Origin of the sequence: Bradyrhizobium sp. URHA0013, from assembly GCF_000518345.1 — a bacterium.
Classification (GTDB): Bacteria; Pseudomonadota; Alphaproteobacteria; order Rhizobiales; family Xanthobacteraceae; genus Bradyrhizobium.
Map to the genome: position 1 here is coordinate 1,114,550 of NZ_KI912426.1, position 113,914 is coordinate 1,228,463.

Annotated in this window: 108 protein-coding genes and 2 pseudogenes (1 of these 110 only partly in view); 62 read left to right on the forward strand and 48 right to left on the reverse strand. The window is 62.9% G+C overall.

What is annotated here, in order from left to right; translation table 11 throughout:
- Positions 1–499, forward strand: partial view of an amidase gene (locus N551_RS0125725; protein ID WP_027569363.1) — the 3' portion only. The gene continues 893 nt to the left of window position 1, outside the view; 499 of the gene's 1,392 nt are visible here — the last part of the coding sequence; the start codon falls outside the window, past its left edge; its stop codon occupies positions 497–499.
- On the opposite strand, the gene N551_RS0125730 is transcribed toward N551_RS0125725, so the two are convergent.
- Both N551_RS0125730 and N551_RS36250 read right to left on the reverse strand, forming a co-directional pair.
- Entirely contained in the window at positions 496–1,245 is a 750-nt protein-coding gene (locus N551_RS0125730) for an aspartate/glutamate racemase family protein (protein WP_027569364.1), read from the reverse strand. The genes N551_RS0125725 and N551_RS0125730 overlap by 4 nt on opposite strands.
- 2 nt (positions 1,246–1,247) lie before the next feature.
- Positions 1,248–1,958 (reverse strand): GntR family transcriptional regulator, encoded by a 711-nt coding sequence (locus N551_RS36250; protein ID WP_081747943.1) that lies wholly within the window; start codon positions 1,956–1,958, stop codon positions 1,248–1,250.
- Positions 1,959–2,163: 205 nt separating this feature from the next.
- Here N551_RS36250 and N551_RS0125740 point away from each other — a divergent pair, with 205 nt between their 5' ends.
- The 21 genes from N551_RS0125740 (at position 2,164) to N551_RS0125840 (ending at position 28,457) form a co-directional block, all read left to right on the forward strand.
- Positions 2,164–2,904 (forward strand): aspartate/glutamate racemase family protein, encoded by a 741-nt coding sequence (locus N551_RS0125740; RefSeq protein WP_027569365.1) that lies wholly within the window; start codon positions 2,164–2,166, stop codon positions 2,902–2,904.
- The gene (gene hydA / locus N551_RS0125745; protein WP_197031207.1) at positions 2,904–4,325 is read left to right on the forward strand and encodes a dihydropyrimidinase; all 1,422 of its coding nucleotides are present in this window, start codon (positions 2,904–2,906) and stop codon (positions 4,323–4,325) included. Before N551_RS0125740 ends, hydA begins: the two co-directional genes overlap by 1 nt.
- A gap of 620 nt (positions 4,326–4,945) precedes the next feature.
- The gene (locus N551_RS0125750; RefSeq protein ID WP_027517213.1) at positions 4,946–5,608 is read left to right on the forward strand and encodes a response regulator transcription factor; all 663 of its coding nucleotides are present in this window, start codon (positions 4,946–4,948) and stop codon (positions 5,606–5,608) included.
- Positions 5,608–7,029 (forward strand): sensor histidine kinase, encoded by a 1,422-nt coding sequence (locus N551_RS0125755; protein WP_027569367.1) that lies wholly within the window; start codon positions 5,608–5,610, stop codon positions 7,027–7,029. The genes N551_RS0125750 and N551_RS0125755 overlap by 1 nt, the downstream gene beginning before the upstream one ends.
- Positions 7,030–7,116: 87 nt before the next feature.
- Positions 7,117–8,193 (forward strand): ABC transporter substrate-binding protein, encoded by a 1,077-nt coding sequence (locus N551_RS0125760; RefSeq protein ID WP_027569368.1) that lies wholly within the window; start codon positions 7,117–7,119, stop codon positions 8,191–8,193.
- 277 nt (positions 8,194–8,470) lie between these two features.
- The gene (locus N551_RS0125765) at positions 8,471–9,778 is read left to right on the forward strand and encodes an MFS transporter (protein ID WP_027569369.1); all 1,308 of its coding nucleotides are present in this window, start codon (positions 8,471–8,473) and stop codon (positions 9,776–9,778) included.
- A gap of 77 nt (positions 9,779–9,855) precedes the next feature.
- Positions 9,856–10,653 (forward strand): substrate-binding domain-containing protein, encoded by a 798-nt coding sequence (locus tag N551_RS0125770; RefSeq protein ID WP_027569370.1) that lies wholly within the window; start codon positions 9,856–9,858, stop codon positions 10,651–10,653.
- 50 nt (positions 10,654–10,703) lie between these two features.
- Positions 10,704–13,418 carry an aconitate hydratase AcnA gene (acnA, locus tag N551_RS0125775; RefSeq protein ID WP_027569371.1) on the forward strand — a complete coding sequence of 905 codons (2,715 nt, stop codon included), beginning with the start codon at positions 10,704–10,706 and terminating at the stop codon, positions 13,416–13,418.
- 24 nt (positions 13,419–13,442) lie between these two features.
- The gene (locus tag N551_RS0125780; RefSeq protein ID WP_027569372.1) at positions 13,443–14,762 is read left to right on the forward strand and encodes an MFS transporter; all 1,320 of its coding nucleotides are present in this window, start codon (positions 13,443–13,445) and stop codon (positions 14,760–14,762) included.
- Positions 14,763–14,824: 62 nt separating this feature from the next.
- Positions 14,825–15,862: an isocitrate/isopropylmalate dehydrogenase family protein gene (locus N551_RS0125785; RefSeq protein ID WP_027569373.1), complete on the forward strand. Its 1,038-nt coding sequence runs from the start codon at positions 14,825–14,827 to the stop codon at positions 15,860–15,862.
- Between the two features lie 4 nt (positions 15,863–15,866).
- Positions 15,867–17,189: an MFS family transporter gene (locus tag N551_RS0125790; protein WP_035962381.1), complete on the forward strand. Its 1,323-nt coding sequence runs from the start codon at positions 15,867–15,869 to the stop codon at positions 17,187–17,189.
- A gap of 74 nt (positions 17,190–17,263) precedes the next feature.
- A complete protein-coding gene (locus N551_RS0125795) occupies positions 17,264–18,922 on the forward strand; it encodes an acetolactate synthase large subunit (RefSeq protein ID WP_027569375.1) in 1,659 nt (552 codons plus the stop codon).
- 73 nt (positions 18,923–18,995) lie between these two features.
- Positions 18,996–19,364, forward strand: coding sequence for a phasin family protein (locus tag N551_RS0125800; protein ID WP_245287851.1), 369 nt, complete (start codon positions 18,996–18,998; stop codon positions 19,362–19,364).
- A gap of 125 nt (positions 19,365–19,489) precedes the next feature.
- Positions 19,490–21,460: an acetate--CoA ligase gene (gene acs / locus N551_RS0125805; protein WP_027569377.1), complete on the forward strand. Its 1,971-nt coding sequence runs from the start codon at positions 19,490–19,492 to the stop codon at positions 21,458–21,460.
- Complete coding sequence (gene ppa, locus N551_RS0125810; protein WP_027569378.1) at positions 21,457–21,984, forward strand: inorganic diphosphatase; 528 nt, start codon at positions 21,457–21,459, stop codon at positions 21,982–21,984. The genes acs and ppa overlap by 4 nt, the downstream gene beginning before the upstream one ends.
- A 21-nt stretch (positions 21,985–22,005) precedes the next feature.
- Positions 22,006–22,620 (forward strand): adenylate kinase, encoded by a 615-nt coding sequence (locus N551_RS0125815; RefSeq protein WP_027569379.1) that lies wholly within the window; start codon positions 22,006–22,008, stop codon positions 22,618–22,620.
- Positions 22,617–23,789, forward strand: a complete 1,173-nt coding sequence (locus N551_RS0125820) for an iron-containing alcohol dehydrogenase (RefSeq protein WP_027569380.1) — start codon at positions 22,617–22,619, stop codon at positions 23,787–23,789. The genes N551_RS0125815 and N551_RS0125820 overlap by 4 nt, the downstream gene beginning before the upstream one ends.
- A gap of 22 nt (positions 23,790–23,811) precedes the next feature.
- Positions 23,812–24,486, forward strand: coding sequence for a poly(R)-hydroxyalkanoic acid synthase subunit PhaE (locus tag N551_RS0125825; protein WP_035962397.1), 675 nt, complete (start codon positions 23,812–23,814; stop codon positions 24,484–24,486).
- A complete protein-coding gene (gene phaC / locus N551_RS0125830; RefSeq protein ID WP_027569382.1) occupies positions 24,483–25,604 on the forward strand; it encodes a class III poly(R)-hydroxyalkanoic acid synthase subunit PhaC in 1,122 nt (373 codons plus the stop codon). Before N551_RS0125825 ends, phaC begins: the two co-directional genes overlap by 4 nt.
- Entirely contained in the window at positions 25,604–27,526 is a 1,923-nt protein-coding gene (locus N551_RS0125835; protein WP_027569383.1) for an acyl CoA:acetate/3-ketoacid CoA transferase, read from the forward strand. Before phaC ends, N551_RS0125835 begins: the two co-directional genes overlap by 1 nt.
- A 4-nt stretch (positions 27,527–27,530) precedes the next feature.
- A complete protein-coding gene (locus N551_RS0125840; protein WP_051462907.1) occupies positions 27,531–28,457 on the forward strand; it encodes an alpha/beta fold hydrolase in 927 nt (308 codons plus the stop codon).
- 189 nt (positions 28,458–28,646) lie between these two features.
- Here the strand turns inward: N551_RS0125840 and N551_RS39455 are convergent, their stop codons facing one another.
- The 9 genes from N551_RS39455 to N551_RS38385 all read right to left on the reverse strand — a co-directional run bounded on the left by N551_RS39455 (position 28,647) and on the right by N551_RS38385 (position 35,984).
- Positions 28,647–28,793, reverse strand: a complete 147-nt coding sequence (locus tag N551_RS39455) for a universal stress protein (protein ID WP_245287852.1) — start codon at positions 28,791–28,793, stop codon at positions 28,647–28,649.
- Positions 28,794–29,134: 341 nt separating this feature from the next.
- Positions 29,135–29,263, reverse strand: a complete 129-nt coding sequence (locus N551_RS39595) for a hypothetical protein (RefSeq protein WP_018458533.1) — start codon at positions 29,261–29,263, stop codon at positions 29,135–29,137.
- A 401-nt stretch (positions 29,264–29,664) separates the two neighbouring features.
- A complete protein-coding gene (gene mnhG / locus N551_RS0125850; protein WP_027569385.1) occupies positions 29,665–30,015 on the reverse strand; it encodes a monovalent cation/H(+) antiporter subunit G in 351 nt (116 codons plus the stop codon).
- A complete protein-coding gene (locus N551_RS0125855; protein WP_027569386.1) occupies positions 30,012–30,293 on the reverse strand; it encodes a K+/H+ antiporter subunit F in 282 nt (93 codons plus the stop codon). The genes mnhG and N551_RS0125855 overlap by 4 nt, the downstream gene beginning before the upstream one ends.
- The gene (locus tag N551_RS0125860) at positions 30,290–30,778 is read right to left on the reverse strand and encodes a Na+/H+ antiporter subunit E (protein WP_027569387.1); all 489 of its coding nucleotides are present in this window, start codon (positions 30,776–30,778) and stop codon (positions 30,290–30,292) included. The genes N551_RS0125855 and N551_RS0125860 overlap by 4 nt, the downstream gene beginning before the upstream one ends.
- Complete coding sequence (locus N551_RS0125865; RefSeq protein WP_027569388.1) at positions 30,775–32,406, reverse strand: monovalent cation/H+ antiporter subunit D; 1,632 nt, start codon at positions 32,404–32,406, stop codon at positions 30,775–30,777. The genes N551_RS0125860 and N551_RS0125865 overlap by 4 nt, the downstream gene beginning before the upstream one ends.
- Complete coding sequence (locus N551_RS0125870; RefSeq protein ID WP_027569389.1) at positions 32,403–32,744, reverse strand: Na+/H+ antiporter subunit C; 342 nt, start codon at positions 32,742–32,744, stop codon at positions 32,403–32,405. Before N551_RS0125870 ends, N551_RS0125865 begins: the two co-directional genes overlap by 4 nt.
- Entirely contained in the window at positions 32,744–35,665 is a 2,922-nt protein-coding gene (locus tag N551_RS0125875; RefSeq protein ID WP_027569390.1) for a monovalent cation/H+ antiporter subunit A, read from the reverse strand. The genes N551_RS0125870 and N551_RS0125875 overlap by 1 nt, the downstream gene beginning before the upstream one ends.
- Before the next feature lie 163 nt (positions 35,666–35,828).
- Positions 35,829–35,984 (reverse strand): hypothetical protein, encoded by a 156-nt coding sequence (locus N551_RS38385; RefSeq protein ID WP_155809939.1) that lies wholly within the window; start codon positions 35,982–35,984, stop codon positions 35,829–35,831.
- A 478-nt stretch (positions 35,985–36,462) separates the two neighbouring features.
- On the opposite strand from N551_RS38385, the gene N551_RS0125890 reads away from it, so the two are divergent.
- The 3 genes from N551_RS0125890 to N551_RS0125900 all read left to right on the forward strand — a co-directional run bounded on the left by N551_RS0125890 (position 36,463) and on the right by N551_RS0125900 (position 37,929).
- On the forward strand, positions 36,463–36,954 hold the full coding sequence (locus N551_RS0125890; RefSeq protein ID WP_027569391.1) for a GreA/GreB family elongation factor: 492 nt from the start codon (positions 36,463–36,465) through the stop codon (positions 36,952–36,954).
- A 9-nt stretch (positions 36,955–36,963) separates the two neighbouring features.
- Entirely contained in the window at positions 36,964–37,377 is a 414-nt protein-coding gene (rnk, locus tag N551_RS0125895; protein WP_035962398.1) for a nucleoside diphosphate kinase regulator, read from the forward strand.
- Positions 37,378–37,665: 288 nt separating this feature from the next.
- Complete coding sequence (locus N551_RS0125900) at positions 37,666–37,929, forward strand: hypothetical protein (RefSeq protein WP_027569393.1); 264 nt, start codon at positions 37,666–37,668, stop codon at positions 37,927–37,929.
- 32 nt (positions 37,930–37,961) lie between these two features.
- On the opposite strand, the gene N551_RS36255 is transcribed toward N551_RS0125900, so the two are convergent.
- Positions 37,962–38,663: a site-specific integrase gene (locus tag N551_RS36255; protein WP_081747944.1), complete on the reverse strand. Its 702-nt coding sequence runs from the start codon at positions 38,661–38,663 to the stop codon at positions 37,962–37,964.
- Positions 38,664–38,811: 148 nt separating this feature from the next.
- On the opposite strand from N551_RS36255, the gene dusA reads away from it, so the two are divergent.
- Positions 38,812–39,807 carry a tRNA dihydrouridine(20/20a) synthase DusA gene (gene dusA / locus N551_RS0125910; RefSeq protein WP_081747945.1) on the forward strand — a complete coding sequence of 332 codons (996 nt, stop codon included), beginning with the start codon at positions 38,812–38,814 and terminating at the stop codon, positions 39,805–39,807.
- A gap of 32 nt (positions 39,808–39,839) precedes the next feature.
- Here dusA and N551_RS0125915 read toward each other — a convergent pair whose 3' ends face one another.
- The 5 genes from N551_RS0125915 to N551_RS0125935 all read right to left on the reverse strand — a co-directional run bounded on the left by N551_RS0125915 (position 39,840) and on the right by N551_RS0125935 (position 44,576).
- Entirely contained in the window at positions 39,840–40,394 is a 555-nt protein-coding gene (locus tag N551_RS0125915) for a TIGR02281 family clan AA aspartic protease (protein ID WP_027569395.1), read from the reverse strand.
- A gap of 28 nt (positions 40,395–40,422) precedes the next feature.
- Complete coding sequence (locus tag N551_RS0125920; protein ID WP_027569396.1) at positions 40,423–40,626, reverse strand: DUF1289 domain-containing protein; 204 nt, start codon at positions 40,624–40,626, stop codon at positions 40,423–40,425.
- A gap of 44 nt (positions 40,627–40,670) precedes the next feature.
- A complete protein-coding gene (locus N551_RS0125925) occupies positions 40,671–42,266 on the reverse strand; it encodes a HAMP domain-containing sensor histidine kinase (RefSeq protein ID WP_027569397.1) in 1,596 nt (531 codons plus the stop codon).
- A gap of 137 nt (positions 42,267–42,403) precedes the next feature.
- Positions 42,404–43,681, reverse strand: a complete 1,278-nt coding sequence (nhaD, locus tag N551_RS0125930) for a sodium:proton antiporter NhaD (RefSeq protein ID WP_027569398.1) — start codon at positions 43,679–43,681, stop codon at positions 42,404–42,406.
- A 22-nt stretch (positions 43,682–43,703) separates the two neighbouring features.
- Positions 43,704–44,576, reverse strand: coding sequence for an NAD(P)-dependent oxidoreductase (locus N551_RS0125935; protein ID WP_027569399.1), 873 nt, complete (start codon positions 44,574–44,576; stop codon positions 43,704–43,706).
- A 182-nt stretch (positions 44,577–44,758) separates the two neighbouring features.
- Between N551_RS0125935 and N551_RS0125940 the strand changes: the two genes are divergently transcribed.
- The 4 genes and pseudogenes from N551_RS0125940 to N551_RS39460 all read left to right on the forward strand — a co-directional run.
- Positions 44,759–45,196: a VOC family protein gene (locus N551_RS0125940; RefSeq protein ID WP_027517244.1), complete on the forward strand. Its 438-nt coding sequence runs from the start codon at positions 44,759–44,761 to the stop codon at positions 45,194–45,196.
- A gap of 53 nt (positions 45,197–45,249) precedes the next feature.
- Positions 45,250–46,392: an Mrp/NBP35 family ATP-binding protein gene (locus tag N551_RS0125945; protein WP_007608752.1), complete on the forward strand. Its 1,143-nt coding sequence runs from the start codon at positions 45,250–45,252 to the stop codon at positions 46,390–46,392.
- A 217-nt stretch (positions 46,393–46,609) separates the two neighbouring features.
- Entirely contained in the window at positions 46,610–47,701 is a 1,092-nt protein-coding gene (locus N551_RS0125950) for a TRAP transporter substrate-binding protein (RefSeq protein WP_007592593.1), read from the forward strand.
- Positions 47,702–48,095: 394 nt separating this feature from the next.
- Positions 48,096–48,298, forward strand: a pseudogene (locus tag N551_RS39460) (hypothetical protein); the annotation flags it as partial.
- 34 nt (positions 48,299–48,332) lie between these two features.
- On the opposite strand, the gene N551_RS0125960 reads toward N551_RS39460, so the two are convergent.
- The 4 genes from N551_RS0125960 to N551_RS0125975 form a co-directional block, all read right to left on the reverse strand.
- Entirely contained in the window at positions 48,333–49,334 is a 1,002-nt protein-coding gene (locus tag N551_RS0125960; RefSeq protein WP_027569400.1) for a sensor histidine kinase, read from the reverse strand.
- 384 nt (positions 49,335–49,718) lie between these two features.
- A complete protein-coding gene (locus tag N551_RS0125965; RefSeq protein WP_027569401.1) occupies positions 49,719–50,777 on the reverse strand; it encodes an alpha/beta fold hydrolase in 1,059 nt (352 codons plus the stop codon).
- A gap of 250 nt (positions 50,778–51,027) precedes the next feature.
- The gene (locus N551_RS0125970) at positions 51,028–51,885 is read right to left on the reverse strand and encodes a hypothetical protein (RefSeq protein ID WP_027569402.1); all 858 of its coding nucleotides are present in this window, start codon (positions 51,883–51,885) and stop codon (positions 51,028–51,030) included.
- A 135-nt stretch (positions 51,886–52,020) separates the two neighbouring features.
- The gene (locus tag N551_RS0125975; RefSeq protein ID WP_027569403.1) at positions 52,021–53,082 is read right to left on the reverse strand and encodes a class I SAM-dependent methyltransferase; all 1,062 of its coding nucleotides are present in this window, start codon (positions 53,080–53,082) and stop codon (positions 52,021–52,023) included.
- 352 nt (positions 53,083–53,434) lie between these two features.
- On the opposite strand from N551_RS0125975, the gene N551_RS0125985 reads away from it, so the two are divergent.
- Positions 53,435–54,109, forward strand: a complete 675-nt coding sequence (locus N551_RS0125985; protein WP_027569404.1) for a response regulator transcription factor — start codon at positions 53,435–53,437, stop codon at positions 54,107–54,109.
- Position 54,110: 1 nt separating this feature from the next.
- Positions 54,111–55,502, forward strand: coding sequence for a HAMP domain-containing sensor histidine kinase (locus tag N551_RS36265; RefSeq protein WP_051462909.1), 1,392 nt, complete (start codon positions 54,111–54,113; stop codon positions 55,500–55,502).
- An 83-nt stretch (positions 55,503–55,585) separates the two neighbouring features.
- Here N551_RS36265 and N551_RS0125995 read toward each other — a convergent pair whose 3' ends face one another.
- Positions 55,586–56,887, reverse strand: coding sequence for a M20/M25/M40 family metallo-hydrolase (locus N551_RS0125995; protein ID WP_035962409.1), 1,302 nt, complete (start codon positions 56,885–56,887; stop codon positions 55,586–55,588).
- 277 nt (positions 56,888–57,164) lie between these two features.
- On the opposite strand from N551_RS0125995, the gene N551_RS0126000 reads away from it, so the two are divergent.
- Positions 57,165–58,253 (forward strand): TRAP transporter substrate-binding protein, encoded by a 1,089-nt coding sequence (locus tag N551_RS0126000; RefSeq protein ID WP_027569406.1) that lies wholly within the window; start codon positions 57,165–57,167, stop codon positions 58,251–58,253.
- A gap of 72 nt (positions 58,254–58,325) precedes the next feature.
- Here the strand turns inward: N551_RS0126000 and N551_RS0126005 are convergent, their stop codons facing one another.
- The 5 genes from N551_RS0126005 to N551_RS0126025 form a co-directional block, all read right to left on the reverse strand.
- The gene (locus N551_RS0126005; RefSeq protein ID WP_027569407.1) at positions 58,326–59,981 is read right to left on the reverse strand and encodes a TRAP transporter large permease subunit; all 1,656 of its coding nucleotides are present in this window, start codon (positions 59,979–59,981) and stop codon (positions 58,326–58,328) included.
- A 27-nt stretch (positions 59,982–60,008) separates the two neighbouring features.
- On the reverse strand, positions 60,009–60,590 hold the full coding sequence (locus N551_RS0126010; RefSeq protein ID WP_027569408.1) for a TRAP transporter small permease subunit: 582 nt from the start codon (positions 60,588–60,590) through the stop codon (positions 60,009–60,011).
- Between the two features lie 169 nt (positions 60,591–60,759).
- Positions 60,760–61,794 carry a GTP 3',8-cyclase MoaA gene (gene moaA / locus N551_RS0126015; RefSeq protein WP_027569409.1) on the reverse strand — a complete coding sequence of 345 codons (1,035 nt, stop codon included), beginning with the start codon at positions 61,792–61,794 and terminating at the stop codon, positions 60,760–60,762.
- Positions 61,795–61,902: 108 nt separating this feature from the next.
- A complete protein-coding gene (locus tag N551_RS0126020) occupies positions 61,903–62,400 on the reverse strand; it encodes a hypothetical protein (RefSeq protein ID WP_027569410.1) in 498 nt (165 codons plus the stop codon).
- A 136-nt stretch (positions 62,401–62,536) separates the two neighbouring features.
- Positions 62,537–63,226 (reverse strand): HAD-IA family hydrolase, encoded by a 690-nt coding sequence (locus N551_RS0126025; RefSeq protein ID WP_027517257.1) that lies wholly within the window; start codon positions 63,224–63,226, stop codon positions 62,537–62,539.
- 176 nt (positions 63,227–63,402) lie between these two features.
- Here N551_RS0126025 and rpiA point away from each other — a divergent pair, with 176 nt between their 5' ends.
- The 3 genes from rpiA to gor are packed head-to-tail and all read left to right on the forward strand — an operon-like array spanning position 63,403 to position 66,080.
- Entirely contained in the window at positions 63,403–64,116 is a 714-nt protein-coding gene (gene rpiA, locus N551_RS0126030; protein ID WP_027569411.1) for a ribose-5-phosphate isomerase RpiA, read from the forward strand.
- Between the two features lie 2 nt (positions 64,117–64,118).
- Complete coding sequence (locus N551_RS0126035; RefSeq protein ID WP_027569412.1) at positions 64,119–64,637, forward strand: DUF2059 domain-containing protein; 519 nt, start codon at positions 64,119–64,121, stop codon at positions 64,635–64,637.
- Positions 64,638–64,691: 54 nt separating this feature from the next.
- Positions 64,692–66,080 carry a glutathione-disulfide reductase gene (gene gor / locus N551_RS0126040; protein WP_027569413.1) on the forward strand — a complete coding sequence of 463 codons (1,389 nt, stop codon included), beginning with the start codon at positions 64,692–64,694 and terminating at the stop codon, positions 66,078–66,080.
- 6 nt (positions 66,081–66,086) lie between these two features.
- Here gor and N551_RS0126045 read toward each other — a convergent pair whose 3' ends face one another.
- The 7 genes and pseudogenes from N551_RS0126045 to N551_RS0126080 all read right to left on the reverse strand — a co-directional run bounded on the left by N551_RS0126045 (position 66,087) and on the right by N551_RS0126080 (position 74,565).
- Entirely contained in the window at positions 66,087–67,226 is a 1,140-nt protein-coding gene (locus tag N551_RS0126045; protein WP_027569414.1) for a hypothetical protein, read from the reverse strand.
- A 584-nt stretch (positions 67,227–67,810) separates the two neighbouring features.
- Positions 67,811–69,037, reverse strand: a complete 1,227-nt coding sequence (locus N551_RS0126055; RefSeq protein WP_027569416.1) for a carboxylate-amine ligase — start codon at positions 69,035–69,037, stop codon at positions 67,811–67,813.
- A gap of 21 nt (positions 69,038–69,058) precedes the next feature.
- Positions 69,059–69,886 (reverse strand): class II glutamine amidotransferase, encoded by an 828-nt coding sequence (locus tag N551_RS0126060; protein WP_027569417.1) that lies wholly within the window; start codon positions 69,884–69,886, stop codon positions 69,059–69,061.
- Between the two features lie 92 nt (positions 69,887–69,978).
- Complete coding sequence (locus N551_RS0126065) at positions 69,979–70,605, reverse strand: FMN-binding negative transcriptional regulator (protein WP_027569418.1); 627 nt, start codon at positions 70,603–70,605, stop codon at positions 69,979–69,981.
- Positions 70,606–70,679: 74 nt separating this feature from the next.
- Positions 70,680–72,145 (reverse strand): annotated as a pseudogene (locus N551_RS36270) (PLP-dependent aminotransferase family protein).
- Between the two features lie 50 nt (positions 72,146–72,195).
- Entirely contained in the window at positions 72,196–72,792 is a 597-nt protein-coding gene (locus N551_RS0126075; RefSeq protein WP_027569419.1) for a redoxin domain-containing protein, read from the reverse strand.
- Positions 72,793–72,807: 15 nt separating this feature from the next.
- On the reverse strand, positions 72,808–74,565 hold the full coding sequence (locus tag N551_RS0126080) for an MOSC and FAD-binding oxidoreductase domain-containing protein (protein ID WP_027569420.1): 1,758 nt from the start codon (positions 74,563–74,565) through the stop codon (positions 72,808–72,810).
- Between the two features lie 169 nt (positions 74,566–74,734).
- On the opposite strand from N551_RS0126080, the gene N551_RS0126085 reads away from it, so the two are divergent.
- From N551_RS0126085 to N551_RS0126105, 5 genes are all read left to right on the forward strand, one after another.
- Complete coding sequence (locus N551_RS0126085; protein WP_027569421.1) at positions 74,735–75,115, forward strand: nuclear transport factor 2 family protein; 381 nt, start codon at positions 74,735–74,737, stop codon at positions 75,113–75,115.
- Positions 75,116–75,375: 260 nt separating this feature from the next.
- Positions 75,376–75,849: a tellurite resistance TerB family protein gene (locus N551_RS0126090; RefSeq protein WP_027569422.1), complete on the forward strand. Its 474-nt coding sequence runs from the start codon at positions 75,376–75,378 to the stop codon at positions 75,847–75,849.
- A 2-nt stretch (positions 75,850–75,851) separates the two neighbouring features.
- On the forward strand, positions 75,852–76,214 hold the full coding sequence (locus N551_RS0126095; RefSeq protein ID WP_027569423.1) for a hypothetical protein: 363 nt from the start codon (positions 75,852–75,854) through the stop codon (positions 76,212–76,214).
- On the forward strand, positions 76,211–76,846 hold the full coding sequence (locus N551_RS0126100; protein ID WP_027569424.1) for a TerC family protein: 636 nt from the start codon (positions 76,211–76,213) through the stop codon (positions 76,844–76,846). Before N551_RS0126095 ends, N551_RS0126100 begins: the two co-directional genes overlap by 4 nt.
- Positions 76,847–76,879: 33 nt before the next feature.
- Positions 76,880–77,464 carry a TIGR00645 family protein gene (locus tag N551_RS0126105; protein ID WP_027517271.1) on the forward strand — a complete coding sequence of 195 codons (585 nt, stop codon included), beginning with the start codon at positions 76,880–76,882 and terminating at the stop codon, positions 77,462–77,464.
- A 37-nt stretch (positions 77,465–77,501) separates the two neighbouring features.
- On the opposite strand, the gene N551_RS0126110 is transcribed toward N551_RS0126105, so the two are convergent.
- Positions 77,502–78,449, reverse strand: a complete 948-nt coding sequence (locus N551_RS0126110) for a helix-turn-helix domain-containing protein (RefSeq protein WP_027569425.1) — start codon at positions 78,447–78,449, stop codon at positions 77,502–77,504.
- Between the two features lie 95 nt (positions 78,450–78,544).
- Positions 78,545–79,483, reverse strand: coding sequence for a LysR family transcriptional regulator (locus N551_RS0126115; RefSeq protein ID WP_027569426.1), 939 nt, complete (start codon positions 79,481–79,483; stop codon positions 78,545–78,547).
- Between the two features lie 157 nt (positions 79,484–79,640).
- Here N551_RS0126115 and N551_RS0126120 point away from each other — a divergent pair, with 157 nt between their 5' ends.
- The gene (locus N551_RS0126120) at positions 79,641–80,216 is read left to right on the forward strand and encodes a hypothetical protein (RefSeq protein WP_027569427.1); all 576 of its coding nucleotides are present in this window, start codon (positions 79,641–79,643) and stop codon (positions 80,214–80,216) included.
- A 33-nt stretch (positions 80,217–80,249) separates the two neighbouring features.
- Here N551_RS0126120 and N551_RS0126125 read toward each other — a convergent pair whose 3' ends face one another.
- Positions 80,250–81,332, reverse strand: coding sequence for a substrate-binding domain-containing protein (locus tag N551_RS0126125; protein ID WP_027569428.1), 1,083 nt, complete (start codon positions 81,330–81,332; stop codon positions 80,250–80,252).
- A gap of 113 nt (positions 81,333–81,445) precedes the next feature.
- Between N551_RS0126125 and N551_RS0126130 the strand changes: the two genes are divergently transcribed.
- Positions 81,446–82,930 carry an aldehyde dehydrogenase family protein gene (locus N551_RS0126130; protein ID WP_027569429.1) on the forward strand — a complete coding sequence of 495 codons (1,485 nt, stop codon included), beginning with the start codon at positions 81,446–81,448 and terminating at the stop codon, positions 82,928–82,930.
- A gap of 188 nt (positions 82,931–83,118) precedes the next feature.
- Positions 83,119–83,382 (forward strand): hypothetical protein, encoded by a 264-nt coding sequence (locus N551_RS0126135; protein WP_027517277.1) that lies wholly within the window; start codon positions 83,119–83,121, stop codon positions 83,380–83,382.
- 7 nt (positions 83,383–83,389) lie between these two features.
- Here the strand turns inward: N551_RS0126135 and N551_RS0126140 are convergent, their stop codons facing one another.
- A complete protein-coding gene (locus tag N551_RS0126140; RefSeq protein WP_027569430.1) occupies positions 83,390–84,286 on the reverse strand; it encodes an alpha/beta fold hydrolase in 897 nt (298 codons plus the stop codon).
- A gap of 181 nt (positions 84,287–84,467) precedes the next feature.
- On the opposite strand from N551_RS0126140, the gene N551_RS0126145 reads away from it, so the two are divergent.
- From N551_RS0126145 to N551_RS0126155, 3 genes are all read left to right on the forward strand, one after another.
- The gene (locus tag N551_RS0126145) at positions 84,468–85,856 is read left to right on the forward strand and encodes a class II 3-deoxy-7-phosphoheptulonate synthase (protein ID WP_027569431.1); all 1,389 of its coding nucleotides are present in this window, start codon (positions 84,468–84,470) and stop codon (positions 85,854–85,856) included.
- 4 nt (positions 85,857–85,860) lie between these two features.
- Entirely contained in the window at positions 85,861–86,214 is a 354-nt protein-coding gene (locus N551_RS0126150) for a diacylglycerol kinase (RefSeq protein WP_027569432.1), read from the forward strand.
- Positions 86,215–86,305: 91 nt separating this feature from the next.
- Positions 86,306–88,063 carry an NAD+ synthase gene (locus tag N551_RS0126155; RefSeq protein WP_027569433.1) on the forward strand — a complete coding sequence of 586 codons (1,758 nt, stop codon included), beginning with the start codon at positions 86,306–86,308 and terminating at the stop codon, positions 88,061–88,063.
- A gap of 161 nt (positions 88,064–88,224) precedes the next feature.
- Here the strand turns inward: N551_RS0126155 and N551_RS0126160 are convergent, their stop codons facing one another.
- Positions 88,225–89,409: a DUF2865 domain-containing protein gene (locus N551_RS0126160; RefSeq protein ID WP_027569434.1), complete on the reverse strand. Its 1,185-nt coding sequence runs from the start codon at positions 89,407–89,409 to the stop codon at positions 88,225–88,227.
- Between the two features lie 130 nt (positions 89,410–89,539).
- Complete coding sequence (locus tag N551_RS0126165; RefSeq protein WP_007592521.1) at positions 89,540–89,845, reverse strand: hypothetical protein; 306 nt, start codon at positions 89,843–89,845, stop codon at positions 89,540–89,542.
- A gap of 293 nt (positions 89,846–90,138) precedes the next feature.
- On the opposite strand from N551_RS0126165, the gene cysS reads away from it, so the two are divergent.
- The 4 genes from cysS to N551_RS0126190 all read left to right on the forward strand — a co-directional run bounded on the left by cysS (position 90,139) and on the right by N551_RS0126190 (position 94,169).
- A complete protein-coding gene (cysS, locus tag N551_RS0126170; protein WP_027569435.1) occupies positions 90,139–91,521 on the forward strand; it encodes a cysteine--tRNA ligase in 1,383 nt (460 codons plus the stop codon).
- Between the two features lie 115 nt (positions 91,522–91,636).
- Positions 91,637–92,146: a GNAT family N-acetyltransferase gene (locus N551_RS0126180; RefSeq protein ID WP_027569436.1), complete on the forward strand. Its 510-nt coding sequence runs from the start codon at positions 91,637–91,639 to the stop codon at positions 92,144–92,146.
- Positions 92,143–93,741, forward strand: coding sequence for a citramalate synthase (cimA, locus tag N551_RS0126185; RefSeq protein ID WP_027569437.1), 1,599 nt, complete (start codon positions 92,143–92,145; stop codon positions 93,739–93,741). Before N551_RS0126180 ends, cimA begins: the two co-directional genes overlap by 4 nt.
- Before the next feature lie 50 nt (positions 93,742–93,791).
- The gene (locus N551_RS0126190; protein WP_027569438.1) at positions 93,792–94,169 is read left to right on the forward strand and encodes a VOC family protein; all 378 of its coding nucleotides are present in this window, start codon (positions 93,792–93,794) and stop codon (positions 94,167–94,169) included.
- Here N551_RS0126190 and N551_RS0126195 read toward each other — a convergent pair.
- On the reverse strand, positions 94,166–94,771 hold the full coding sequence (locus N551_RS0126195; protein WP_018459347.1) for a TIGR00730 family Rossman fold protein: 606 nt from the start codon (positions 94,769–94,771) through the stop codon (positions 94,166–94,168). The genes N551_RS0126190 and N551_RS0126195 overlap by 4 nt on opposite strands.
- A 202-nt stretch (positions 94,772–94,973) precedes the next feature.
- On the opposite strand from N551_RS0126195, the gene N551_RS0126200 reads away from it, so the two are divergent.
- The 4 genes from N551_RS0126200 (at position 94,974) to N551_RS0126215 (ending at position 99,545) form a co-directional block, all read left to right on the forward strand.
- Positions 94,974–96,929 carry an ABC transporter ATP-binding protein/permease gene (locus N551_RS0126200; RefSeq protein ID WP_027569439.1) on the forward strand — a complete coding sequence of 652 codons (1,956 nt, stop codon included), beginning with the start codon at positions 94,974–94,976 and terminating at the stop codon, positions 96,927–96,929.
- 77 nt (positions 96,930–97,006) lie between these two features.
- On the forward strand, positions 97,007–97,711 hold the full coding sequence (locus tag N551_RS0126205; RefSeq protein ID WP_256374445.1) for a phosphatidylserine decarboxylase: 705 nt from the start codon (positions 97,007–97,009) through the stop codon (positions 97,709–97,711).
- 87 nt (positions 97,712–97,798) lie between these two features.
- Positions 97,799–98,680 carry a phosphatidylcholine/phosphatidylserine synthase gene (locus N551_RS0126210; RefSeq protein ID WP_027569440.1) on the forward strand — a complete coding sequence of 294 codons (882 nt, stop codon included), beginning with the start codon at positions 97,799–97,801 and terminating at the stop codon, positions 98,678–98,680.
- A gap of 145 nt (positions 98,681–98,825) precedes the next feature.
- Positions 98,826–99,545: an RraA family protein gene (locus tag N551_RS0126215; RefSeq protein WP_027569441.1), complete on the forward strand. Its 720-nt coding sequence runs from the start codon at positions 98,826–98,828 to the stop codon at positions 99,543–99,545.
- Between the two features lie 18 nt (positions 99,546–99,563).
- On the opposite strand, the gene N551_RS0126220 is transcribed toward N551_RS0126215, so the two are convergent.
- Positions 99,564–99,857, reverse strand: a complete 294-nt coding sequence (locus N551_RS0126220) for a hypothetical protein (protein WP_027569442.1) — start codon at positions 99,855–99,857, stop codon at positions 99,564–99,566.
- A gap of 333 nt (positions 99,858–100,190) precedes the next feature.
- On the opposite strand from N551_RS0126220, the gene N551_RS0126225 reads away from it, so the two are divergent.
- The 7 genes from N551_RS0126225 (at position 100,191) to N551_RS0126255 (ending at position 108,854) form a co-directional block, all read left to right on the forward strand.
- A complete protein-coding gene (locus tag N551_RS0126225) occupies positions 100,191–100,964 on the forward strand; it encodes a motility protein A (protein ID WP_018459340.1) in 774 nt (257 codons plus the stop codon).
- Positions 100,965–100,987: 23 nt separating this feature from the next.
- Positions 100,988–101,818 carry a flagellar motor protein MotB gene (locus N551_RS0126230; protein WP_007592497.1) on the forward strand — a complete coding sequence of 277 codons (831 nt, stop codon included), beginning with the start codon at positions 100,988–100,990 and terminating at the stop codon, positions 101,816–101,818.
- Between the two features lie 273 nt (positions 101,819–102,091).
- Complete coding sequence (locus N551_RS0126235; RefSeq protein ID WP_027569443.1) at positions 102,092–103,990, forward strand: potassium transporter Kup; 1,899 nt, start codon at positions 102,092–102,094, stop codon at positions 103,988–103,990.
- 140 nt (positions 103,991–104,130) lie between these two features.
- Positions 104,131–106,059: a potassium transporter Kup gene (locus tag N551_RS0126240; RefSeq protein WP_027569444.1), complete on the forward strand. Its 1,929-nt coding sequence runs from the start codon at positions 104,131–104,133 to the stop codon at positions 106,057–106,059.
- 171 nt (positions 106,060–106,230) lie between these two features.
- Positions 106,231–106,557: a rhodanese-like domain-containing protein gene (locus N551_RS0126245; RefSeq protein WP_015686918.1), complete on the forward strand. Its 327-nt coding sequence runs from the start codon at positions 106,231–106,233 to the stop codon at positions 106,555–106,557.
- Between the two features lie 8 nt (positions 106,558–106,565).
- Complete coding sequence (locus tag N551_RS0126250) at positions 106,566–107,744, forward strand: aminotransferase (RefSeq protein WP_027569445.1); 1,179 nt, start codon at positions 106,566–106,568, stop codon at positions 107,742–107,744.
- Between the two features lie 3 nt (positions 107,745–107,747).
- The gene (locus N551_RS0126255) at positions 107,748–108,854 is read left to right on the forward strand and encodes a polyamine ABC transporter substrate-binding protein (RefSeq protein WP_027569446.1); all 1,107 of its coding nucleotides are present in this window, start codon (positions 107,748–107,750) and stop codon (positions 108,852–108,854) included.
- A gap of 133 nt (positions 108,855–108,987) precedes the next feature.
- Here N551_RS0126255 and N551_RS0126260 read toward each other — a convergent pair whose 3' ends face one another.
- The 6 genes from N551_RS0126260 to N551_RS39010 form a co-directional block, all read right to left on the reverse strand.
- Entirely contained in the window at positions 108,988–109,920 is a 933-nt protein-coding gene (locus N551_RS0126260) for a lipid A biosynthesis lauroyl acyltransferase (RefSeq protein ID WP_027569447.1), read from the reverse strand.
- A gap of 8 nt (positions 109,921–109,928) precedes the next feature.
- Positions 109,929–111,206 carry a beta-ketoacyl-ACP synthase gene (locus N551_RS0126265; RefSeq protein ID WP_027569448.1) on the reverse strand — a complete coding sequence of 426 codons (1,278 nt, stop codon included), beginning with the start codon at positions 111,204–111,206 and terminating at the stop codon, positions 109,929–109,931.
- A gap of 99 nt (positions 111,207–111,305) precedes the next feature.
- On the reverse strand, positions 111,306–112,511 hold the full coding sequence (locus N551_RS0126270; RefSeq protein WP_027569449.1) for a beta-ketoacyl-ACP synthase: 1,206 nt from the start codon (positions 112,509–112,511) through the stop codon (positions 111,306–111,308).
- Positions 112,508–112,978: a 3-hydroxyacyl-ACP dehydratase FabZ family protein gene (locus N551_RS0126275; RefSeq protein ID WP_007608856.1), complete on the reverse strand. Its 471-nt coding sequence runs from the start codon at positions 112,976–112,978 to the stop codon at positions 112,508–112,510. The genes N551_RS0126270 and N551_RS0126275 overlap by 4 nt, the downstream gene beginning before the upstream one ends.
- 10 nt (positions 112,979–112,988) lie before the next feature.
- Positions 112,989–113,276: an acyl carrier protein gene (locus N551_RS0126280; protein ID WP_007592476.1), complete on the reverse strand. Its 288-nt coding sequence runs from the start codon at positions 113,274–113,276 to the stop codon at positions 112,989–112,991.
- Between the two features lie 234 nt (positions 113,277–113,510).
- Entirely contained in the window at positions 113,511–113,852 is a 342-nt protein-coding gene (locus N551_RS39010; RefSeq protein WP_027569450.1) for a hypothetical protein, read from the reverse strand.
- Positions 113,853–113,914: the final 62 nt, after the last annotated feature.

Sequence of the window (113,914 nt, forward strand, 5' to 3'; positions counted from 1 at the left end):
TGCGATCGAGACATTCCGGACGCTGCGCGCCGCGCACATCGCCAACAGCTATGGCGAGCTGTTGAAAACGCACCGCGTCGAGCTCACGCCCACCGTGATCTGGAACATCGAGGCGGGCGCAAAGCTCTCCGCGGAGGATTATCTCAACGCCGAGCGTCGCCGCACCGCGATCTACCGCAGCTTTCGCGAGCTGTTCACCCGCGCCGATTTCCTGGTGGCGCCGGCGGCGTCCGTCTTGCCCTGGCCGAACGAAATCAGCGATGTCACCGCGATCGATGGCGCGGCGCTGGAGACGCCGATCGACTATCTCGCCATCACTTTCATTGTGTCGCTGGTCGGTTTCCCGGTCCTGACCCTGCCGGCGCCGCGAGGGGAGAACGAGCTGCCGTTCGGCATCCAGATCATTGCCCCACCGGGATGCGAATCCCGCCTGTTTGCCTTCGGCCGTGCCATCGAGAACGAACTCGGTTTTTCCCATCGCTGGCCGAAGCTCCCCTAGCTGTCGCGATGCTCGAGCCGGGCGGCGAGCGCATCGGCAAGGCCAAGGGTGGGTTTGGCGGCGGGGCGGCGGTACGTGCCTGCAGTTGCCTTGCGCAGGCGCAGCGCTACCAGCGCCTCGGCCTGCTTCACCGAGGCTATGACTTGATCGACCACGGGGACGGAGATCCGGTCGGCGACGCGCTCGGCGAGGCCCGAGAGCGGCGCACCCGCAAAAATCAACACGTCCGCGTCGTCTTCCACGATCGCGCGCCGGGCGAGATCGACCAGCACATCCTCCTTCTCGGTGCCGACCTCCGAGATCGCCTGGAATGGCGTATCGAGCATGCGGATGCCGGCGCAGCGCTCCCACAGCCCGTGGGCGCGGACGCATTCCTCGTACCAGGGGCCGAGCGCCTGGGCGAAGGTGACGATGGCGAAGCGGCGGCCGGCCATGCAAGCGGTCAGCATTGCCGCTTCCGCCATGCCGACCACGGGAATGTCGAAGGTTTCGCGCGCGGCGAACAGGCCGGGATCGCCGAAGGCGGCGATGATCGCTGCGTCGACCTTGCGGTGCTGCTCTGCCAGCATTTCCAGTGCGATAGCGCCGCCGATCTGTGCCTCGGTGCGCGTCGAGATGTAGGGGACGCCGCGGGTCGCGGTGCAGGGGATCAACTCGGTCCCGGCCGAAGCCGCGCGCTGCCCGACATCCGTCATCAACTGGGTGACAGCGGTGCTGGTGTTCGGGTTGAGCAGCAGCAGCTTCATGATTACGCCGCCGTCTGCTTGGCTTGAGAGGTGCCGATCACTTCGAGCAGAGCGGTTCCGGTGCGCCGGACATGAGCGCCAAGCAGGCGTCCTGCGGTTTCGCTATCGCGCGCCTCGAGCGCGGCAAGGATGCCGGCGTGCTCGTCGACCGAATTGCTCCAGCGGCGGTCGGCGCCGAGCGCGAGGTAACGCGCGCGTTCGGCGCGCGAGATCAGCGTCTCGTGCGCCTCGCGCAGCGGCGTGTTGCGCGCCATGCGGACGATGGTGTTGTGGATCTCGCCGTTGATGGCGAAGTACTCGTCGAGCTTGCCGTTGCGATGATGACCTTCCATGCGGGTCTGGAGCGTGCGCAGGCGGGCGAGATCGCGCTCCGTGGCGCGCTCCGCGGCAAGCTCTGCGGCCAGTCGCTCGATGCCGGCCAGCGCCTCGAACAATTCGGAGATGCCGTCGACCGCGAGGCCGGCGATGCGCGGGCTGCGGTTGGGGCGCAGCTCGATCAATCCCTCCGCGGCCAGCACCTTCATCGCCTCGCGCAGCGGCGTGCGCGATACGCCCAGCTCCTTCGACAACCTGGTCTCCTGGGTCTGCGATCCCGGCGGCAGCTCGCCGCGAATGATCATCGTTCGCATCCGTGCGGCGGCGCGCTCGTGCAGGCCCATCCGCTTGAGTTTGGGCGACTTTCGGCCCGGAATCGGTTCGGATTTCTGCTGCACGCCGACCTTCCTGCTGACGTGCGATCGTAGCCAATTTCCTTCATGTGAGGTGCCCAAATAGAAGACGTATGTGGCTCAAAACACATGCATATCGAATAAATTGTATGCAGCATGCAGATTGCGGGTTGCGTGGACGGATGCGGACGCGGATGATCTTTTGAGGAAGCGGAGGAGCGCTTTCGCCGCAACGGAGCGACTGCGATCTATGTCAATTATGCGCAAACGTCTCGGCATGATCACGCCCTCCTCCAATTCGGTACTCGAGCCCGTTACCGCGGCGATGCTCGCCGATGTTGATGGCGTCACCGCCCATTTCTCACGCTTCCGCGTCACCGAGATTGCACTTGATGCCGCCGCTCTGAACCAGTTCGACGCCTCGGTGATGCTGCCAGCGGCGGACCTGCTGGCCGATGCGAAAGTCGATGCCATCGCCTGGAACGGTACGTCCTCAAGCTGGCTCGGCATCAGCCGAGACCGGAGTCTTTGCGCGGCAATCACGGCGCGCACAGGCGTGCCTGCGACAACGTCGACGCTTGCCTGCATCGATGCCGCCCGTGCGCTCGGCGCCAAGCGCGTCGGTCTCGTATCGCCCTATACCGATGACGTGCAGCGGCGGATCGGTGACGTCTGGGCCGAGGAGGGGATCGCCCCGCACACGGAGCGGCACCTCGGCCTGCGCGACAATTTCTCGTTCGGCGAGGTCGCGCCTGCGACGATTGCTGGCATGATCCGCGCTGTGGCGGCTGACGGCGCCGATGCTGTCGTCATCCTCTGCACCAACCTCGACGGCGCCGCGCTGGCGGACTCGCTCGAACGGGAATTGAAAGTCGCGGTGCTCGATTCGGTAGCGGTTACGCTATGGCGAACCCTGGAACTCGCGGGTGGCGACATCGGGGCTCTTGTCGATTGGGGCCGGATCTTCCAGACATCGGCGGTCATCAAGTGATGGAGACTCCCGTGACGCAGTTCGATCTCGCCATTCGCGGCGGCACCATCGTGACGGCTAGCGACGAGTTTCGCGCCGATATCGGCATTCGCGACGGCCGCATCGTCAGTATTGCTGATCATCTCGAGGGTGCTGCCCGCGAGATCGACGCAACAGGTCTGCTGGCGCTGCCCGGCGGGATCGACAGCCACGTCCACATCTCTCAGGCCTCCGGCCCCGACGTGGTGATGGCCGACGACTTCGCCTCAGCGACCCGTTCGGCAGCCGCCGGCGGCAACACCATGGTCCTCCCGTTTGCGCTTCAGGAGAAAGGCACGTCGCTGCGGACCTGCGTCGAGAACTACCGCAAGCTTGCCGAAGGCGAGTGCTATATCGACACGGCGTTCCATCTCATCATCTCCGATCCGACCGCGGTCGTGCTCGGGCAGGAACTACCGGCGCTGGTCAAGGACGGCTACACCTCGTTCAAGGTGTTCATGACCTATGACGACCTCGTGCTCAGCGACAAGCAGCTGCTTGAGGTCTTTGAGGTCGCGCGCCGCGAGGAAGCGCTGGTGATGGTTCATTGCGAAGGTTACGACGCCATCCGCTTCCTGACCAACAGGCTGGAACGCGAGGGCCATATCGCGCCGTATTATCACGGCGTGTCGCGGCCACAGGCGGTCGAGCGCGAAGCCACGCATCGCGCCATCAGTCACGCCGAGGTGATCGGCGTTCCCATCATGATCGTGCACGTCTCCGGGCGCGAGGCGATGGAGCAGGTGCGCTGGGCCCAGCAGCGCGGATTGCCCGTGCATGCCGAGACCTGCCCGCAATACATCACGCTGACGGCCGACGACATGAAGGGCCTCAACATGGACATCACGGGCGCGAAATATGTCTGCTCGCCGCCGCCGCGCGATACCGAAAGCCAGCAGGCGATCTGGGAAGGCATCACGTCAGGCGTGTTCCAGACTTTCTCGTCCGATCACTGCCCGTTCCGTTACGACGATGCCAGGGGCAAGCTGACGCCGAACGGCCGCACCTCGTTCCGCTGGGTGCCGAACGGCATTCCGGGTGTCGAGACCCGGCTGCCGATTCTGTTCTCCGAAGGCGTGTCGAAGGGACGGATCAGCCTGCAGAAATTCGTCGAGCTGACCGCGACCAACCATGCACGCATCTACGGCCTCTATCCGCGCAAGGGCTCGATCGGTGTCGGCTTCGATGCGGATATCGTGCTGTGGGACCCCAAATTGAAGAAACCTATTCGGCAGGCCGATCTGCATCACGGCTCGGACTACACGCCATGGGAAGGGTTCGACGTCATGGGATGGCCGGTAACGACGATCGCCCGCGGCCGGGTGGTGTACGAGCACGGCAGGATCGTCGGCGACAAAGGCGCAGGCGACATTCTCAGCCGCGGCAGGTCGAGCCTGATCTGATCGGGCTCAACACGTTGCTGCTCAACTGTGCCGCTCGTGCGCGGGGGCGATGGCCGTCTCAAGTCCGAAAGATCATACCGGTCACATGTTCGTATCCAGCCTTCGAATGCGGCAAAACTAACCGCTCAATTCGGACAAGGTGGCCGGCCGCCCGCCCAAAGGCGACGTCCTTGACGTGATCCTCGAATCGCAGTTGCTGTCCTTAGTTGGAGAGACCGTCTCTAATTGGATCTGGTTGGGCCTCGGTTGCTGTAGGGGCCAGCATGGATTGGAGCGAGAGTTTAGGTTTTCCAATTGGTTAGAGAGCGACGTGTGCACGATGCGTGGACTGGGAAAATTCTGGAAAGTCCGAACGCCATTTGAGCGACCTCGATCTGAATCGCGCAAAGGGCTCTCGAAAGGGAGCAGGGCGGAATTTGCGCTCGAGTTGTTTGTGTTTGGAACCAAGACTGCGTCGACATCGCTGGTCAAGGGCAATACAGGCCGCGCGCGAGTGATTTCTGTCTGCGCTAGGACCTCGTATCCGCGAGGAAGCTCCGATTTGATCTTTCGATACTGTCCTTCTAGCCTCACGGTGACGTCTCCCTCGCACGGGTGGTGCGAACGCAAGGGCTTGTTCAGTGAGGATTCTGATTGTCGAGGACGATGCCGCCATGGCGAGGGGCCTTGCCGAGCGGCTCAAGCTGTCCGGGTTCGCCGTCGATATCGAGTCTGACGGGGCTTCGGCGGCGCAGACCGCGTTGCTTGAACCCTACAGCCTCATCATCCTGGACATCAACTTGCCGAACGTGTCAGGTTTCGGAGTCCTGCACAAGATACGGCAGGCGGGGTCAACCGTTCCGGTCATGATTCTGACTGCCCGTTATACGGTCGGCGACAAGGTCAGCGGGCTCGATCTCGGCGCCGACGATTACCTCTCCAAGCCGTTTGATATCGCCGAGTTTGATGCCCGCGTCCGTGCGCTCGTGAGAAGGGGGCAAGGGCTGCCCAATCCGACCTTGATCTGTGGCCCGCTCGCGTACGACCGCGCCGCGGGCACGATTACGCTGAGCGGCCGGCCGCTTGAGTTGCGCCGGCGCGAGTTTGCCGTGTTGGAAGTGCTGATGACCCGCGCCGGCAAAGTCGTGTCCAAGGAGCGTCTGATCGCGGAGGTATTTGGCTTCGACGAGGCGGTAGCGCCGAACGCGGCGGAACTCTATGTTGGTCGCGTTCGCCAGAAACTCGGTCCCGACGGGCCGCGGATCCGCACCGTCCGCGGGCTAGGGTATCTGCTGGAGGTATAGTGATCGCCACCTGGCGGCCGTCGTTGAGGCGAACGCTCCTCACCAATCTGGTGGCGCCCGCCATTGTATTGGCGATCGTGCTTGGAATCGGCGGTATGTTGCTGATCCAGCGCGTTGTCCAGACGGTCCATGACCGGTTGCTCGATGGGTCGGTTCTCGCCATCGCCGAACGTGTCGGCGTGGAAGATGGCGAACTGACCGTCGACTTGCCGCAGGTTGCGCTCGGCATGCTGGAAAGCCAGTCGCACGATAGCATTTACTACAGCGTGACTTACCTCGGCGAATTGATCACCGGGTACAAGGATCTTCCATTGGCCGGCTTCGATCGATTGAAGGCTGGCGAAACCGGCCATCGCGATGGTGCGTATCGCGGCAAGACGGTTCGTATCGGCGCGCAGGCGCGGCAGGTCTACGGCAGGCCAGGGCTGGTCCTCGTCGCAGTGGCCGAAACGGTGCAGGCGCGCCGCGTCGTCGAACGTGAAATGCTGATCGGACTGGCGATGCTCGAGGCCGGGTTGATTAGCCTCATCGCTTGCCTGGGCTGGTACGCAGTCGATCGAGGCCTGAGGCCGCTTGGCGAACTCAAGCAGGAAATCGATGCGCGCGGTATTCAGGGCGGTCCAAATCTCAGTCCGCTCGACCTTTCCCGGGTGCCGCAGGAAGCTTTAGCACCGGCGCTCGCGGTAAATTCCCTGCTACAGCGGCTGGATCTGGCCATTGGACTAGTGCGCCGGTTCACCGCCGATGCCTCGCATCAGATGCGAACGCCATTGGCGATATTGCGGACGCATCTCGATCTGGTGCGACGCCTGGGGTCGGAGACGCCGGCGGGCCAATCTGCCCTCAACGAGGTGGATAACGCCATCAACCGCCTTGAACGGCTGCTCGGGCAACTTGTGACACTGGCTCGGGCCGACGAGCAGAACATTGCGCAACCGGCCGCGGAGAACGTTGACCTGAACGAGGTCGCCTTCAATGTCCTGTCGGAGCGTGCTCCACAGGCTTTCGCGCGCGATATCGACGTCCAGTTCGATCGATTTGACGGTCCCGCGATTATCGCCGGCAATACCGTCCTGATTGGCGAGTTGCTGGCAAACCTGATCGACAATGCCATCCGCTACAACCGACCCGGCGGGTTGGTCCTGGTTCGCGCGGTTGTTGACACCACGACCGCGCGAATTGAAGTCGAGGATACCGGTCCGGGAATTCCGGAGGCCCATCTGGCCCGTGTCTTCGAACGCTTTTATCGGATTCCGATGGCGAACGGCCCTGAGGGAAGCGGCCTTGGCCTGGCAATCGTGAAAGCGTTGTCGGACCGTCTCGGGGCTCAAATCGTGCTTGCACCTGGCCCGGAAGGCCGGGGCCTGCGGGTTTCAGTGAGCTTTCCTCTTGCCAAGCGTGATGGTGAAAGCTCAAGTTGAGGCCGGATTGTGCGCTGCTGTAGAAGTGGCTGCAGTCCCGAACAAACTGAAGTCCGCAAAGCGGATTATCGATGAGGAAACGTCCCGATGGGGGCTGCCAAAGCCTTGGCCTTGTGCGTTGGAGTCTTGCTCGCATGGCCTGCCAGGTCGGAGCAGGTGCAGCTCGGCCCTCTCAAGGGGCAAGCATCCGCTATCGCCGGAGCTCGAGAGCAACTCAACATCGTATCGACGACCCAGGACGCGGACGTCGCCGACTTGCTTGCCGATTTCCGGGCAAGTCATCCGGACATCGAGATCGACCATACAAAGATCAATTCCAACGAGATCTACAATCAAGTCGTGGATCCCTCGACCTCCAGCGCAGCACCCGGAGACATTGTCTGGAGTTCCGCGATGGATCTGCAGATCAAGCTCGTCAATGACGGCTATGCCCAACCCTATGTGTCGAAGGAAATTGCGCATATCCCGGATTGGGCAATCTGGAAAGACGAAGCCTACGCGATCACGGCGGAACCGATTGTCATTGTTTATAACAAGAACCTCGTTGCGGAGTCTGACGTTCCCCGAACCCGCGCTGATCTGAAGAGCCTTCTAAGCCGAAAGCCTGACACCTATCAGGGCAAGATCGCAACCTATGACCCGGAGCAGAGCGGGACCGGATTCCTGTTCATCACGCGCGATGCCGGAATCACGAGGACAACCTGGGATTTGGTCCGTGCCTTCGGCGGCGCCGGTATCAAGCTCTACTCGACCACCGGAACGGTGCTTGATCGAATTTCATCCGGCGAACATTTGATTGCCTACAATATGATAGGGTCTTACGCGATCGAACGGGCCAAGGAAGATGCCTCAATCGGAATAGTGTTTCCTGCCGACTACATCACGTTGATGTCGCGCATAGCCTTCATACCGGTCACCGCGCCGCACCCAGAATCCGCGAAACTGTTCCTCGATTACTTGCTTTCGGAACGCGGTCAGAAGTTTCTCCTGGCCCGATCGGTCGGTCCTGTGCGCCTCGGCCTCGGCGCAGAAGGTGTCATACCTGCGGATCGCAGCAACGCCGTCAAACCAATCCATATTGGTGCAGAATTGCTCACCTATCTCGATCAGTCGAAACGAGCGAGCTTTCTCAAAGAGTGGCGCCGCGCATTGCAGGATCGATAGAAATCCACGGATTTGGATTTCAAACGGAATAACATCCGAGAGACCCCCCCATATCTGCCGGCTCGCCAAGCGCACCGTCTTCACTCCGACTCCGACCAGATTCTCCTGCAGGGTGCATCAGCGACAGGTTGATGACAGGCAGCTGATATACGGTGAGGCAGCCTAGCTTGAATGATAGCGCCTTGCGCATCGGTCAATCCGGCCGCGATCAAGTTTGCAACACCTGCCTGACGGGTGAACAAGACAAAGAATCACAAACGATAAATGGGAGGACGGCATGACGGCTACCACCGGACAGTCGAAGCTTGGCATGGTGCTCCGCGTCACCAGTGGCAACTTTCTTGAGATGTTCGATTTCTTTCTGTCGGGCGTCTACGCATCGTACATCGCCAAGGCATTCTTCCCGCTCGAAAATGAATACGCGTCACTGCTGCTGACCTTTGTCGCGTTTGGCGCAGGCTTTCTGATGCGTCCGCTCGGCGCCATCATCCTCGGAGCCTACGTGGATCGGATCGGCCGGCGCCAAGGCCTGATCGTTACATTGTCCATCATGGCTGCCGGGACGGTGCTCATCGCGTTCGTGCCAAGTTACGCGACCATTGGCATCTTGGCCCCGATTCTCGTCTTGATTGGACGCCTGCTGCAGGGTTTCTCGGCCGGCGTCGAGCTTGGTGGTGTTTCCGTCTATCTCTCGGAAATGGCCACGCCGGGAAAGAAAGGTTTTTACGCCAGCTGGCAATCGGCGAGTCAACAGGTCGCGATCATCGTCTCGGCCTCGCTGGGTTTCGCTCTGAATGCTTGGCTTGCACCGGCGCAGCTTGACGATTGGGGCTGGCGCATTCCGTTTTTCATCGGCTGCCTGATCGTTCCTTTCGTATTCGTCATTCGACGCTCGCTGCAGGAAACCGATGAATTCTTGGCGCGGAAGCATCATCCGACACCTCGCGAGATCTATCGCTCCATCCTCGCAAACTGGAGCATTGTTCTTGCCGGGATGATGATGGTGATCATGACCACGGTGTCTTTCTACCTCATTACCGTCTACACACCGACATTCGGCAAATCGGTCCTCAAGCTGACCGCGGCCGATGGCCTGATCGTGACGATTTGCGTGGGAATATCCAACTTCATCTGGCTTCCCATCATGGGCTCGTTGTCCGATCGGATTGGTCGTCGGCCGATCCTCATCGCCTTTTCGACTTTGGCATTTCTGACTGCATATCCCGCGCTTTCCTGGTTAGCCGCAGGCCCGACGTTCCCGAAAATGTTGACGGTCCTGCTTTGGTTGTCTTTCATCTACGCCAGCTACAACGGCGCGATGATCGTCGCATTGACCGAAGTCATGCCGGTGGGTGTACGAACGTCGGGATTCTCCCTCGCATATAGTCTGGCAACGACGTTCGGCGGGTTTACGGCAGCGATCTGCACCTGGCTGATCGCTGCCACTGGTGACAATGCGTCGCCGGGATATTGGATGAGCGCGGCAGCACTCTGTGGTCTGGCCGGGACGTACCTCGTTTACAAGCCGCAGGAACGACGCGCGCTATCCGGGGCCAGTTCGGCCGAGACGGTGATAGGGACGTGACCACCAAAGTGCTCGATGACGTCGACCATCATCGAGCAAGCACAGTCCCCGAATAATTGCATCGAAGGAAATTGCCGATGAGCGTGACGATCGTCGTGCGCAGGCTAGTTGCGCTGAGCTTGCTGATTGTTTTGACGGCCGCGGCGGGACTAGCCGGGGCGTCCGAGGTCAGGGTCATGATCTCGGGAGGCTTGGCGACACCTTACAAGGAACTCGTACCGCAATTCGAGCGCGCGACGGGAAACACGGTTGTCACGGCCTATGGCCCTTCGATGGGAACGACGGAGAACGCCATCCCCGTGCGACTGGCGCGCGGCGAGGCGGCGGACGTGCTCATCATGGTCGGCGATGCGCTTGGCGAGATGATCGAGCAGGGCAGGGCGGTCAGAACCAGCCGCGTCGACCTAGTACGCTCGCCGATCGGGATCGCTGTACGCGCCGGGACTCCAAAGCCTGATATCGGTACGCCTGACGCATTGAAGCAGGCACTGTTGAACGCGAAGTCAGTTGCATACTCCGATAGCGCCAGCGGCGTCTATGTAGGCACCGAGCTGTTCAAGCGTCTCGGGATTGCCGCCGAGATGAAGGACAAAGCCAAAATGATTCCCGCGGAGCCGGTCGCGAGTGTTGTTGCACGCGGTGACGCCGAACTCTGCTTTCAGCAGATCAGTGAACTTCTGCCGATCGCTGGTGCCGACCTTGTCGGGCCGCTCCCGGCAGACGTCCAGAAAATCACGATCTTTTCTGCAGGCATAACCTCCAGTGCCAGTCAGCCGGAAGCCGGACGGGCTCTCATTGCCTTCCTCGCTTCAGCTGCAGCCGCTCCGGCCCTGAAAAAAGCGGGTCTCGATCCCTTTGCAGCATCGGAGAAATAGACCGGCTTCAGATCTGCGGGAGGCGGACGATTCCAGCGAAGGGGGACTCGATTGTGAAGCAGTATCTCAACAGCTTCGGCGCACGCCAGACACTTGTCGTCGGTGCAAAGACCTACGCCTACTATTCGCTTGCCGCGGCGGAAAAGAATGGCCTTCCCAGCGTCTCGAGACTGCCATTCTCCCTGAAAGTCATCATCGAGAACATGCTGCGCAACGAAGACGGCCGCAGCACGAGCAAGGCTGACATCGGGCATGCCGCGCTGTGGAGCCAAGACAAGGGCTCGGCCGAGAAGGAAATCGCCTTCAGGCCGGCCCGGGTGCTGATGCAGGATTTCACCGGCGTTCCGGCCGTGGTCGATCTTGCCGCGATGCGGGGCGCTATGAAATCCCTCGGCGGCGATCCACAAAAGATCAATCCGCTGATACCTGTGGATCTCGTCATCGATCACTCCGTCATCGTCGATGCTTTCGGCAATGGTCAGACACTGGCCAGGAACGTCGAGCTCGAATACCAGCGCAACGGTGAGCGATATCGCTTTCTGAAATGGGGACAGGGCGCATTTTCGAATTTCCGGGTGGTCCCTCCGGGGACCGGTATCTGCCATCAGGTCAATCTGGAATACTTGGCTCAGACGATCTGGATCGGCCGGGCTGAAGACGGCGGGAATGACCTGGCCTATCCCGATACGCTCGTCGGCACGGATTCCCACACCACGATGGTCAACGGCCTGGCCGTGCTCGGATGGGGCGTCGGCGGAATCGAGGCCGAGGCTGTTATGCTCGGCCAGCAAATTTCGATGCTGCTGCCGCAAGTCGTCGGTTTCAAGCTCACCGGCCGGCTCAAGGAGGGCGTCACGGCGACCGATCTCGTGTTGACGGTGACGCAGATGCTGCGCAAGCGCGGTGTGGTCGGCAAATTCGTCGAGTTCTACGGCCCGGGGCTCGACGACATGACGGTGGCGAACCGTGCGACCATCGCGAATATGGCGCCGGAATATGGCGCGACCTGCGGCTTCTTCCCGATCGATCAGCGAACAATCGATTATCTGACCACCACCGGCCGTGATCTCGCGCGCGTCGCGCTGGTCAAGGCCTATGCCGAAGCCCAGGGCATGTGGCGCTCCGCCGATACCCCGGATCCGGTGTTCACGGACACCCTGCAACTCGACATGACCGATGTCGTGCCGTCGATCGCCGGACCAAAGCGGCCACAGGATCGCGTGACGCTCGACACCGCAAAAATCGCCTTCCTCGGCGCCATGGATCAGGAGTTCCAGCAACTCGCGCAGACCGGCAGCCGGCATTGTGTTGAAGGCGCAAACTTCGATCTCGGTCACGGCGACGTGGTGATCGCCGCCATCACGTCATGCACGAACACCTCGAACCCCAGCGTCATGCTCGCGGCAGGATTGCTGGCGCGCAATGCCGTCGCCAAAGGGCTGAAGACAAAGCCGTGGGTCAAGACCTCGCTCGCGCCGGGTTCGCAGATCGTCGAAGAGTACTTCAGGAAATCGGGTCTTCAAGCCGATCTCGACAGGCTCGGCTTCAATCTGGTCGGTTTCGGCTGCACGACCTGCATCGGCAATTCCGGCCCGCTCCAGCAAGAAATCTCCGACACCATCTCGGGCAACAACCTCGTGGCGGTCGCGGTTCTCTCCGGCAATCGCAACTTCGAGGGGCGGGTCAATCCGGACGTCCGGGCGAACTATCTGGCGTCGCCGCCGCTGGTCGTCGCCTATGCGCTCGCCGGATCGATGGCATTGGATCTGGTGAAGGAGCCGCTCGGCTTGGGCAGCGACGGAAAGCCGGTATATCTGCGGGATATCTGGCCTTCGAGCAAGGATGTGCAGGATTGCATCGATCGCACGATAGGCAGCGAGATGTTCAAGGCGCGCTATTCGGACGTCTTCAGCGGCGATACCAATTGGAAGAATATCGGCGTCTCCGAGGGGCAAACCTACGAGTGGGACCAGGTTTCGACCTATGTCCAGAACCCACCATGCTTCGTCGGGATGACCAGCGACCCGACGCCGCCGACCGACGTCATCAATGCGCGCATTCTCGGCATGTTCCTGGATTCGATCACCACCGATCACATCTCGCCCGCGGGTTCGATCAAGGAAAGCAGTCCCGCCGGGCGCTATCTACGCGACCATCAGATCCGCGTCGTCGACTTCAATCAGTACGGCACCCGCCGCGGCAACCATGAAGTGATGATGCGGGGCACCTTCGCCAACATCCGCATCAAGAACCAAACGGTGAAGGACGAAGCCGGCAAGGTGGTCGAGGGCGGCTACACCATTCACCAGCCGAGCGGCCAGCGGATGTCGATTTACGACGCCGCCATGCGTTACCAGGCCGACAAGGTGCCGCTGGTGGTGTTCGCAGGCAAGGAATACGGCACCGGTTCGTCGCGCGATTGGGCGGCCAAGGGCACCAACCTTCTTGGTATTCGCGCCGTTGTTGCCGAAAGTTTTGAGCGCATTCACCGGTCCAACCTCGTTGGCATGGGCGTGATGCCGCTGGTGTTCGAGGAGGGTACGTCCTGGCGGTCGGTCGGATTGAAAGGCGACGAGATCGTGACCCTGCGCGGAATCGAGAGCGGCCTGCTGCCGCGCCAGAAGCTCGCGATCGAGATCCGCGGGTCCGATGGCGTGAGCAAGATCGTCGTTCCTTTGACCTGCCGCATCGATACGCTCGACGAGCTCGAATATTTCCGCAACGGCGGAATTCTTCAATACGTCCTACGCCAACTGGCTGCCTGATCGTCAACCCGAAACGAGGACGCCATGCCAACGACTTCCGCGCCGCTACCGAGGATCGAAGCGGAAACCATGCGCCGCATTACTTGGCGCCTGCTTCCGTTTTTCATGCTTTGCTATTTCATTTCATACGTCGACCGCGTCAATGCCGGGTTTGCGGCCCTGCAAATGAACAAGGATCTGGGGCTGACGCAGGCTGCCTTCGGGGCGGGCGGGGCGCTGTTCTATATCGCCTACATTATTTTCGAGGTACCCAGCAATCTGGCGATGCAGAAAGTTGGCGCGCGGATCTGGATCGCGCGTATTATGATCACATGGGGGATAGTCGGTATTCTCTCCGCTTTTGCGGTAGGGCCGATTACTTTTTATCTGAGCCGCTTTTTGTTGGGTGCAGCGGAGGCCGGGTTCTTTCCTGGTGTGATCCTGTATCTGACCTTCTGGTTTCCGGCGGCTTATCGCGCACGGATCGTTGCGGTTTTCATGGTGGCTATACCGCTATCGAGCTTTCTGGGGTCGCCGATATCCGGCGCGTTGTTGGCGATGGATGGCTTGCTGGGTCTGCGTGGTTGGCAGTGGCTTTTCATCGTTGAAGCCATTCCGGCGGTCCTGCTCGGCCTGGTCTCGTTCTTCGGGCTTCCGAACAAACCCGCTGATGCAAAGTGGCTCGAGCCGGAGGCGCGCAATTGGCTCGACGCGCGCCTGCAGTCCGAGCGATCGATGGCGAAGCAGGTCGGCCACATGTCGCTGTGGCAAATTCTGACCAACAAATATGTGCTCATCCTAGGTCTGATCTATGCGGGAAGCTCGGCCACGAGCAACGCGTTGTCGTTGTGGCAGCCTCAGATCGTGAAATCGTTCGGGATGTCCAACATGGAGACCGGCTTCCTGAATGCCATCCCATTTGGCATCGCCTCCGTCGCGATGATCTTCTGGGGAAGATATTCGGACAGGTCGAACGCCCATGCCCAAAACACCGCAATACCACTTGCGTTATGCGCAACGGCGCTGCTTGCGACCATGCTCACGAGCTCATTACCCGTGACGCTTGCTATTCTGAGCGTGGTCTTGATCGGTAACTATTCGATCAAGGGACCATTCTGGGCCCTGGCGACTGGGACACTCTCTCCGGCAACTGCTGCGGCCGGAATTGCCGGCATCAATACCCTGTCGCACATCGGCACTTCTGGCGCGGTGTGGCTGCTCGGCGTCATCAAGGAGGCGACGGGTAGCTTCCCCGTGGCCTTGATACCGCTGGCTTTGCTTCAAATCGCCGGGATCATCGCGGTGCTTTGGATCAGCAAGCAGGAAACGCTACCCGCCGCCTCCGCCGCAAGCCCCGTACATTGAGTGCAAGGCAGCATGTCTGACATTCACAAAACCCCGCGGCTCTCATCTTCGAGGACATAGGTATGCCTGCTCAATCCAAAACGAAGCGGCCCGCTACGCTCATTCCAGGCGATGGCATTGGCCCCGAGATCGTGAAATCGGCCGTCGACATTCTCGAAGCGCTCGGTTCTCCATTCGAATGGGACATCCAACAGGGTGGCCTGGCCGCGATCGAGGCAAGCCGTGATCCGCTGCCGCAGGCGACGCTGGACAGCATCCGACGCACGCAGCTCGCCCTGAAGGGCCCGCTAACGACGCCGGTGGGGGGAGGATTCCGGTCGATCAATGTTCGTCTGCGCGAAGAATTCGGCCTTTACGCCAATTTGCGGCCGGTTCGAAGCATGGTTCCCGGAGGACGATTCGACGAAATCGATATCGTGCTGGTGCGAGAGAATCTCGGCGGGCTCTATGTCGCTTTCGAACACTATATCCCGATCGGGGACGATCCGCACGCGGTCGCTATTTCGACCGGGGTCAACACCCGCGAAGGATCGCGCAAGATCATCGAATTCGCCTTCGACTACGCGCTCAAGAATGGTCGCAAGAAGGTGACCGTCGTTCACAAGGCTAACGTCCTGAAGGCGCTGACCGGCATCTTTCTCGAGGTCGGTCACGAGGTTGCGAAGAAGTACGAGGGCAGGGTCAAAATGGACGATCGCATCGTCGATGCCACGGCGATGCAGCTCATGATGAACCCCTGGCAGTTCGACGTCATCGTCACTACCAATTTGTTCGGCGACATCCTGTCCGATCAGCTCGCCGGGTTGGTCGGCGGCCTCGGCATGGCTCCCGGTGCCAACATCGGACCGGATGCGGCGATCTTCGAGGCCGTGCACGGCTCGGCGCCGGATATCGCCGGCAAGGGAATCGCCAATCCGCTCGCTTTGCTGCTGGCGGTCGGGCTGATGCTGGAGCACATTGATCAGCCTGATCTCGCAAACCGTCTTAGAGCGGCAATTGATCAGGTCTTGCGCAAGGACGGCGTTCGCACGCCCGATCTGGGCGGCAAGGCGTCCACTGGCGACTTCACGCAAAGCATCGTCCGTCGATTGGGAGGGTAAGCAAATGACCGCCATTGCTGCATCGCACCCGGCAATCCCCGCTGATAGCACGGCGCAAAAGCTGTCACGTATCAAGGCGATCGTGGCTGCCTCGTCGGGAAACCTGGTCGAGTGGTATGACTTCTATGCCTACGCGTTTACCTCGATCTACTTCGCGGCCGCGTTCTTCCCGTCGGGCGACCAGACCAGCCAGTTGCTGGCGACGGCCGGCATTTTCGCCGTAGGGTTCTTCATGCGGCCGCTCGGTGGCTGGCTGTTCGGCTGGATCGCCGACGCGCATGGGCGCAAGAATTCGATGGTGCTGTCTGTGCTCCTGATGTGCGCCGGATCGCTAATGATCGGGATGCTGCCCACCTACCAAACAATCGGCGCCGCGGCGCCTGCGTTGCTCCTGTTTGCGCGCATGGCACAAGGCCTGTCGGTCGGCGGAGAATATGGAACGGCGGCAACTTATATGAGCGAGATTGCCGGCAAGGGCAACCGCGGGTTCTATTCGTCCTTCCAGTATGTCACGCTCATCGGCGGGCAACTTCTCGCGCTCCTCGTTGTCGTGGTTCTGCAACAGACATTGTCGCTCGACGAATTGAAGGAATGGGGCTGGCGAGTTCCGTTCCTGTTCGGAGCCGTCGCAGCCGTTGTGGCCTTGTATCTTCGCCGCTCGTTGCAGGAGACGGCGTCGGCCGAGACCATGCATCGCAAGGAGGCTGGTTCTCTATCCGGCCTTTGGCGTCACAAGCGCGCTCTCCTGATCGTTCTAGCATTCACGATCGGCGGATCGCTGTTTTTCTATACGTTTACGACCTACATGCAGAAGTTCCTGGTCAACAGCGTCAAGCTGGATGCCAAGACGGTCAGCTCGATCATGACCGCCGCCCTGATCGCCTTCATGCTGCTGCAACCGGTGTTCGGTGCACTCTCGGACCGGATTGGTCGCCGCAACAACATGCTTCTGTTTAGCGGATGCGCGACGCTCGCCGCGGTGCCGCTGCTGACGATGTTGTCCGGCACGACCAACGTCTACGCCGTCTTCGGCCTGATCATGGTAGGCCTCATGATTGCATGTTTCTACACCTCGATTAGCGGCGTTGTGAAGGCCGAGCTGTTTCCGCCCGAGGTGCGCGCGCTTGGGGTCGGGCTTCCCTACGCCATTGCAAATGCGATGTTCGGCGGAACCGCCGAATACGTTGCGTTGTCACTGAAATCGTCCGGATACGAAACGGTATTCTTCTGGTACGTCGCGGCGATGGCTTTCGTCGCCTTCATTGCCTCGCTCTGGATGCCAGATACGAGGACGCGAGGCTATCTCGAAGGCGATGGCCGGATCTGAATCGAACAGCACGGGCTTCGTCCATGCGTGTGACGGTGTCTGCTGAGAAGTGAATTGAAAAAGGAGACGCGCTAATGCCGAAGGGGTCAGATCTATTGGTTGCCGCACTCGAGAACGAGGGCGTCGACCGAATTTTCGGCGTTCCCGGTGAAGAGAATCTCGATGTCGTGGAAAGCCTGCGCAACTCGTCGATCAAGCTGATCTTGACACGCCACGAGCAGGGTGCGGCCTTCATGGCCGCGACTTATGGAAGGCTGACCGGCAAGCCCGGCGTGTGCATCACCACCCTGGGCCCTGGCGCATTGAACCTGACGACTGGTGCCGCCTACGCGCTGCTCGGCGCCATGCCGATGATCATGCTCACGGGTCAGAAGGGCATCATGAGCAGCCGGCAGGCCAAATTCCAGATTGTCGATGTGGTTAGCGCTTTCAAGCCGTTGACCAAGCTGTCGCTCCAGATTGTCAGCACGACCAGCATTCCGACGATCGTTCGCGATGCCTTCCGGATCGCCATGGAAGAACGCCCGGGTCCGGTGCTGCTCGAATTGCCGGAGGACATCGCCGGCGAAGAATCCGAGGATGTCGCGATGGTGGCGCAGCATCCAATCGAGATCCCGGTCGCCCATCGTGCCTCGCTGGACCGCGCCGCCGACATGATCCTCAAGGCCAAGCGGCCATTGATCATGCTCGGTGCCGCGGCATCCCGGCCGCGGAGCACGGCGGGCATCGGCGGCTTTGTCCGCCGCACGCAAATTCCGTTCTTCACGACGCAAATGGGTAAGGGGACCGTACCCGGGGGCGGCAATCTCTATATGGGGACGGCGGCGCTCAGCGAACGTGACTACGTCCACGAGGCCGTTGATCGTGCCGACCTCATCATCGCGATCGGCCACGATACGATCGAGAAGCCGCCGTTCATCATGGGGCCGAAGGGTCCCCAGGTGATCCACGTCAGCTACACGCCTGCCAACGTGGAGCGGGTTTACTTTCCGCAATGCGAGGTGGTTGGCGATGTAGGGCCCAGCCTGGAACTGCTAGCGGATCGCGTGGAGGGTCGTCTGCACAACGCCGGCGCGTTGCTCGGGCTTCGCGAAGGCATTTTGAAGCGGATCACCGACCGCAATACCGAGGATCGCTGGCCGCCGACCCCGCAACGCATCGTGCACGATGTGCGAAAGGTCATTCCTGAGGACGGCATCGTCGCGCTCGACAACGGAATGTACAAAATCTGGTTCGCCCGCAACTACCGCACCTATGTGGCGAACACGCTGCTGCTGGACAATGCGCTGGCGACAATGGGCGCCGGGCTGCCATCCGCCATGATGGCGGCGATGCTGCATCCGGAACGTCGCGTGCTCGCGGTCTGCGGCGACGGCGGCTTCATGATGAATTCGCAGGAAATGGAAACCGCGGTTCGCCTTAAATTGAATCTCGTCGTGCTTATCCTGGAAGACTCTGCTTACGGCATGATCCGCTGGAAGCAGGCGGTCGATAGTTTCCCGGATTTTGGCCTCACGTTCGGCAATCCGGATTTCGTCAAATATGCCGAGAGCTACGGCGCGAAAGGCTCGCGGGTCGAAAGCACGGACTCATTGATTCCGACACTCGAAAACGCGTTCAAGGGCGGCGGTGTGCACCTCGTCGTGGTGCCGATCGACTACAGCGAGAATACGCGCGTGCTGGTGGATGAACTTCGCGAGAAGCTGAAACAGGTCGTTGAGCCGACCGTGTGAGCCGTCGGCAAGGGTCAATTGATGAGCTGAGCTGAAATTGGCGTGATCGCAAACGCCGGCAATGGAGAGTGCAATGAGTGAGCAGATCAACGAGCAGGCCGAGAAGATGCGGGAAATGGCGCAGACCACGCTCGACAAGGCGAAAGAGGCTGTGTCGAAATACATAACCGAATCCCAGAAGTTGAGAGAGAAGGCCGATTCCAGCGTTCGGTCAACCTATTCGGCGGCCAAGGAGATGAACGAAAGGGCGGTCGCGTTCGCCGAGGAAAATGTGGCTTCGGGCTTCGACCTTGCGCAACGGCTGTTGCAGGCCAAGGACCCGCAGGAAATGGGTGCGGTTTATCAAAGCCATCTCAAGGAGCAGATGGAAAAAATGAACGCACAGTTTCGCGAGCTTGCGAGTGCGATGAGCCAGCCGTCGACCGTCGACCTGAAAAAGTAGGGTCAGTCGCCTCAAAGCGAAATTAGATCGCTTGATCACGGGATGTTGCCTAGACGAAGTCCGAGCGCGGACGATGCAACATCCTCTCAAGGCAATTGCATCCGGTGCGTCGGGGAGGCTCCAGGGTGGGCACGGAAAAGTCAGATACGTTGATCCATGACGTACCGGCCGGCTGGGCACGGCGCGCCCATGCCGACGCTGCGAAGTACGGCAGCATGTATGCCCAGTCGATATCGACGCCGGACGCTTTCTGGGAGGAGCACGGCAAGCGGATCAACTGGATCAAGCCGTTCACGAAGGTGAAGAACACGTCCTTCGCGCCCGGCAATGTCTCGATCAAGTGGTTCGAGGACGGCACCACCAATGTGGCGATGAACTGCATCGACCGGCATCTTGCCCGGCGTGCCAGTCAGGTCGCGATCATCTGGGAGGGCGACGATCCCGCCGAATCTCGGCACATCACCTACGCGCAGTTGCACGATCAAGTCTGCCGCTTCGCGAATGTCCTGAAAAGTCACGGTGTGAAGAAAGGCGACACAGTCACGATCTACCTGCCCATGATTCCGGAAGCCGCCTACGCTATGCTCGCCTGCGCGCGGATCGGGGCGGTCCATTCCATCGTGTTCGGCGGGTTCTCGCCGGATGCCCTCGCCGGGCGTATCGAAGGCTGCCAGTCCAAAGTCGTGATCACTGCCGATGAGGGGTTGCGCGGCGGGCGGAAGGTGCCGCTGAAGGTCAATGCCGACGACGCGGTCAAGAAGGTGGCCGGCATCGTGAAGACGATGATCGTGGTCAAGCGCACCGGCGGTGCAATCGACTGGGTCGACGGCCGCGACGTCTGGTACGCGGACGAGGTGGCAGAGGCCGCGGCCGATTGCACGCCGGTCGAAATGAACGCGGAGGACCCGCTATTCCTTCTTTACACGTCGGGTTCAACCGGTGCTCCCAAGGGTGTCGTTCACAGCACGGGTGGCTATCTCGTTTTTGCGTCGATGACGCACCAATATGTGTTCGACTACCACGACGGCGACATCTACTGGTGCACAGCCGATGTCGGCTGGGTCACCGGCAACAGCTACATCGTCTACGGCCCGCTGGCCAACGGCGCGACCACGCTGATGTTCGAGGGGATACCGCACTATCCCTCGACATCGCGCTTTTGGCAGGTCGTCGACAAACACAAGGTCAACATCTTCTACACCGCGCCGACCGCGATCCGTTCGTTGATGGGTGCTGGCGAAGAGCCGGTCAAACAGACCAGCCGCGCATCGCTGCGGTTGCTCGGCTCGGTCGGCGAGCCGATCAATCCGGAAGCCTGGGAATGGTATTACCGCGTTGTCGGAGATCAGCGCTGCCCGATCGTCGACACCTGGTGGCAGACCGAGACCGGTGGCATCCTGATCTCGCCGCTTCCCGGCGCGACAGCCTTGAAACCGGGCTCAGCGACCCTGCCGTTTTTCGGGGTGAGGCCGGAGGTCGTGGACGCAAATGGTGCGGTGCTGACGGGTGCGTGCGAAGGCAACCTCGTCATTGCCGATTCCTGGCCGGGACAGATGCGCACGGTCTATGGCGACCACGAGCGCTTCATGCAGACCTACTTCGCGACCTATCCGGGCAAGTATTTCACTGGCGACGACTGCCGCCGCGATGCCGACGGGTACTACTGGATCACCGGCCGCGTCGACGACGTCATCAACGTATCCGGCCATCGCATGGGGACGGCCGAAGTCGAAAGCGCGCTGGTGGCCCATCAGAAAGTTTCCGAAGCCGCTGTTGTCGGTTTTCCGCACGACATCAAGGGGCAGGGCATCTACGCTTACGTCACCTTGATGGCCGACGCGGAGCCATCCGGGCAGTTGCGCAAGGAACTGGTGGCCTGGGTCCGCAAGGAGATCGGCCCGATCGCCGCACCTGACGTCATTCAGTTTGCGCCGGGTCTGCCCAAGACCCGCTCTGGCAAGATCATGCGTCGGATTTTGCGCAAGATCGCCGAGGACGAAGTCGGCGCGCTCGGCGACACCTCGACCCTGGCCGATCCCGCCGTGGTCGATGATCTGATCAAAAACCGCCATAGCCAAAAGGCGGCGCCGAAATGAATATCGGCGCGATTTCGATTGGCGACAATCCCCCGGAAGACATCAATGTCATCATCGAGGTTCCGATCGGCGGTGAACCAATCAAATACGAAATGAACAAGGCGGCCGGCGCGCTGTTCGTCGATCGCTTCCTGTATACGCCGATGCGCTATCCCGGAAATTATGGCTTCGTGCCGCACGCGCTTTCAGACGATGGAGATCCGATCGACGTGCTTGTGGCCAACTCGCGGCCGATCGCTCCTGGCGCTGTGATCAATGTCCGGCCGATCGGCGTGCTCAGGATGGATGACGATGGCGGCGGGGATGAGAAGATCATCGCCGTGCCGATGCCGAAACTGACGATGCGCTACGATCATGTCCGCGGGATCGCCGACATGCCGCAAATCACGATCGAGCAGATTCAGCACTTCTTTGAGCACTACAAGGATCTGGAGCCGGGGAAGTGGGTGAAGGTGATCGGATGGGGCGACAGTGCCGAAGCGCGCCGGCTGATCGTCGAGGCAATCGCGCGGGCAAAGAGCTAAAACCGAAATATGGGCAACGATATGAGACTGGTTCTGTTGGGGCCGCCAGGCGCAGGCAAGGGCACGCAGGCGACGAGGATCGTCACTCGATTTGCGATCCCGCAATTGTCGACCGGCGACATGCTGCGTCAGGCGGTCGCGGAAGGCACGGCTGCGGGATTACGCGTCAAGCACATCATGGATCGAGGTGAACTTGTGCCCGACGATGTCGTGGTAACGGTGATCGCCAATCGTATCGATCATTCCGACGCGGCAAACGGCTTTGTCCTTGACGGCTTCCCGCGCACGGTCGCCCAGGCCAAAGTGCTCGATCGGGAACTCGCTATCCGGGGCATCAAGCTCGACGCGGTACTTGAGCTCGAGGTCGACGAAGATGCACTGCTCGAGCGCATCAAGGGGCGCGCCGACGAGGCGGCAAGCCGAGGCGAGCCGGTGCGCCGCGACGATAATCCCGAGGTCTTCAAGACCCGGCTCGACGTTTATCGCGAGCAAACCGCGCCGGTCACGGAATACTACCGGTCGCAGGGATTGCTGAACATCGTCGACGGTTTGCAACCGATTGACGCCGTAACCGAACAGCTCGCCGCGGCGCTTGCGGCAGTAACGTCCGATCAGATCAGGAGTGATGTCAGATGAAAGCTTTTACCTTCCAGGCGCCGCCCAACATCCTGTTCGAGGCAGGCGCATCGAAAAAGCTGGCGGAGTTGGTTGCGGGATACGCGGCAAAACGTGTCCTGCTGGTGACCGACAAGGGTGTACGCAATGCCGGCCTTACCAAAAACGCCGAGGCTGGCCTGATTGCCAGCGGCTGCGAACTGACAATATTCGAAGATGTGGAGGCGGATCCGCCGTCGCATATCATCGAGCGGGCGGTCGCACTTTGCCGTGACAAGGACATCGAGCTGGTTGCCTCGATCGGCGGCGGCAGCGCGCTCGATACCGCGAAGTTGGTGGCCTATCTGGCCAAGACGCCTGATCGCCTCGAAGATATCTACGGCGTCGGCCTTGCGAAGGGCGAACGCCTTCCGCTGCTGCTGGTGCCGACAACGGCCGGAACGGGCTCGGAGGTGACCCCGATCGCGATCGTCACCACGCCGACGACCGAGAAAAAGGGCGTCGTTGCGCCCCGCCTGCTCCCTGACTGGGCGATCCTCGATCCGGAGCTGACGCTCGGCCTGCCCGCGCATGTCACCGCGGCGACCGGCATCGACGCCATGGTCCATGCGATCGAAGCCTATACCAGCAAGCACCGGAAGAATCCGATGTCGGACCAGTTGGCGCGGCAGGCTCTCGCCCTGCTGTCGGCGAATGTCCGGACGGTCTGTGCGGACGGATCTAATCTCGAAGCGCGGTCGCAAATGCTGCTGGGTTCGATGCTGGCCGGCATGGCCTTTGCCAATTCGCCCGTCGCCGCCGTGCACGCGCTGGCCTACCCGATCGGCGCGCTGTTCCATGTGCCGCATGGCTTGTCAAACGCTTTGGTGCTGACCCAGGTGCTGCGCTTCAATTTGCCGGAGGCAGAAAGCCTCTACGCCGAACTGGCGCCGATCGTCGATCCCAAATCGGAAGGAATGAGCGTCAGCCAGCGGGCACGGCTGTTCGTCGATGCGATCGCGGCGATCTGCCGGGATTGCAACGTACCGGCCTCGCTGGCCGATGTCGGCATCGCGAGGGGCGACCTGAAGAAGCTCGCCGAGGACGCGATGAAGCAAACGCGGCTTCTCGTCAACAATCCCAGGGAATTGGGCTTCGACGATGCGCTGGCGATCTACACCGAGGCTTTCGGCAACCGCGCGGCGGCCTGAGCGGGCACAAAGAGTGAGCAGCATGAGCGAGAAGGATAAATCGGCTACCGCTGAGTCCGATCCCGGCTTGGAATGGGCTAAGCTTTGGCAGACGATGGCCGAATCCTCGAACCGCATGGTCGAGGCGTGGTCGGGGTCGATGGCACCGTTCATGCTGGCGCGTTTGTCGGAAAAGCCGGGTGGTTTTGGCGACGGCAACGAATTGTCGGCGGCGATCGAGCGAATGGCGCAGGGCCCGAGGCTAGCCGACGTCTGGGACATCGACCGGAAAATGGCGTTGGCCTTTGGCGCCTGGATCGAGATGCGTCAGCGGCTTGCGAGCTACAATGCGGTCGCTGCCGCTCCGTGGCCTGAAGCGTCGAAGCGGTTCTACGAGACGATGTCGGCAACGGCTAGCGGTGGCTCCCCGCATCCGGAGTGGCGCGAGGCGTTCGCCAAATGGAGCGAAATCTCCAACGAGGAACTGATCCGTAACCAGCGCACCGACGGCTTCTTGCAAGCTCAGAAAGAGTTACTCCAGGCGGGACTCAAATTACGGAGCCGGCAGGATGACGTGGCTGAAGCGGCGTCAGCCATGTTGGGCCTGCCGACTCGCAAGGACTTCGACGACGTGACGCGGCAATTGACCGAACTCCGCCGTGAAGTCCGTACGCTCACCCGCCAGATGCGTGACCAGAAGAGCGAAGGCGCACGATGAGCGACCAGGAGAATCAGACCTCGCGCTTCGCCCGCGACATGGCGGCCAACGCCGAGAAAATGTTCAAGGCGACACAGCTGATCGCCAATACGCGGGATGAAGACGTCGCCATTGGCACCACGCCGAAGCATCTCGTCATGCGCCGCGACAAGGTCGAGCTGTTCCATTACGAATCGATGGCGGAAGCGACCGCGAAGACACCCGTCCTTTTAGCCTACGGCCTGATCGGGCGGTATACCATGGCTGATTTACAGCCTGACCGCTCGCTGGTGCGCAGCCTGCTCTCAAAAGGGCTCGATCTCTGGCTGGTCGACTGGGGCCAGCCGGGCCGAACCGAGCGATGGCTGAAAATTGATGATTACGTCGATGACTACATCGATGCCGCAGTCGACCGCATCGCGCAGGAAACCGGCCATGACAAGATCACGCTGCTCGGCATCTGCGAAGGCGGCGTCTTTACGACGTGTTACGCTGCTCTGCATCCGGAAAAGGTGAAAAATCTCGTCATCACCATCACCCCGATCGACTTCCATGCCGACGTCAAGGACAAGGCCGCGCACCACGGCTTCCTCAACCTCTGGACCCGCAGCCTCGATCCTGATGACATCGACAAGCTGGTCGATACCTATGGCGTGCTGCCGGGCGAGTTCATGAGCTCGGTATTCTCGATGATGACGCCGATGCGCTCACTGACGAAGTACAATGTCGATCTCATCGACGTCGTCGATGACGAGGCCAAGTTCATGAATTTCCTCCGTATGGAAAAGTGGCTCGCGGACCGTCCGCATCATCCTGGCGAAGCGGCGAAGCAGTGGCTGAAGGATCTCTACCAGGAGAACCGCCTGGTCGATGGCAGCTTTGAACTGTCCGGCCGTCGGGTCGATCTGAAGTCGATCACGGCTCCCGTGTTGAATGTTTTTGCGCTGGATGACCATATCATTCCGCCGGACTGCTCGCGCGCGCTCGGAGCGAAGATCGGCAGCACGGATTACACTGAAATTCCGCTGCCCGGCGGCCATGTCGGCCTGTTCGTCTCCAGCAAGTCGCAGGGCAAGCTGAGCCAGAGCATTGCCGACTGGCTGGTCGCCCGCGACGCCAATCCCGGAAGTGAAGCCTGATGCGCAACAAGATCGTCGACGCCGCAGAGGCGGTGGCCATCATCCGTTCCGGTGACACCGTCGCCTCGTCCGGCTTCGTCGGCGTGGGAACGCCCGACGAGATCATCAAGGCGCTGGAGCGGCGCTTCGTGCAGACCGGAGAGCCGCGGGACCTTTCGCTGGTGTTCGCGGCGGCGCCGGGGGACGGCGCAGATCGCGGCCTCAACCGCCTGGCGCATCCCGGCCTGATCAAACGCCTGGTCGGCGGACATTTCGGCCTGGTTCCGAAGCTCGCCCGGATGGCGGTCGACAATCACGTCGAGGCCTATAATTTGCCGCTAGGATGCGTATCGCATCTGTTTCGCGAAATTGCGGGGCGCAAGGCCGGGCTTCTCTCCAAGGTCGGGCTCGGCACCTTCGTCGACCCGGCCAATGGCGGGGGAAAGCTGAATGCGCGCACCACCGAAGAGCTGGTGCGGCTGATCGAAATCGACGGCGAACAATGGCTCTTCTACAAGGCATTTCCAATCAACGTTGCGATCATCAGAGGTACCACCGCCGACCACAACGGCAACATCTCGATGGAGAAAGAGGCGTTGACCCTCGACAATCTGGCGCTGGCAACGGCCGCCAAGAATTGCAAGGGATTCGTCATCGCGCAGGTGGAGCGCATTGCCGCCTCCGGTTCGCTCAATCCGCGTCATGTCAAGATTCCGAGCGTGCTGATCGATTGCGTCGTCGTTGCGCAGCCCGAAAACCATGTTCAGACCTATGCCACCGGTTACAACGGAGCATTCTCCGGCGAATTGCGCGCGCCGGCCGATCGCAATGTTCCGATGGCGCTGGACAACCGCAAGATCATTGCGCGCCGCTGCGCCCTGGAATTGCCGATGGGCGGCGTGGTCAATCTCGGCATCGGCATGCCCGAGGGCGTTGCGTCGGTTGCCGCCGAGGAGAAGCTATTCGACTTCGTGACGCTGACCGCCGAGCCCGGCATCATCGGCGGTATTCCGCAAGGCGGCCTCGATTTCGGCGCTTCGATCAATGCAGAATCGATCATCGACCAGAACCAGATGTTCGATTTCTACGACGGCGGCGGGCTCGATCTGGCCTGTCTCGGCATGGCTCAGGTCAATGGCCGCGGCGACGTCAACGTCAGCCTGTTCAATGGCCGCCTGGCCGGCGCCGGCGGCTTCATCAACATATCCCAGAATGCGCGCCGGCTGATCTTCGCAGGCACTTTCACCACCGGGGGGCTCAAGACCTCGGTCGTGGATGGTCAGCTCAAGATCCTCAGCGAAGGCAAGTCCTCGAAATTCATCGACAAAGTGGATCAGATCACGTTTTCGGGCCAGCTTGCCGCAACCAACAGGCAGCCCGTTCTCTATGTGACCGAGCGATGCGTGTTCAAGCTTACCCAGGAAGGTCTCGAACTAACGGAGATCGCGCCGGGTCTCGACATGGAGCGCGACATTCTCGCGCTGATGGGCTTTCGCCCCATCATCCAAGCGCCGAAATCCATGGATGTTTCGCTGTTCAGCGAAGCGCTGATGCAGCTCGACGACCGGCTGCTCAACAGGCCTCTCGCGGAGCGGCTGTCGTACGATGCTGATCGCAACACACTATTCCTCGGGCTCGACGGCTATCGGGTCCATAGAGATGCCGACGTCGAGGTAATCCGGGCGTCGATCCTCGAGCTCTTCCATCGTGTCGGACGCCGGTTTTCCGCAGTCGTCAATTACGATTCGTCTTACATCGCGCCCGACATGGCGGACAAATGGTTTTCGATGGCCGCGGAGGTCGAGCGGACCTGCTACGATCATGCATCGCGCTACACCACTAGCGCATTCATGCGTCTGAAGCTCGGCGACGCGTTGTCACGTCGCGACGTCGCGCCGCATATCTTCGAGACCTCGGCCGATGCTCATCGGTTTGTCGAATAGACCGATGCGGCTGAAATCCACCGAGGTGCGCCCCGCGGATTGGCCTGAAGGACGGCAGATGGCGCCCGACCGTATCGGATCGGTGCGCGGGCTGACCCGCCGCAGCTTCCATCGCATCGCATTCACGGATTGGGGACCGGCGTCCGCGGTGCGGCCGGTACTCTGTGTCCACGGATTGACGAGAAACGGCCGGGACTTCGATCATCTCGCCGCAGCTCTCGCCAGCGCGGGCCGGCGCGTCATTTGCCCGGATTTGCCGGGCCGGGGACAAAGCGAGCGGCTGCAGGACAGCAGCGACTATGCCTTGCCGCAATATTGCAGCGATATGACAGTGCTGATGGCAGGCCTCGGTGCAACGGAGATCGACTGGGTCGGCACGTCGCTCGGTGGCCTGATCGGGATGGTGCTGGCCGCCCTTCCGGGCAGTCCGATCCGCCGCATCGTCATCAACGATATCGGACCCTATCTGCCCTGGACTGGATTGCTTCGTCTCGGTGCCAATCTCAACGAGGCGCCAAGATCCTTTGAGACGATCGAACAGGCCGAAGGCTACTACCGGCGGGTTCTGGCGCCTTTCGGGCAATTGGAGGATGCGCACTGGCGGCATCTGACAACGCATAGTGTGATCTGGAGCGCGGAGGGGCGCTGCTTCAGGCCGCTGTGCGATCCGAATATCGCCCATGCCTTTCGAAACCCCTGGCACTACAGCATCGATCTCTGGAAATACTGGGACGCGATCGACTTCCCCATTCTTGTGATACGCGGGCAGCAATCGGATTTGCTTCCCGAAGCCGTCCTCAGGGACATGATGCGGCGCAATCGCAATGTCCGCGTCCACACCCTTGCGGATTGCGGCCATGCGCCGGCCCTGATCGCTGACGACCAGATCGAGGTCCTTGCGCAGTTTCTGAGCCGCAACGACCCCACTTGACCGTGAGCGGAAACTCATACTCGATCTTCTATTTCACGGACGCGCCTGACCTGATGCGCGGTTTAGTTTCCGGAGACGCAGCTGAAAGTCACACCTAGGAGCGCGCCAAGCGCATCACCAGGAGCGATGTTGCCTCCACCAATTACACGCTCGATTGTGGTGCCTGTGAAGATATCGCGCAGAAACTGCTTACGATGGGGCTCCCATTACAACCAGATCCGCGTCGACCGCTGCAGCCGTTCGCAGTATGCCATCAAAGGGATGGCCCTCGACCACGATTGGATAGCAATGAATGTTTTGCAACTGCGGCATGGCCGCGATCTGCTCAACCAGCATCCGCTGCGCCTCACGCTCTTCCCGGCCTGCCGCAGAGCGCGATTGGACCGCGTCGAGAGATCTGTCGCGGCAACGATGTTCATGTCAGAGTCTTATGATTGCGAACGGCCGCGAGAACGATGGCTTGCCAAGTCGACCCGCGCGGCAACTGGGTTCTGTTGCGAAGGGCCTTTGATGCTGCTGCGGGCGGGCTCCAGTCGTCTGATCCAGCAATTTGGCCTGGACCGACGATCTGGAGCCGACAAGGAACAGACATCGCGCACCGCAAGCTGCGGAGTACAATATCCTACTCTCTCATACGCAACGGTTGTATGCGGTGACGGGAGGTGAACCTCCCAAGGTCACCTTTTAGGATCGTGAGGAATTGGCGCTCGGCGGCGAGCGAATGCCTCGCGGAAGCCATCGGGATCGGAAATCCAGATGAACATGACCCATGAGGTCAGGACGAGCAGCGCGAAGAACACCGACATAAGAAGCTCCTGGCTTTGGTTGCAGAAAAGGTACCGTCCCGGACGATGTGAATCGTCCGGGTTACCGGCGGATCTGCAGCTGGGTCCTATAAATCCGGCGTCGTAGCGTTGTAGTCATCACTGCCTCTGTTTGCGGTGCGGCTCGCTTGCGAGCGGTACGTGCGTTGCTCTGCCGGGCACCGAGCGTCCAGCCCTCGCGAACGCGGCATGGATTGAGTTCGGGCTGATTGCCTATGATCAGGCGGCCAACATGCAAAGACTTCGGCGAACTCGCCTAGTACTCAGCATCGCATCATGTACTTAGAAGTGGGCATGCGATGCAGGAATCCAATGCGACATTTAGCCTGGATTGACCGACTCGCCGGTCAAGGAACCTGCCGCAAGAATTCGCGCGTCTTGCGCTAATTGCCCTCTGGTCCGCGAACCTGCGCACTCTTTTCGGCGGTATCGCGAAATCGCGCTGCGCCCACCAATACGGTCAGGGCAATAGGCGTGGTTACCAAGCCAAGCCCGATGATCAGGATTTCGTGCAGCACGGGCCTGCTCTGAAGTACCGAAAAGCAAACGATTGAAGCAGCTGCAATGAATACGGTGCCCAGCGTCGTCCCGAGCGTCGGCGCGTGGACCCGCTCGTAGAATGTGCCGAACCGCAAGAGGCCGAGCGAACCGACCAGTGTGACGATGGCGCCAGCAAAAACGAGAAGTGCCGTGAGAGCAGCAGCCCAGGGCGGCAGGTGTTCGATGCCGTTCATTCGATCACCTCGCCGCGCAGCAGAAACTTCGCCAGCGCAACCGTACCCACGAAGCCGAAGAGGGCCATGGCGAGAGCCGCCTCGAAATAGAGCGTTTCGCCGGATCGAATCCCGAACGTCAGAAGCAACAACATCGCGTTCACGGACGACGTGTCGAAGCCCAGAACGCGATCCTGTGCTCGCGGCCCCCGAAAGATGCGAACCGCGCCACAGCCGATAGCCAGCACCAGAAGTACCTGCGCGGCAACCAGCGCGTAGATCAGCAAGAGCTGGCTCATTCGAATATCTCCAGCAGATGGCGTTCATAGCGTTGCTTGATCGTGCGGACCCACTCGGCTTCATCGACCAGGTCGAGAACATGGATCATCAACAACCCTTTCTGTGTATCGAAATTCACCCACAGCGTTCCGGGGCTCGAGGTAATGATGCAAGCCAGCAACGCCAGTCCATAGGGATTGCGCATATCGAGCGGAATGTTCACGAACCCGGATTTTCGCTGTCGGCGCCCAAAACCGAGAATGATCCGGCCAACCGCGAAGTTGGAGCGGATGATATCGATCGCCACCAGTCCCAACAGGCGTAGGAGGACGCCGGGTCGCCTGACGCGCGTGCTTGGTAACGCCAGCACGGTGAGAAACCGCCCGCCGACGAGCGCGATCACACAACCGAGGAGGACATGTCCGACGGTGACTGCCTGATTGAGCAGTAGCCACAATGCGAGCAGACAGAAGCTCATCCGCGGAAAGGGCAGGAATCGCGTCATTTGCCGCCCGCCTTTCGGCTGCCTTGGGCGCTGATCTCCAGGACGTCGCTGATGTAGCCCGCCGGCGCGTGCAGCGATTGCGCCGTTGCCTGCATGAAGCGCATCACCGGACCGGCGAGCACTGTCTGGGCCGCGCAAATGATCAACAGGAACATGATGGGCGCCATCTCGATCAGGCGCACACGCGGCACGGTGCGATCTGGCGACGCCCAGAAGGAGCGTATACCTGCTCGGGTCAGCGCGACCAACGCCGCGAAACTGGACACGAGGAGCGCCAACAAGAGCGCCCATCCACTGCCAGGAACGGCAGCGCCCCGATGCATGCCTGAAGGATGAAGCGCCGCCGTCAGCAGCGCGAATTTGGCTATGAAACCCGACAGCGGCGGCAGCCCGGCGATGACCAGTGCGCACCCGATAAAGGCGACGCCAAGCAATCCCATCGTGGCCACAATGGCCGTGCCGACTTCCTCTTCGGTATGGTCCGCATCGTCGTCTTCTCCGTAAGCTTCTCGCGTGACGGCGATCACGTCAGCTCCGGGTTCGCGGCCGCGCTCGATGAGTTCGGCCAGAAGGAAGAACGCGCTGATGCCGAGGGTCGAGCTGACCAGGTAAAACAGCGCTCCACCGGTGACACTGACTTGCCCGGTCCCCGTGGCCGCCAACACGGTTCCGGAGGATACGAGCACCGAAAAGCCGCCGAGACGGGCGGTATCCTGGGATGCCAATGTGCCGATTGCTCCGAAGGCGATCGTCGCCAACCCACCCCATAACAGCCAGTCACTGCCGAAGCCCGCTGACGCGCCGCTGCCCCCACCGAAAAGCAACAGCGATAGACGCAGGATGATATATACGCCGACCTTGGTCATGATCGCAAAGATCGACGCCACCGGTGGACTCGCGGCTGCGTAGGCCGTCGGCAGCCAGAAACACAGGGGCCACATGCCGGCCTTGAGCAGGAAGGCCACCGCCAGCATGCCGGCGCCTGCTTCGAGCAAACCGCGGCTCTCCGCGGCGATTGCAGGTATCCGCGCCGAGAGGTCCGCCATATTGAGCGTCCCGGTGACGCCATAGATCAGGCTGACCCCGATCAGGAACAATAGCGACGCGACCAGATTCACGACGATGTAGTGCAACCCAGCCTTCACCCGTGCGAGACCGGAACCATGCAGCAGAAGTCCGTACGAAGCGGCCAGCAACAACTCGAAGAAGACAAACAGGTTGAAGAGATCGCCGGTCAGGAAGGCACCATTGAGGCCCATCAACAGAAACTGAAAGAGCGGATGGAAATGCGCGCCTGTCCGGTGCCAACGGGCAAGAGAGAACACAACTGACGCCAGCGCCAGGATGCTGGTCAGGAGCAGCATGAGCGCGGAGAGCCGATCGAGAACGAGGACAATTCCGAACGGAGCAGGCCAATCGCCCAGGCGATAGACTTCCCTGATTTCGGGGTGACCCGAATTAGACATTCCGAGCAAGATCACCGCGACACAAACGAGTGCAACCGTTGTGGCGACGTTGACCGCAGCCACGATGTTGCGGTGCCGCTCTCCATTCAAGAGCAGCATGCCTGCGCCGGCAAGCAGGGGCAGGACGATGGGCGCAACGACCAGATTTGCAATTCCGCTCACGCCTCGGGCTCCTGACCATCGACGTGATCGGTGCGAGCCAGGCCGCGCGACGCGAGGAGAACGACAAGGAACAACGCGGTCGTCGCAAAACTGATGACGATTGCAGTCAGTACGAGCGCCTGTGGTAGCGGGTCAGCATGTTTCGTTGGATCCCCGATCTCCTTTGCGATCAGCACCGGCGCTCCCGTCCGCACCCGTCCCATGGCCACGATGAAGAGATTGACGGCGTAAGAGAGCAACGAAAGGCCGATGATGACTTGAAACGTGCGCGGCCTGAGGATCAGCCACACTCCGGACGCCGTAAGCGCACCTATGCCGATGGCCAGGCTAAGCTCCATTACACCAACTCCTCTTTCGCTCGCTCATCGGGCGCGCGTTGCCCCGCCTGGAGCGGCACGCCATAGCGACGCAGCGATTGATGCGCGATTGCGATGAGCATCAAGACCGTGGCGCCGACGACGAGCGAGAACACACCGATATCGAAAAGAAGAGCGCTGGCCGTGGGGACGCGACCGAACAGAGGCAGTTCGGCATATGCAAAGTACGAGGTCAGGAAGGGGTGTCCGAAAACGCAGGCGGCAGCTCCCGCAAATCCTGCCAGCAAGAGGCCGCAACCCATCCAACGCACCGGCATGACGTGAAGACGAGCTTCCACCCACACCGTGCCGCGAGCCATATACTGCAGGATGAACGCCGTTGCCATTGCGATGCCGGCGACGAAGCCGCCGCCTGGAAGGTCGTGCCCGCGCAAGAGAAGGAAGATGGCCACGACGCCGATCACGGGAAACAGCAAGCCCATCATCAATGCCGCAGTAGCCAGCGTGTCCTTGGCAGTGTCGCCCTTCTGTCGATCGGGATGAGCCTCGTCGTGGGCATCCTGGACATGCTGCTGTTCGGGAACGGGAATGCTTTCGGGGGCCGGGCGGAAACGGCGCAAAAGCGCAAAGACGGTCAGCGCGACGACCGCAAGCACCGTGATCTCGCCGAGCGTATCGAACCCGCGAAAATCCACCAGGATGACGTTGACCACGTTAGTTCCGCCCCCCTTCGTGTATGCGTTTTCCACGAAGTATCGCGAAATGCTGTGATTGTCCGGGAGCTGCATGGCTGCCAGCGCAAGGGTGGCCAAACCGAGCCCGGCGAGGAGCGCGATGGAGAAGTCGCGAACGCGGTGCCACCGAATGCTGTCGGGCGCCTCGGCCGGGCCTGGTCGCGCAATGCGTTTCGGCAGCCACCGCAAGCCGAGCAACAGGAGAACCGTCGTAACCGTCTCAACGACGATCTGCGTCAGCGCGACGTCGGGAGCGGATAACCAGACGAAGCTGACGCAGGTGACGAGACCCGCGGTCCCGAGCAGTATCAGCGCCACCACCCGATGAAATTTGGCCTGGACCGCGGTCCCCACCGCGCAACCAACGCCGACCACCCAGAGTAATCCAAAGACGAGGTCGAATTCCCTCTCTGACGGTCCCGTCAGCGAGAGGCCGCGGGCGTAGAGGGGCAGCAGGGCAGCAACGAACGCCACGCCAGCCAACAGTCTCAATTGTGGTTGGAGACGCCTCGTGCCGAGATTTGTGGCGAGCCATCGTGCAAGCCGCCAGGACAATGTCACCAACACCCAGTCAAATATCCGCTTGCCATTGATGCGACCGAGCAAGGGCGGTCCCTCATGCGAGAGCAGGTAGGACCGCAGCATGACGTAGACGCCCAAACCGCCGGCCATCGCTACGATGCTCATCAGAAGTTCAGGCGTAATTCCGTGCCAGAGACGAAGGCTGTACTCCGGCATCGCGGAGCCGAGAACCGCCCGGGCAGCCGTATCGAGGATCGGCGCCACAGTGAGAGCCGGCGCGACGCCGACGATGAGGCATGCCAGCACGAGCAGTTCGGCCGGAAGTCGCATCAACAGTGGCGGCTCATGTGGAACGCGTGGCAAGCCGGTTGGAGCCGGGCCGAAGAACACGTCGCGAATGAAGCGCAGCGAATAGGCAACCGTGAACGTGCTGGCGAGAGTGACGATGTACGGCAGCGCCTGATCGACGAGGGAATTGTCATGGACCTCGATCGTCTCGGCAAAAAACATTTCCTTCGACAGAAAACCGTTCAGCAACGGCACTCCCGCCATTGCCGCGGCAGCCACCATGGCCAGCGTCGCCGTAATCGGCATGAAGGCCCATAGCCCGCTAAGGCGGCGGATGTCGCGCGTGCCGGTTTCGTGATCGATGATGCCGGCCGCCATGAACAGCGATGCCTTAAAGGTCGCGTGGTTCATGATATGGAAAATCGCCGCGATCTGCCCGAATGGGGTATCGAGTCCGGTCAAAAGTGTGATCAGCCCGAGATGGCTGATCGTCGAGTAGGCCAGTAGCCCTTTCAGATCCTGCTGGAACACGGCGAGAAACGCGCCCAGAAAAAACGTGATCAGGCCGATCGAGCCCACCAGCCACAGCCATTCATTCGTTCCACCCATTGCCGGCCAGAGCCGCACCAGAAGGAACACTCCGGCCTTCACCATTGTTGCCGAATGGAGATAAGCGGAAACGGGAGTTGGAGCGGCCATCGCGTGCGGCAGCCAGAAATGAAACGGGAATTGGGCGCTTTTTGTGAGAGCGCCGAGAAGGATCAGAACGAGTGCGGGGACATAAAGCGCGTGCGAACGGATCGCGTTTCCGGAAGCCAGCACCTGCTCCAGGTCATAGCTGCCGACGATGTGTCCGATCAGCAGCACGCCGGCGAAGAGGCAAAGCCCACCCGTCGACGTGATCACCAGCGCCATCCGCGCGCCGTCTCTCGCCGCCGCGTTGTGGTGCCAGTAACTGATCAGCAGGAATGAAAAGAGACTGGTCAGCTCCCAGAAAAAAACCAGTTGGAGCAGGTTGCCGGAGAGCACGATTCCCAGCATTGCTCCCATGAAGGCGAGCAGCAGGGAGAAGAACCGCGGAACGGGATCACTGGGTGACATGTAGTACCGGGCATACAGCACCACCAGAAAGCCGATGCCGGTGATCAGCATGGCGAAGGCCCATGCGAACCCGTCAAGCCTCAGCACAAATGCGAGTCCAAGTTCAGCGACCCAGTCCGTTCGCCACCCGACAACGCCGCCATTCGTCACGTTCGGATAAGCCGCGCCGATGAGGCAAAAAGCTGTAAGTGCGACCGCTCCAGCGAGCCATGCCTCAGCGTTGCGTGCATTGACCCGCAAGAGTGCCGCAATAAAGCTTCCTGCGAAAGGAAGGACGAGAACGGCAAGCAGGAACATTTGCGTTCATTGCCCCAGGCTGCGAGGTGGAGAGATGCTTTCGCTGATCCTCAATTGCTTAGCCGAGGCGGATCGATATCTCCACTGCTAGATTTAGCGCCGTTGTGATGGTTTGGCCCGGAAACCGCCATTCTGGGAGACACTGGCTCCGCGATCGAGCAGTTCAGATCCAGTGTGGAAGGGTGCCAGTCGCGGCGGCAACGAGGGCCGCGAAAGCGCCGAGCAACGCGTAGAATCCGCAGAGCGCGATCACCCGCCAGCCACTCATCTGGGCCGGCTCGGTGTCCTCAGCTGGGCTGACCTCGGAGCGGTATCGCATGTCATGGCGCCCGTTCAGTGTTCCATCGCCAGGTGCAAGCGATCGATGCCGACTATAATAATGGTTCGGCAGAAGTACGGCTCATATTCATGTCAAACCGCCGCCCAGGCCAACCGGTGCGACAAGAGCGATCGCCTGCAGCAACGCCAGCTTGGCCATCCCACGCGGTGCAAACTTCGACACACGTTCTTGCGCAGCTGGGTAGACCCGCGTGATTGTCTGACCCTCTCACTCCAAAGACGCTTCTTTGTCCCTCTCGATACTTCGCGTGTACAGGTGCTGTGCGGTTTCGTCGCAATGTTTCCAGGGAAATGAACCACTATAGTCAGAGCATCATGGCCTATGTCATCGACATTGATGCGCGCACCGCGCGTTTTGCTCTTCACGCCGGCCGCCTCCAAGCAGGCGGTTAGCCGGACGGTGTTCGCGCCGTCCGGGCTCTTTTCCAGCTTTCGTGACCTCCACTCGAGAGGTCGTCTTGAAGCAGAAGGAGTGCGCCGTGCTGCCTCTTCCAAAAATCGCACTGACCTCATCAGACTATCCGCGGCTCGAACAGCTCGCCCGCCTCGCCGTCCAAAAAGGAGATTTGGACGGGATATTCCTCATGGGCGAAATTAACCGCGCCGATATCGTCCCGGACGAATCGGACAACGTCCGTCCTTTCGTGACGATCGGATCATGGGTCACCCATTGCACGAATTGGGGCGTTCCGCGTCGCACCGTGCAACTGGTCTGGCCCGAGGAGTGCTGGTCGGATCCCGCCTGCATTTCGGTGTTGACGCCGCTGGGTACAGCTTTGATCGGACTGCAGGTCGGCGATCAGATGCCGTACTTCGTCGCAGGATGCCTGAATGTCGTCAGGGTCCAAAGCCTGACCCCATCGGATTCAAAGGTCGTCCCACTCTTCCGGAGAGGGACGAGGCGGTCAGGCAACCCTTTCGACGACGACCCCGGACCAACTGCGGCATAGGAGCGACCAATGCGCAATTTCGAAGCTGAGAGCCGGCGAGAACAGCCGGCGTTGCCACCGATCAAGATCACTGAGGACGAATCACGGCGCCTCAGTTCCTTGGCCAATTCGAGCATGGATTTGTTTCCGCGAGTGGCCCATTTTCTGGCTCGAGAGATGGAACGTGCCACGGTGACGGACGAGAACAACTTGCGAGGCGTGATCAGGATGGGGTCGAAAGTGACTTATCGCGACGACGAGACGGGTGCGAGCCGAGAGGTCGTGCTGGTCTATCCGCATGAGGCAAACATCGAGCTCAATCAGATCTCGGTCCTGACGCCTGTTGGAGCGGCCTTGATCGGCCTATCGCCGGGGCAGCGGATCGACTTCGAGACGCCCCACAGGCGCACCAGGGGCCTGACCGTTCTCGCTGTGTCCGAATAAGCCCTCGCGTTTAGTCCGGTCGAACATCGCCGCCTCTGCGATGTGGGCGCGCCGTCCCGAGGCGTCGCGCCCGGATGTGGGCGTGTTTTTTGATTGGATTCGATGGACCGGATTGCCTGCGACGGAGGTTGCTGCCGTGCAGCAAGTCACTCGCCGTAAGCTTCGCGAATCAGCGCCCGGCACGTTCCGGCACCGAACTCAGACGAGCCACTCAGGGTTTGGCATTGTTCAGGAACGCCTCCTCGCTCTTCGCCGTTGACCCTCGTTAGACACACAGCGGAAACAGCCATGAAGAACATCAGTGCCGGCCAGATCGCGCTGTTGGTTGCTCTGGGAGCCATGTTGATCCTGACCGGCGTTTGGGCTGTCTCGATCTGGGGAGCCAGTAGTGGGGTCGAAATGGGCAAGCATGGCTGGATCGCGCTTGGGCTCGGAGCTTTCTTCTCGCTGGTTATCGGCTGTGGGCTGATGGCCCTGATGTTCTTCAGCAGCCGCAGCGGCCACGACGATGTCGCCGATCCCTTCCGTCGGCGGAGCGGCGAAGACAGATAGTCGGGCCCGCGATCGAGCAGCGGGTAGTCACCCTAGCTTGCTGCCAGCGTTGCCAGGAACTGCTCCAGCGACGGCTGAGCGGCTTTCTGCATCTTGTGCAGATCCTCGGGCTTGAGGTTTGTATAGCGTTGCAACATTCGCCAATCCTTATGGCCCGTCACCATAGCGACCTGCTGTATTGAGAAACCCGCTTCGAAGAGTCGGCTTGTCCCTTCGTGACGCAAATCGTGAAAGCAAAGATCATCGATATCGATCGCGTTGCAAGACCTGCGGAAAGCGGCCTCGACGGACTTCGAGTGGTAAGGAAATACGCGCCCGAGACCGCGCGTCAGAATGCGTTGCTCCAGCATGATCTGCCACGCAGCATAGTCTGTCGAATTTAGGAGAGGGACGATTTGATGGTTTCCGTCCTTGCACCTCGGATCTTTGCGGTCGCGAATGGTGACAGTTCGCTTCGTCATATCGACATCGGACCATTCGATCCGGCAAATCTCGGCTTGGCGCATGGCCTGCGCAGGATCGTCGACGTGCAGCGCGATCAAATCGAAAAATATTCGAGGCTGCTCAAAAGGCCGGCAGCGTCGGATCGGGGTGCCGCGGTCGAATGAACGCTCGACATCCAGTGCCCACTCTTCCGTATCACGCCGCCGGGCGAAGGTGTTTGCGACGTACTCGTTCTTCCTACTGACTTGAACGCGCCAGCTGCCCGACCTGAGCTTCGTAAAGGTCGGCATTGCGTGTGCACTCCACCCCGATTTCGTGTGCGCTACGTGTGCACCGGGAGATCAAACGCCCTACAAACGTGTGCAATTTGGGCTAACTTGGAGTGCACACGTGTGCACTTGTTCCTGCTCTAGTCCATTGTAAGGATAGGATAACTACTTGGAATATCAAGACTATCGCTTTTCTGTGGCACCCATGATGGACTGGACCGACCGGCATTGCCGGGTGTTCCACCGTCACCTGACGCGGCGGGCGCTGCTCTATACGGAGATGCTGACCACTGGTGCCATCATTCATGGTGACCGGGAGCGGTTGCTTGGGTTCGACCTGATCGAGCACCCGGTCGCGCTTCAGCTCGGCGGGTCGGATCCGCGCGAGCTGGCGCTGGCGGCGCGGATCGGCGAGGAGTTCGGTTATGACGAGATCAACCTCAACGTCGGCTGCCCCTCCGACCGCGTGAAGGACGGCCGTTTCGGCGCTTGCCTCATGGCGGAGCCTGATCTCGTGGCGAGGTGCGTCGAGGCGATGAAGGGTGCGGCTACCGTGCCAGTCACCGTGAAGTGCCGCATCGGCATCGACGACCAGGATCCGGAGGTCGCGCTCGACAACCTTGCGCGCGCGGTCGTCGCCTCCGGCTGCGATGCGCTGATCGTGCATGCCCGGAAAGCATGGCTCAGTGGTTTGTCACCGAAGGAAAATCGCGACATCCCGCCGCTCGACTATGATCGCGTCTATCGCCTCAAGCGAGCAATGGCCGATATGCCTGTCATCATCAACGGCGGCATCCCCGGCATCGACGAGGCAAGAGCACATCTCGATCACGTTGACGGCGCGATGCTTGGACGAGCCGCCTATCAGGAGCCGTGGCGGCTGCTCTCGGTCGATACCGACATTTTCGGCGAGGCGGCGCCGCATGCCTCGATGCAGGATGCGCTCGAAGCGATGATGCCCTACATCGAACGACAGCTCGCGCGCGGCACGCGGCTGCACTCCATGACGAGGCATTTCGTCGGCGCATTCCATGCCGTGCCCGGCGCGCGCGCCTTCCGCCGCCATCTTGCCGAGCAGGGGGTGAAGCCGGGCGCCGGCCTCGAGGTGCTGCGCGATGCGATTGCGCGTGTCGGTGCCCGCGCGCCGGCGGAGGCGGCAGCCTAGCCGAGGCACATGGCGAGCCGGATTGCAAAAGTCTAGTCGACTGCCAGGCGCGAGCGGCGTTGACTGGTCTGGAGCTCCGGATAACCGGTGAGCATCAGCTTGTCGGCGCGCACGCCCCAGCTCTCCAGGCGGTCCAGGAAGCTCATGCCGAGCAGGTTGGTCTTCATCTGCCCGCGCTGCACGACGAGGGCCGGCACCGATTTCTCGACGAGGTGACCGACGGAGAGGCGGTCGATCGTGAGGCGGGCCGCCTTGGTGTGACCGCCCGCGGTTTCGAGATCGACGTCGTATTCGAGCATCTCGAGCGGCAGCCCGATCGCTTTCGCGGTTTCCCAGGTCAGCACTACCGAAGTCGCGCCGGTGTCGATGACCATCGGTGCGGCCACGCCGTTGATCTTCGCGCGCAACGCGAATTCGCCGCCCTGGCCGCGCGGGATCTGCACGGCGGGGGCGGGCGCTGCGGTCTGCGCGCGAAAGATATGCGAGACCTTGCTGCTCGCGCGCGCGATCTGGTCGGAATCGCCATAGGCGACGACGGCACCTGCCGTGCAGGCGAGCATGGTGAGAACGAGCAGGAACCGGATCATTGCGCACCTCCCGATGCGCTCAGGCCGGTCAGGTGCGTTCCGGCGATCCCGCGATGGGCGCAAGTCCAGCCTGATTCATGCGCGCCGGCAACAGCGCCATGACCGCGAGCCGTTCCGCGCTCTCCATGGCGTGCCAGCGCGCGATCTCCGGCAATGTGCGTCCGCAGCCGAAGCACAGCCTGGTCTTGGGATCGATCATGCAGACGGCCACGCAGGGCGTTTCTTTGCTCATTCGGACATAGTGACGGATGGTCTGGCATGTCTGCAAGCATCTCGTTACGAGCCTGTACCTGCGCTCATGATCGGCTTGCGACGGGGCCGGCGCTTCTCGTCCGCTACCGCGGAACTCTCGGGCTGGAGCGGCGGAGAATCATCCGACATCGGCGCCAGCGCGCTCATCACGCGCTCGGGCGGGAAGGTGACGATCACTTCGGTGCCGATACGCAGCTTCGATTTCAGCGTGAACGTACCGCCATGCAGGTCGACCAGATTCTTGGCGATCGGCAGGCCGAGACCGGCGCCCTGTTCGGCCGACTTGATCGAGTTGGAGCCTTGGCCGAACGAGGCCAGCACGACCGGGATCTCGTCCTCGGGGATTCCGGAGCCGGTATCCTTCACCGAGAGATATTGTCCGCCTGAGGCCGTCCAGCCGGCCTTGAGCCAGATCTCGCCGCCCTGCGGAGTGAACTTGATCGAGTTGGAGAGCAGATTGAGCACGACCTGGCGGATCGCGCGCTCGTCGGCCCACAGTCGCGGCATCGCCTGCTCGAACACCTCGTGGATGGTGATACCACGGCTCGAGGCGCGCAGCTTCATCAGATGATGGCAGTCGGCGACAATGCCGACCAGCGAGACCGCTTCCTCGTTGAGCTCGTAACGGCCGGCCTCGATCCGCGACAGATCGAGGATCTCGTTGATGAGGTTGAGCAGGTGGACGCCGGAATTGTGGATGTCCGCCGAGTACTCCTTGTAGACCGGCACGGCATGCGCGCCGAAAATCTCGCTCTTCATCACCTCGGAAAAGCCGAGGATCGCATTGAGCGGCGTCCGCAGTTCGTGGCTCATCTGCGCCAGAAAGCGCGACTTGGCGACATTGGCGGATTCGGCGCGGTGGCGCGCTTCGTCCGAGATCGCCTTGGCCTGTTCGAGCTCGCCGATCAGCGCGTCCTTCTCGGCGCGCGCCTCGAGCGTGGCGAAGGTCGAAGAGTGCAGGCGGTGGGCCAGCAGCACGAAATAGCCTTCGGCGGCGAGGGCGAGCGCGGCCAGGATGTAATTGTCCAGCGAGCCGGTCATCACGAAGCTCAGCGCCATCGCGACCGCGACCGGCGCGGTGGCGGCGAGGGCGGCGATCGGCAGATTGGCGGCCAGCATGCTCGATACTGCGATCACCAGCAGCATCAGGAACATCATCAGCGATTCCGTGATCATGTCGAGCACGGGATGGATCAGGATCGCCATCCAGCAAAGGCCATAGAGCAGGTCGAGCACGACGAAACGCGTCTGCCATGCGCGCGTTGCTGCGGGCGAGGCGGGTTCGGCCAGGAAGCGGTGGCAGCTGCGGATCATCGCAGCATGGATGCACAGCATGCCGGCGGTCCACGCCGCCGCCGGGATCGGCTGCATCCACAGCCCAAACAACACGCCCGTCGCGACCACAAGCAGCATCACGACATAGGAGGCCGACAGCCGGGTCTGGGCGTAATGGCGCAGCATCTCGGCGTCGAAAGCCGGCCGGGTTCCACTGGTCGACGTTAACTTGTCGCGCGCCTCGCGCACCCGCTGTGCCGCAGCCCGGCGATGGCTCGCCGACGGCACGCTCACCGGCTCGGCCGGAAGCTGCACAACCTCGGGCTTTTCAGCGGGTTTACTCATCGCACAACAACAATTCCTGCCCGCGCGGGACGGGCCTTCTGCATTGTCTATCTCTGGCAAGAAATCCTTAAGAGGTGACTTAAGGAGCTAAAGAATTACGTTAACCCGGCGTTAATTTTGGATCCGACGTGAGCCGCTCAATGCAGCGCCGCGTGCTGCGCGATGTACACCACGGCTCCCGCCAGATAGCCGGCGAGCGCCGGGAGGGCGATGCGACGGGCGTACCAGAGGAACTCGATGCGCTCGAGCCCCATGGCGGCGACGCCCGCGGCCGAGCCGATGATCAGGATCGAACCGCCGGTGCCGGCGCAATAGGCGATGAACTCCCAGAGGAAGCTGTCGGGTGGATAATGCGCCAGGTCGTACATGCCCATCGTCGCGGCGACCAGCGGCACGTTGTCGATGACGGCGCTAAGCAGCCCGAGCACGATCACGATGATGTCCTGTCGGCCGATCGCGGTGTCCAGCCATTTGGCCAGCATGGAGAGCAAGCCGGCATGTTCGAGGCAGGCGACCGCGAGCAAGATGCCGAGGAAGAACACGATCGAGCCCATGTCGATCCGCGTCAGCGCATTCGCCAGCGTGAGCGGACCACGGACATGCTCATCCTTGTCGCGATGAACGATCTCGCCCACCAGCCACACGACGCCAAGCCCGAGCAGGACGCCCATGAAGGGCGGCAGGTGCGTGACCGTCTTGAAGGCAGGCACCGCGATCAGTACGCCGAGTCCGAGATAGAACATCACGTTGCGCTCGAACGGATCGACGCCCTGCAATCCGTCCTCTTTCGGCGGCGGTGCGATGGTCTTGCCCTTGAGCGAAAAGCTGATGAATGCGAGCGGCACCAGCAGGTTCAGCAGGGAGGGCAGGAACACCGCGCCCATGATTTTCAGGGGCGAAATTTGTCCGCCGATCCACAGCATGGTCGTGGTGACGTCGCCGATCACGGTCCATGCACCACCGGCATTTGCGGCGATGACGATGAGGGAGGCGAACAGCAATCGGTCGTCGCGCTTGGCGATCAGCCGCTGGATCAGCGAGACCATGACGATGGTGGTGGTCAGATTGTCGAGAATCGCGCTGAGGAAGAAGGTCACGAAACCGATCAGCCATATCAGACGGACCTGGCTGGTCCTGCTGATGCGGGAGGTGATGACTTCGAAACCATCATGGGCGTCGATGACCTCGACGATCGTCATCGCGCCAACCAGGAAGAACACGATCTGCGCGGTGGAGGCGACGGACTCATCAAGCTGACGGCCGACCAGCGTGTGGTCACCGGTCGCGAGCGCATAGATTGTCCAGAGCACGCCGGCGCCGAGTAGCGCAGACGCGCTCTTGTTCACCCCGATCGGATGCTCAAGCGCGATCGCCGCATAGGCGAGGACGAAGATTGCGGCGAGTGCGATCAGCAAGGCAGGATCACTTCGTCAGAGGTCAGCGATTAAGGCGCGCGAGCAGGCTCGACGTATCCCAGCGCTTGCCGCCCATCTTCTCGACCTCCGCGTAGAACTGGTCGACCAGCGCGGTCACCGGCAAATTGGCGCCATTGCGGCGGGCTTCGGCCAGCGAGATCGAGAGATCCTTGCGCATCCATTCGACCGCGAAGCCGAAATCGTATTTGTCCTCGTTCATGGTCTTGTAGCGGTTCTCCATCTGCCAGGACTGCGCGGCCCCCTTGGAGATGGTTTCGATCACGGCGGCGACGTCGAGGCCACTCTTCTTGGCGAAGTGAACACCCTCGGAGAGGCCCTGGACGAGGCCGGCGATGCAGATCTGGTTGACCATTTTGGTCAGCTGGCCGGAGCCGGCCGGCCCCAGCAATTTGCACATCCGCGCATAGGCGCCTGTGATGATCGGCTCGGCACCAGCATAGGCGTCCTGCGCGCCGCCGCACATCACCGTCAGCACGCCGTTCTCGGCGCCGGCCTGCCCGCCGGACACGGGTGCGTCGATGAACTTGAAGCCGGCCTTGGTCGCGGCCGCATCGAGCTCACGCGCGACCTCGGCGGAAGCCGTGGTGTGGTCGACGAAGGTCGCACCCTTCTTCATGCCGGCAAACGCGCCGTCGGCACCGATCGTGACCGCGCGCAGATCGTTGTCGTTGCCGACGCAGCACATCACGAAATCCTGGCCCTCGGCTGCAGCCTTCGGGGTCGCCGCGGTCTTGCCGCCGAACTTATCCGCCCACTCCTTCGCCTTGGCTGCGGTGCGGTTGTAGACGGTGACCTCATGGCCCCCTTTTTTCACGAGATGTCCGGCCATGGGGAAGCCCATCACGCCGAGACCGAGAAAAGCGACTTTAGCCATCTGTGGTACCTTGTCCGTAGTTTGGGTTTTACGGTTCTTGCCGGGCGAGGGGCGTCCGGTTCCGCCATTGCGGCAGATCGGCCGCACCATAAACCCTTGAGGCCGGAGGGCAACGGGTTCGTTTGGCCCCCGCTTGTGCTAGGGTGGCGGACCTAAGGACTTCAAAAAAAGGGAGCGAAGGCATGGGCGGCGTAAGCGTGGGCGTGCTCGATCATTTCAATATCCGGACCCGGAATCTGGCCGAGACCGTCCGCTTCTACGAGGACGTGCTGGGCCTGGAAAAGGGCGCCCGGCCGAATTTCGCCTTTCCCGGCGCCTGGATGTACAGCGAGGGTAAGCCGGTGGTGCACCTCGTCGATATTTCTCCCACTGCCGAGCCACAAAAGCCGGATTCCGGCGTTGTCCACCACGTCGCCTTCGCCAGCCGCGGGTTTGACGGCATGAAGCAGCGGCTGGCCTCAAAGGGGATGAAATTCGACTCCCGCCAGGTGCCCGGCGGCGAACTCTGGCAGATCTTCGTCCATGACCCCAACGGGGTCATGATCGAGCTGAATTACGAGGCTGCCCTGGAGCAGGGCGCGGCGCCCGCCGAGATGGCTGACGATATCGGCAGGCAGTAGCCTTTTGGGCGTTTCCGCTCTAATGGGGCATCTTGAATTCTAGGAGATGCGCTTTGAGCGTGACGCAGCAACAGGTTCTCGACAGCCTCGCCAGGATCAAGTCGCCCCGCGGGGTCGCGCTCACCAATGCCAATGTGCTGAGCGCGATCAGCGCGGCCGATGGCAAGGTGTTCTTCTCGATCAATGTCGATGCCGCCGAGGCGCGCGCCTGGGAATCCGTCCGGGCCGAGGCCGAGGCCGCGGTGCGCGCCATTCCCGGCGTCACCACCGTCATGGTGGCGCTCACGGCCGAGCGGAAGGCGGGCGCGGCACCACCGCCGCCGCCAACGCCCAGTCGCGGCACGCCGGGCGTGCAGCCGGTCCACGCCCACAAGCCGCCGCCGCAGGGCGGCGCCCAATCGCCGATGGCGCGGCAGTCCGAGATTCCGGGCGTCGCGGCCGTCATCGCGGTCGCCTCGGGCAAGGGCGGCGTCGGCAAGTCCACCACCGCGCTCAATCTTGCGCTGGGCCTGCGCGATCTCGGCCTCAAGGTCGGGCTGCTCGATGCCGACATTTACGGCCCCTCGGTGCCGCGGCTGACGGGCCTGCATGAGAAGCCGGAGCTGGATGGCGAGCGCAAGATGATTCCGCTCAGGCGCTTTGGCCTGGCGATCATGTCGATCGGCTTCCTGGTTGAGGAAGAGACCGCGATGATCTGGCGCGGGCCGATGGTGATGTCGGCGGTGACGCAGATGCTGCGCGACGTCGCATGGGGCCAGCTCGACGTCCTCGTCGTTGACATGCCGCCGGGGACCGGCGATGCCCAGCTCACGCTGGCGCAGAACGTCCCCTTGAAGGGCGCCGTGATCGTCTCGACCCCGCAGGACCTGTCCCTGATCGACGCAAGGCGGGGGCTTGCGATGTTCAAGAAGGTCAACGTGCCCGTGCTCGGCATCGTCGAGAACATGAGCTATTTCCAGTGCCCGCAATGCGGCACGAAATCCGACATTTTCGGCCATGGCGGCGCGCGCCACGAGGCCGAGAAGCTCGGGGTACCGTTCCTGGGCGAGATCCCCCTGCACATGGCGATTCGCGCCACCTCGGACGCCGGCACGCCCGTCGTGGACAGCGAGCCGGACGGTCCCCATGCGGCGATCTACCGCGCCATCGCGGGACAGGTGCGGGACCAGCTCAAGGGCGTCATCGCCGCGGCCTGAGCGGATCCAAGCAATCCCTTCAAACCAATACCCCGGGGACATGCGACTTTCGTAGAGCCCTGTCATGCCAATGTCGCGTTTCGAAAGCGGGGCTTCCGTGTTAAAGGCCCACGGCAGTCAAGCCCCTTCGGTTCGACGCGGCCAAAGAACGCGTCGCCGGAATGAGCGGCAGCAAAGAGGAAGTTAGGGGAAACGCCCCAACAAGGAGAGACTGAAGATGAAGCGTCGTGATTTCCTGAAAGTGTCGGCAGCCGGTGCGGCGGCGACCGCAGCGGTGGCCTCGCCGGCGATCGCGCAGTCCTCGCCCGAGATCAAGTGGCGCCTGACGTCGAGCTTCCCGAAGTCGCTCGACACCATCTATGGCGGTGCCGAGCAGATGGCGAAGTACGTCGCCGAGATGACCGACAACAAGTTTCAGATCCAGGTCTTCCAGGCGGGTGAAATCGTCCCGGGCCTGCAGGCGCTGGATGCGACCCAGAAAGGCACCGTCGAGATGTGCCACACGGTGTCGTATTACTACGTCGGCAAGGACCCGACCTTCGCGATCTTCGCGTCGGTGCCTTTCGGCCTGAACGCACGCCAGCAGAATTCCTGGCTCTACCAGGGCGGCGGCAACGAGCTCGCCAACGAGTTCTTCAAGAAGTCGAACGTGATGGGCTTCCCCTGCGGCAACACCGGCACCCAGATGGGCGGCTGGTTCCGCAAGGAGATCAAGACCGTTGCCGACCTCTCTGGCCTCAAGATGCGCATCGGCGGCATTGCCGGCCAGGTGCTCCAGAAGGTCGGCGTGGTGCCGCAGCAGCTCGCCGGCGGCGACATCTATCCGTCGCTCGAGAAGGGCACCATCGACGCGGCCGAATGGGTCGGCCCCTACGATGACGAGAAGCTCGGCTTCGCCAAGGTCGCCAAGTACTACTACTACCCGGGCTTCTGGGAAGGCGGTCCGACCGTTCACGCCTTCGCCAACATCGACAAGTGGAACGAGCTGCCGAAGAACTACCAGGCGATCCTCACCAACGCGACCGTCAACACCAACACCTGGATGGCCGCGCGCTACGACATGGTGAACCCCGGCGCCCTGAAGCGTCTGGTCGCCGGCGGAACGCAGCTTCGCCCGTTCACCAATGAAGTTCTGGAAGCCTGTCTCAAGGCGACCAACGAATTGTGGGGCGAGATCTCGGCCAAGAATCCCGACTTCAAGAAGTCGATCGACGCCATGCAGGCCTACCGCTCCGACGAATATCTGTGGTGGCAGGTCGCCGAATACACCTACGACAGCTTCATGATCCGCTCGCGCACCCGCGGCTGATCTTCGAGCAAGTCGCAAGACGACACGCCCGGTCTCGTTCGCGAGGCCGGGCTTTTTCTTTGAGACGACACCGCGGAGCGGCGTTGTCGCCGCGGTAGGGGCGGGGCGTCCAGCAAAAAATCTGAAAAACAACCCCATGCACAGTAGACGAGGGGCGAGAGGACAAGGCGCTGCGAGTGCAGCCAACAGCTTGATGCGATGGAGTTAATGGCAGGCAGGCCCGGGCATCGCGCGGTCGATGGCAACTTGGCATTTTGGGAGCCAAAAGCGGGGTGGGTCAGGCGTACGAAGCGACTGCTTCAGCGAGACCGTTTGACTCGTCGGGCAAAACAGTGGCAGAAAGGCATTATCGTATAATCCGAAATTGGCGCCTCGGTGGTCAGCCTGGGTGACGATGAGCTTCGATCCCGATGAGGTTCAAAGCGCGCTGCGCAAGGGCTGGTCGTTGGCAACCGCCAGACAATGGACGGCGAGCATCCGGCGGCAGGACAATGCAACGTCACTTCGCTATTGATTCACGAGCTCTTCGGCGGCGACTTGCTGAAGACGCCGCTTCCGGCCGGCGACCATTTTTACAATCGCATCAATCGCAGACGGGTGACAGGAGTGGGCGCGGGAAATCAGCTGAGCATCAATTCGCAAGGCGGTCTTTGCTCATGCGCAGGATGATCACCACACCCTCTTCCGACCAGTCAAAACTTATAGCCCCGCCAAGCTGGGCGGCCATACTTCGGTGCACCAACTGGCTTCCGAAGCCTTCGAGCTTTGTTGGAGCGACAACAGGGGGACCACCCCGCTCCGTCCACTTGACCAACACCTCGTCCTCGTGGGCGTTGCACGATACGTCCAAGGTGCCACTCGAAAGCGACAGCGCACCGTATTTCGCAGAGTTGGTTGCCAGTTCGTGCATCACCAAGGCGAGTGCTGTGCTGGAAGCCTCTCCCACGTTCATCTTGGGGACCGAGACGCGAATACGAACACTGGCTCCCTCCTCGTCGTACGGCGCAAGCAGAACGGAGATGAGGTCTCCAAGCAGCGTCCCCCCTCTGTTTTGTCCTGGTACCGGGCGAACGAGGTCCTGAGCACGTCCAAGAGCGATCAGGCGGCTGGTCAGCTCCTGGGCCATATCTTCTTTTGATGCTGCCGAGCGTGAGCTGATTTGAGTCAGCGCCGTTGCGACGGTGAGAAGGTTTTTCAGCCGGTGGCTCATCTCGCCCGCCAGTAGCTCGTTGGCTTCCTCAGCTTGCTTGCGTTGGGTGACATCCAGGAAAATACCGAACATCGTTCGATCCGCTATGTCGGCGTCGTCGCCTTGGCCCCGAGCGGAAATCCAACGAATATCGCTTCCGGTTAGAATACGAAAATCGATCTCGTAAGAGCCCACGACTGCGCGAGTAGCCGCAAATGCTGATCTGACCCTCTCAAGATCGGCCGGGTGGATACTCTTGGAGAGTATTTCGAACGTAATGTTCTGCTCGTCCTTGGACACCTCCCAGAGGTCGTACGCGGGTTCATCCATGGTGATGGCGTCGGTATCAACGTTCCAGGACCATAGAGCGACACCGGCCGCGCGAGTGGCAGCCCGAAGGTGCTTTTCGTGCCACAACGGCATCGTCACCTGGCTAGGAAACATCGCGCTTTGCTTTCCTGCTGATCCGACCAGATCGGCATCTCTGCCGACGGGCGATCGACAGATACCATACCCCGTAGAAAAGGTCTCGGTTCGACCGGGAGGGCAGGTCGAAGTGTGGTCCCGTGCCCGAGTTGGCTCAGAAGCGATCCTCAAACGAGCCATGAGGCTCGCCGACGGCCATAAGTGGCGCTGTTCGTCTGCGACTACGCATTGCTTCGCGAACCTTCATTCAGCAATTTGAGCTGGTGCCGATTGAACACATCTACGAACCGATGGGCATCGCCAGGAACGGTTGGCGCTATGCCGGGTCATCACGTCCTTCGGGGCGCTCGGCATCTTATTCGGAAATTCCGTGCCGCCGCTTTCTCGCCAACAATCTGCCCGTCAGGCGCCGGTAGTCTCTCGGGGCTGTTGTACGCCCGGACCCTCTTTTCCATGGATCAACACGGCCTCGGCAGCAGCTTCGTCGATGGCTGCCATCACGTCAGCGGTTGCGGAATAATGAATCATGTGTCCCGCTCCGTCGATCCGGCGCAATTTGCTCTGCTTGACCTCGCCGTGCAGCCTGACCGACTGCTTGATATCGATCAGACGATCGTCCTGGCCTGCGATAATGATCGTCGGCATCTTGAGCTCTGCATAAGTCTTCGAACCTGAGAATGCGGCGGGGATCAACATCGTCGCTTCAGCCGCTGTGGCCCGCATCTGTGATGGGCGGAGCGCCATTTCTTTCGGAAAGCCCGCGAACTTGTTCGGGACCGGCCGGGGGCCAAACAGCTTGCGCAACATCGCGGGCCACATCATCCGACCGGCTAGCGGCGAAATCGTGGAGCTGATGACGTCCCCGACCACTGGTAGGGCGGACAGCACCGACGCGGCGCTGTCCGCGCGGGGAGTCGGGAAATAATAGCCCGAGGCCAGCACGAGAGCCTGCACGAACGAGGGATGTCTTGTCGCCAGCGCAACCGCAACCGACGCTCCCCACGAATGGCCAAGGACAATCGCTTGAGAGACCCCCAACTGATCGAGCGCCTTCTTGAACAGGTCCGCTTGGGCATCCGGGGTCCAGACGACGTGCCTCGGCCGCGAGCTATGCCCAAAACCGGGACGATCGAACACCATGACCCTGTAGTTCTCGGCCGCGAGATCGATCAATCCACTCGCGTCGAAATCCTGGACCATGCTGCCATTGCCGTGAAACAAGACCAGCGGCTTGCCCCTGCCGCGTTCCAAATAGTGCAGGCGGACCCCCTCGACGTCGATGAACCGCCCCTGCGGAGGATTATCGCGTTGCGCTTTGTTCGCGAGCCGCCGGTTTATGATTGCGGTAGCCGCGATGAGAGTACCTGCGGCAGCAAATGCGGTGGCGCCCGGATGTCGCGTGAGGGCGGCCAGGCAGTCGGACAGAAGCGATGGGGAACGTGTTCGTCGTGCAACCCGCATGTGCATTACCTTCGGTGGTCTGCACGACGCCTCATGCAAGTGAGAAATGTTGCAGCCGAGGCAAACGGGGATGCGGGGTGTTTGGTTCCTCGATGAAAAGCAGACGTCCGAGCCGGCGCGAGGTTCCGGCGAACGGCCTCTGGCGTTGGTGCAGACTCGCGCGTGCAATACGGGGCGCGAGTAGCCGATAACGGCGCCCCCTCAGGCCGCGCCGGCCTCTTTGCCGAAAACCACGGTTTAGAACGCCGATCTATAGCTGTGGACCAGACAGTCTGACTTCTCGCTCAGCGCGTAGGACATTGCCATACAGGCTGCTGATCCATTGCCGTCCGCTCGAGGTTACATTCAAGCAGCGGATGGCAGCCTGGATTTGGGGTGCAACCTTGGTCCAGTAGAATTGAGGGTATTTGTACACCACATCCGCGGGCGTGGCGTATCCGAGCGATTTGTTGAGCCCGATCTCCTCAAATTCATAGAAGAGCGCATTTGACTTTTTCATGTAGTTCGGATCGCCGAGCTGACCAATCAGATCAGCGGCGCGGAGCAGCAAACCTTCCTCCTCGTCCAAGTCATCCTTGAGTTCGCTCGTTGGTTCGTCCGTATAGGGAAAACGGGTATACTCGATGGCCCTGGCAACGCGAGCGGCGTCGATCTGGTCGACGGCGTCGAGACGCTCCGCGGCGAACAATTTCGAGCGGTCCACGTGATAGGGTGCAAGCGCTGCATCGGAGGAGCCGATCGGCAACTCCACCGTTCGGCCGGTACCATCAACGACATAGGCTCCCTCTTGGTCTCCATGGATTATTCCCCGAACGTAGCCGATGTCGTGAATCAGACAGGCCAGGATGAAGTGAGCATAGTCGCTCGCCGTCGTCGGCCTCAGGAGGGAGCGGCCGATCAGAATGTCGTGCCCGACCAGCGTGACCAACAACGTGTGCTCGACATTGTGGTATAATGCATCGCTGTTGCCGATACATTCCAGGGCAAGCTTTGCCGCGTAGGGGAGCAATTCCGGTAAGGTGGCATGCGACGAGCCGAAGCGGCCTCTTGTCTCCGAGATCAGGAACGCACCGAGCGCCTGGGACGTCAGTTCTGGAATCGTTATCACCGGCAAGCTCCTCAGTTCGTCAGGGCACGGACCAATGCGATACCGACTTAGAAGTTGCTAGCGCGCGCCGCGACGCCGGGGCATCTGTCCATTAGCGCGCGGCGGCTTGCAGGACCGAGGCAACGGCCGGATCGGTCAAGGACGCACTTCGAAGATCATGTTGAACGGCGTCTCGGTGGCGCGGCGGAAGCGCTTGAAGCCCGCTTCAGTCGCCACTTGACGCAATCTGCTTTCACCGGCCTGTGCGCCGAGCCCCAAGCCCACTTCCTGAGACAGTGATGCCGGCGTACAAATGAATGTCGAGGCGTGATAGTAGACGCATCCGACCGGGTTGAGATTGTCCTTGAGATTGTCATGAGCAAACGGCTCGACGATCATCCAAGCCCCATCCTTGGCTAGCGTTTCCTTGACATGCTTGCCTGCACCCACGGGATCGCCCATGTCATGCAGGCAATCGAAGAACGCCACCAGATCATAGTCTTTGGCTGGCAAATCCTTGGCACTGGCCTGCGCGAACGTGATGCGGTCTCCAACGCCCGCTTCTTGTGCCAGGACCTTGGCGCGTTCAATCGAAGGCTTATGGTAATCGAACCCGAAGAACTCTGAATTGGGGTAGGCCTGCGCCATCACAATCGTAGAGGCGCCGTGGCCGCATCCGACGTCGGCTACCCTGGCGCCGGCTTTCAGTTTCGCTTCGACGCCTTCGAGCGTCGGAATCCAGTTCGAAGCCAGATTGGCGTTATAGCCCGGCCTGAAGAAGCGTTCGGTGCCGGAGAAAAGACACTTCGAATGCTCGTGCCAACCAACGCCTTTCCCGGTTCGAAACGCTTCGGCGACTTTGGGTTCGTCGAGATAGGTGGATTGCACGACATCGAATGCGCCTGCAAAGAAGGCTGGCGACCCCTCTTCGGCGAACGCCATGGCTTGCTCCGCCGAGAGTGAGAACGCATTTTTTTCCGGATGGTAGTCGATGTATCCGGAGGCGGCCTGTCCGGACAGCCATTCGCGCACGTAACGCTCATGCAGTCCGGTCTTCTTCGCAAGCTCGGACGGAGTGATCATGGCACCATCCGCCATCGCCTTGTAGAGTCCGAGGCGATCGCCGAGCAGTATGCTGGCGCCGCCAAGCGCGATGCCGAGGTCGCCGACCAGCTTTCCTACCAGCGCGTTCAGCTTTTCAAGGTCTGGTTCACGCATTGCAGCTTCCTCCTCTTTGAGAACAGCCTCATCGTTATCCAAAAAGCCTAGGGCGACCGGCGGATCGGAAGCATGAAAGGGTTCGCGTTCCGGCGAATAGCCGTGGGCCGCTTGATGTCAGAATGGGCCAGAAGCGGTAACGTTTGATCGAGCCGCGGATTCCTTGCCTGCAGCCCAGCAGCCGACATGCGCGGCCATATGGGCACCGGCCCGACTAGCTTACACCAACCTGACAAAGTTAAAAGCGAAACCGGGCTCGCTTGTGTTCTGGCCGAAATCGTGCGGATGGTGGAAGAGGTCGTAGATGCGGCGCGAGCCGTGCTTGCACCGGAACATCCCGCGGGAAAATGCGATGCGCCTTCTGATCGTCGAAGACAATGCCGAGCTGTCGCGGCTCGTTGCCGGCGGGCTGTCGGCGGCCGGCTATGAGAGCGACATCGTCGGCAGCGTCGCCGAAGCGCGCGAGGCGGTCAGCAGCGTCAGCTATGCCGCGATGATCCTGGACCTCGGACTGCCCGACGGCGATGGCCTGTCGGTGCTGCGCGAGCTGCGCCGGCAGATGGAGCCGTTGCCGGTGCTGGTGCTGACCGCGCGCGGCGGCTTGCAGGACCGCGTCAGCGGCCTGCGCAGCGGCGCCGACGACTATCTCGCAAAACCTTTCGCGATGGAGGAGCTGGTGGCGCGGCTGGAGGCGATCCTGCGCCGTCCGGGCCAGTTGCTAGGCCGCTCGCTGCGCCTCGCCAACCTTGTCTATGACACCGAAAGCCGCCAGATCTTCGTCGACGACCAGCCGCGCATCATCTCCGCGCGCGAGACCTCGGTGCTCGAGATCCTGCTGCGCCGGCAGGGGCGGGTGGTGCCGAAGAAGAACGTCGAGGACCACATCTTCGGCCTCGACGGCGAGGTCGCCTCCAACGCGGTCGAGGTCTACGTCTCGCGGCTGCGCAAGCAGCTCGCCGAGCACGGCGCCAAGGTCGTGATCCACACCATCCGTGGCGTCGGCTATCTCATGGCCGAGGAGAAATAGCGTGGCCCGGATCGGATCTCAGGCCGGATTCCGCGCCGGGATCCAGGCGAGGTCGCCGACATTCAAATCGCTGATCTGGCGCATCGTGTTCCTGCACATCGTGGCGGTCGCGGTGGTCGCGATCTTCCTGCCGCTGGTGCTGTTCTGGCTGCTCAACTCCGAGATCGACCAGCTGCACCGCGACGCCATGCGCGCCCAGGCCGAGGTGTTGGCCGAGCGCATCGTCGTCCAGCCCGACGGGCTGCTGACGTTCAACTTGCCGGACAGTCTCAAGGGCCTCTATTCGGAAGCCTATGGCCGCTACCAGTACGACATTCGCGATGCCGAGGGACATCTGCTGTTCTCGTCGCGTCGCAAGACCGGCACTGCCACGGTCGCGCCACCGCCGCTCTCCGAGACGATTTCCGGCGCTGGCGTCACCCGCACCATCGACGGCAAGGTGATACGCATTCGCGTCGCGGAGGACCTCGCGCACCGCGACGTCATCATCGACGACATCGTGTCGAACTTCTTCCGGCGGGTCGGGTGGATCACCATTCCGATCCTGCTGGTCCTGCTCGCCATCGACATCATCATCTTTCGCCGCGCTGTCGCGCCGCTGTGGAAGGCCTCCGAGGAGGCAAGCAATATCGGTCCGGCGCGCACCGACATCCGCCTGCCGACGGAGCAGATCCCGCGCGAGATCATGCCGCTCGTCACCGCCGTCAACCAGGCGCTCGACCGCCTCGAGGACGGCTTTCGGGTGCAGCGGCAGTTCACCGCCGACGCCGCGCACCAATTGCGCACGCCGCTCGCGATCCTGCGCACGCGAATCGAGACGCTCGGCGACGGCGCTGCACGGCAGGCGCTGCATGCCGACATCGAGGGCATGAGCCGCATCGTCGCGCAGCTGCTGGAGATCGCCGAGCTCGACACGCTGGTGCTCGATCCCGGCGAGACCGCGGATTTGCGCGCGGTCTGCGCCGAGGTGGTCGGTTCGATCGCGCCGCTCGCGATTGCGCAGCACAAGGACATCGCGCTGAGGGGCACCGAGGGGCCGGTGCTGATCCACGGCAATTCCGTGATGCTCCAGCGCGCGATCTTCAATCTCGCCGAAAACGCCATCAAGTTCACGGCAAAGGACACGTCGGTCGATGTCGATGTAAGCGAGGATGGTGCGGTGCGCGTGCGCGATTGCGGACCGGGAATTGCGGAAGCCGAGCGCGAATTGATCTTCCTTCGCTTCTGGCGCGCCGACCGCCAGCGCAGCGACGGCGCCGGCCTCGGGCTGTCGATCGTGCGCGCCGTAGCGGATGATCACGCGGCGACGGTTGCGGTGGAGAATCTTCCGGGGGGCGGCGCGCAGTTCACGCTGCGGTTCAGGCTGGCGGAGAAGTCGGCGACGTTGATTTGAACGCGGTGCGGCACTGACGCGCCACCTTCTCCCGCATCCGCCTTCGCCAACGCGGACATGAGGGGAGAAGGCGAAAGCGACGGCTATTTCAGCTTGCCGGTGGACAAATCCATGATCATGCGCGTGGTCAGATAAAGACGCGGCACGATGCTGTTGAGCTGCACATATTCGGCATCGTTGGAATGCGCGCCGAAGCCCGACAGACCCATGCCCTCCACCACGGCTCCGCTGGTCTTGAGTGCGGCAAACGCCGCGTCGGTGCCGCCGCCGGTCGCTTTCTCGTCGACCTTGAGGGGCAGTCCGAGCTCCCCATAGATCGTCTTGCCGTGGGCCGCGACGCGACGTGAGGCGTCGTTGGCCTCAAGCGGCGGACGGCGCACCTCGAATTTCAGCGCGACCTTGGAATCGGGCAGCAGGTGATTTTTGATCTTCTGCTGAAGTGTCTTCTCGAGGTCGTCGAAATCGGCGACCTTGAGTGCACGTGCGTCGGCCTGGGCCGTGGCCTCCGCCGGGATGACGTTGCGGTTGGTGCCGGCCTTGGAGACCGTCCAGTTCAGTTTCAGGCCCTGCTCTGGTTTGGACAGGTCCTTCATCTGCAGCAGCTGGTGCGAGAGTTCGTACAGCGCGTTGACGCCGCCCTCGGGCCGTGAGCCCGCATGCGAGGACTTGCCCTGCACCGTGAGATAGGCCGAGCCGATGCCGCTTGTAGCGAGGCGCAGCGTGCCGTCGGTGCCGCCGCCTTCAAACGAGAACACCACGTCCTGATCCGCGGCGAACCTGGTGATGGTGCTGCGCCAGCCCGGTGAGGAGATCTCCTCGTCGCCGTTGGTGAGCACCGTGAGCGTGCCGTAATCCCGGAAGCTCAGCTTCTGCAGCAACGCAACGGTGTGGAGAATGAGCGCGACGCCCTGCTTGTCGTCGGCAATGCCGAGGCCGTAGGCCTTGTCGCCGTCGATGCGGAACGGTTGATCCTTCAGCATGCCTTTCAGGTACACGGTGTCCATGTGGGCGATCAGCATGATCTTCTTGCTGCCTGTGCCCTTGAATACGGCGTGTACGGCCGGGCCGATCTTCTCGGGTGTGTCGTCGAGGCGATAGACGTCTGTGGGTTGCAGGATTTGCACCGTGCCGCCGAGCTGCTTGAGCTGGCCGGCAACGCGCTCGGCGATCTGGTTCAGGCCTTCGACATCCTTGCTGCCGGATTCGATGCTGACGAGATCGCGCAGCGTGTCGAGCAGCGGCTGCTGCTCCTTTTGCGCCAGCGCATGGACGTCGGCCATGACATTCGCGCTGGGCTCGGCATGGGCCGGCATTGCAGCACAGGCCAGCCAGAGCGACGCGATCAACGGACCAACGAGCGATGGAGCAGGGTGCGATCGAGACATGCGCGACGGCCTTAGGTTGGGGGGATGACGCGGTATGCCCGTGTTTCCGACGCTTGTCACGCGCCCGGCGCACCCGTCAGGCACCGCCCAGGCGGACATCATGTGGGGGTAGGGCCGCTGGCCGTCTAAGCCTAAAGTCGTAGGACCGGAGGGCGCGGAGCTGGGCATTTTCGTCCCTCACATCGTGAGGGATGGAAATCGGACGACACATGTTCCATGCTGGCCTCCAAGCCTCGGCAAGAAGGCCCACCGTCACAATCCATCAGGGTAGGAAATCATGAAAAGACGAGATTTCATCAAGGTCACCGGGCTTGGTGCGGCGGGTGTCGCGACGCTCGCCGCTCCAGCGATCGCGCAGACAACGCCCGAGATCAAATGGCGCATGCCGACGAGCTGGCCGAAATCACTCGATACGCTCTATGGCGGTGCCGAGATGATGGCCAAGATGGTCGCGGAAGCGACCGACAACAAATTCCAGATTCAGACATTTGCCGGCGGCGAGATCGTGCCGGGCCTCCAGGTGCTCGATGCCGTGCAGAACGGCACCTGCGAAATCGGCCACACCGCGTCCTACTATTATTTTGGCAAGGACCCGACCTTCACCTTCGGATCGTCGGTGCCGTTCGGACCGAACATGCGCATCAACCAGGCCTGGTACACACTGGGCGGCGGCAGGGAGATCCTCAACGAGTTCTACAAGAAGTACAACGTCGTCTCGCTGCTTGCCGGCAACACCGGCTGTCAGATGGGTGGTTGGTTCCGCAAGGAGGTCAAGACGCCCCAGGACTTCAGCGGGTTGAAATTCCGCATCGGCGGCTTCGCCGGAAAGGTGATGGCCAAACTCGGCGCGGTGCCGCAGCAGATCGCCGGAGGCGACATTTATCCGGCGCTGGAGAAGGGCACCATCGACGCCGCGGAATGGGTCGGACCGTATGACGACGAGAAGCTCGGCTTCGTGAAAGTCGCGCCGCATTATTACTTCCCGGGCTGGTGGGAAGGCGGGCCCATGCTTCTCGCCTTCGTCAACCAGGACAAGTGGAATGCGCTGCCGAAGCACTATCAGAGCATCCTCGAGCAGGCAGGGCACTACGCCAACAACTGGATGATGGCGAAGTATGACCAGGCCAATCCGCCGGCGCTGCGGCGCCTGCTCGCGGCCGGCGCCAAGCTGCATCCGTTCTCGCCCGAGGTCATGCAGGCCTGCTTCAAGGCGTCAAAGGAGCTGCACACCGAAGTCTCGGCCACCAATCCGGACTTCAAGAAGGTCTATGAATCGCTGACCGCGTTCTCGAACAACGGATATCAGTGGTTCCAGGTCGCCGAAGTCGGCTATGACAACTTCATGGCGCGCAATTCGCAGAGCTGATCGCCGGGAGCGATCCGCCTAAACGAAAAAAACCCGGAGCGAAAGCTCCGGGTTTTTGCGGCGGGCCGGGCGCTATTGCTTCGGCTGGCCGAAGTCGAGCGGCGGCAGATCGATCTGGGGAATGTCGATCTTGATGCTGTTGGGATCGACTGTGGACTGCACGCCCTTGTAGTGCATCACCATCGACGGGAACGTGATCACCAGCAGCACCATGATGAGCTGGATGACGACGAACGGAACCGCGCCCCAATAGATCTGTCCTGTCGTGACCGGCTCCATGCGTTTGCCGGTGACGCGATCGGTATAACGTTCCTTTGGCGCGACCGAGCGCAAATAGAACAGCGCAAATCCGAACGGCGGGTGCATGAACGACGTCTGCATGTTGACGCCGAGAATGACGCCGAACCAGATCAGGTCGATACCGAGATGCTCCGCCGCGGGCCCGAGCAGCGGGATCACGATGAAGGCGAGCTCGAAGAAGTCGAGGAAGAACGCCAGCACGAACACGAACGCGTTGACGAAGATCAGGAAGCCAACCTGGCCGCCGGGTAGGGAGGTCAGCAGGTGCTCGACCCAGACGTGGCCACTGACGCCGTAGAAGGTGAGCGAGAATACGCGTGCCCCGACCAGGATGAAGACGACGAAGGCGGAGAGCTTTGCCGTCGATTCGACGGCCTGACGAACGAGGTCCCAGGTCAGCCGACGTTTCATGGCACCGAGAATGAGGGCGCCGGCTGCGCCCATCGCACCGCCTTCGGTGGGCGTCGCGACACCGATGAAGATCGTGCCCAGCACCAGGAAGATCAGGAACAGCGGCGGCACCATCACGAAGGTGGTCTGTTGCGCCATCTTCGAGAGGAAACGGAAGCCCGTGAGCTTGTCGATGGCCCAGTTCGCGATCGCGACGAAGAAGGCGAAGAGGATGCCGAAGAACATGCTGAGCACGACGAAGTCGGCGCCGTGGGTCTCCGAATTCCGCATCATGAACCAGCCAAACACGCAGCTCGCCAGGAACAGCACGCCCAGCGACCTCAGGCCGCGGTCACCGCTTTCCTCGCGGAAGCCGATGGCTTCCTTCGGCAGGCCCGGAGCGGCGTTCGGGAAAATCAAGGTCACGAGGAACGCGTACCCCGCGTAGAGGGCCGCGAGCACCAGGCCCGGAATGAACGCGCCCTCGTACATGTCGCCGACCGACTTGCCGAGCTGGTCGGCCATCACGATCAGAACGAGCGAGGGTGGAATGATCTGCGCCAGCGTGCCGGAGGCCGCGATGATGCCGGTCGCCACGCGGCGGTCATAGCCGTACCGCAGCATGATCGGCAGTGAGATCAGGCCCATCGAGATCACCGAAGCCGCCACGACGCCGGTCGTCGCCGCGAGCAGGGCACCGACGAACACCACCGCGTAGGCGAGGCCGCCGCGGATGGTGCCGAACAACTGACCGATGGTGTCGAGCAGATCCTCCGCCATGCCGGAGCGCTCGAGCACCAGTCCCATGAAGGTGAAGAAGGGAATGGCGAGCAGCGTGTCGTTGTTCATCACGCCGTAGACGCGCTCCGGCAGGGCCTGGAGAAAGTCCGGGTGGAATTGTCCGAGCTCAACGCCGATGATGGCGAAGAACAAGCCGACGGCGCCGAGCGAAAATGCCGCCGGATAGCCGAGCAGCAGCACGACGACGAGCGTCGCGAACATGATGGGCGCCAGATTGGCGATAATAAACGCGGTCATGACTTCCCCCTAAACCGTCGCCAACGGCTACTTCTTTTCGATCGCTTCGACGAGGTGCTCGACCTCGGCCTCCAGTGCGGACACCTGCGACTCGTGTGGGTCCGGGATCATGCCGCGCATGATGGCGATCCGCTTGATCAGCTCGGAGATGCCTTGAACGAGCAGGAGGGCGAAGCCGACCATGATCAGCGACTTGGCCGGCCATTGCGGCAGGCCGCCGGCGTTGCCGGATTGCTCGTTGATCTGGAGCGAGCGCAGGAAGAACGGTACCCCGGTGACGATCATGACAACGGTCAGCGGGATCAGGAAGAAGATGTGCCCGATGATGTCGATGATGTTGCGAGCCCGCTTCGGCATCATGCTGTTGAAGATGTCGATCCGGATGTGCTCGTTGTCGAGCAGCGTCCAGGACGCGCACAGCAGGAACACGATGCTGAAAAGCACCCATTGCAGCTCGAGCCACGAGTTGGAGGACGTGTCCAACGTCTTTCGAATGATCGCATTCAGCGCCGAGATGATCACGGCGAGCAGGATCAGCCAAGCCAGACGCTTGCCGGTCCAACGTGTGAACGCGTCAATTCCATTGCTCAGCTTCAGGAGCGCTTGCAAGATTGGTCCTCCCCGATTTGCCCCGGCCGTCTTGACTGCGCCGAGTGGCGCGTTGGCTTGTCTCGCCGCGCAGGCATGAGGCAGCCGCACCAAACCAGCGAGTTTGCCGCCAGTCAATCGGAAGTTTGTTGATAGTTAAGGGGAATAAGCCGCGGCCGGCAGACCGATGCTAGCCGCCGGTGACGCTCATGTGCCTGCTGACGCTGGGGCGGTCGTGGCGGCGGTCGATGATGAAGTCGTGGCCCTTGGGCTTGAGCCCAATGGCGCGGTCGATCGCATCCGCAAGCAGCGAATCGTCGTCCGATGCACGCAGAGGTTTGCGCAAATCGGAGGCATCCTCGTGGCCGAGGCAGGTGTGCAACGTTCCCGTGCAGGTGACGCGCACGCGATTGCAGGATTCGCAGAAATTATGAGTCATCGGGGTGATGAAGCCGAGCTTGCCGCCGGTCTCGGCGATGCTGACATAGCGCGCCGGCCCGCCGGTGCTCTCGGCCAGATCCGTCAGCGTGAACTGCTGGGCGAGGCGCGCGCGCACCAGCGACAGCGGCAGATACTGATCGATCCGTCCCGATCCGATCTCGCCCATCGGCATGACCTCGATCAGCGTCAGCCCCATGCTCTTGCCGTGGGCCCAGCGCATCAGGTCGGGAAGTTCGTCCTCGTTGAGGTTCTTCAGCGCAACGGCGTTGATCTTGACCGCGAGGCCCGCAGCGCGCGCCGCCTCGATGCCCTCCAGCACCTTGTCGATCTCGCCCCACCGGGTGATCTCGCGAAACTTCTGCGGGTCGAGCGTGTCGAGCGAGACGTTGATGCGGCGGACGCCGCAATCGGCGAGCTCGCTGGCGTATTTCGCAAGCTGGGTGCCGTTGGTGGTCAGCGTCAGCTCGCTCAGCGCGCCGCTCTTGAGATGCCGCGACAGCGAGCGCACCAGCGTCATCACGTTGCGGCGGACCAGCGGTTCGCCGCCGGTGAGCCGCAGCTTCTTCACGCCCTTGGCGATGAAGGCCGAGCAGAGCCGGTCGAGTTCCTCCAGCGTCAGCAGGTCCGCCTTGGGCAGGAACGTCATGTCTTCCGACATGCAGTAGAAGCAGCGCAGGTCGCAGCGGTCGGTGACGGAGACGCGCAAATACGAGATGGTCCGTCCGAACGGATCGGTCATCGCGCTCGACAGCGCGGCGCGGGGGCTCGGGTAAAGTCCGTTCATACCAAATGCCTTGTCACTTGCGGCAACGCGAGCAGTTTTGCTTCGGCGGCGTCCTGGAAGCAATCTAAGCATCGAACGCGTCAGAGACAATTGGGGGGATGACGGAGGTCAGCGCTTGCCGGTGTTCGGATCGGGGAACGGCGAGCCCGCGGCCGGTGCGGCAGCAGCCGGGGCAGCGGCGGGCGCCACCGGTTTCGGCCTCTTCGGCCGGTGCGGCTTGCGGACCGGTTTCGGCGGAACGGCCGGCTGGAGCTCCGCGAAAATCGGGTTGGGGTCGGTGGTGACCGAGGCGGGGGTGGTGAAGTCGCCGGGATTCCTGATGACATTCACCGGCACGCTCACCGGCTGGTATTTCGGCAGCGCGAAAGCGACCGTGAAGGGGACCTCGGGGGCGGGAACCGAGACGGAGCAGGGGGTCTTGCAGCCTGCACCCAGTGAGGTCGTGGCGTCAGCGCCCGGGGGATTGGATTCGAGCCGGACCTGAACGGTCGGCGGGGCCGATTTGAACATGTCCCAGGAAGTCGAAGACATTGAGGAGCAGCCGGCAAGACTTGTTGCCCCGATGACGCTTACTCCAGCTAACGCAAACGAGATGACACGACGCATGACATCCACCTAGTGCGACGAACCGCCACATCCCCGGGCGAAGTTAGGAGCGTCGTTCTAAGCAAGCAACCGGCCGGCCGCGCATAGTTAGTAGATGGTTAACGCGGGATTCTGCGGAATAATCAAGATATTTCAGCTACTTGAGAGCTTCCTGCGCAGTCATCAGGCTGCTGGCGGCGGCCGGAAGGTCGCGCATGTGGTGGATCAGCCGGTCCGGCTTCAGCTCGGCGATCGGCACGTCCGTATAGCCGAAGCTGACCCCGATCACGGGAACTCCGGCGCGCCGGGCCACGCCGACATCGGGTCCGGCATCGCCGACCATGATGCTGGCTTTGACCTCGCCGCCGGCCCGCGCCACCGTTTCCCGGAAAATGGTCGGATCGGGCTTCTGGACGCCAAAAGTGTCAGCGCCGCAGATCGCCGCGAAGCGCCGGCTCAGGTCGAGCTGGTCCAGCAGGCGCTTCGACAACCATTCCAGCTTGTTGGTGCAGACGGCGAGGCGATGGCCCTGGGCCGCAAAATGGTCGAGCGCGGCCTCCAGCCCCTCGAAGGGCCGGGATTCGACGGCGATATTGTCGGCGTAATAGGCGATGAAATCGGCCGTCATCCGGTCCATGTCGGCAACCGTGACGCTGCGGCCCTCGGCTTCCAGCCCCCGCTCGATCAGCTTGCGGGCGCCGGCGCCGATCATGTTGCGGGCCGAGGCCATCGGCACGGGCGGCAGCCCTTCGCGGTCGAGCACGTAATTGAGCGCGGTGATCAGGTCGGGCGCCGTATCCACAAGCGTGCCGTCGAGATCGAAGACGATGGTGTGGGAGGGGATCATGGCCCAGCGCTACCGGCCCGGCCCCGCCCGCGCAAGGGCCGACGCCATAAGATCACCTTATAAGGTGGGCCCGGAGGCCTGTTCCCCCAGACCCTGTTCTCCGAGGGAAAACGAGGCTACACAGGCCGCCGCGAGCCTATGAGGCAGCACACTCGTAATTCAGGGACGGCGCAAACGTGAACATGGACCAGTTGAAGCGGCAGGCTGCGGCGCGCGCCCTCGAGGACGTCCGTGACGGCATGCAGCTCGGGCTCGGCACCGGCTCGACCGCCAAACATTTCGTCGAGCTGCTCGGCGAGCGGGTCCGCGCCGGACTGAAAGTGATCGGCGTGCCGACCTCCGAGGCGACGCGCCTCGATGCAATTCGCTGCGGCGTGCCGCTGACCACGCTGGACGAGATCGACCATCTCGACATCACCGTCGACGGCGCCGACGAGATCGACACAGAACTCAATCTGATCAAGGGCGGCGGCGGCGCGCTGTTGCGCGAGAAGATCGTGGCGGCCGCCTCGGATCGCATGATCGTGATTGCCGACGACACCAAATGGGTGCCGACACTCGGCCGCTTTCCGCTGCCGGTCGAAGTCATCCCGTTCGGGCTCGGCGCAACGCGACGCGCGATCGAGAAGGCGTTTGCGGAATGCGGCGTTTCCGGGCAGATGGCGGTCCGCAACGGCAAGGACGGCCACGTTTTCGTCACCGATGGCGGCCACTGGATCGTCGATGCCCAGCTCGAAAAGATTGAGGATCCCGCCCGCCTCGCCACGGCGTTGAGCGCGATCCCCGGCGTCGTCGAGCATGGTTTGTTCATTGGCTTGGCCAGCTCGGCTGTTTTGGCCGGTGGCGAGGGAATTCGCGTGATTGAACGGCGAAAGCCGAAAGGAGACTAGGAATGAAGAGCGTTTTGAAATTGTTGCCGGTCGTGACCCTCGCTGTGGGACTGGCCCTCTCGGTCGCCCCGGCCGGGGCCCAGCAGGCAGCGGCGCCGAAATCGTCGCCGGCCGCCGTGGCGGCGGCCAAGGAGATCCTGACGATCAAGAACGCCAGTGCGATGTACGCCAACGCCGTGCCTGGCCTGGTCGATAAGACCAAGATCGCGCTGATCCAGCAGAACCTCAACTACCAGAAGGACCTCACCGAGGTCGCCCAGATCGTAGCCCAGCAGCTCAAGGGCCGCGAAAGCGAAATCGGCGATGGCATGGCGCAGGTCTATGCCAGCGAGTTCACCGAGCAGGAGCTGAAGGATCTCGTCACTTTCTACAAGTCGCCGCTGGGCAAGAAGCTGATCGAGGCCGAGCCGCGCGCCATCGGGCTGAGCATGGCCTTCATGAACTCCTGGGCCCAGAACTTCTCCGAGACCGTGATGGGCAACTTCCGCGCCGAGATGCGCAAGCGTGGCAAGGAAATCTGACAGTCCCTATCTGATCAGAATCCGGATCATGTTCTGAAGAGGTCGGAGTGGACAATGGCTGAATTCGACGTCGACCTCTTTGTCATCGGTGGCGGTTCGGGCGGCGTGCGTGCCGCCCGCATCGCGGCCGGTTACGGCGCCCGCGTGATGATCGCGGAAGAGTACCGCATGGGCGGGACCTGCGTGATCCGCGGCTGCGTGCCGAAGAAGCTGTTCGTCATCGGCTCGCATTTCCGCCATGAGATCGAGGACGCCGCCGGTTTTGGCTGGACCGTTCCGCCTGCGACCTTCGACTGGCCGACGCTGATCGCCAACAAGGACAAGGAGATCGCGCGTCTGGAGGCGGCTTATACCGCCAATGTCGAGAAGTCAGGCGCGCAAATCGTCAAGAGCCGCGCGGTGATCGAGGACAAGCACACCGTCCGCCTGCTCGAGAACGACAAGAAGATCACCGCAAAATACATTTTGATCGCTACCGGCGGCGCGCCCAATCATGGCGCTCCGATTCCCGGCATCGAGCACGTGATCTCCTCCAACGAGGCGTTTCACCTGACCAGGCTGCCGAAGCGGATCGTGATCCAGGGCGGCGGCTACATTGCGCTGGAATTCGCCGGCATCTTCGCCGGCTTCGGCTCCGACGTCACAGTCATCTATCGCGGCGACAACATTTTGCGCGGCTTCGATGAGGACGTTCGCGCCCACGTCCGCGCCGAGATGGAGAAGCAGGGCATCACCATCCTCACCGGCTGCACGGTGGCGAAGGTCGATCGCCATGGCGAGGAATTCACCACCCATCTGTCTAACGGATCGAGCCTCGCCTCCGACCAGGTGATGTTCGCGATCGGCCGCCATCCCGCCGTCGCCAATCTCGGCCTGGAGAAGGCCGGCGTCGCCATCAACCCGCGGAACGGCGGCATCGCGGTCGACCATTTCTCGAAGAGCTCGGTCGACAGCATCTATGCGATCGGCGACGTCACCCATCGCTTCAACCTGACGCCGGTCGCGATCCGCGAGGGCCACGCGTTCGCCGACACCGTGTTCGGCAAGCGCGAGGTGCAGGTGGATCACGCCAACATCCCGACCGCCGTGTTCTCGCAGCCGGAGGTCGGCACCGTCGGCCTCACCGAGACCGAGGCGCGCGCGCAATTCAGCCATGTCGACATTTACAAGACCACGTTCCGCCCCATCAAGGCGACGATGTCAGGCCGCGATACCCGCGTGCTGATGAAGCTCGTCGTCGACGGCGCCTCCGATCGCGTGCTCGGCTGTCACATCGTCGGCGATGCCGCGGCCGAAATCACGCAGGCGGTCGCGATTGCGGTGAAGATGAAGGCGACCAAGGCCGATTTCGATGCGACGATCGCGCTGCATCCGAGCGCGGCCGAAGAGCTCGTCACCATGCGCACACCGACCGCACGCCACGTCCGCCAGGCGGCGGAGTAACTCCGCTCAGCCGTAGAGGTAACCGACTGGCTTGCCCTCGGTGCGCAGGGGACGGATGTCCTTCTGTGTGATGATCTGACCGGCGAGGCCGTCGATCTCGTCGCGTTGCGTCGGCGTCCAGCTGCGGAGGTCGTTCATGCCTTTGAGGAGGCCGAGCCGAAGGACCTGCGTGTTCTCACCCACGCCGACGAGACTTGTGGCGTTCTTGCCCGCTGTCACCACATCGCCGGCCGTGAGCTCAAAGGTCTCACCAGTCTTGTTCTTGAATTCGGCCGTGCCGCGGATGACGCGGTAGATCACGACCTCGCCCCTGGCGAAACATGTGGTGTCCGCTGCTGCCGACGTGCTCTTGGGCAGCAGCGATTGGCCGCGCGGGTCGGTTGCGATGATGTTGCCGGTGACGAGATGGCCGCTCGGGACTTCGATCCCGATATCGCGCACGTAAACCGGCATGGCCGATTTGACCGGGCTGTCGGTGAGCGGCTTGAACAGGGCATCCAGCGCCAGCGGGTCCTGGAGCCAAAAACCTGCGACCGCAGGGCGATCATGGAGAGAGTGGCTCCATGCCACACGCGGCGTCTCGTCTTCGTTGATCTGATCCGGGCCGACAATGGTCGGGTTTGGAAAGGTCGTCGGATCGGTGATGAAGGCTTCGAGGAATTTGCCGGAATAGCCCATGGAGATCGGATCCGGCGCCACCGTTTGTGGTGTCTTCAAATTCTCTTCGGTCGACAGTCCCGACCAGGTGTAGAACAGCTGGCGGTGCACGATCGCGCTTTGCAGCATCACCGCGCCGGGGCCGACATTGTAGAAGCGCCCGTCATAATCGAAGGTGAACGCGCCCGAGGTGACCAGCACGAGCTGAAAGCCGCCCGGTGGCAGATGAAGGTGGAAATCTGTGGGACCGGTGTCGGGCAGATAGATCGGCAGATTGGTCGCGACTTCGTGCAGCAGGAAGGTTTCGTTGTTGGCGTGAAAGCCCTCGTTGGCGCGATTGTAGAGGGCTTGCGGCCGGTACGTTGCCTCGAACGTCGCATTCCGGTCGCGGTCGATCGCCACAAACTCCTGAGCGTTGAGGCGAAGGGGGGCGCCGTTCGGACGGGTGAGGCCGGTGATTTTGAGATCGCCGGCGGCATGCACGTTCATGGCATTCTCCGATTCTAGACCGCTCACCCGGTCTCTCGGCGCACGCATCTTGCTGCTGCAATCGGGAGAGCAGGGATCAGGCCTGATGCTGCCTTGCGAATTCTGGGCCAGTCGAGGAGCCGCGCGGCACGGAGGCTTCGCGACGAGCCGCCACGCGAGGAAAAATCGAGGTTGCACCTGAGGTTAGCTGACACGCTTCGCCAGCCTGCATGGCCATGTTCGCCCGGTCTGCAAACCTGACGACGAAACGTGTCTTGTCTAATTTGTCGGCATCCTGGCGCGGACGTGCAGCCGCGCCGATCAGAGGAAGTCGGCGGCCGGATTTCTGAAGCCGTTCATTCGAAAGATCGACGGAGGGTCCGCTCGGGCTTGCCGTACGGGCTGTCAGCCCATTTCGCCATGTCCACTGCACGCGCCTCGATGAGCTCGCACCACAGGCAGCTGAGCTCCGCGCGACCTTTGGCCGAGAGCATCGGAATGAGGCCATGGCCACAGCCGGCGCAACATTTGACGCGATTCATGGTTCTCTCCGCGACTTTCCGGATTCAGGAGCGACATCGTTGCTCCCGAAGCTTGCGCGGGCGCTATGAGGGCGCAGCGACGCCTGCGGCCGGGGTGCTCGTCCCCGAGATCGTCGCGTCTGCGATCCAGCGCGACACCGCGGCGATGTCCTCCGCATTGTCGCGGAAGGCACGAAGCTGGAATTCAGCCGAGCTGCCACGTTCGACGATGGTACGACAGTGTTCGACCTCGGCGGCGCAGTTCAGCGCGGCGGCGTCTTCGGCGATGTCCTCGATCACGCGGGAGAGCAGCTCGGAGATCTCGACCGGCCCGTCCTTGGAGGCAAAGATGCAATCGGTGCCGTAGCGCTGGGCGCGCCATTTGTTCTCCACCGCGATCGCGCGTTCCACCGCGGTGACCTCTTTCGACAGATGAGGCCGCAGGTAGAGATAGCGGGTCAGGCAACGATAGAGCGAGGCAATGGCAACGGCGTCATCGACGAAGGTGCAGGTATCGGGCGCACGCAGCTCGAGCGTCGGGTGCTTCATGGAGGGGCGCATGGCCCACCAGATGTGGCTTTCATCGGGGATCACGCCGGAGCGCTGCAACGCGCCGACATATTCGTCGTAATCCTGCCTGCTCTCGAACAATTCTGGCAGGCCGGTGCGCGGCAGCTCGGAATAGGCGGCGAGCCGATAGCCCTTCAGCCCGGTCTTGTGTGAATTCCAGAACGGGGAGGAGGCCGACAGGGCGATAAACAACGGCAGATGCGGCAGCATCGCTCGCATCACCGCCATACGCTTCTCCGGATCGGGCAGCTGGACGTGGACATGCATGCCGCACATCAGGTTGCGGTGGCCGATGCTGCGCAGATCCTCAATCATCTCCTCGTAGCGCGGCTTCGGGCTCGGCTGCGACATGCGCCAGACCGCGGTCGGATGTGTGCCGCAGGCCATGATCACGAAGCCGTATTGTGCCGCGACGTTTGCGACTTCGCGACGCAGGAAGCGAAGCTCTTCGCGCGCGTCGGCGACGTCGACATGAACGTTGGTGGCGACCTCGAGCTGCGACTGCAACATCTCCCGCATCGCCTGGCCGCCGGTGGACCAGTTCGCAGATTCGAAAAGCTCATTCGGGGTCTGGATCGCGACCTCAAGGCTGCGCCGATCGGCGAGGAAGTATTCCTCCTCGATGCCGAACGAATATTCCGCGGCTTTGCCGCGTCCGCCGGCGGAGCGAATGACGAGGTGCTGCTTGTCTTCCGAGGAATCGAGCCGCAGAAGTTTCAAAACGTCTGATGCGAATGTCATTGTGCCACCCGGCCAAGGTATTTACCTGCGGGCGATAATCCTTCTGACAGGGGCGGGTTCCGCGTCGGCCCCACCGGAAATTGCAAGGTCGAACGGAACAATTTTCGCGCTTTCGGACGCACGTGCGACCAGCGCGTGATTCGGGGGCACTTCTGTCCAGTCCGTTTCCTTGTCGAACGGCTCGGACACCACGATGACCTGGCCGCCGGCCTCGCGGAAATACAGCGTGTTGGCGGCATCGTTGACGGCGACCCGGAAGGCATAGAGATCCCGGCCGTTGGCGATGGCGCTGGTGAAGCGCAGCCGCTCACGAAGCTCGCCTTCGTTGACGAGGCCGACGAGGGCTCGCAGCACGCGATGCGTTGCGCCGAGCGGATCGGCATCGAGTCCCGCGCCCATCATGGCGAGAAACACGGCTTCCGAATCGGTCGTGCCTGTCCGCGAGGGATAGTAGGCATCGGGGATCAGCGCCTCGACCTTGCGCCGCAGGCGATTCCAGCTGCCGACGAAGCCGTTGTGCATGAACATCCACTGGCCGCAGGCAAAGGGATGGCAGTTCTGCCGCGTCACTGCCGTGCCGGTGGCGGCGCGCACATGAGCGAAGAACAGATGCGAGCGCAAATGGCGGCAGAGGTAGCGGAGATTCTCGTCCGACCAGGCCGGGCGTGTTTCACGATAAAGACCAGGCTCCGGATGCTCGCCGTACCAGCCGAGACCAAAGCCGTCGCCATTCGAGCCGGCGGTCGACTGGAGCGAGCGGATGCTTTGCGCGATCAGCGAATGCTCGGGCTCGGTGACGTAGGGTTCGAAAGACGTGGTCTCGCCCCGGTATGCGATCCAGCGACACATGGGAATCCTGTCAGGAGATGCTTGCTGAAATGTATCAACGAACCTGACAGGACGATGGTTCCCGACAGCGAGTGTCGGGAACCAGGTGGCCACTACACCGGAACCGGAATCAATGGCGCAACTTCGCGATCATCTGCATTCTCGCTAGCTGCGAGACCTTGTGCGACGCCGACGCGGTCGGCCTCGGGACGGTTCTGGCTCATCTTGCGCTTGCCTTCGAACCGCACGACGGGAATGCGCACGCCGACGATTCCGCGCAACTGCGCAGCGATGAAATCCGCAGGGGCATCCGTAACGGCCCAAGGCCTGGCGCGCGATCCTTCGTGCCTGTTCGTGAGCCGCGTCACGGCCTCGAGCAGGCGCTCGGGCTCCTGGAAGAATTCGACTGGGCCGTAGGCATGCACGGCGACGTAGTTCCAGGTCGGCACGACCTTTTCGGTTTCCTGCTTGGTCGCGTACCAGGACGGCGTCACATAGGCGTCGGGACCGCCAAAGATCGCCAGCGCATCTCCGATCGGCGGCAGTTTCCATTGCGGATTGGCTTTCGCCACATGTCCGTACAGCACGCCATGCTCGCCTTCGCCCTCGTCGAGAAAGAGCGGCAGCGGCGTGGCGACCGGGCCTTCGCTGGTGGCCGTGACCAGACTGGCGAGGCGCGCGCCGTGAATGGTCGCCCGGATGCTCTCGATGTCGTCCTTGAAGGCGGGAGGGATGTACATGGTCTATCTCCGATGTTGGTCTGGAGATAGCCGGAATCTGGCCTGTAAGAAACGGCCAGTTATCGTCTATTTGATCAGTCCAGTTCGGCGACGGCCTGTGCAAGAAGCCTGCAGCCGCGCTCGATCTGTGACACCTCCAGTGCCGAATAGCCCATGACGAGGCCGATTGTCTTCCGCGGTCGGCGAGGTCCGACGAACAGTGCCGAGACGGGATAGATGCCGACGCCCTTGGCATGGGCCGCCTTGATCAACGCGTCCTCTCGCTTCTGCGGCAGATTATCGAACCACGCCACGATGTGCAGGCCGGCGGCAGTGCCCTCGATCCGGACGCGATCCCCGAACCGGCGGCGAAGCGCGTCGAGCAGCGTGCGCTGGCGTTCGGCGTTGCGCCGGCGCACGCGCCTGATGTGGCCGTCATAGGCGCCGCTTTCAAGCATCGACGCGAGGGCATCCTGTTCGATCAGCGGCGTGTGCCGGTCCATGATCTGCTTGGCCGCGGCGAACAGGGATCGCAGGGCGGCGGGCACAACAAGATAGCCGATCCGCAAGGTCGGCGAGAGCGTCTTGGAGACGGTGCCGAGATAGATCACATTGCCGCCGCCTGCCAGCGCGTGCAGGGGCGGGATCGGCTTCGTGTCGTAGCGATACTCGCTGTCGTAATCGTCCTCCATCACGTAGGCGTCGTTTGCCCTGGCCCAGGCGAGCAATTGGTCCGGCGTCCGATCGGCATGACGCCGCCGAGCGGATATTGGTGCGACGGCGTGACATAGGCGAGGCGGGCTTCGACGCCGTCGAGCCGCGTGGTCTCCAGTCCATCCGCGTCGACCGGGATCGGGATCGTCTCGGCACCCGTCGCCGCAAAGGTGTGCCGCGCCATTTGGTAGCCGGGATCCTCCATCACGAAGCGGTCGCCGGCATCGAGCAGCAGGCGCGCGCAGATGTCGAGGCCCTGCTGCGAGCCATTGACGACGACGATCTGATCGACCTCGCAGCGGACGCTGCGCGACCGCCAGAGATAGCCTTGGAGTGCGGTCCGCAGCCGCAGCGCGCCGCAGGGATCGTCATAGGCCAGCCGCTCGGGCTTGCGCGCCATCGCGGCAGTCACGGCCTTCTTCCAGGCCACTACCGGGAAATCCGACGGCGCGAGCTCGCCATAGCGGAAGTTGGCGACGAGCCCGCGCGGCGGCTCGGTCCAGCGCGGCGGGTCTTGAAGCAACCGGTCCCCGAAGGCCGACAGCCGCACCTTCCGCGCCGACGCTCGCGACACTATGCGCGCGTGTCCCCGCTCGACGACGGCGCGGGCCACCCGCGGCCGCGCGCCATGGCGTGTCTCGATGAAGCCCTCGGCGGCGAGCTGTTCGTAGGCGATCGTGACGGTCGAGCGTGCCACGCCCATTTCGCCGGCCAGCGCGCGCGAGGACGGCAGCAACCCGTCGATCCCGTACACCCGCGCCAGGATCTGATCTCTCAAGGCCTCGTAGATCTGGCGCGCGCCCATGCGGTCGGCACGGAGAGCAGGATTGGTCTTCATCTGGATCATCCACATTCCAAGCCGGCATTCGCCCGAGCGGACGATGTCGGAATGTGGTTCTAGTCCCGTTCGCCGAGAGTTTCGACGTAAGCCTTGCCGTAGGGATGAAAATGCTCCTTGCGGCCCTGGTCCCACAGTGCCCTGAGGCCGGGCGCCGCGATGTCCCAATCCGGCCGGCACTTCATGCCGACTGCCCTGAGGTCCTGGCGGAGTTCTTCGACGGTTGGACGGCCGAAGAACCAGTAGCCGTTATAGATCTTGTGAATGACAAGGCCGGGCTCGAGCACGACCACGTGCGGAATCATCGGATTATGGACGGGGTCGGTGTATTCGGCGATGTCGAGATCTTTCTGAACGAGGCGCCGCGAATCCGAGAGGAAGGGCCAGTGCGCTCCGACGCCGCTGCGATATTCACTGGTCTGGATGATATTGTCGGTCGTGATCGTGACCATCCGGCAATAGCCCACCTCCATTTCGCGATGGAGTTGCAGCAAGCCTTCGGCCTGGCGGCGATCCTTGGGACAAAATCCACCGCGGCCGAGCACGAGCACCATCGGATCGCCCGCCTGCAGCTCGGAGAGCTTTCGATGTTTGCCGGTGTGGTCGCTGAGCTCGTAATCAGGGAAAGTTACTCCCGGTATCATGTCAGGTCGCATCACGCTCTCCCAGTTTTACAGATCAATCACGACGTCGTTTCGGGGCCGTGAGCAGCAGATCAGGACATTGCCGTCCGCAGGCGGATCGAGCGGATCCGGCGCATAGTCGACCGTCCCCGCGATCAATCCGCTCTCGCAATTATGGCAGACGCCGGTCCGGCACGACCAGCGCACGGGGACGTCGCAAGCTTCGGCCAATTCCAGCAGGCTGGCGTAGGCCGGTCCCCAGCACACGTTGAGGCCGCTGCGGGCGAACGAAACCATCGGGCCGGGGCCAGGAGCGCCAACCGGCGAGTGCGCTCGCTTCTGCGGGGAGGACGCTATGCCGGGCGTCAAGGATGGTCCGGCGCCGAACAATTCGGTGTGGATGCGATCCGGTGCAATGCCCAGCGTGGCGAGGCCAGCTTTCAGATCGCTCATGAAAGCTGCCGGTCCACACACATAGAAATCGCCGTCGCGGGGCACGCTCAGCGTCTGGAGCAGGCGTCCGTCGAGATGTCCGGCTGTATCGAACGCCACATTGAGACGATCGTCCGGGTCAGGCGCGCTGTAGCAGACGTGGCTATGGTGACGAGAGAGCCCACCTAGCAACTCGCGCGCCTCGGCGGCGAATGCATGTTCGCGGCCGTTGCGGGTGCCGTGCAGCCACCACACGTCCCGCGTCGTCCCTTCGGCGGCGAGGGCGTGGAGCATTGCGAGTACCGGGGTGACGCCGATGCCGGCGCTCAGCAGGACGACGGGGCGCGCATCTTGCCGGAGCGTGAAACTGCCGCGTGGCGCACCGAGCTGCACGGCAGCGCCGTCCACCAGCTCGTCGGCGATGTAGCGGCTGGCGGCGCCGTGCGCTTCGCGCTTGACGCTGATGCGATAGGACGCGGCATCGGCGCCGCTCGAGAGCGAATAGCTGCGCGTCATCGCCTGCGCAGCGGAAGGTTCGAGCCTGATGACGACGAATTGACCGGGCAGGGCGGCCGCCACGGGATGTCCGTCGGCGGGTTCGAGGATCAGCGACGTCACGTTGCCGCTTTCGGCGATCTTGCGCGCCACGCGAAATGAGCGGAATCCGCGCCAGGCCGGAGGAGGGCTCGCCGCCGGCCCAAGTCCGGCGTTTCCCGCGATCTTGTTGTCCTTCTGCTGCTCGAGCAGCGCCGCGAATGAACGCTGCCACCCGCGGCTCAGCGCGGGAATCCGCAGCGCGCGCTCCAGGCGTTCGCGCGGATGCGGCGGCAGGTAAAGCAGCGCATTGACCTCAAACACGCTCATGCGCTCGGGTCCCACAGCGATCTGCTTGATCTCGTCACCGGCTTCGACGTCGCCTTCCTCGAGCACACGGAAATAGAATCCGGGCCGCCCGTGCCTGACCAGCAGCGCGGCCATGTCCGGCTCGTCCATGCGAATGCCGAGCCGGTAGCAGGTGACGCGCGGCTGCGTCACTTCGAACAGGGCAGAGCCGATCCTGTAGCGGTCTCCGATGCACACGTTGGTGTCGGCTAGGCCCTCGACCGTAAAGTTCTCGCCGAACTGGCCATGAACGAGGTTCGATCGACCGAGATGCTCCTGCCAGTACCGATAGGATTCGTCCTGATAGACGAATACGGCACGATGTTCGCCGCCATGACCGGCCGTATCGCCCTGGCCGTCGCCATCGATGTTGAGCCGGCGCACCCTGCGCGGGCCTGTGACCTGCGCCTTCCAGATGCCGGTGTGAACGGTCCGACCCTGCCAGGCGACGTCGCGCGGCAGGCCGACATTGATTGAAAGCAGACGTGCCATTGCGTGTTCCCGATCTGGCTGCGCGGTTCTGCCGTCATCCTTGCAGCAAGAGGGCGTTTTTGGCTCGTTAGTCGTTGTTAGAGGTTGCGAGCAAGCCTTGCCACCGGCGGCCCTGAGGCCAATCTGAGATGGCGTAACGCCAACGCAATCGGGACAACGGGAGGCCACGATGGATGATCAGGGCAAGCTGGCCGCGCTCCAGCGGCATTGGGACGCTTCGGATGCGAACGATTTCGAGGCCGAGCACGACATCTATCGCGGGGACGCGGTGCTCGACTATCCGCAATCCGGCGAGCGCATCCGCGGTCGCAGCAACATCCAGCAGAGCCGGTTCGTGCAACCGAACAAGAAGCGCTTCACGGTTCGGCGAATCGTCGGCGGTAACGATCTCTGGGTGAGCGAATTCGTGCTGACCTATGACGGGGTGCCGTCTTACGTGGTGAGCATCATGGAATTCCGCGACGGCCTGGTGGCGCACGAGACGCAGTATTTCGGCGACAGGTTCGAGCCCTCGCCCTCGCGGGCGCATCTTGTCGAGCGGGTGGAGTAACACACGGAACCCGATGCGGCGGCTGGTCGCAGTCGCGTCGCCTTGATTCCGACAGTCCCATCTTTATGTGTGGAAGGAACAAGAATCCGGGCCCCTCTGGCGAGGACGCCGACGCTGTCGGCAAACCTCGTGATGTCGGATGACCTGTCCCGCGCCAATGCGATGGATCGGCCGATCGTCGGGCCTTCTTGAGAGTCTCTCCGACCCAATCGTCCCCATCGCAGCTCCGTGCGGTCATTTCGCAAGATAAGGGAGCAACGATGTCCGACGCCAAGCATTCCAATCCGATCGAAATCGAGATCACCGAGCCGTCCAGCCTGAACGAGCAGGCTGCGGTGGCGCTGGTGATCGTCGGCGCGCTGGTTGCGGTTGCCGACCGCCAAGTTTCGCCGGTCGAACGCGACGAGGTCGTCCGTTTCATCCGGGATCGCAAGCTCGCACCGCACATATCGGAGGACCGGCTCTACGCCATGTTCGACGAGCTTGCCGAACGACTCGAGGAGCCGGATTTCGCCAATGTGGTGATCGAGAATTTGCGTCCGGTTTCGGACCTGCCGCTGTCGGCTCATTTGATGGAACTGTCGGAGCGCGTCGCGGCCGCCGACGAGGACGTGCATCCCCACGAAGTGCAGGCGATCAAGCTGTTGCGCCTGCTGACGCTGGTGCTGCCGCGCGCAAAGCAGGTGGCGCCGGGTGCAGTGCGGGCCGAACAGCGCATCGCCGCCGAGGAGTAAGCATGAGCGTAGTTTCGGACGAAGATAAGACAGGGACTGCGGGTGCTACCGGCCAGATGGCAGGCGGCGACCCGCGCCTCGACAAGCTCGTCCGTCGCCTCCCGCCACGCATGGGTGACACCGTCACCTATCTGCTCAAGCCGTCCAGCCGCTGGGTGAGAATCCCCTCGGGCGCGCTGCTTATTGTCGGCGGCGTGCTCTCGTTCCTGCCGGTGCTCGGAATCTGGATGCTCCCGCTCGGCCTCGCTTTGCTCGCAGAAGACGTTCCCGCACTGCGATCCTCGCGCGGCAAAGTTTTGGATTGGGTCGAGCGGAAGAAGCCGCAATGGCTCGATCCTGCCGCACCGAAAAATGACCAATCATGACTGAATTCATCACCACCGAAGCGCTGACCGCGCTGCTTCAGGTCGTCCTGATCGACCTCGTGCTCGCCGGCGACAATGCCGTCGTCATCGGCCTTGCCGCAGCCGGCCTGCCGGCCGAGCAGCGCCGGCGCGCCATCGTCGTCGGCATCATCGCCGCCACCGTCTTGCGCATCGTCTTTGCCGGCGTCGCGACCCAGCTTCTGCAAGTGATCGGGCTGTTGCTCGCCGGCGGCGTGCTGCTGCTCTGGGTCTGCTGGAAGATGTGGCGGGAGCTGCGCGAGCAGTCCGCGCATGCGAACGAGCTCGCTTTCAGCCATGGCGGCAGCAGCGCTGCTCCTGCCTCCCGAAAGACCTTCAGACAGGCGGCCGTGCAGATCGTCGCCGCCGACGTCTCGATGTCGCTCGACAACGTGCTCGCGGTCGCGGGCGCTGCGCGCGAGCATCCCTACATCCTCGCCTTCGGACTGTTGTTGTCGGTCGCGCTGATGGGCGTCGCCGCCGATTTGCTCGGCCGCGTGCTCCAGAAGCAGCGCTGGATCGGCTATGTCGGCCTCGCCATCATCGTTTACGTCGCCTTCGAGATGATCTATCGCGGGTCGCTCGAGCTCGCGCCTGTGATCGCGAGTCTCTGAGGCAACGTGCCTGTCCATCATCCGGAGTGATCAATGACGTCCGAACCCAAAGCACCTTCGGCGGTTTCCGTGCCGGCGCCGCAAATCGGCGCGTTTGCCCAACTCATCTTTGGCTCGCGCTGGCTGCAGGTCCCGCTTTATGTCGGCCTGATCGTCGCGCAGGCCGTCTATGTGCTGCTGTTTCTGAAGGAGCTCTGGCATCTGGTCGTCCACTCGTTCGACGCCAGCGAGCAGCAGATCATGCTGGTCGTGCTCGGGCTGATCGACGTCGTGATGATCTCGAACCTGCTGGTGATGGTGATCGTCGGCGGTTACGAGACCTTCGTCTCGCGCCTGAACCTCAGCGGTCATCCGGACGAGCCCGAATGGCTCAGCCACGTCAACGCCAGCGTGCTCAAGATCAAGCTTGCGATGGCGATCATCGGCATCTCCTCGATCTCTCTGCTCAGGACCTTCATCGAGGCAGGTAATCTCGGCACGACGCGGAGTAATTTCACCGAGAGCGGCGTGATGTGGCAGGTGCTGATCCACTTGACCTTCATCATCTCCGCGATCGGCATCGCCTGGGTCGACCGCCTCGGCGATAGCGGCCAGCGCAAGGGAGCCGGTCACGGCTGAGCGTGACACACGGCCGCTCAAAGACCGAAGGCTGCGCTCAGGGACGTCGGCTCCGCGCCAGCGTCTCGGAGGGCGTCTCGCCGAACGCCAATCTGTAGCCGCGCGAGAACTCACCAAGATGCCAGAAGCCGTTGCCGAGCGCTGCGGCCTTGACGCTCATGCCGCCGCCTCCGACCATGAGCTGGATGCGGGCGGACCACAGCCGCTTGAGGCGCAGATAATGGTGCAGGCTCACGCCGTGCACTGCGTGCGCGGCCGTCTGGAGCGTACGCACCGATACGCCGAGCGCAGAGGCGAGGTCGTCACTGTAGAGTGCCCTGCTGCCGGACCACATGACCATTTCGTCGAGGCGCGCGATCAGCTTGCGGTGCTTGGCGAACGATCCGCGTCGCGCGGTTAGCGCGCCTGCCGGCGCGAGCGCATCGTCGAGGCAGGCGAGCAGCGTCTCCTGGATGGGTCGGTTGAGCGCCTCGAATTGCCGGGGATCGTTGCACGCCGAGGCGAGCGAGAACATCTCCAGGATAGCGGTACGCAGGCGCGCCATCGGATGGTCCTGCGCGCGAACATATGCGAGGCCCGTGTCGAAATCCGTCCAGCCGCGATGACGCATGTCCGAGTTGAAGCGCAGCATCAGGTAAGTGTTGGGATGATGCTCGATCGCATCTACGGGCGCTTTGCCGCGCATCATGGCAATCGTGGAATTGTCGACCTCGCGGCCGTTGGAGGTGGAGTGAAACGCGAGGGGGACAACGAGGCCGACACCATTGTCCGTGCCGATCTCGGCCTCAAACCGCCGTGCAAAGGAGCGCTGGAGCACGAACAGCCCATCCTGGAGCGGCAGGATGGCGCGAGACAGCGAGAATTCGCGCGGGCGGAGCGGCGTGCTGATGCCGAGGCCGAGCACCTCGTTGGCGCGAAACTCGGCGAAATCCGAGAAGCGCTCGATGCCGAGGATTCGCGAAGGCTTCAGCCGACATAGCGGCATCTCGGAATCCTGGCATGAGGGATGAGCCGCAAAATACAAACGGTATCAGATGGTCGACCATCGGCCCTATCCCGGAAGACTACTGCGACGCTTCATCACGCAACCTGCGGATAGGCCGCGTTTTCCCGCCGCTCGCGCTCGCCCAATTCGCGCACCAGCTCCTGGAGGAAGGATTCCGTGTGGGCGGGCAGGGTGCGCTCGGCGCGAACGTAGATGCCGAGATCTGACCACACCGGACTGCCGGCGTTGTCGAGCGGCAGGAAGACGAGCCGGCTGTCGCGCGACAGTCGGTCGATGCCGAGCTGGGTCTGGAAGGCGACGCCGACGCCGCGCGCGGCGAGCTCGCGCATCAGGTCGATCGAATTGGCCTGGATGGCAGGCTCCGGCGTCTCGGACAGCTGCGCGATCAGCGGCTGGAGCAGATGGTAGATCGATAGCTCCGGCAGCGCGTGGATGACTGGAAAGGCGAGACATTGGGTCAGCGTGACCGTCTTGCCGCGCGCCAGGGGATGATCGCACGCCACGACCGCGCCGAGGCGAAACCGCTTCAAGGCGACCTGGCGCAGATCCGGCGGATGGCGAAGCGCCATGGCGATACCGATGTCGGCCTCGCCGCGGCTCAGGGCCTCCAGCACATCCGACGATCCCTTCACCTCGGTGGTGAAGCTGACGCGCCGGGCGCGGCCGCGATGGGCGGCTATCAGGTCCGGCAGCACCGACTCCGTGAGCGACTCGATGCAGGCAATGCTGACAGTGCCGTGCCACGTCCCGGACAGGGACGCGACGTCGGAGCGGAAGCGGTCGAGGTCCTGGAGCACGTTCATGACGTGCCGGGCCAACATCTCGCCGACCGTCGTCAGCGTCAGGCCGCGCGCATTGCGCTCGAACAACGGTGACCCAACCTCTTGTTCAAGCTTGAGAATCTGGCGGCTTACGGCCGACGAGGCAACGTTCAGCAGGCGCGCTGCGGCCCGGATCGAACCGGTGCGGCGAACGGCGTGGAAGTACTGGATGGCCGGTGAGTGAAAGCGCATGGGACCCCCGGCTGGACTATAGCTGTTGCTGAAACGGCATCAACATGTGCGAAATTCTGTGCTTTTCGAGCGCGCTCCTCCCACCTAGGTTCGCCGCCGGATTGCCGGTCCCGCCAGACCGTCATGCCATGCGCAACGAGGCGCCAGGGGATTCGGGGTGGACGAGAACATTGTTTGCGAGGTCGCGCCGGACACGCGCCTGGTCGATCGCCGTCGCGCGGCCGCCTATGTCGGCGTGACCGCCGGACGCTTCGAGCAACTGGTGCGCGACAGCGTCGTGCCACCGCCTGTTATGGTGGACAACAAGCGGCGCTGGCCGCTCGCGTTGCTCGACGTTGCGAAGGACGCGGTTGTCACCAGCAGTATGCCGAGCCTGCCGCAGGTGATGGTTGAGATTGCGCAGGACGCGCGTCTCTGCGAACGGGCCCCGGCACCGGCCTCGCACGAACTGCCGGACCAGGCCTGGTTCGAGCAGCGCGCGCGGTTCGTTCAACGCGTGCGCCGCTCACTGCTGTCGGGTAACGAGGTCCGTCTCTTGCGCGAGTTCAAGCTGCTCAGGCAGAACCAGATCAGCATGTTCGGCTATTACGGCAGCTTCGAAGCCCTGATGGTGCGCGGCTACATCGTCGAGCTCGCGCGAAAGCCGCCGTCGAGCCGTCCGCTGGTGACGTACCGGCTGACCGCGCAGGGCGAGCGGGTCCTGTCGGCGCTGAAGGACGAGCCGGCGATCTGACCGGCGCGGACAAGGTGACGGCATCCTTCGGCATCATCGCACGGCGTGCATCTCCAGAAACGCCTTCACGCCGGTGACGGTGCCCGTGTCCGACGGCACATAGCCGGGTAGTGTCGCGACGGCCGCGCGAAAATCGGCGCTGCGGATGATCTCCAGGATGCGCTGCATCGGCTCGGTGTCCAGGAACGCGCGCTTGCAGACGAAGAAATAATCCTCGGTCAGGAGCCGGATGAAATCGAGGCCGAAATGCCGGGCCGCGGCTTCGACGCCGAAACTCGCGTCAGCCATGCCGCTCGCGACATAGGCTGCGACCGCGGCGTGGGTGAATTCGATCTGCTGCGCGCCGTTGATGCGGCTCTCGTCGATGCCGTTTGCCGCAAGCAGTTGGTCGAACAGAAGCCGCGTGCCGGAATCGTGATCGCGGTTGACGAAGCGGACTTTGGGTCCGGTGAGATCATCAAGCGAAGCGATGCGCAGCGGATTGCCGCGCGCGACCATCAATCCCATTTCGCGTGTGACGAAGCTGATGATGCGATCCTCGCGCGGATCGAGCCATTCGCGCGCAGCCTTGATGCCCTGGGCGCGCAGCGCGCCGTGCGGCAGATGCAGGCCGGAGAGATCGCAGGCGCCCTGCGCCAGCGAGACCAGCGAATGCTGGTTGCTGACATAGCGCAGATCGACGCCGATGCCGGGCTCGCGGTCGAGGAATTCGCGCAGTTTTGCGACCGCAAAGCCGTGGCTGGCATGCACGCGGATCACCGACGGGCGCTGCTCGAGGAATGGCTTGATCTCGCTTGCCAACTCCTGCGCCAAATTTTCAAGCTGAGGTCCGAGCCGGGCCTGCATGCGCTCGCCCGCCCACACCAGCCGCTCGCCGAACGGTGTGAGCTTTGAGCCTTTGCCGCGCTGGGTCTCGACCAGCGGCGTGCCGAAGAACTCCGACCATTGCTCGATCAGATTCCAGACATGGCGATAGGAGAGATGCGCGTCCTTGGCCGCGCTGGTGATCTTCCCGGTTCTCCTGATCTCGTTGAGGACGCCGAGCATGATGATGGCGGTGCGCGGATTCCCCTCGCGGCGAAACCGCCAGACGGCCTCGATCTCGATCTGAAGCATCGGCCTTCCTTATGAACTGCACTTCATATGATGGTGGTCCATTTGCAATCCATATCATATTTACTCCCGCCCCTAGGCGCCTAGTCTGGTATACCAGAACTGGAGAAAATATGATGTCTGTTGCATATGACTTTGTACATTCGCCTGCGAGCGAGTTCATGTCCCGCCCACAGCATCTGCTGATCGACGGCCGCCGCGTCCCCGCCAGCTCCGGTCGCACCTTCAAGTCGCTCAATCCGGCCACCGGGCAGGTCATCGCCGTCGTCGCCGAAGGCAACGAGGCCGATGTGGAGCATGCGGTCGCCGCCGCGCGCCGCGCTTTCGAAGGTCCCTGGCGCACGATGCGGGCGTCCGAACGCGGCCAGATCCTGCTGCGCTGGGCAGACCTGCTCAAGGTCCACGCCGAGGAGATCATCGAGCTCGAGTCGATCGACGCCGGCAAGCCGATCTCCGCGACATCGCGGCAGGATTTTCCGGCCGCCGTCGACACGCTGATCTACTACGCCGGTTGGGCCGACAAGATCAGCGGCGACGTCGTGCCCGTGCGCGATGATGCCCTGACTTACACCGTGCGCGAGCCGGTCGGCGTGGTCGCGGCGATCGTGCCCTGGAATTTCCCGCTGATGATCGGGATGTGGAAGCTCGCGCCGGCGCTGGCCTGCGGCTGCACCATCGTGATGAAGCCGGCCGAGCTGACCTCGTTGTCGGCGCTACGCATCGCCGAGCTCGCGCTCGAAGCCGGCCTGCCGGCGGGCGTCTTCAACGTCGTCACTGGCCCCGGCCGGGTCGTCGGCGACGCGCTGGTCAATCACCCTGATGTGGACAAGGTCACCTTCACCGGCTCTCCCGGTGTGGGGCGGGGAATCATGAAGGCCGCCGCAAGCAACTTCAAGCGCATCTCGCTCGAGCTGGGAGGCAAGTCGGCCAACGTCATTTTCGACGATGCCGATCTCGAAGCCGCATCGAAAGCTGCGGCTTCCGGCATCTTCTTCAACGCCGGCCAGGTCTGCTCGGCCGGCTCCCGGGTGCTCGTGCAGGAGAAGGCCTATGACGAGGTCGTCGAGCGACTGGCGGCGCGCGCGAAGTCGCTGAGGATCGGCGACCCGCTCGACCGCAAGACGACGCTCGGCCCGGTCATATCCGAGAAGCAGATGAAGTCGGTCCTCGATTATGTCGATATCGGCCGGAAGGAGGGCGCGACCCTCGTCACCGGAGGCGAGAAGATCGGCGACCGCGGCTACTTCATCAGCCCCGCGGTGTTCGCGAATGTCGCCCACGAGATGCGGATCTCGCAGGAGGAGATCTTCGGGCCCGTCGTCAGCGTCATCAAGTTCAGGGACGAGGCCGACGCTTTGCGGATTGCCAACGGCACGGCCTACAGCCTCGCCGCCGGGGTCTGGAGCCGCGACATCGGCAAGCTGCAGCGCTTCGCCAAGCGGGCGCGCGCGGGCACGGTCTGGATGAACACCTATGGCTATACCGACGTGCGGCTGCCCTGGGGCGGCGAGCGCGACTCCGGCCTCGGCCGCGAGCATGGCACCGCCGCGCTCGACAATTTCACCGAGCCCAAGGCTGTCTGGATGAATCTGGCCGTCTGATACCTCCCGAACGGCCAAGCCTGGAGCCCGCCTGCCCCCCACGTGCAGGCGGGCTCTTTTTTCGAGATCGATATAATTGTCTGCATTCCGCTCAGCGGCGGCAAACCCTGCGGACAAGAACTGTGCGGCCTTAAACTCCGGCTTTGGAACCGGCGTGCATCCTGCCTGCAACAGGGTGGGGCATCAGCATGTCAGTTCTCAGGGAGGTCGTCGTCGCGGTCGCGGGAGTCTATGCGCTCCTGTTCGCGTGCGACGCAGTGTTCGGGGTCGGCGAGGCACGCTTCGACGACGCCTATTACAGCGCCAGCTTCTACGCGCCGCGGCCAAAGGAGTTTCGTTTCGCCGGCGATACGCCGCCAGCCGTCCGCGTCAGCGAGGCGTTTGCGCAATTCGCGCCGGGCGAAGCCAAGCCGAACAAGCGCTACTCGTCGCTGACCACGATCCTCCGGTAAGCGCCGTCTACTCTCCCTGGATCCATTCCGCGACGCCGCGCCACAATGTGTCGCGGTGGTCGGGGCGGAAGAAGCCGAAATGGCCGATCGCCTTGGCGCCGACGTCGGACGGCTTCACGTTGAGCACCTCCGGCTTGATCGCGGTGAATCCGCTCGCAAGCAGCTCGACCGCGGGCCGCGTCGCCCAGGGATCGTCGGAAAAGCAGAGGGTGCGCAACTCGCCCTTGAACCCGGCGAAATTCTCCAGCTCAGGCAGCCTTGAATCGAAGAGATAGCGGGGGCTCGAGACCCACTCGGCCCATTGCAGGAAGACGCCCTTGGGCAAATCCTCACCGATGCCGGCCCAGCCCGGCGCGTAACCGAGCGCGTGCACGAGCGGCACACCGACAAAATTCATGAAGGCAAAGACGCGGTATTTTTCCGGCGACGTCATCAGCCGCCAGGTCGCGGCCTGCGAGGCCACGAACGCGGCGCGCGAAATCTCCGTGTTGTTCGCGATTAGCCCGAGGGCCTGGCCGCCAAAGGAGTGGCCGATATAGGCGAGCGGGAGAGTGTTGTACCGCTCGCGCATCCAGTGCACTGCGGCGGTAACGTCGAGCGCGGCCCAGTCCGACATCGAGGCCTTGAAGCCGACCAGCGATTTCGGCTGGTTGTAGCCAACCATCGCCGGCAGCCGGGAGTCGCCGATGCCGCGATAGTCGTAGGTCAGGACCGCGCAGCCGCGATGGGCGAGATAGGAGGCAAAGCCGCGATAGATTTTTCGCGGGACGGCCGTCGCCGAATTGACCAACACGGCATGACGTTTGGTGCCGCGCGGCAAGAATAGCGTACCGCTCAGCGCATACCCGTCGGTCGCCGGGAAGCTGATCTCGTCGATGAAAACGTCGTCCAGTGCCACGTCCATGGGCCGAAGGTATCTTGCCAGTTTCCAAGCCGTTTCCCAGCAAATGCGAATTTGGCTTTCCCCGCAAGGCTTTGCAATGCCAGATGGATTTACAACTGGCGGCCGGTGGCCAGCCTGTGTATAAGGCGACCCTCGCAACCCACAGATCAGGTTGTGCTTTTTGCTTCACGGAGAGATTGCGATGTCCGAGCGGTGGACGCCCGAGTCCTGGCGCAGCAAGCCGGTGCTACAGGTGCCCGATTATCCCGACGCCAAGGCCCTGGCCGACGTCGAGGCGCAGCTTGCGACCTTTCCGCCGCTGGTGTTCGCGGGCGAGGCGCGCAATCTGAAAAAGGCGCTGGCGCGGGTCGCGGCCGGTGAGGCCTTCCTGCTGCAGGGCGGCGACTGCGCCGAGAGCTTTGCCGAGCACGGCGCCAACAACATCCGAGACTTCTTTCGCGTGCTGCTCCAGATGGCGGTGGTGCTGACCTATGCCGGCGCCGTCCCGGTGGTGAAGGTCGGGCGCGTCGCCGGCCAGTTCGCAAAACCTCGGTCCTCGCCGATGGAGAAGATCGACGATGTCGAGCTGCCGAGCTATCGCGGCGACATCGTCAACGACATCGCCTTCACCAAGCAAGCGCGCGTCCCTGATCCGCAGCGCCAGCTGATGGCCTATCGCCAGTCGGCCGCGACGCTGAACCTGCTGCGTGCGTTCGCGACCGGCGGTTACGCCAATCTCGGCAGCGTGCATCAGTGGATGCTCGGCTTCCTCAAGGATAGTCCGCAGTCCCGTCGCTACAAGGAATTGGCCGACCGCATCTCCGATGCGCTCAATTTCATGCGTGCCTGCGGCCTAGATCTCGAGGCCCACCCAGAGCTGCGCGCCACCGATTTCTACACCAGCCACGAGGCCCTGCTGCTCGGCTACGAGCAGGCCATGACCCGCGTCGATTCCACCACCGGCGACTGGTACGCGACCTCGGGTCACATGATCTGGATCGGCGACCGCACCCGCCAGCTCGACCACGGCCATATCGAATATTTCCGCGGCATCAAGAATCCAATCGGGCTCAAATGCGGACCGTCGCTCAAGCCCGACGAACTGCTGAAGCTGATCGAGGTGCTCAATCCCGACAACGAACCGGGCCGGCTGACGCTGATCGGCCGCTTCGGCTCCGACAAGATCGGCGAGCACCTGCCGAACATGATCCGCGCCGTAAAGCGCGAGGGCAAAGTGGTGGTCTGGTCGTGCGACCCCATGCACGGCAACACCATCACCTCGACGTCAGGTTACAAGACGCGGCCCTTCGACCGCATCCTGTCGGAGGTGAAGTCGTTCTTCGCGATTCACGCCGCGGAAGGCACCCATGCCGGCGGTGTGCATCTGGAGATGACCGGCCAGGACGTCACCGAGTGCCTCGGCGGCGCCCGCGCGATCACCGACGAGGATCTCAACGACCGCTATCACACGGTCTGTGATCCCCGGCTCAACGCCGAGCAATCCATCGACATGGCTTTCCTGGTCGCAGAACTGCTCAAGCAGGAACGCGCCGGCAAGGTCAGGCCGATGCCGGTCGCAGCGGGGCTCTGAGACCTTGCTGCGGATCTGGAAGGCCACGATCAATTCCCGTAACGGTCTGGCCTTTGCGTTCCGCTCGGAGCAGGCCGTCCGCGAGGAAATCGTTGCGCTCCTCTTGTCGCTGCCGCTTGCATGGTTGATCGGCGCGACCGCGATGCGCGCGGTCGAGCTGATCTGCGCGGTCGCGTTCGTGCTGGTGGTCGAGCTGCTCAATACGGCGATCGAGAAGCTTGCCGACCGGCTGACCATGGATCACGACAAGCAGATCGGACGGGTCAAGGACATGGGCTCGGCCGCGGTCGGTGTTGCGCTCCTGATGGCTGGCGCATTCTGGATCATCGCCATCATCGAGCGATTGGGATTCCTCTAGAGCGCGTCTCGCGCTTTAAACTGTTTTTTGAGCATGATCTTTTCGGAAAACCGCTTCACACTTTCCCGGATCATGCTCTGATCGGAGCGCCATGACCGAACGTCTCAACGCATTCGCGGTCACGCTCGCCCAGCTCAATCCGACCATGGGCGACATCGACGGCAATGCCGCGAAAGCGCGCGCGGCGCGCGTGCGGGCAGCCGCCGACGGCGCCGATCTCGTGCTGTTTCCGGAATTGTTCATCGCCGGCTATCCGCCGGAAGATCTGGTGCAGAAGCCTGCTTTTCAGGCGGCCTGCCGCGCTGCGATCGAAGCGCTGGCGCGCGAGACCGCCGATGGCGGGCCGGCCATGCTGATCGGCACGCCTTGGGTCGAGGAGGGCAGGCTCTACAATGCCTGCGCGCTGCTCGATGGCGGTCGTATCGCTGGCCTGCGCTTCAAATGCAATCTGCCGAACTACGGCGTGTTCGACGAGAAGCGGCTGTTTTCGCGTGGCCCCGCGGCCGGCCCCGTCACCGTGCGCGGCGTGCGCGTCGGTGTGCCGATCTGCGAGGACATCTGGCTGGAGGAGTCCGAGGATTACGAGAACGTGGTCGAGACGCTGGCCGAGACCGGCGCCGAGATCATCCTTGTGCCGAACGGATCTCCTTATGCCCGCAACAAGGCCGACGTGCGTTTGTCGGTCGCGGTCGCGCGCGTCACCGAGAGCGGCCTGCCGCTGGTCTATCTCAACCAGGTTTGCGGCCAGGACGAACTGGTGTTCGACGGCGCCTCCTTCGCACTCAACGGCGACCTTTCCCTTGCAGCGCAATTGCCGGCGTTCGCGGAGAGCGTCACCACACTGCGGTTCACACGAAGCGGCGACGATTGGCGCTGCACCGGTCCGATCGCCGCGCAGCCCGAGGGCGACCACGCCGACTACGCGGCCTGCGTGCTGGGTCTGCGCGACTACGTCGCCAAGAATGGCTTTCCTGGTGTGCTGCTCGGGATTTCCGGCGGCATTGACTCCGCGCTGTGCGCCGCGATCGCGGTCGACGCGCTGGGTGCGGATCAAGTGCATGGCGTGATGCTGCCTTATCACTACACTGCGGCAAGCTCGATTGCCGACGCCGGCGAGCTCGCCGGCCATCTGGGCATCCGCTACGAGGTGCTGCCGATCGCGGAAGCGGTGAACGGGTTCGAGACCATCCTGTCCGGCGTCTTCAAGAATCTGCCGCCCGATGTCACTGAGGAAAATCTCCAGGCCCGGACTCGCGGCACGCTGCTGATGGCGATCTCCAACAAGACCGGCCTGATGGTGGTGACGACAGGCAACAAGTCGGAGATGTCGGTCGGCTACGCCACGCTTTACGGCGACATGAACGGCGGCTTCAACCCGATCAAGGACATCTACAAGACGCAGGTGTTTCGGCTGGCAAGCTTGCGCAATTCGTGGAAGCCCGACGGGGCGCTGGGGCCGGAAGGCGAGGTGATCCCGCCCGACATCATCACGCGTCCACCGACCGCGGAGCTGCGCGAGAACCAGACCGACCAGGATTCGTTGCCGGCTTACGACGTGCTCGATGCCATCCTGGAGCGTCTGATCGAGCGCGAGGAGCCGCTCGACACGATCATCGCCGCCGGCTTCGACCGCGAGACGGTGACCCGCATCGACCATCTCCTTAACGTCGCCGAATACAAGCGGCGCCAGGCCGCGCCCGGCGTCAAGGTGACGGCCAGGAATTTCGGCCGCGACCGCCGCTATCCCATCACCAACCGCTTTGGCGATAAAGGCGAGCAGCTCGCCGCCCCGGACGAGACGCTGGTGTCGCGTGGGAGCAAAGCCTCGATCGACGCATTCGAGGGGTGAGGCTGGCCGAAGGTCGTGGGATGGACGGTTCGTCACGTACGACGCTGTCATCATCCGCGAAGGCGGATGATCCAGTACGCCGCGGCGGACGTTGTCGAAACCCAAGTGATGACACGGAGTACTGGATGCCCCGCCTTCGCGGGGCATGACAGTTGTGCCGCCTACTTCTGCTGTTGCGGCAGGAAGCTCGGCCCGACCGATCGGATGGGCTTGTTCTCGGACGATGTCGTCGCGGCGCCGGTATCGGCAGGCGGAGTCGCGACAGGTGCAGTCGCTGTGGTCGGCGTCGCACCCTTTTTGCCATTGGCGGCCGGCGTGCCCTTGTTGAGCTGCCGCTGCTGCATTTTCTTGGCGCTCTCCTCGGTGACGATGATGTCACCCTGCTGCTCGGCCGATGCCTTGTCGTCTGCCGATTTGAGCGCGTCCGCCCAGGTCTGGCCCGCGGCCTTGCAGGAGCAGGACGGGTTGAACTCGCTGCGGAATTTGAACGCGGTCGGCAGCGCTGTGTAGGGCTGGCCGCTGGTGGAGACCGCGGAGTTCATGTCCTCGCCGGGATTGCGATGGGTGTAGAGCACAGCCTCGGCGGCCGGGCACAGCGCCTTGCAGGTCTTCTCGTCGTCCGGGAAGCGCGCCGGCACGGTCGCAAACGAGACCGGGAAATAAGCACCGTCGCAGGTGCGCACGCACACGGTGCGATAGGTGCCTGATTGCGGGCCGAGATCGGACGGCGGCACGCTTTGCGGATTGTTGGGGTTGTTGCCGCCGAACAGATTGCTCAGGAAGTTGCCGCCGCCTTGCGACTGCGCGGCGTTGGCATACTGCGGGCCGCAATTGTTCTGCGCCAGCGCTGCCAGCACCGAGCGGCGCTGGTTGTCACGCTCGGGACTGAAGCCGCCGGCGCCGCCGCGCAGGCGTTCGAGATTGCCGGTGATCTGGTCCAGATTGGCGCGCATCTGCTGGATCTGGGTGTTGACCGGACCGCATTGCGCCGACTGGCCGCTGAACAGCGAGAAGAAGCCGGAGGAATCGCAGCCCATGCGCTTGGCCTGCATGGTGACGCGGTCGAGCTCGGCCTGCTGTTTGGTCTGGGACTCCTGATAGCGGCGGATCTGGTCTTCGCGTGCGGGATCACCGCCGCCGCCACGATCGAGCCCGGCGAGCTGGCCTTCCAGGCGCGCGCACATCGGGTTGGGTCCGAGACCGTTCTGGCCGGGCTGAGGCGGCGGTCCCGGCGGGCCGGCCTGTGCGAACGCGTTATTGGCGAGCGCGACCGTGCTCAAGAGCACGGCGCAGGCAAGAATCGAGCGAGCACGGGAGAGAGACAAAAATTCAGGCATATCCGCCATTCTAGCGAGGTCACGGCCACGCGTGATGTGGGGGGCCGAAGCGCGCCCTCCCATAGCCGCTTCCTGCGGCATCGTCACGTCGTTTCAGAGGCCAGGGATTGGACCTAAGGTACGCCAGTTCCGAGCGAATTCAGCGCTGGCAGGTGATTGCGACATATTCATCGCAATGGCCATGGGAGCAGTTTGCGCCGGATTTGGGGACAGAGCCGGTAATTTCGTCGGGATCGACCCGGCGATAGGCCGAAGCCTGGGCGAAATCGCGTGACTGGCAGTAGGTGCGGGCGACCTGCGCGCCGCATTTGTCGCTTTTGGCCAGGCACTGATCGACGCCGTAGCCATCCGCCTGGTTGGGGATGATGAAGACGCGGGTCTCGGCGAGAGCACTGGAAACGACGAGGATGGAGGCGCAGGAAATGAGCGCGAGCAATGATCGCATGAAAACACCGGGGGCAAAAAAATAGAAACTGCCAGTTCCAGAATGGGCTCAAATGGTTAAGGATATGAACCATCTATGCGCGGCGGCTGCGCATTGCGGAGATAAAGCGGCATTTTCGCGGCTCTCTTGACGCGGGGCCGCCTCATAGCCCATATGTTCCGTCATGAACGGTCTCCTCGTCATTTGCGCCATTTGCCGCGAGATTACGAGCTAGCGATTCGCTGGCTGGAGCCGTCTTTTCTCAAAACCATTGAGAGCACTGGACGCCCGGCCAACAGCCGACGGGTATCCTTATGGAATTGCGCCTTTACGATACGCTGAGCCGGGAAAAGCGCACCTTCGTGCCGCTCGATGCCAAGAACGTCCGCATGTATGTCTGCGGACCGACCGTCTATGACTTCGCCCATATCGGCAATGCCCGGCCGGTGATCGTGTTCGACGTGCTGTTCCGGCTGCTGCGCCATCTCTATGGCGCGGCCCACGTCAAATATGTCCGCAACATCACCGACGTCGACGACAAGATCAACGACCGCGCCGCGCGTGATTTCCCCGGTCTGCCGCTGAACGAGGCGATCCGGAAAGTCACCGAGCAGACCGGCAAGCAGTTTCACGCCGACGTCGACGCACTCGGCGCGCTGCGGCCGAGCGTCGAGCCGCGTGCGACCGAGCATATCGGCGAGATGCGCGAGATCATCGAACGGCTGGTCGCCGGCGGTTTTGCCTATGCTGCCGAGGATCATGTGCTGTTCTCACCGCAGGCGATGAACGCGGCCGATTCCGGGCTGCCGCGCTATGGCGCCCTGTCCAATCGTTCGCTGGACGAGATGGTTGCCGGCGCCCGCGTCGATGTCGCGCCCTACAAGAAAGGCAACACCGACTTCGTGCTGTGGAAGCCGTCCAAGCCCGGCGAGCCGTCATGGCCGTCACCGGCCGGTATCGCCGCGCAGGGGCGCCCCGGCTGGCATGTCGAGTGCTCGGCCATGGCCTGGAAGCATCTCGGCGAGCACTTCGACATCCATGGCGGCGGCATCGATCTCGTGTTTCCGCATCACGAGAATGAGGTCGCGCAGACCTGCTGCGCCTTCCACCGGGAGCGCATGGCGAACTACTGGATGCACAACGGCTTCCTGCAGGTCGAGAGCGAGAAGATGTCGAAGTCGCTCGGCAACTTCGTCACGATTCACGAGCTGCTCGCGGACTGGCCGGGCGAAGTGCTGCGCCTGAATATGCTCAAGACGCATTACCGCTCGCCGATCGACTGGACGATGAAGTCGCTGGACGAGAGCGCCAGGACGCTCGACGACTGGTATCGGGTTGCGGCTGACGTCGCGCCCGGCAAGCCGGCCCCCTCAGTGGTCGAGCCGCTGCTCGACGACCTCAACACGCCGCTGGCGATCGCGGCGCTGCATGGCCTGCGTGGCAGCGACGTTGGTGCCCTCGCGGGTTCGTTGCGGCTGCTCGGCTTTCTCTCTGAGAGTGCCGCGCAGTGGGAAGGGCGCAAGCAGCAGGCGAGCGGCGTCGATGCCAAGGAAGTCGAGCGCCTGCTCTCGGAGCGGACGGCGGCGCGTGGGCGTAAGGACTTTGCGGAGTCCGATCGTATCCGCGATCTGCTTGCCGCGATGGGCGTTGCGATCAAGGACTCCAAGGAAGGCACGACGTGGGAGGTCGCGCGATGAAGCGGCCCGACACACCGTTTCCGCGGCACTGGTTCTATTACATCGCGCTGAAAATCTTGCTGCTCGGCGCTGCCGTGGCGCTGGCGCTGAAACTCTATGGGATGTGGTGAAGACGATGGCACAAGCACTCCCAAAGCCTGGTTTGCGGCCTTTCCTGCCGGAGGACGTGCCGGTTCTTGCCGCGATCTTCACGGCCAGCATCGAAGAGCTGACCGGCGATGACTATAGCGAAGCGCAGCAGCAGGCCTGGATGGCGGCGTCCGAGGACGAAGAATTCGGCAAGCGGCTCGCCTCCGACCTGACGCTGATCGCGACGCTGGAGGGATCACCGGTGGGCTTTGCCTCGCTGCGCGGCAAGGATCATGTCCGCATGCTCTATGTGCATCCAGCCGTGGCCGGGCAGGGCCTGGCGACGATGCTCGTCGATGCCTTGGAAAAGCTTGCAGGCGGCCGCGGCGCCGACAAGCTGACGGTCGATGCCAGCGACAACGCGCAGGGCTTTTTCGCCAAGCGCGGCTACGTCGCCATGCAGCGCAACAGCATCACCGTCAATGACGAGTGGCTGGCCAACACCACCATGCAGAAGACGCTCGGCAGCGGACCCGCGACGGGAGCGCTGCAATGAGCAAGGAGCGCCTCTATCTGTTCGACACCACGCTGCGCGACGGCGCGCAGACCAATGGCGTCGACTTCACGCTGACCGACAAGCAAATCATCGCCCAGATGCTCGATGAACTCGGCATCGACTATGTCGAGGGCGGCTATCCCGGCGCCAATCCGACCGACACCGAGTTCTTCGGCACCAAGCCGAAGTTTTCGCATGCGCGCTTCACTGCGTTCGGCATGACGCGCCGGGCGGGACGCTCGGTCTCCAACGATCCCGGCGTGGCCGGGCTGCTGGAAGCCAAAGCCGACGCGATCTGCTTCGTGGCGAAGTCGTCGGCCTATCAGGTGCGCGTTGCCTTGGAGACGACGAAGGAGGAGAACCTCGCCTCGATCCGCGACAGCGTCGCGGCGGCGAAGGCCGCCGGCCGCGAGGTGATGCTCGACTGCGAGCATTTCTTCGACGGTTACAAGGAAGACGCCGGTTTCGCGCTCGCCTGCGCGAAAGCTGCCTATGAAGCCGGCGCGCGCTGGGTGGTGCTGTGCGACACCAACGGCGGCACCATGCCCAACGAGGTCGAGGCGATCGTTGCCGAGGTGGCGAAGCACATCCCCGGCGATCATCTCGGCATCCACGCCCATAACGATACCGAACAGGCGGTGGCGAATTCGCTCGCGGCGGTGCGCGCCGGCGCGCGCCAGATCCAGGGCACGCTGAACGGCCTCGGCGAGCGCTGCGGCAACGCCAATCTCTGCTCGCTGATCCCGACCTTGAAGCTGAAGGCCGAGTTTGCCGACGCCTTCGAGGTCGGCGTCACGGCGGAGAAGCTCGCGACCCTGGTCAAGGTGTCGCGCACGCTCGACGACATGCTCAATCGCGTGCCGAACCGGCATGCGGCCTATGTCGGCGAGAGCGCCTTCGTCACCAAGACCGGCATCCATGCCTCCGCCGTGCTGAAGGATCCGCAGACCTACGAGCATGTCTTGCCGGAGCTGGTCGGCAATCACCGCAAGGTGCTGGTGTCCGATCAGGCCGGCCGCTCCAATGTTATTGCCGAGCTCGACCGCGCCGGCATCGCTTATGAGAAGAGCGATCCGAAGCTGTCGCGGCTGGTCGAGGAGTTGAAGGAGCGCGAGGCGCAAGGCTATGCCTATGAATCCGCCAACGCCTCGTTCGAGCTGCTGGCGCGGCGCACGCTCGGCAGGGTGCCGCATTATTTCGAGGTCGAGCAGTTCGACGTCAATGTCGAGCAGCGCTACAATTCGCACGGCGAGCGCGTCACCGTGGCGCTGGCGGTGGTCAAGGTCGACGTCGCCGGCGAGCATCTGATCTCGGCGGCCGAAGGCAACGGTCCCGTCAACGCACTCGACGTCGCTCTGCGCAAGGATCTCGGCAAGTACCAGAAATATATCGAAGGCCTGACGCTGATCGACTATCGCGTCCGTATCCTCAACGGCGGCACCGGCGCGGTCACGCGCGTCCTGATCGAGAGCGAGGACGAGAACGGCGACAGCTGGACTACGGTCGGGGTGTCCCCCAACATCATCGACGCCTCGTTCCAGGCGCTGATGGATTCGGTGATCTACAAGCTGGTGAAGTCGGGCGCGCCGGCATAGGGGACATGGCGCCAAGAACACAATGACGAGGAGAGAGGGGAGCGCGACCCATGATCGACCACATCTCCGTCGGCGTCAGCGACCTGCAGCGCTCGGCGACATTTTACGAAGCGGCGCTCGGGGCCCTCGGACTCGCGCGCGTCGTCACGCGACCGCGGACGATCGGCTTCGGCAAGGCCTATCCCGAATTCTGGATCAATCTGCGCGAGGGCATGCCGCACGTCACGTCGGAGAGCGGCGTGCATATCTGCCTGCGGGCCAGGACGACCGCCGAGGTCGATGCATTTCACGCCGCAGCGCTCTCCGCCGGCGGCGCGTCCGACGGCGCGCCGGGTATCCGCCCGCACGATCGCGTGCGCTATTACGCAGCCTTTGTCGTCGACCCCGATGGCAACCGGATCGAGGCGGTGACGTTTCCTGCGGACTAAAGCTTGCGCGCCATTTCCGGGGCGAGCTGCTTTTCCGCATCTTCGATCTGCGCTGCAGCCGATTTCAGCTTCGGCAAAATCTCTTCGATCCGATCGGCCTTGAGGATGTCGACCGAAAGCCCGGCGCGGATGAACTCGGTCTGACGCATGTGCGACAGCAGCGAGAACAGCGGCTCCCAGAAATTATCGATGTTGGCCAGCAGCACCGGCTTGGCATGACGTCCGAGCTGCTTCCAGGTCAATTGCTCGACCAGCTCTTCCAGCGTGCCGACGCCGCCCGGCAGCGCCACGAAGGCGTCGGAGCGTTCGAACATCAAGCGCTTGCGCTCGTGCATGTCGGGGGTGACGATCATCTCCTGCACGCGCGTCAGCGCGTTTTCGCGCATCCGCAGGAAGTCGGGGATGATGCCGGTGACGGTGCCGCCGTGATCGAGCACGGAGGTCGCCACCGAGCCCATCAGGCCGAGCGAGCCGCCGCCGTAAACGAGGCGGATGTTGTTCTCGGCGAGCGCCTTGCCGAACGCCTTGGCGCCTTCGGTGAAACGGGGATTGGTTCCTGGGCCGGAGCCGCAATAGACACAGACGGTTTTGATCGTGCTCATTGGTGCCATGATGCATTGCAGCGGAGAGGCGTCAAGCCCAATCGGTGATTCGGGACTTCCGGAAATCTACCGGTAAACAACGGCGAACAATCGAAGATTCGCCATCTGGCGGGGTGCATGGGCATCGGTAAGGCTCTATATGACAAACGAAAATCCTTAATGGCAACGCAGCCCGCATCCGACGGGCTTTTCAGGCTTCTTGATGGACCAAGCTCAATCGCCCGCCGGCCCCAACGTTCCTGATCCCGCCGGAGGGCCGCTGGAGCGGGCCACGCTGATGGGCACGCTGGCGCATCTGTGGCCCTATATCTGGCCGGGCGACCGTTTCGACCTGAAGATGCGCGTGGTCTGGTCCATGGTGCTGCTGCTCGCGGCCAAGCTGATCACGCTGACGGTTCCTTTCAGCTTCAAATGGGCGACCGACGCGCTGACCGGCGCCAACACGGCGCCGGTTCAGGCCGACAATTGGCACCTCTGGGTGATCGCCTCGCCGCTGCTGCTGACCGCCAGCTACGGCGTGATGCGCATCGTGATGGCGGTGCTGACGCAATGGCGCGACGGCATTTTCGCGCGCGTCGCCATGCACGCGGTGCGCAAGCTTGCCACCATCACATTCATCCACATGCATGAGCTGTCGCTGCGCTTCCACCTGGAGCGCAAGACCGGCGGCCTGACGCGCGTGCTCGAGCGCGGCCGCGAGGGCATCGAGGTCATCGTGCGCATGGTGATCCTGCAGTTGATCCCGACCATCGTCGAGGTCTCGTTGCTGATGGCCGTGCTGCTGTGGCAGTTCGATTGGCGCTACGTGCTCGCGACCCTCGTCACTGTCGCCGTCTACATGTACTACACCTACATCGCCACCGAGTGGCGGATTGGTATCCGCCGTAAGATGAATGATGCCGATACCGAGGCGAACACCAAGGCGATCGACTCGCTGCTCAACTACGAGACCGTCAAATATTTCAGCGCCGAGACCCGTGAGGCGCAGCGCTACGACCGATCGGTCGCGCGTTACGAGGAGTCGAGCGTGCAGGCTTACACCTCGCTTGCAGTCCTCAACACCGGGCAGGCCGTGATCTTCACGCTGGGGCTGACCGCGACCATGCTGATGTGCGCGATCGGCGTGCGCAACGGCACCAACACGGTCGGCGATTTCGTGCTGGTCAACGCCATGATGATCCAGCTCTACCAGCCCTTGAACTTCATGGGCATGGTCTATCGCGAGATCAAGCAGGCGATCATCGACATCGAGAAGATGTTCAACGTGCTGGGGCGCGAGGCCGAGATCAAGGACGCGCCGGACGCAAAGCCGCTGGTGGTCTCCGCGGGCAATGTGCGTTTCGAGGACGTGCGCTTCGCCTATGAGCCTGCGCGCCCGATCCTGAAGGGCATCAGCTTCGAGGTGCCAGCCGGCAAGACGGTGGCGATCGTCGGCCCGTCCGGCGCCGGCAAATCGACCATCTCGCGGCTGCTGTTCCGCCTCTACGACATCTCCGGCGGCCGCATCCTGATCGATGGCCAGGATATTCGCGAGGTCACGCAGGCGAGCTTGCGCGCGTCCATCGGCATGGTGCCGCAGGACACCGTGCTGTTCAACGACACCATCCGCTACAACATCCGCTACGGTCGCTGGGACGCCAGCGATACCGAGGTCGAGCAGGCAGCGCAGCTGGCGCAGATCGATCATTTCATCCGCATGGCGCCGAAAGGCTACGAGACCCAGGTCGGCGAGCGCGGCCTGAAACTGTCCGGCGGCGAAAAACAGCGCGTCGCGATCGCGCGCACCGTGTTGAAGGCGCCGCCGATCCTGGTGCTGGACGAGGCGACCTCCGCACTGGACACCCACACCGAGCACGAAATCCAGGGCGCGCTCGAGCGCGTGGCGAAGAACCGCACTTCGCTGGTGATCGCCCATCGACTCTCGACTATCGTCGGCGCCGACGAGATCATCGTGCTGGACCAGGGCCGCATTGCCGAGCGTGGCACCCACGCAAAACTGCTCGCGGAGGGGGGACTTTACGCGAGCATGTGGAACAGGCAGCGCGAGGCCGAGGCGGCGCGCGAGAAACTGGCCAGGATGGCCGACCCTGACGAGGCGCCCAACCGGGAGCCACCGCCGGTTGCCGATGTCCTGACGACGCCTGCGGCGGCGGAGTGACCTTGTCTCCGGTCCCAACTCTGGCCTAAACAACACCACCGCGCGGGACGACCTGCGCCATCAACCCTGAGCGGCAGATAGCGATGTCCATTCTCGATTCGATCCAGCGTCAGATCCCGCCGATCCACAAGGAGGGATATCCCTTCATCGGCGGCTTTGCGCTGGCAAGCCTCCTCCTGTTCTGGCTGTGGTCGCCTTTGGGGTGGATCGGCACCATCCTGACCGTGTGGTGCGCGCTGTTCTTCCGCGACCCAGTGCGCGTGACCCCAGTGCGCGAGGGGCTCGTGGTGTCGCCCGCCGACGGCCGCGTCTCCATGATCACTATGGCGCTGCCACCGGCCGAACTCGGGCTCGGCGATCGGCCGCTGCCGCGCGTCTCGGTGTTCATGAGCGTATTCAACTGCCATGTGAACCGCAGCCCGATCGCGGGCCGGGTGGACCGTATCGCCTACCGTCCCGGCCTGTTCATCAATGCCGAGCTGGACAAGGCGAGCGAGGACAATGAGCGCAACTCGCTGGTGATCACGACGCCGACGGCGCGGATCGGCGTGATCCAGATCGCGGGTCTGGTCGCCAAGCGCATCGTCTGCTTCGTCAAGGAGGGGCAGGCGATCGGCGCCGGAGAGCGTTTCGGCCTGATCCGCTTCGGATCGCGGCTCGACGTCTATCTGCCGCTGGGCACCAAGGCGCTGGTCTCGGAAGGCCAGACCGCGATCGCCGGCGAGACGATTCTGGCCGATCTCGCCGGAGACGACCCGAGTCGCGCCTACCGTGCCAATTAACCAATAAGTCGGTCCTGAGGGGCCTTCCGCCGCAATGGCGGAGGGGAACGCGGCTTGCTATATCTCGCCCCAAGGTGAGGACGAGCCATGACGCCCTATGACTTCAAAGATCCTGATGTGCGCCGCCGGCGGTTCCGCCCGATCCCGGTGCGCATGCTGGTGCCCAACGTCATCACGCTGCTGGCGATCTGTGCCGGCCTGACCTCGATCCGGCTCTCGATCGAGGGGCGGATGTCGCTCGCGGTCTACGCCATCGTGTTCGCGGCGGCACTCGATGGCATCGACGGCCGCATCGCGCGCATGATCAAGGGGCAATCCAAGTTCGGCGCCGAGCTCGACAGCCTCGCCGATTTCGTCAATTTCGGCGTGGCGCCCGGCCTGATGCTGTATTTCTGGCAGCTGCACGAGCTCGGCAATGCCGGCTGGATCGCCGCCATGGTGTTCGCGATCTCCGGTGGCCTCCGCCTGGCGCGCTTCAATGCCACCATGGACGATCCCAACAAGCCGGCCTTCGCCGCCAACTTCTTCACCGGCGTGCCGGCGCCTGCCGGCGCGATCACGGTGCTGCTGCCGATCTACGTCGCGTTCCTCGATCTCGGCCGGCTGCCTGCGGCGGTGACGGCTGCGTATACGCTGCTGATCGCCTTCCTGATGGTGTCGCGCCTGCCGGTGTTCTCCGGCAAGACCAAGCGCATGCGCGTGCCGCCCGAACTGGTGCTGCCGGCGTTCGTCGCGGTGGTCGTGTTCATCGCGATCCTGATCGCCTATCCCTGGCACGTGCTGTCCATCGGAACGGTGCTGTATCTCCTCGCTTTGCCGCTCGGCTACAAATCCTATCGCGACCAGGCGCGCGCGATGGAAGCCACCGCGCCGGCTGGAGGTGAGGTCTCTTCGCCGCCGTCGGCGTCGACGCTGGCAAACCTGTCGGAGCCGCCGCGCGAAGACGACCGGCCCGACCGGCTGCACTGAACGGCCAAGCAGCAAGGCGCTGAACAGCGAGACTTGGATATCTGCCATGAGGCGCCCTGAGTTGGGTTGAGTCCCGATCTCGGCTATATCGCCCGGTGCCGGCGGCACCGCGCCAACAGCGGCCGCCAATCTGGGAGAGAACGCCGTGACGAATACTGCGACCGGGCCGCTGCCCGCTTCCGTCCTCGAAGCGCTGGGCCGCTATGACACGCCGACGATCTGCAATGCCATGGAGATCGTGGCGCCCGAGCGCCGGCTAATCGGCTACACCACCAAGCCACTGGTCTGCCCATTTCCCGATCTGCCCCCGATCGTCGGCTATGCCCGCACGGTCGCGATCCGCTCGGTGCTGAAAAATTCGCTACCGCCGGAAGAGCAGTCCAAGCGCCGCATCGACTATTACGAATATGTCGGGACTGGCCACGGTCCGCGCATCTCGGTGATCCAGGACATCGACGGTCCCGACGTCGGCTACGGCGCGTTCTGGGGCGAGGTGCAGAGCAACGTGCACAAGGCGCTCGGCTGCCTCGGCGTCATTACCGACGGTTCGATCCGCGACATTCCGCAATGGGCACCGGGCTTCCAGGCACTGGCCGGCTCGATCGGCCCGTCGCATGCCTGGGTGCATGCCGAGAGCTTTGGCGGCGAAGTGCGCGTCGCCGGCATGACCGTCAAGTCGGATGATTTGATCCATGCCGACCAGCACGGCGCCATCGTGATCCCGCACGATATCGCCGCAAAGCTGCCCGAGGCTGCCGAGCTCTGCGGCCGTCGCGAGACGCCGATCCTCGAGATCGCCCGCAGCCCCGACTTCTCGCTGGAAAAGCTCAAAGCCGCGCTGAAGCGCTCAGCGGAGATCCACTAACGGCGGGACCGCAATGATCTACGGTTGCGAAGCCGCTCGCAGGCTGCCCTGTTCCGTGAGGAACAAGGCGGCCTGATCCGGCTCGCCGAGCACCGCGGCAGCGCATCCGATCAAGGTGAAGCCGCCGGCAAAATCCCACAGGGTGATATCTTCCGCATTGTCCGGCATGTGGATCAGGCGTGCTGCGATCACGGCCAGGGCCGCCTCCACAAAGAGCAGCACGCTGAACGCCGGCAGGACGAGCCCGGGTTCGAGCATGTGGAGCGCCAGCACTGCGGGAAGCGCGGTGAGAAGACTGAACAGCGTCACCATTGCGATGCCTTCCGCCCTGAGGAGCCGGCCCGCTCCAGAATACCAACTGATCGGTCGCCCCCGTGGCGCAGGGCCGCAGCCGAAGGGATCGCGCGCGCACAGCCTTGGGTGATGGGGTACGCGCAACGCCCTATGGTTAGCGAAATGTTGAAATCCCTGTCGGCACTCGGCAAAAGTCGGTGCCTTTCAGCGCGCTGCGGCCGCCAGGCGCGCCGGCTCAACTTAACCTTTACGCGTCTTTAATCGCGGCTCACTAGGGTTTCCGATGCGGTTCGGGGTTGGGCCGCGCCATCGGCCAGGACGGCCGTTGTTGCGTTCGCGTTGGAGTCTCCCATGGATATCATGACGAGCATCGGGCTCGTGGCGGGTATTGTCGTCATCGCGACGATGATGCTGCTGGGCGGCGATCTCCACATGTTCGTTTCCGAGCATGCGATGATCATCATCTTCGGCGGCTCGACGGCTGCGACCATGATCCGCTTTCCGCTCTCGACGCTGATCCACGGCCTGCCGCTCGGCGCCAAGTTTGCCTTCACGATGAGCCGTCTGTCGGCGCACGATCTGGTCGACGAGCTCGCCCGTATCGCCGAGATCGCCCGCAAGCAGGGCCCGGTGGGGCTGGAAAAAGTCGAGACCGACGAGCCGTTCCTCGCCAAGGGCATCCGCTACGTCGCCGACGGCTATGACCTTGATTTCATTCGCGACAATCTCGAGCGCGACCGCGATAATTTTTTGATGCATCTGGACGAAGGCAGCAAGATCTACCGCGCCATCGGCGACTGCGCCCCGGCCTTCGGCATGGTCGGCACGCTGATCGGCATGGTGCAGATGTTCGCCAACATGACCGACCCTTCAAAGCTCGGCCCGTTCATGGCGACCGCGTTGCTCGCGACTCTCTACGGCGCGCTGGTCGCTAACCTGTTCTGTACCCCGATCGCCGACAAGCTGCATGGCAAGCTCCTGGACGAAGAGACCAACCGCACGTTGATCATCGACGGCATCCTGATGATCCGCGACTCCAAGAGCCCGACGCTGGTCCGCGAAATGCTGCTGGCCTACCTGCCCGAGAAGCACCGCCACGCCGAAGGCGAGCCGGTGCCGGCCTGAGGCCGCGCGTCGGGATTTGAGACATGGCCAAGAAGAAGCGCGGCGATTCACACGGAGGCGGTCACGGCTGGTTCGTGACCTTCGCCGACCTGATGGGCCTGATGATGAGCTTCTTCGTGATGCTCGTCGCGTTCTCGACGCAGGATGCCAACAAGCTCAAGGTCGTCGCAGGCTCCATGCGCGACGCCTTCGGTGTCCAGACCGAAGCGCGCTATTCCGGTATCGTCGAGTCCGACGGCCTGCCGACCCGCCCTCGGCTGAAGAACGTCGATCACATTCAGCCCGAGGACTCCTCCAACACGCCCACGCCGGACCAGGAGGATCGGGACCGCACGTCGGGCGCCAAGATCAAGGTCGACCGCAATTTTGCGCTGGCGGCGGCCTCGCTACGCCAGGCATTGCAGGACATGCCGGAACTGACCGAGATGTCCAAGCACATCATGTTCGAGGAGACCAAGCAGGGCCTCAACCTCGAGATCGTGGACCAGGACGGCCGCTCGATGTTCGCCGACGGCTCCAAGGTGCCCTATGACCGCACCCGTCGCCTGATCGAGAAGCTCGCTGTCCCGCTCAAGGCGACGCCGCTGCGCGTCTCCATCGCCGGCCACACCGCGGCTGGTTTCGTGCCGACCCGCAGCGACTACGGCGCCTTCGACCTGTCGGCCGACCGCGCCAATGCCGTGCGTCAGATCCTCGAACGCGAGGGCCTGCCGGCCGCCCATGTCTTCGCCGTCGCCGGCAAGGCGGATACCCAGCCGCTGTTTCCGGACGATCCCTCGCTCGCAGCCAACCGGCGGGTGACTATCACCCTGATGCGCGAAGATCCGCCGCTGCCACCGAATCTGAAGCCGTAGGGCGCATTCGAGCGAAGCGGACCCTGTTTCGCGCGAAGAAAGCGCGACAAAACAAGGATGTAGAGCCAATTCCCCTTCGATCGGGGACGGAAAGGCTCAGGGCTCTTGTGCCACCGTCTTACCTGAGGCATGTCGTCGCGTGGGCGACGACCGTTGCTGCGCCGTCACAGCATCTGCCCCGGCGCCTGCTATGGTGATGTGCCGATTGACAGGGGCGCCGGAACCGTCAAAAGGCGCCGGATCAATTCTCGGGCAAAAGCGTTCCAGTTTCATATGACGGCGAGCATCACATCGACCGAAGCTCCGGACGGACCGGTCAGCTCGGGTTTCTGGGGCCTGACGCTCGGGAGCATCGGCGTCGTCTTCGGCGACATCGGCACGTCGCCGCTCTACGCATTCCACGAGGCAGTCAGGGGCGCGGCCCACGGTCAGCCGGTCTCGCGGGTCATGGTGCTCGGCGTGCTCTCGCTGATCCTCTGGGCGCTGCTGATCGTCGTCACCGCCAAATACGTTCTGCTGCTGCTGCGCGCCGACAACAACGGGGAGGGCGGCACGCTTTCCCTCATGGCGCTCGGTCAGCGCGCGCTCGGGCGGCGGAGCTGGTTCCTGACGGCGCTTGGCGTGGTCGGCGCCTCCATGTTCATCGGCGATTCCATGATCACGCCGGCGATCTCGGTGCTGTCGGCGGTCGAGGGTCTGAAGCTCGCAACACCCGCCTTCGAGCACTATGTCGTTCCCCTGACCGTTCTCATCCTGGCGCTGCTGTTCGCGGTCCAGAGCAAGGGGACGGCGCTGGTCGCCTCGGCTTTCGGGCCGGTGATGGTCGTCTGGTTCACCGTCCTTGCCGTGTTGGGCGCCGTTCACATCGCCGACGATCCGTCGGTGCTGGCAGCAATCAATCCCTATTACGCGCTGGAATTCCTGCTGTCGCACGGCACGATCGGCTTGGTGACACTGGGTGCGGTGTTCCTCGCGGTGACCGGCGGCGAGGCGCTTTACGCAGACCTCGGCCATTTCGGCCGCAAGCCGATCCAGTCGGCCTGGATGTTCTTCGTGCTGCCTGCGCTCCTGATCAACTATTTCGGGCAGGGCGCACTGGTGCTGTCGGATCCCAGCGCGATCGAACACTCCTTCTATCGCATGGTGCCCGAGCATTTCGTGCTGCCGCTGGTCGGACTTGCGACCGCGGCGACCGTGATCGCGAGCCAGGCGGTGATCACAGGGGCCTATTCGCTGGTCTATCAGGCAGTGCAGCTCGGCCTCCTGCCGCGCTTCGAGGTGCGCTTCACCTCGGAAACTCATGCCGGCCAGATCTATCTGCCGCGTGTAAACCGGCTGCTGCTGATCGGTGTGATGCTGCTGGTGCTGTTGTTCCACACCCCCACCAATCTGGCTTCGGCCTACGGTATTGCGGTCTCCACCACCATGGTTGCTGACGGCATCATGGGCTTCATCGTGATCTGGAAATTGTGGAACTGGCGCGCGGCGACGGCCGCAGCGGTGATCCTGCCCTTCGTCGTGGTCGACATCAGCTTCTTCAGCGCGAATCTTCTGAAGCTGCTCGAAGGCGCCTGGGTGCCGCTGCTGTTCGGCGTGATCATGGCCGGGACAATCTGGACCTGGCGGCGAGGGTCCGGGATCCTGATCCAGAAAACGCGCCGCATCGAGGTGCCGCTGGACGATCTGATCCGGAGCCTGGAGAAGCGGCCGCCGCACATCGTCAAGGGCACCGCGGTGTTCCTGACCAGCGATCCCTCCTTCGTGCCGACCGCGCTGCTGCACAATCTCAAGCACAACAAGGTGCTGCACGAGCACAACGTGGTCCTGACCATCGAGACCGCGCATACGCCGCGGGTCGATCTGTCGGAGCGTTTCCGGATGGAGAAGATCAGCGACAAGTTCTTCAAGGTCCGCCTGCGCTTCGGTTACATGGAGCAGCCCAACGTGCCCAAGGCGCTCGCGATCGCGCGCAAGCAGGGCTGGCAGTTCGACATCATGTCGACCTCGTTCTTCGTGTCGCGGCGCTCGCTGAAGGCGTCGGCGCAGTCCGGCATGCCGCTTTGGCAGGATCATTTGTTCATAGCGCTGAGCCGGTCCGCCAACGACGCCACCGACTATTTCCAGATTCCCACCGGGCGGGTGGTTGAAGTCGGAACCCAGGTCACCATCTAAGCCGCGATGGCGAAGGCATGCAAAACTGCATGTCTAGGCCCCAAAATCGGGCTAGGCTATGCCGCTAGCGCAGGCCTATAAGCCGCGCGCCCTTCTGCCGTTGTGCAGTGGAGCATTTTCAGAGGCCATCAGGCTCTCCCATGACAAGTGACGTAGCGATTTCCGCCCCGGAAACGGCGGCGGCCAATGGGCATGGCGATGCCCACACCACCGCCGGTTTCGGTGCGCTGACACTCGGCAGCATCGGCGTCGTCTACGGCGACATCGGCACCAGCCCGCTCTACGCGTTCCGCGAGGCGGTCATGGCGGCTTCTGGCGCGGAGGGGCTGCCGACGCCGGCGGCCGTGCTCGGCGTGCTCTCCCTGATCCTGTGGGCGCTCATCATCGTGGTGACGCTCAAATACGTCGTGATCCTGCTTCGCGCCGACAACAACGGCGAGGGCGGCACGCTGGCGCTGATGGCGCTGGCCCAGCGCGCAGTCGGCACCCGCGGAACAACCATCGTCCTGCTCGGCATCATTTCCGGCGCCCTGTTCTACGGCGACGCCGTGATCACGCCGGCGCTCTCGGTGCTGTCGGCGATCGAAGGCATGAAGGACGTCACCCTGCACTTCGAGCCCTACATCGTACCGCTGACCGTGATCATCCTGGTCGGTCTGTTTGCCGTGCAGTCCCGTGGCACCGCTCGCGTCGCCGCCTTCTTCGGCCCGATCATGTGCGTCTGGTTCGCCGTGATCGCGATCGCGGCGATCCACCCGATCATCCAGCAGCCACAGGTGCTGTTGGCGCTGAACCCGCTCTACGCCGTGTCCTTCATGATCCACCATGGCATCATCGGGTTCGTGACGCTCGGCGCGGTGTTTCTGGCGGTCACCGGTGCCGAGGCGCTCTATGCCGACCTCGGCCATTTCGGCAAGCGGCCGATCCAGACCGCCTGGCTGTTCATCGTGGTGCCGTCGCTGGCATTGAACTATCTGGGGCAGGGCGCCCTCGTGCTCGGCGATCCCGGCGCGATCGTCAGCCCGTTCTTTCAGCTCTTCCCGCAAGGTTTTTTCCGCGGCTGCATGGTCGTGCTGGCTACCGCCGCAACAGTCATCGCGAGCCAGGCGGTCATCACCGGTGCGTATTCGCTGACGCGTCAGGCGATCCAGCTCGGTCTGTTGCCGCGTTTTGAAATTCGCCATACCTCTGAAGCCCATTCGGGCCAGATCTTCATCCCGCGCATCAACCAGCTCCTGCTGGTGGCGGTGGTCCTGCTGGTGCTGCTGTTCCGCTCTTCCACCGCGCTAGCCTCGGCCTACGGCATCTCCGTCACCGGAACCATGGTGGTCACGGCGATGATGGGTTTTGTGGTGATCTGGAAGGTCTGGAAATGGTCGCCGTTCACGGCCGCCGCCCTGATCGCGCCGTTCCTGTTCCTCGATCTGACTTTTCTCGCCGCCAATCTGCTGAAGGTGTTTGAGGGCGGCTGGGTGCCCCTGGCGCTCGGCGCAGTCATGATGATGCTGATGTACACGTGGCGGCGCGGCAGCCGGCTGCTGTTCGAGAAGTCGCGCAAGCTCGAATTCCCGCTCGCCGACCTCGTGGCGATGCTGGAGAAGCGGCCGCCGCAGCGCGTGCCCGGCACCGCGGTGTTCCTGACCAGCGATCCCGTCAGCGCGCCGACCGCGCTGATGCATAGTCTGAAGCACTACAAGGTGCTGCACGAGAAGAACGTCATTCTCACGATCGAGACCGCACAGACCCCGCGCATCGATCCGGCCGAGCGGGTGAAGCTGGAACAAATCTCGCCGACCTTCTCCAAGGTGACGCTGAAGTTCGGCTTCATGGAATCGCCCAACGTGCCGAAGGCGCTGGCGATCGCCCGCAAGCTCGGCTGGCAGTTCGACATCATGTCGACCTCGTTCTTCCTGTCGCGGAGGGCGCTCAAACCGGCCGCCCATTCCGGCATGCCGCGCTGGCAGGACCGGCTGTTCATCTCGCTCAGCCGTTCCGCCAACGACGCCACCGACTATTTCCAGATCCCCTCTGGCCGCGTCGTCGAGGTCGGCACCCAGGTCACCATCTAAAGTGACGATCTGATCCTCCGTTGGAAGGTCGCGCTTCAAGTCGCTGCGATTTAGCTTTAACTTGCGCAAGGCAGCTCAAGCCTTTGTAGCGCTTGATTTTCACCGGCCGAGAGGCGAGGTTGCCGGCCGCCGGGATCGCCCCGGCAGCGGCCCGCGACGTTGGAGGATGATGTGGCAAATCAAGTACAGGATCTGACCCCGGACGAAGTCTCCAAGGGTGTCGCGGAAGGGCGCTATCTCCTCGTCGACGTGCGCGAGCCGAACGAGGTCGAGGCCGAGGCTTATCCCTACGGCGTGGTCGTGCCGCTCTCGACTTTTGATCCCAAGGCGATCCCCGATCCCGCCGGCAAGGAGGTCGTGTTCGCCTGCCGCTCGGGCAAGCGTTCGGTGACGGCCTCGCTGGCAGCACAGGCCGCAGGCCTGCCTTACGACAAGCATCTGGCCGGCGGCATGCTGGGCTGGAAGGCGGCGGGTCTTCCCAGCAAGGTCGGCGGCTGACCCCGCCGATGTCCAAGAGCTCGTCCCTCAACAAGGTCTTCGCGGACCTTCCCGTCACCATCTTCGAGGCGATGTCGCAGGCCGCGCGCGACAATGCCGCCATCAATCTTGGCCAGGGCTTTCCCGACGATCCCGGCCCCGAAGACATCCGCCGCGCCGCGGCCGAGGCCTCGCTGAACGGCTACAACCAGTACCCGTCGATGATGGGCCTGCCGGAGCTGCGCCAGGCGATCGCGAGCCATTACGGCCACTGGCATGGGCTCGAGCTCGATCCGATGAGCGAGGTGATGGTGACCTCCGGCGGCACCGAGGCCCTGACCTCGGCGATCCTCGCCGTCGTCCAGCCCGGCGACGAGGTGGTGTGCTTCCAGCCGGTGTACGATTCCTATCTGCCGATCATCCGTCAGGCCGGCGGCATTCCGCGCCTGGTCCGGCTCGAGCCGCCGCATTGGCGGCTGAATGAGGACATGCTGAAAAGCGTCTTCAATTCAAAGACCAAGGCGGTGCTCTTCAACAATCCCCTGAATCCGTCCGCGGTGGTGTTTCCGCGCGAGGACCTCGAGCTTTTGGCGCGCTACTGCCAGGAGTTCGACGTCATCGCGATCTGCGACGAGGTCTGGGAGCACGTCACCTTCGACGAGCACAAGCACATCCCGCTGATCACCATCCCCGGCATGCGCGACCGCACCATCAAGGTCGGCTCGGCCGGCAAGATCTTCTCGCTGACGGGCTGGAAGATCGGCTTCGTCTGCGCCGCGCCGCCGTTGCTGCGCGTTGCCGCCAAGGTGCACCAGTTCCTGACCTTTACCACCGCGCCGAACCTCCAGGCCGCCGTCGCCTACGGGCTCGGCAAGCCGGACGAGTATTTCCTGTCGATGCGCAAGGACCTGGCGCGGAGCAGGGACCGCCTTGCCAAGGGACTGGAGAGCCTCGGCTTCCCGGTGCTGAAGTCGCAGGGAACCTACTTCCTCACCGTCGACCTGTCCCCGCTCGGGCTGAACGAGAGCGACACCGAGTTCTGCTGGCGGATCGTGAAGGACTACAAGGTCGCCGCAATCCCGGTGTCGGCCTTCTACGAGCAGGACCCTGTGACCTCGGTGGTGCGCTTCTGCTTTGCCAAGAAGGACGAGACGCTCGACACCGCGCTGGAGCGGCTGTCGGACGCGGTGCGCGGGCGCAAGAGGTAGCAGATGACGATCGTCAGCCGCTTTGGTTTTGGCCTCGCGATCGCCGCCGCGCTGACGTTGCTCTCCGCTCCCGCCGGGGCCGAGGAGCGGGTCGTCAACTTCTACAATTGGTCGAACTACGTGGCGCCCGACGTCCTCGAGGCCTTCACCAGGGAGACCGGTATCAAGGTGGTCTACGACACGTTTGACGCCAACGAGACGCTGGAGACGCGCTTGATGGCCGGCAAGTCCGGCTACGACGTCGTGGTGCCCACCGCCTATTTCCTTCAGCGCCAGATCAAGGCCAACATCTTCCAGAAGCTCGACAAGTCGAAGCTGCCGAACCTGGCCAATGCCTGGCCGGTGGTGACCGAACGTCTCGCGATCTACGACCCCGGCAACATCTACGCCGCCAATTACATGTGGGGCACGACGGGCATCGGCTACAACGTCGCAAAACTGAAGCAGATTCTCGGTACGGACGCCAAGATCGACAGCTGGGACATCGTGTTCAAGCCGGAGAATCTCGCGAAATTCAAAGACTGCGGCGTCCACATGCTGGATTCCCCCGACGACATCTTCCCGGCGGCGTTGAACTATCTCGGGCTCGATCCGAACTCGACCAAGCAGGCCGACCTCGACAAGGCCGCCGATGTCGTGGCCAAGGTGCGGCCTGCCGTGCGCAAGTTTCATTCGTCCGAATATCTAAGCGCGCTCGCCACCGGCGAGATCTGTTTCGTGGTCGGCTGGTCCGGCGACATCATGCAGGCCCGCGCCCGCGCTGCCGAAGTCAAAAGCGGCATCGAGATCGGCTACGCCATCCCGAAGGAGGGCGCGCAGATGTTCTTCGACAATCTCGCAATCCCTGCGGATGCCAGGAACGTCAAGGAAGCCTACGAGCTGATCAACTATCTCTACCGTCCGGACGTGGCCGCCAAGAATACGGACTTCCTGTCCTACGCCAACGGCAACCTCGCCAGCCAGAAGCTGGTCGACCCGAAAATTCTGAACGACAAGAACATCTATCCGGACGATGCGATGCTCGCAAAGCTGTTCGTCATCACGGCGCGTGAGCCGGCGACCCAGCGGGTCATCAATCGGCTGTGGACCAGGGTGAAGACGGGAAGGTAATCGCGCCCATCATTGCGAGGAGCGAAGCGACGAACCAATCAGAATCTTTCCGCGGGAGGATTCTGGATTGCTTCGCTTCCGCCTTCGCTCTTCGAGCTACGGCGGACAAGTCGCTTGCAATGACGGAACAAGATTACCGCCACCTGCGGTGCAGCCACAGCCACTGCTCGGGATGCTCGCGGACCCAGCCTTCCACCACGCTCGTGATCGCTTGGGTGGTGCCCTGGATGTCGATCTTGCCGTCGGCGTCGCGCACCGGCTGGACCTCTTCGGTGATCTCGGCGGTGAAGCGGCCGCCGGGCAGGCGGATGACGCGGACGCCGTGGATCGGGCATTCGACCTGGCGCAACAGGCGTGCCAGCATCGGATTGGCGCGGGTCTTGCGGCCGAAGAAGGTGACCTCGACGCCGCCGGTCAGATACTGGTCGATCAGCATCGCGACGTGCTTGCCGTCCTTGAGCGCCTGCGCGAGCCGCAGCGGCGCGTCGCGGCCCGCGGGGATCAGCGTGCCCATGTTGACCTGGCGCATCTCCTGGATGATGCGGTCGGCGGAGGCGATATTGGGGCGGCGGTAGAGGATCGCCGTATCCAGCCCATGCGCGACCGCGGCGAGCGCCGGCAATTCCCAATTGGCGAGATGCGCGGCGAAGATCAGCGCCGGCTTGCCGTCGTCGCGGATCCGGTCGAACAGCTCGATGCTGCGGCTGGGCAGTTCGATCCGACTGTTTTCCGGATGAGCGCGGTCGTAATCCCAGACATGGTCCATATGAGCGAATTCGGCGCCGACGCGACCGAGATTGTCCCACACGCCCATCAGGATGCTTTCGATCTCTTCGGGCGATTTCTCCGGAAAGGCCGCGCTGAGGTTGGCGCGGCCGATGCGGTGCTCGCGCAGGCGCGGACCGATCGTCTTGGTGACGCGCGCGAAAAAGTCCGAGGTCTTGACCGGATCGAAATAGCGCGTGGTGCGCAACATGCCGACGGTGGCGGCGCCGATCAGCCCTCCACCGATCGACTTGGCCGTCTCCCGCGCGCGGGCCTTCGTCCTCGCAGGAAGCAGCGCCATGCGTCCGGTCAGGCCGGTTCGCGGGTCAGGATCAGCGAGGCGTTCTGGCCGCCGAAGCCGAACGAGTTCGACATCACCGCGGTGACGCGGGCATCGCGTGCCTTGTTGCCGACGACGTCGAACAGGATCGTGGGATCCGGATTGTCGTAGTTGATCGTCGGCGGGATGCGCTGATGTTCGAGCGTGAGCAGCGAGAAGATTGCCTCGACCGCGCCGGCGGCCGAGATCGTGTGGCCGACCATCGACTTGTTGGAGGTGACCGGAATCTTCGAGACGAGATCGCCGAACACGGCCGATGTCGTATTGTACTCCATCTTGTCGTTCTCGGGCGTGGCGGTGCCGTGCGCGTTGATGTGGTCGATCTGGTCCGGCGTCATGCCGGCATCGGCCAGCGTCTTGTTCATGCAGCCGATGATCGGCTTGCCGTCGGGCGAGGAGCGGGTGCGATGGAAGGAATCGGTGAGCTCGCCGCAGCCGGCGATCACGCCGAGGATTTTTGCGCCGCGCGCAGTGGCGGCTTCGTAGCTTTCGAGCACCAGCGCACCTGCGCCTTCGGCCATGACAAAACCGTCGCGGTTCTTGGAGAAGGGACGGGAGGCCGCCTGCGGCGGATCGTTTTGGGTCGACAGCGCCGAGAGCAGCGAGAAGCGCACCAGCGCCTCCGGATTTACGGTGCCGTCGGTCGCCACGCACAGCGCGGCATCGGTTTCGCCGCGGCGGATCGCCTCGACACCGAGCTGGATCGAGGTCGCGCCCGAGGCGCAGGCCGTCGACAACGAGATCGGCGAGCCCTTGGTGCCGAAGGTCTCGGCGAGGTAGGCCGCGACCGAACCGAACATGAAGCGGTGGTGATAGGCGCTGTACTTGCCGCCACCGGAGATGCGCAGCAGATCGTCGTAATTGAAGTCGAGCTTGCCGACGGCGCGGCCAAGTTCGCGGCGCTGCGGCCATTCGACTTCGACAGGTGCGACCGCAAGGAAGAGAGGACCCGGGAAATCCGCCTTGGCGCCGATGCCGGCCTGGTCCAGCGCTTCCTGCGTCACCAGTTCGGCCATCCGCTCGGACAGGCCGGTGGAGGAGAACGGATCGACGCTGACGAAATCCACCGTGCCGGCCATCGTGGTTTTCAGGCCGTCGACTGGAAAGCGCGTGATGGTGCGGATGCCGGATTCGCCGGCGACGAGCTTCGCCCAATTGTCGGTCTTGCCGTTGCCGAGCGAGGTCATGATGCCCATGCCGGTGACGACGACGACGGGACGCCCGAGTTTGTCGCGTGGTGCAGTCATGTCGATCCCCGCTTGAGCTGGAGCATGATCCGAAAAAGCGTGACGCGATTTTCCGAGAAGATCATGCCCAAACAATAACCTGCCAAAGCGCAACGCGCTCTAGCTTACTGCCTCGACCAGCGCCATGCCTTCGCCGCGCCAGTGTCCGGCCCCCACCACCACAATCTGGGTGGGCGCTCCCTGCATTTCAATCTCGGTGCCCGTGGAATCGTTCGGCGGAAACAGCGCGCCGCGAGAGATCGACAGCGCGGCGAGCGCGATACCGAGCGGGAATTGCGTCTCCATGGTGTGGCCGAACATCGTGCCGGTCGAGCGCACCGGGAACTCGGTGTGGCCCTTCAGGAAGCCGCGCTCTTCTGATGTCGCCGGCTCAGCGCCGGTCGCACCGGATATGATCGCGCCCTTGCCGTCGCGCTTCGGCAACTTTGCCCAAAGCTTCTCCAGCGTCGCGGCCATGTCGCCGGGGGTCTTGCGCCGGGCGAGGTCGGCAACGACGCTCGACAGCTTCGCGAACGGCTTGGCACCGCGCGCTTCCGCATGCGCCTTGGACTCCAGCACCAGAAACGCGCCAGCCGAGCCGAGCGCGAAGCCGGCGTTGTCCTCGCGCGCCCACACGGGTGCGAACTTGTCCTTGAGATTGAAGTCGCCGAATTCGTAGAGGACCATCAGGTCCTTGCGCTCGCCATTGTGCGAGCCGCCGATCAGCGCGATGTCGCTCTCGCCCGAGGCGATGCGCGACAATGCAATGCGGGCGGCATCGGCGCCGGCAACCTCTTCACCCATGAAGGTGCGCGAGGTGCCGCCAATGCCATGCACGATGGCGATGTTGCCGGCGAGCAGGTTGGAGAGCTGGGCCAGGAACAGCGTCGGCCTGAGATCGCTCATCAGCCGCTCGTTGAGGAAGCCGGGCGCGTTGGCACCCTTGGCCTCGGCCGTGAGCACGCCGGTGTCGACGTTGAGATCGCGCTCGCCGCCGCCGGCGGCGACGACCATGTCGATCTTCGACAGGATATCCTTGTTGCCCTTGATCCCGGCGGAGTCGAGCGCAAGCCCGGCCGCATAGGTGCCGATGCGCTGCCAGGCTTCCATCTGGCGCTGGTCGCCCTTCTTCGGGATCTGGCTGTCGAAGGTAACAGGCATCAGGGGGTGCACGATGTAGGGCGCAAAGCCCTTCTCGTCGACATTGATGCGCTTCTCCTGAAGCGCGGCCCAGTTGGCGTCCAGGCCCTCGCCGAGCGAGGTAGCCAGGCCAATGCCGGTGATCCAGACTTCCGTCTGGGCGGGCTTCGAAGCAGTCTCGGTCATGGCGATACGGCCTGTTGCGGAAAGCCGACGCGTTTGGCAACCGCGTCCATGTGGGCGCGCATATCCGCATGGGGAAAGGGAATCTGCGTGAAGGTCAGCGTCGAATTCGCGCGCAGCTTGCCGCCGACCTTGATCTTGGCTTCGGTCACGGCGTAGCCCGAGCCCTGATGGGCCAGGCTCGCCTCGATGCTCATGAGATCGCCGGGGAAGACCGAGCCGCGGACCTTTGCCTCCTTGACGGCAGCCAGGATCGGCATGCGCTCGAATTTGAGCACGCCAAGCTGAAGCCAGCCAGAGGCCTGCGCCATCGATTCGATCAGGAGCACGCCGGGCATCAGGGGATAGCCCGGGAAGTGCCCCTCGAAGATGGTGCTCTCCATCGGGACCTGAGCCTCGACGACAATCGTCTTCGCGTCGACGTTGAGGTCGACGACGCGATCTATCATGTGGAAGTATTCGAGTTGCATGACCGCGCGCTTAGGCGCTCGCGCCCTTCGCCGCAACCAGTTCGTCGATGCGGGCGCACAGGTTTTTCAGCACGAAATACTGCTCGGTGGTGGCTTTGCCGTCGTTGACCTCTTGGGTCCACTTTTCCAGCGGCAGCTTGATACCGAACTGCTTGTCGATCGCGAACGCGATGTCCAGGAAATCGAGGCTGTCGATGCCGAGGTCATCGATGGCATGGCTATCCGGCGTGATCGTGTCGCGCGGGATGTCGCAGGTTTCAGCGATGATCGTAGCGACCTGATCGAATGTGGAGGACATCACTAAGCCTTTGATATATTGCAGATGTTTGTCAGATTTTCCAGAGTGGAACGGTGGGTGGGCATCGCGCCCCGATGACGCCCTCAACCCCCCTCTGGCCGGGTCGAAAGCCCGTATATCGGAGCGCCGCCCTGAGTTCAATGGAGCCGGCGGGTGTGGGGACAGGGCTGGGGACGCCCCGGCTGAGCCGCTTCGGCCGAAGGACCGTCGGCGGGCCTCGCCAGACGTCTTGCCTTAGATGTGCGGCGTCGTGATCTTGACGCAGTCGCGGCGGCCCATCAGCACGCAATCCTGGGTCCGGCGCAGGTCGGCGATGCTCACCGCGAGCCAGATCCCGATCGCGGTCAGTGCGATGGTGAAGGCCAGCGCCGCGATATTCGCGAGCATGCGATGGCGGAAATCGTCCGGTTCAGTGCGGGGCTGCTTGTAGCGCGACAGGTCGAGCGGCTCGGGCGCGACGCGCAACTGCTGCACGCTAGCGTTGCCGCGGTAGCCCGTCGGGGAAGGCGAGGTGCGCGGCCTGAACTGGAGCACCCGGTGCTCGTCATCCGAGCTTATGGGCCGCTGGGTTGTCATGGTGCAGGGATCACTCCGAAGCAGCGATTTTTAGATAGCATACGTGGTGAACACGTTGCAGA

Excerpts from the sequence above, each read along its gene's own strand:
- N551_RS0125730 (WP_027569364.1), bottom strand. The coding sequence starts at position 1,245 with ATGAAGCTGCTGCTGCTCAACCCGAACACCAGCACCGCTGTCACCCAG.
- N551_RS0125740 (WP_027569365.1), top strand. The coding sequence starts at position 2,164 with ATGTCAATTATGCGCAAACGTCTCGGCATGATCACGCCCTCCTCCAAT.
- hydA (WP_197031207.1), top strand. The coding sequence starts at position 2,904 with ATGGAGACTCCCGTGACGCAGTTCGATCTCGCCATTCGCGGCGGCACC.
- N551_RS0125760 (WP_027569368.1), top strand. The coding sequence starts at position 7,117 with ATGGGGGCTGCCAAAGCCTTGGCCTTGTGCGTTGGAGTCTTGCTCGCA.
- N551_RS0125765 (WP_027569369.1), top strand. The coding sequence starts at position 8,471 with ATGACGGCTACCACCGGACAGTCGAAGCTTGGCATGGTGCTCCGCGTC.
- N551_RS0125770 (WP_027569370.1), top strand. The coding sequence starts at position 9,856 with ATGAGCGTGACGATCGTCGTGCGCAGGCTAGTTGCGCTGAGCTTGCTG.
- N551_RS0125780 (WP_027569372.1), top strand. The coding sequence starts at position 13,443 with ATGCCAACGACTTCCGCGCCGCTACCGAGGATCGAAGCGGAAACCATG.
- N551_RS0125785 (WP_027569373.1), top strand. The coding sequence starts at position 14,825 with ATGCCTGCTCAATCCAAAACGAAGCGGCCCGCTACGCTCATTCCAGGC.
- N551_RS0125790 (WP_035962381.1), top strand. The coding sequence starts at position 15,867 with ATGACCGCCATTGCTGCATCGCACCCGGCAATCCCCGCTGATAGCACG.
- N551_RS0125795 (WP_027569375.1), top strand. The coding sequence starts at position 17,264 with ATGCCGAAGGGGTCAGATCTATTGGTTGCCGCACTCGAGAACGAGGGC.
- N551_RS0125800 (WP_245287851.1), top strand. The coding sequence starts at position 18,996 with ATGAGTGAGCAGATCAACGAGCAGGCCGAGAAGATGCGGGAAATGGCG.
- ppa (WP_027569378.1), top strand. The coding sequence starts at position 21,457 with ATGAATATCGGCGCGATTTCGATTGGCGACAATCCCCCGGAAGACATC.
- N551_RS0125815 (WP_027569379.1), top strand. The coding sequence starts at position 22,006 with ATGAGACTGGTTCTGTTGGGGCCGCCAGGCGCAGGCAAGGGCACGCAG.
- N551_RS0125820 (WP_027569380.1), top strand. The coding sequence starts at position 22,617 with ATGAAAGCTTTTACCTTCCAGGCGCCGCCCAACATCCTGTTCGAGGCA.
- N551_RS0125825 (WP_035962397.1), top strand. The coding sequence starts at position 23,812 with ATGAGCGAGAAGGATAAATCGGCTACCGCTGAGTCCGATCCCGGCTTG.
- phaC (WP_027569382.1), top strand. The coding sequence starts at position 24,483 with ATGAGCGACCAGGAGAATCAGACCTCGCGCTTCGCCCGCGACATGGCG.
- N551_RS0125835 (WP_027569383.1), top strand. The coding sequence starts at position 25,604 with ATGCGCAACAAGATCGTCGACGCCGCAGAGGCGGTGGCCATCATCCGT.
- N551_RS0125840 (WP_051462907.1), top strand. The coding sequence starts at position 27,531 with ATGCGGCTGAAATCCACCGAGGTGCGCCCCGCGGATTGGCCTGAAGGA.
- N551_RS39455 (WP_245287852.1), bottom strand. The coding sequence starts at position 28,793 with ATGCTGGTTGAGCAGATCGCGGCCATGCCGCAGTTGCAAAACATTCAT.
- N551_RS39595 (WP_018458533.1), bottom strand. The coding sequence starts at position 29,263 with ATGTCGGTGTTCTTCGCGCTGCTCGTCCTGACCTCATGGGTCATGTTC.
- mnhG (WP_027569385.1), bottom strand. The coding sequence starts at position 30,015 with ATGAACGGCATCGAACACCTGCCGCCCTGGGCTGCTGCTCTCACGGCA.
- N551_RS0125855 (WP_027569386.1), bottom strand. The coding sequence starts at position 30,293 with ATGAGCCAGCTCTTGCTGATCTACGCGCTGGTTGCCGCGCAGGTACTT.
- N551_RS0125860 (WP_027569387.1), bottom strand. The coding sequence starts at position 30,778 with ATGACGCGATTCCTGCCCTTTCCGCGGATGAGCTTCTGTCTGCTCGCA.
- N551_RS0125870 (WP_027569389.1), bottom strand. The coding sequence starts at position 32,744 with ATGGAGCTTAGCCTGGCCATCGGCATAGGTGCGCTTACGGCGTCCGGA.
- N551_RS0125875 (WP_027569390.1), bottom strand. The coding sequence starts at position 35,665 with ATGTTCCTGCTTGCCGTTCTCGTCCTTCCTTTCGCAGGAAGCTTTATT.
- N551_RS38385 (WP_155809939.1), bottom strand. The coding sequence starts at position 35,984 with ATGCGATACCGCTCCGAGGTCAGCCCAGCTGAGGACACCGAGCCGGCC.
- rnk (WP_035962398.1), top strand. The coding sequence starts at position 36,964 with ATGCGCAATTTCGAAGCTGAGAGCCGGCGAGAACAGCCGGCGTTGCCA.
- N551_RS0125900 (WP_027569393.1), top strand. The coding sequence starts at position 37,666 with ATGAAGAACATCAGTGCCGGCCAGATCGCGCTGTTGGTTGCTCTGGGA.
- N551_RS36255 (WP_081747944.1), bottom strand. The coding sequence starts at position 38,663 with ATGCCGACCTTTACGAAGCTCAGGTCGGGCAGCTGGCGCGTTCAAGTC.
- N551_RS0125915 (WP_027569395.1), bottom strand. The coding sequence starts at position 40,394 with ATGATCCGGTTCCTGCTCGTTCTCACCATGCTCGCCTGCACGGCAGGT.
- N551_RS0125920 (WP_027569396.1), bottom strand. The coding sequence starts at position 40,626 with ATGAGCAAAGAAACGCCCTGCGTGGCCGTCTGCATGATCGATCCCAAG.
- N551_RS0125925 (WP_027569397.1), bottom strand. The coding sequence starts at position 42,266 with ATGAGTAAACCCGCTGAAAAGCCCGAGGTTGTGCAGCTTCCGGCCGAG.
- N551_RS0125935 (WP_027569399.1), bottom strand. The coding sequence starts at position 44,576 with ATGGCTAAAGTCGCTTTTCTCGGTCTCGGCGTGATGGGCTTCCCCATG.
- N551_RS0125940 (WP_027517244.1), top strand. The coding sequence starts at position 44,759 with ATGGGCGGCGTAAGCGTGGGCGTGCTCGATCATTTCAATATCCGGACC.
- N551_RS0125950 (WP_007592593.1), top strand. The coding sequence starts at position 46,610 with ATGAAGCGTCGTGATTTCCTGAAAGTGTCGGCAGCCGGTGCGGCGGCG.
- N551_RS0125960 (WP_027569400.1), bottom strand. The coding sequence starts at position 49,334 with ATGTTTCCTAGCCAGGTGACGATGCCGTTGTGGCACGAAAAGCACCTT.
- N551_RS0125965 (WP_027569401.1), bottom strand. The coding sequence starts at position 50,777 with ATGCGGGTTGCACGACGAACACGTTCCCCATCGCTTCTGTCCGACTGC.
- N551_RS0125975 (WP_027569403.1), bottom strand. The coding sequence starts at position 53,082 with ATGCGTGAACCAGACCTTGAAAAGCTGAACGCGCTGGTAGGAAAGCTG.
- N551_RS0125985 (WP_027569404.1), top strand. The coding sequence starts at position 53,435 with ATGCGCCTTCTGATCGTCGAAGACAATGCCGAGCTGTCGCGGCTCGTT.
- N551_RS0125995 (WP_035962409.1), bottom strand. The coding sequence starts at position 56,887 with ATGTCTCGATCGCACCCTGCTCCATCGCTCGTTGGTCCGTTGATCGCG.
- N551_RS0126000 (WP_027569406.1), top strand. The coding sequence starts at position 57,165 with ATGAAAAGACGAGATTTCATCAAGGTCACCGGGCTTGGTGCGGCGGGT.
- N551_RS0126005 (WP_027569407.1), bottom strand. The coding sequence starts at position 59,981 with ATGACCGCGTTTATTATCGCCAATCTGGCGCCCATCATGTTCGCGACG.
- moaA (WP_027569409.1), bottom strand. The coding sequence starts at position 61,794 with ATGAACGGACTTTACCCGAGCCCCCGCGCCGCGCTGTCGAGCGCGATG.
- N551_RS0126020 (WP_027569410.1), bottom strand. The coding sequence starts at position 62,400 with ATGCGTCGTGTCATCTCGTTTGCGTTAGCTGGAGTAAGCGTCATCGGG.
- N551_RS0126025 (WP_027517257.1), bottom strand. The coding sequence starts at position 63,226 with ATGATCCCCTCCCACACCATCGTCTTCGATCTCGACGGCACGCTTGTG.
- N551_RS0126035 (WP_027569412.1), top strand. The coding sequence starts at position 64,119 with ATGAAGAGCGTTTTGAAATTGTTGCCGGTCGTGACCCTCGCTGTGGGA.
- gor (WP_027569413.1), top strand. The coding sequence starts at position 64,692 with ATGGCTGAATTCGACGTCGACCTCTTTGTCATCGGTGGCGGTTCGGGC.
- N551_RS0126045 (WP_027569414.1), bottom strand. The coding sequence starts at position 67,226 with ATGAACGTGCATGCCGCCGGCGATCTCAAAATCACCGGCCTCACCCGT.
- N551_RS0126055 (WP_027569416.1), bottom strand. The coding sequence starts at position 69,037 with ATGACATTCGCATCAGACGTTTTGAAACTTCTGCGGCTCGATTCCTCG.
- N551_RS0126060 (WP_027569417.1), bottom strand. The coding sequence starts at position 69,886 with ATGTGTCGCTGGATCGCATACCGGGGCGAGACCACGTCTTTCGAACCC.
- N551_RS0126065 (WP_027569418.1), bottom strand. The coding sequence starts at position 70,605 with ATGTACATCCCTCCCGCCTTCAAGGACGACATCGAGAGCATCCGGGCG.
- N551_RS0126075 (WP_027569419.1), bottom strand. The coding sequence starts at position 72,792 with ATGCGACCTGACATGATACCGGGAGTAACTTTCCCTGATTACGAGCTC.
- N551_RS0126080 (WP_027569420.1), bottom strand. The coding sequence starts at position 74,565 with ATGGCACGTCTGCTTTCAATCAATGTCGGCCTGCCGCGCGACGTCGCC.
- N551_RS0126085 (WP_027569421.1), top strand. The coding sequence starts at position 74,735 with ATGGATGATCAGGGCAAGCTGGCCGCGCTCCAGCGGCATTGGGACGCT.
- N551_RS0126090 (WP_027569422.1), top strand. The coding sequence starts at position 75,376 with ATGTCCGACGCCAAGCATTCCAATCCGATCGAAATCGAGATCACCGAG.
- N551_RS0126095 (WP_027569423.1), top strand. The coding sequence starts at position 75,852 with ATGAGCGTAGTTTCGGACGAAGATAAGACAGGGACTGCGGGTGCTACC.
- N551_RS0126100 (WP_027569424.1), top strand. The coding sequence starts at position 76,211 with ATGACTGAATTCATCACCACCGAAGCGCTGACCGCGCTGCTTCAGGTC.
- N551_RS0126105 (WP_027517271.1), top strand. The coding sequence starts at position 76,880 with ATGACGTCCGAACCCAAAGCACCTTCGGCGGTTTCCGTGCCGGCGCCG.
- N551_RS0126110 (WP_027569425.1), bottom strand. The coding sequence starts at position 78,449 with ATGCCGCTATGTCGGCTGAAGCCTTCGCGAATCCTCGGCATCGAGCGC.
- N551_RS0126115 (WP_027569426.1), bottom strand. The coding sequence starts at position 79,483 with ATGCGCTTTCACTCACCGGCCATCCAGTACTTCCACGCCGTTCGCCGC.
- N551_RS0126125 (WP_027569428.1), bottom strand. The coding sequence starts at position 81,332 with ATGCTTCAGATCGAGATCGAGGCCGTCTGGCGGTTTCGCCGCGAGGGG.
- N551_RS0126130 (WP_027569429.1), top strand. The coding sequence starts at position 81,446 with ATGTCTGTTGCATATGACTTTGTACATTCGCCTGCGAGCGAGTTCATG.
- N551_RS0126135 (WP_027517277.1), top strand. The coding sequence starts at position 83,119 with ATGTCAGTTCTCAGGGAGGTCGTCGTCGCGGTCGCGGGAGTCTATGCG.
- N551_RS0126140 (WP_027569430.1), bottom strand. The coding sequence starts at position 84,286 with ATGGACGTGGCACTGGACGACGTTTTCATCGACGAGATCAGCTTCCCG.
- N551_RS0126145 (WP_027569431.1), top strand. The coding sequence starts at position 84,468 with ATGTCCGAGCGGTGGACGCCCGAGTCCTGGCGCAGCAAGCCGGTGCTA.
- N551_RS0126155 (WP_027569433.1), top strand. The coding sequence starts at position 86,306 with ATGACCGAACGTCTCAACGCATTCGCGGTCACGCTCGCCCAGCTCAAT.
- N551_RS0126160 (WP_027569434.1), bottom strand. The coding sequence starts at position 89,409 with ATGGCGGATATGCCTGAATTTTTGTCTCTCTCCCGTGCTCGCTCGATT.
- N551_RS0126165 (WP_007592521.1), bottom strand. The coding sequence starts at position 89,845 with ATGCGATCATTGCTCGCGCTCATTTCCTGCGCCTCCATCCTCGTCGTT.
- cysS (WP_027569435.1), top strand. The coding sequence starts at position 90,139 with ATGGAATTGCGCCTTTACGATACGCTGAGCCGGGAAAAGCGCACCTTC.
- N551_RS0126180 (WP_027569436.1), top strand. The coding sequence starts at position 91,637 with ATGGCACAAGCACTCCCAAAGCCTGGTTTGCGGCCTTTCCTGCCGGAG.
- cimA (WP_027569437.1), top strand. The coding sequence starts at position 92,143 with ATGAGCAAGGAGCGCCTCTATCTGTTCGACACCACGCTGCGCGACGGC.
- N551_RS0126190 (WP_027569438.1), top strand. The coding sequence starts at position 93,792 with ATGATCGACCACATCTCCGTCGGCGTCAGCGACCTGCAGCGCTCGGCG.
- N551_RS0126195 (WP_018459347.1), bottom strand. The coding sequence starts at position 94,771 with ATGAGCACGATCAAAACCGTCTGTGTCTATTGCGGCTCCGGCCCAGGA.
- N551_RS0126200 (WP_027569439.1), top strand. The coding sequence starts at position 94,974 with ATGGACCAAGCTCAATCGCCCGCCGGCCCCAACGTTCCTGATCCCGCC.
- N551_RS0126210 (WP_027569440.1), top strand. The coding sequence starts at position 97,799 with ATGACGCCCTATGACTTCAAAGATCCTGATGTGCGCCGCCGGCGGTTC.
- N551_RS0126220 (WP_027569442.1), bottom strand. The coding sequence starts at position 99,857 with ATGGTGACGCTGTTCAGTCTTCTCACCGCGCTTCCCGCAGTGCTGGCG.
- N551_RS0126225 (WP_018459340.1), top strand. The coding sequence starts at position 100,191 with ATGGATATCATGACGAGCATCGGGCTCGTGGCGGGTATTGTCGTCATC.
- N551_RS0126230 (WP_007592497.1), top strand. The coding sequence starts at position 100,988 with ATGGCCAAGAAGAAGCGCGGCGATTCACACGGAGGCGGTCACGGCTGG.
- N551_RS0126235 (WP_027569443.1), top strand. The coding sequence starts at position 102,092 with ATGACGGCGAGCATCACATCGACCGAAGCTCCGGACGGACCGGTCAGC.
- N551_RS0126240 (WP_027569444.1), top strand. The coding sequence starts at position 104,131 with ATGACAAGTGACGTAGCGATTTCCGCCCCGGAAACGGCGGCGGCCAAT.
- N551_RS0126250 (WP_027569445.1), top strand. The coding sequence starts at position 106,566 with ATGTCCAAGAGCTCGTCCCTCAACAAGGTCTTCGCGGACCTTCCCGTC.
- N551_RS0126255 (WP_027569446.1), top strand. The coding sequence starts at position 107,748 with ATGACGATCGTCAGCCGCTTTGGTTTTGGCCTCGCGATCGCCGCCGCG.
- N551_RS0126260 (WP_027569447.1), bottom strand. The coding sequence starts at position 109,920 with ATGGCGCTGCTTCCTGCGAGGACGAAGGCCCGCGCGCGGGAGACGGCC.
- N551_RS0126265 (WP_027569448.1), bottom strand. The coding sequence starts at position 111,206 with ATGACTGCACCACGCGACAAACTCGGGCGTCCCGTCGTCGTCGTCACC.
- N551_RS0126270 (WP_027569449.1), bottom strand. The coding sequence starts at position 112,511 with ATGACCGAGACTGCTTCGAAGCCCGCCCAGACGGAAGTCTGGATCACC.
- N551_RS0126275 (WP_007608856.1), bottom strand. The coding sequence starts at position 112,978 with ATGCAACTCGAATACTTCCACATGATAGATCGCGTCGTCGACCTCAAC.
- N551_RS0126280 (WP_007592476.1), bottom strand. The coding sequence starts at position 113,276 with ATGTCCTCCACATTCGATCAGGTCGCTACGATCATCGCTGAAACCTGC.
- N551_RS39010 (WP_027569450.1), bottom strand. The coding sequence starts at position 113,852 with ATGACAACCCAGCGGCCCATAAGCTCGGATGACGAGCACCGGGTGCTC.